This is a genomic window from Pedobacter sp. BAL39, assembly GCF_000170795.1.
In the GTDB taxonomy this organism is placed as follows: Bacteria; Bacteroidota; Bacteroidia; order Sphingobacteriales; family Sphingobacteriaceae; genus Pedobacter.
In genome coordinates this window covers 1-115,343 of the sequence record NZ_ABCM01000016.1, presented here as the reverse complement: position 1 = coordinate 115,343, position 115,343 = coordinate 1, and the positions used below count along the sequence as shown (strand labels likewise).

At 46.7% G+C, this 115,343-nt stretch carries 87 protein-coding genes, 2 tRNA genes and 3 rRNA genes (1 of these 92 running past the window's edge); 57 read left to right on the top strand and 35 right to left on the bottom strand.

Going from position 1 to position 115,343, the window contains the following annotated elements; translation table 11 throughout:
* The 3 genes from PBAL39_RS18400 to PBAL39_RS24810 all read left to right on the top strand — a co-directional run.
* Positions 1–154: the end of a TMEM175 family protein gene (locus tag PBAL39_RS18400; RefSeq protein WP_039867071.1), read on the top strand. It extends 458 nt beyond the left edge of the window; 154 of the gene's 612 nt are visible here — the last part of the coding sequence; the start codon falls outside the window, past its left edge; its stop codon occupies positions 152–154.
* 192 nt (positions 155–346) lie between these two features.
* Positions 347–1,342 (top strand): alpha/beta hydrolase, encoded by a 996-nt coding sequence (locus PBAL39_RS18395; RefSeq protein ID WP_008244319.1) that lies wholly within the window; start codon positions 347–349, stop codon positions 1,340–1,342.
* 181 nt (positions 1,343–1,523) lie between these two features.
* A complete protein-coding gene (locus PBAL39_RS24810; protein WP_008244317.1) occupies positions 1,524–3,518 on the top strand; it encodes a sigma-54-dependent Fis family transcriptional regulator in 1,995 nt (664 codons plus the stop codon).
* Positions 3,519–3,588: 70 nt separating this feature from the next.
* Here PBAL39_RS24810 and PBAL39_RS25605 read toward each other — a convergent pair whose 3' ends face one another.
* Entirely contained in the window at positions 3,589–3,765 is a 177-nt protein-coding gene (locus tag PBAL39_RS25605) for a hypothetical protein (RefSeq protein ID WP_008244315.1), read from the bottom strand.
* Positions 3,766–3,959: 194 nt separating this feature from the next.
* Here PBAL39_RS25605 and PBAL39_RS18385 point away from each other — a divergent pair, with 194 nt between their 5' ends.
* Both PBAL39_RS18385 and PBAL39_RS18380 read left to right on the top strand, forming a co-directional pair.
* The gene (locus tag PBAL39_RS18385) at positions 3,960–5,165 is read left to right on the top strand and encodes an NAD(P)/FAD-dependent oxidoreductase (RefSeq protein WP_008244313.1); all 1,206 of its coding nucleotides are present in this window, start codon (positions 3,960–3,962) and stop codon (positions 5,163–5,165) included.
* Positions 5,166–5,170: 5 nt separating this feature from the next.
* Positions 5,171–5,440 carry a UBP-type zinc finger domain-containing protein gene (locus PBAL39_RS18380; RefSeq protein WP_008244311.1) on the top strand — a complete coding sequence of 90 codons (270 nt, stop codon included), beginning with the start codon at positions 5,171–5,173 and terminating at the stop codon, positions 5,438–5,440.
* Here the strand turns inward: PBAL39_RS18380 and PBAL39_RS18375 are convergent.
* Positions 5,437–6,558 (bottom strand): Gfo/Idh/MocA family protein, encoded by a 1,122-nt coding sequence (locus PBAL39_RS18375; RefSeq protein WP_008244309.1) that lies wholly within the window; start codon positions 6,556–6,558, stop codon positions 5,437–5,439. The two genes, PBAL39_RS18380 and PBAL39_RS18375, sit on opposite strands and share 4 nt — an antisense overlap.
* Positions 6,559–6,755: 197 nt before the next feature.
* Here PBAL39_RS18375 and PBAL39_RS18370 point away from each other — a divergent pair, with 197 nt between their 5' ends.
* On the top strand, positions 6,756–7,556 hold the full coding sequence (locus PBAL39_RS18370; RefSeq protein ID WP_008244307.1) for a DUF475 domain-containing protein: 801 nt from the start codon (positions 6,756–6,758) through the stop codon (positions 7,554–7,556).
* 97 nt (positions 7,557–7,653) lie between these two features.
* Here PBAL39_RS18370 and PBAL39_RS18365 read toward each other — a convergent pair whose 3' ends face one another.
* On the bottom strand, positions 7,654–8,892 hold the full coding sequence (locus tag PBAL39_RS18365; RefSeq protein WP_008244305.1) for a hypothetical protein: 1,239 nt from the start codon (positions 8,890–8,892) through the stop codon (positions 7,654–7,656).
* A gap of 355 nt (positions 8,893–9,247) precedes the next feature.
* Here PBAL39_RS18365 and PBAL39_RS18360 point away from each other — a divergent pair, with 355 nt between their 5' ends.
* A complete protein-coding gene (locus PBAL39_RS18360) occupies positions 9,248–9,664 on the top strand; it encodes a response regulator (RefSeq protein WP_008244303.1) in 417 nt (138 codons plus the stop codon).
* A gap of 237 nt (positions 9,665–9,901) precedes the next feature.
* Positions 9,902–12,376 carry a glutaminase family protein gene (locus PBAL39_RS18355; protein WP_008244301.1) on the top strand — a complete coding sequence of 825 codons (2,475 nt, stop codon included), beginning with the start codon at positions 9,902–9,904 and terminating at the stop codon, positions 12,374–12,376.
* 185 nt (positions 12,377–12,561) lie between these two features.
* On the opposite strand, the gene PBAL39_RS18350 is transcribed toward PBAL39_RS18355, so the two are convergent.
* The gene (locus PBAL39_RS18350; protein ID WP_008244300.1) at positions 12,562–12,813 is read right to left on the bottom strand and encodes a hypothetical protein; all 252 of its coding nucleotides are present in this window, start codon (positions 12,811–12,813) and stop codon (positions 12,562–12,564) included.
* Positions 12,814–13,212: 399 nt separating this feature from the next.
* Between PBAL39_RS18350 and PBAL39_RS18345 the strand changes: the two genes are divergently transcribed.
* From PBAL39_RS18345 to ligD, 4 genes are all read left to right on the top strand, one after another.
* The gene (locus PBAL39_RS18345) at positions 13,213–13,455 is read left to right on the top strand and encodes a hypothetical protein (protein WP_008244299.1); all 243 of its coding nucleotides are present in this window, start codon (positions 13,213–13,215) and stop codon (positions 13,453–13,455) included.
* Positions 13,456–14,057: 602 nt separating this feature from the next.
* Entirely contained in the window at positions 14,058–16,490 is a 2,433-nt protein-coding gene (locus PBAL39_RS18340; RefSeq protein WP_157274102.1) for a response regulator, read from the top strand.
* 192 nt (positions 16,491–16,682) lie between these two features.
* A complete protein-coding gene (locus PBAL39_RS18335) occupies positions 16,683–17,078 on the top strand; it encodes a PleD family two-component system response regulator (protein ID WP_008244295.1) in 396 nt (131 codons plus the stop codon).
* 70 nt (positions 17,079–17,148) lie between these two features.
* Positions 17,149–19,875, top strand: coding sequence for a DNA ligase D (gene ligD, locus PBAL39_RS18330; protein WP_008244294.1), 2,727 nt, complete (start codon positions 17,149–17,151; stop codon positions 19,873–19,875).
* A gap of 105 nt (positions 19,876–19,980) precedes the next feature.
* On the opposite strand, the gene PBAL39_RS18325 is transcribed toward ligD, so the two are convergent.
* The 3 genes from PBAL39_RS18325 to PBAL39_RS18315 form a co-directional block, all read right to left on the bottom strand.
* Positions 19,981–20,163, bottom strand: coding sequence for a hypothetical protein (locus PBAL39_RS18325; RefSeq protein WP_008244293.1), 183 nt, complete (start codon positions 20,161–20,163; stop codon positions 19,981–19,983).
* 102 nt (positions 20,164–20,265) lie between these two features.
* Entirely contained in the window at positions 20,266–20,601 is a 336-nt protein-coding gene (locus PBAL39_RS18320; protein ID WP_008244292.1) for a hypothetical protein, read from the bottom strand.
* 287 nt (positions 20,602–20,888) lie between these two features.
* Entirely contained in the window at positions 20,889–21,098 is a 210-nt protein-coding gene (locus PBAL39_RS18315; protein WP_008244290.1) for a hypothetical protein, read from the bottom strand.
* Between the two features lie 240 nt (positions 21,099–21,338).
* On the opposite strand from PBAL39_RS18315, the gene PBAL39_RS18310 reads away from it, so the two are divergent.
* The 10 genes from PBAL39_RS18310 to PBAL39_RS18265 all read left to right on the top strand — a co-directional run bounded on the left by PBAL39_RS18310 (position 21,339) and on the right by PBAL39_RS18265 (position 38,607).
* Positions 21,339–21,938, top strand: coding sequence for an RNA polymerase sigma-70 factor (locus tag PBAL39_RS18310; RefSeq protein WP_008244287.1), 600 nt, complete (start codon positions 21,339–21,341; stop codon positions 21,936–21,938).
* Positions 21,939–22,006: 68 nt separating this feature from the next.
* The gene (locus PBAL39_RS24805) at positions 22,007–23,038 is read left to right on the top strand and encodes a FecR family protein (protein ID WP_008244285.1); all 1,032 of its coding nucleotides are present in this window, start codon (positions 22,007–22,009) and stop codon (positions 23,036–23,038) included.
* A gap of 290 nt (positions 23,039–23,328) precedes the next feature.
* The gene (locus PBAL39_RS18300) at positions 23,329–26,757 is read left to right on the top strand and encodes a TonB-dependent receptor (protein ID WP_232282979.1); all 3,429 of its coding nucleotides are present in this window, start codon (positions 23,329–23,331) and stop codon (positions 26,755–26,757) included.
* Between the two features lie 2 nt (positions 26,758–26,759).
* Positions 26,760–28,481 (top strand): DUF4397 domain-containing protein, encoded by a 1,722-nt coding sequence (locus tag PBAL39_RS18295; protein WP_008244282.1) that lies wholly within the window; start codon positions 26,760–26,762, stop codon positions 28,479–28,481.
* 7 nt (positions 28,482–28,488) lie between these two features.
* The gene (locus PBAL39_RS18290) at positions 28,489–29,697 is read left to right on the top strand and encodes a hypothetical protein (protein WP_008244280.1); all 1,209 of its coding nucleotides are present in this window, start codon (positions 28,489–28,491) and stop codon (positions 29,695–29,697) included.
* A 25-nt stretch (positions 29,698–29,722) separates the two neighbouring features.
* Positions 29,723–30,790, top strand: coding sequence for a fasciclin domain-containing protein (locus PBAL39_RS18285; protein WP_008244278.1), 1,068 nt, complete (start codon positions 29,723–29,725; stop codon positions 30,788–30,790).
* A gap of 10 nt (positions 30,791–30,800) precedes the next feature.
* Positions 30,801–32,051 carry a fasciclin domain-containing protein gene (locus tag PBAL39_RS18280; RefSeq protein ID WP_008244277.1) on the top strand — a complete coding sequence of 417 codons (1,251 nt, stop codon included), beginning with the start codon at positions 30,801–30,803 and terminating at the stop codon, positions 32,049–32,051.
* Between the two features lie 32 nt (positions 32,052–32,083).
* Positions 32,084–33,097, top strand: coding sequence for a fasciclin domain-containing protein (locus PBAL39_RS18275; protein WP_157274100.1), 1,014 nt, complete (start codon positions 32,084–32,086; stop codon positions 33,095–33,097).
* Positions 33,098–33,110: 13 nt separating this feature from the next.
* Positions 33,111–36,353, top strand: a complete 3,243-nt coding sequence (locus PBAL39_RS18270; RefSeq protein ID WP_008244272.1) for a carboxypeptidase regulatory-like domain-containing protein — start codon at positions 33,111–33,113, stop codon at positions 36,351–36,353.
* A 22-nt stretch (positions 36,354–36,375) separates the two neighbouring features.
* Positions 36,376–38,607, top strand: coding sequence for an IPT/TIG domain-containing protein (locus PBAL39_RS18265; protein ID WP_083801772.1), 2,232 nt, complete (start codon positions 36,376–36,378; stop codon positions 38,605–38,607).
* Positions 38,608–38,664: 57 nt separating this feature from the next.
* Here the strand turns inward: PBAL39_RS18265 and PBAL39_RS18260 are convergent, their stop codons facing one another.
* Genes PBAL39_RS18260 through PBAL39_RS18245 form a run of 4 tightly spaced genes read right to left on the bottom strand, consistent with a single transcriptional unit; the run spans position 38,665 to position 45,265 of the window.
* A complete protein-coding gene (locus PBAL39_RS18260) occupies positions 38,665–39,693 on the bottom strand; it encodes a hypothetical protein (RefSeq protein WP_008244269.1) in 1,029 nt (342 codons plus the stop codon).
* 40 nt (positions 39,694–39,733) lie between these two features.
* Complete coding sequence (locus tag PBAL39_RS18255; RefSeq protein WP_008244260.1) at positions 39,734–42,862, bottom strand: efflux RND transporter permease subunit; 3,129 nt, start codon at positions 42,860–42,862, stop codon at positions 39,734–39,736.
* A gap of 8 nt (positions 42,863–42,870) precedes the next feature.
* Positions 42,871–43,929 (bottom strand): efflux RND transporter periplasmic adaptor subunit, encoded by a 1,059-nt coding sequence (locus PBAL39_RS18250; RefSeq protein WP_008244259.1) that lies wholly within the window; start codon positions 43,927–43,929, stop codon positions 42,871–42,873.
* Positions 43,930–43,933: 4 nt separating this feature from the next.
* Entirely contained in the window at positions 43,934–45,265 is a 1,332-nt protein-coding gene (locus PBAL39_RS18245; RefSeq protein WP_008244257.1) for a TolC family protein, read from the bottom strand.
* A 161-nt stretch (positions 45,266–45,426) separates the two neighbouring features.
* On the opposite strand from PBAL39_RS18245, the gene PBAL39_RS18240 reads away from it, so the two are divergent.
* Positions 45,427–46,125, top strand: coding sequence for a zinc metallopeptidase (locus PBAL39_RS18240; protein WP_008244255.1), 699 nt, complete (start codon positions 45,427–45,429; stop codon positions 46,123–46,125).
* A gap of 4 nt (positions 46,126–46,129) precedes the next feature.
* Here PBAL39_RS18240 and PBAL39_RS18235 read toward each other — a convergent pair whose 3' ends face one another.
* Positions 46,130–46,345, bottom strand: coding sequence for a helix-turn-helix domain-containing protein (locus PBAL39_RS18235; RefSeq protein ID WP_008244253.1), 216 nt, complete (start codon positions 46,343–46,345; stop codon positions 46,130–46,132).
* A gap of 88 nt (positions 46,346–46,433) precedes the next feature.
* Positions 46,434–46,913, bottom strand: coding sequence for a PRC-barrel domain-containing protein (locus PBAL39_RS18230; RefSeq protein WP_008244251.1), 480 nt, complete (start codon positions 46,911–46,913; stop codon positions 46,434–46,436).
* A gap of 180 nt (positions 46,914–47,093) precedes the next feature.
* On the opposite strand from PBAL39_RS18230, the gene PBAL39_RS18225 reads away from it, so the two are divergent.
* The 6 genes from PBAL39_RS18225 to PBAL39_RS18200 all read left to right on the top strand — a co-directional run bounded on the left by PBAL39_RS18225 (position 47,094) and on the right by PBAL39_RS18200 (position 55,939).
* Positions 47,094–47,720 carry an RNA polymerase sigma factor gene (locus PBAL39_RS18225; protein ID WP_008244249.1) on the top strand — a complete coding sequence of 209 codons (627 nt, stop codon included), beginning with the start codon at positions 47,094–47,096 and terminating at the stop codon, positions 47,718–47,720.
* A gap of 98 nt (positions 47,721–47,818) precedes the next feature.
* Positions 47,819–48,835, top strand: coding sequence for a FecR family protein (locus tag PBAL39_RS24800; RefSeq protein ID WP_008244247.1), 1,017 nt, complete (start codon positions 47,819–47,821; stop codon positions 48,833–48,835).
* A gap of 83 nt (positions 48,836–48,918) precedes the next feature.
* Complete coding sequence (locus PBAL39_RS18215; RefSeq protein ID WP_157274099.1) at positions 48,919–52,050, top strand: TonB-dependent receptor; 3,132 nt, start codon at positions 48,919–48,921, stop codon at positions 52,048–52,050.
* A 19-nt stretch (positions 52,051–52,069) separates the two neighbouring features.
* Complete coding sequence (locus PBAL39_RS18210; protein ID WP_008244242.1) at positions 52,070–53,620, top strand: RagB/SusD family nutrient uptake outer membrane protein; 1,551 nt, start codon at positions 52,070–52,072, stop codon at positions 53,618–53,620.
* Positions 53,621–53,794: 174 nt separating this feature from the next.
* On the top strand, positions 53,795–55,201 hold the full coding sequence (locus PBAL39_RS18205) for an alkaline phosphatase (protein WP_008244241.1): 1,407 nt from the start codon (positions 53,795–53,797) through the stop codon (positions 55,199–55,201).
* Between the two features lie 39 nt (positions 55,202–55,240).
* On the top strand, positions 55,241–55,939 hold the full coding sequence (locus PBAL39_RS18200) for a VOC family protein (protein ID WP_008244239.1): 699 nt from the start codon (positions 55,241–55,243) through the stop codon (positions 55,937–55,939).
* A gap of 4 nt (positions 55,940–55,943) precedes the next feature.
* Here the strand turns inward: PBAL39_RS18200 and PBAL39_RS18195 are convergent, their stop codons facing one another.
* On the bottom strand, positions 55,944–57,029 hold the full coding sequence (locus PBAL39_RS18195; protein ID WP_157274098.1) for a hypothetical protein: 1,086 nt from the start codon (positions 57,027–57,029) through the stop codon (positions 55,944–55,946).
* 143 nt (positions 57,030–57,172) lie between these two features.
* Positions 57,173–57,685, bottom strand: coding sequence for a DUF892 family protein (locus tag PBAL39_RS18190; protein ID WP_008244237.1), 513 nt, complete (start codon positions 57,683–57,685; stop codon positions 57,173–57,175).
* A 381-nt stretch (positions 57,686–58,066) separates the two neighbouring features.
* On the opposite strand from PBAL39_RS18190, the gene PBAL39_RS18185 reads away from it, so the two are divergent.
* On the top strand, positions 58,067–59,557 hold the full coding sequence (locus PBAL39_RS18185; RefSeq protein WP_008244235.1) for an alpha-amylase: 1,491 nt from the start codon (positions 58,067–58,069) through the stop codon (positions 59,555–59,557).
* Here PBAL39_RS18185 and PBAL39_RS24795 read toward each other — a convergent pair.
* On the bottom strand, positions 59,550–60,851 hold the full coding sequence (locus PBAL39_RS24795) for a sensor histidine kinase KdpD (protein ID WP_008244234.1): 1,302 nt from the start codon (positions 60,849–60,851) through the stop codon (positions 59,550–59,552). The two genes, PBAL39_RS18185 and PBAL39_RS24795, sit on opposite strands and share 8 nt — an antisense overlap.
* A 218-nt stretch (positions 60,852–61,069) precedes the next feature.
* Positions 61,070–62,383 carry a BamA/TamA family outer membrane protein gene (locus PBAL39_RS18175; protein ID WP_008244231.1) on the bottom strand — a complete coding sequence of 438 codons (1,314 nt, stop codon included), beginning with the start codon at positions 62,381–62,383 and terminating at the stop codon, positions 61,070–61,072.
* Between the two features lie 243 nt (positions 62,384–62,626).
* Between PBAL39_RS18175 and PBAL39_RS18170 the strand changes: the two genes are divergently transcribed.
* Positions 62,627–64,576 carry a sensor histidine kinase gene (locus tag PBAL39_RS18170; RefSeq protein WP_198139848.1) on the top strand — a complete coding sequence of 650 codons (1,950 nt, stop codon included), beginning with the start codon at positions 62,627–62,629 and terminating at the stop codon, positions 64,574–64,576.
* 133 nt (positions 64,577–64,709) lie between these two features.
* On the opposite strand, the gene PBAL39_RS18165 is transcribed toward PBAL39_RS18170, so the two are convergent.
* A complete protein-coding gene (locus PBAL39_RS18165) occupies positions 64,710–65,225 on the bottom strand; it encodes a DinB family protein (protein ID WP_008244221.1) in 516 nt (171 codons plus the stop codon).
* A 297-nt stretch (positions 65,226–65,522) separates the two neighbouring features.
* Between PBAL39_RS18165 and PBAL39_RS18160 the strand changes: the two genes are divergently transcribed.
* Positions 65,523–66,416 (top strand): SMP-30/gluconolactonase/LRE family protein, encoded by an 894-nt coding sequence (locus PBAL39_RS18160; protein ID WP_198139847.1) that lies wholly within the window; start codon positions 65,523–65,525, stop codon positions 66,414–66,416.
* A 28-nt stretch (positions 66,417–66,444) separates the two neighbouring features.
* Here the strand turns inward: PBAL39_RS18160 and PBAL39_RS18155 are convergent, their stop codons facing one another.
* Complete coding sequence (locus tag PBAL39_RS18155; protein WP_008244213.1) at positions 66,445–66,810, bottom strand: response regulator transcription factor; 366 nt, start codon at positions 66,808–66,810, stop codon at positions 66,445–66,447.
* A 178-nt stretch (positions 66,811–66,988) separates the two neighbouring features.
* On the opposite strand from PBAL39_RS18155, the gene PBAL39_RS18150 reads away from it, so the two are divergent.
* Together PBAL39_RS18150 and PBAL39_RS18145 are read left to right on the top strand one after the other, a co-directional pair.
* Positions 66,989–67,507: a hypothetical protein gene (locus tag PBAL39_RS18150; protein WP_008244212.1), complete on the top strand. Its 519-nt coding sequence runs from the start codon at positions 66,989–66,991 to the stop codon at positions 67,505–67,507.
* A 304-nt stretch (positions 67,508–67,811) separates the two neighbouring features.
* A complete protein-coding gene (locus PBAL39_RS18145; protein WP_008244211.1) occupies positions 67,812–68,207 on the top strand; it encodes a hypothetical protein in 396 nt (131 codons plus the stop codon).
* On the opposite strand, the gene PBAL39_RS18140 is transcribed toward PBAL39_RS18145, so the two are convergent.
* Positions 68,200–69,504: a glycosyltransferase gene (locus PBAL39_RS18140; protein WP_008244210.1), complete on the bottom strand. Its 1,305-nt coding sequence runs from the start codon at positions 69,502–69,504 to the stop codon at positions 68,200–68,202. The genes PBAL39_RS18145 and PBAL39_RS18140 overlap by 8 nt on opposite strands.
* A gap of 89 nt (positions 69,505–69,593) precedes the next feature.
* On the opposite strand from PBAL39_RS18140, the gene PBAL39_RS18135 reads away from it, so the two are divergent.
* Positions 69,594–70,175 (top strand): tRNA-(ms[2]io[6]A)-hydroxylase, encoded by a 582-nt coding sequence (locus tag PBAL39_RS18135; protein ID WP_008244209.1) that lies wholly within the window; start codon positions 69,594–69,596, stop codon positions 70,173–70,175.
* Positions 70,176–70,227: 52 nt separating this feature from the next.
* On the opposite strand, the gene PBAL39_RS18130 is transcribed toward PBAL39_RS18135, so the two are convergent.
* The 4 genes from PBAL39_RS18130 to PBAL39_RS18115 form a co-directional block, all read right to left on the bottom strand.
* On the bottom strand, positions 70,228–71,232 hold the full coding sequence (locus tag PBAL39_RS18130; RefSeq protein WP_008244208.1) for an SPFH domain-containing protein: 1,005 nt from the start codon (positions 71,230–71,232) through the stop codon (positions 70,228–70,230).
* Position 71,233: 1 nt separating this feature from the next.
* Positions 71,234–72,589: a hypothetical protein gene (locus PBAL39_RS18125; protein WP_008244207.1), complete on the bottom strand. Its 1,356-nt coding sequence runs from the start codon at positions 72,587–72,589 to the stop codon at positions 71,234–71,236.
* 51 nt (positions 72,590–72,640) lie between these two features.
* Positions 72,641–72,937, bottom strand: a complete 297-nt coding sequence (gene trxA / locus PBAL39_RS18120; protein WP_008244206.1) for a thioredoxin — start codon at positions 72,935–72,937, stop codon at positions 72,641–72,643.
* 138 nt (positions 72,938–73,075) lie between these two features.
* Positions 73,076–73,789, bottom strand: coding sequence for an SDR family oxidoreductase (locus tag PBAL39_RS18115; protein WP_008244205.1), 714 nt, complete (start codon positions 73,787–73,789; stop codon positions 73,076–73,078).
* A gap of 248 nt (positions 73,790–74,037) precedes the next feature.
* Between PBAL39_RS18115 and PBAL39_RS18110 the strand changes: the two genes are divergently transcribed.
* Entirely contained in the window at positions 74,038–74,889 is an 852-nt protein-coding gene (locus PBAL39_RS18110; protein WP_039867059.1) for an NAD(P)-dependent oxidoreductase, read from the top strand.
* Between the two features lie 24 nt (positions 74,890–74,913).
* On the opposite strand, the gene PBAL39_RS18105 is transcribed toward PBAL39_RS18110, so the two are convergent.
* Positions 74,914–75,576, bottom strand: a complete 663-nt coding sequence (locus tag PBAL39_RS18105) for an HAD family phosphatase (RefSeq protein ID WP_039867047.1) — start codon at positions 75,574–75,576, stop codon at positions 74,914–74,916.
* A gap of 20 nt (positions 75,577–75,596) precedes the next feature.
* The gene (locus tag PBAL39_RS18100; protein WP_008244201.1) at positions 75,597–76,511 is read right to left on the bottom strand and encodes an endonuclease/exonuclease/phosphatase family protein; all 915 of its coding nucleotides are present in this window, start codon (positions 76,509–76,511) and stop codon (positions 75,597–75,599) included.
* A 140-nt stretch (positions 76,512–76,651) separates the two neighbouring features.
* Here PBAL39_RS18100 and PBAL39_RS18095 point away from each other — a divergent pair, with 140 nt between their 5' ends.
* Both PBAL39_RS18095 and PBAL39_RS18090 read left to right on the top strand, forming a co-directional pair.
* A complete protein-coding gene (locus tag PBAL39_RS18095; RefSeq protein WP_008244200.1) occupies positions 76,652–77,803 on the top strand; it encodes a hypothetical protein in 1,152 nt (383 codons plus the stop codon).
* Positions 77,804–77,958: 155 nt separating this feature from the next.
* Positions 77,959–79,308: a PepSY domain-containing protein gene (locus PBAL39_RS18090; protein ID WP_008244199.1), complete on the top strand. Its 1,350-nt coding sequence runs from the start codon at positions 77,959–77,961 to the stop codon at positions 79,306–79,308.
* Between the two features lie 154 nt (positions 79,309–79,462).
* On the opposite strand, the gene PBAL39_RS18085 is transcribed toward PBAL39_RS18090, so the two are convergent.
* The 6 genes from PBAL39_RS18085 to PBAL39_RS18060 all read right to left on the bottom strand — a co-directional run bounded on the left by PBAL39_RS18085 (position 79,463) and on the right by PBAL39_RS18060 (position 88,208).
* Positions 79,463–80,323 (bottom strand): hypothetical protein, encoded by an 861-nt coding sequence (locus tag PBAL39_RS18085; protein WP_008244198.1) that lies wholly within the window; start codon positions 80,321–80,323, stop codon positions 79,463–79,465.
* A 135-nt stretch (positions 80,324–80,458) separates the two neighbouring features.
* Positions 80,459–81,154: a hypothetical protein gene (locus PBAL39_RS18080; protein ID WP_008244197.1), complete on the bottom strand. Its 696-nt coding sequence runs from the start codon at positions 81,152–81,154 to the stop codon at positions 80,459–80,461.
* Between the two features lie 18 nt (positions 81,155–81,172).
* Positions 81,173–82,633, bottom strand: coding sequence for a RagB/SusD family nutrient uptake outer membrane protein (locus PBAL39_RS18075; protein WP_008244196.1), 1,461 nt, complete (start codon positions 82,631–82,633; stop codon positions 81,173–81,175).
* 17 nt (positions 82,634–82,650) lie between these two features.
* Positions 82,651–86,193, bottom strand: coding sequence for a SusC/RagA family TonB-linked outer membrane protein (locus PBAL39_RS18070; RefSeq protein WP_008244195.1), 3,543 nt, complete (start codon positions 86,191–86,193; stop codon positions 82,651–82,653).
* A 191-nt stretch (positions 86,194–86,384) separates the two neighbouring features.
* A complete protein-coding gene (locus tag PBAL39_RS18065; RefSeq protein ID WP_008244193.1) occupies positions 86,385–87,515 on the bottom strand; it encodes a FecR family protein in 1,131 nt (376 codons plus the stop codon).
* Positions 87,516–87,611: 96 nt separating this feature from the next.
* The gene (locus PBAL39_RS18060) at positions 87,612–88,208 is read right to left on the bottom strand and encodes an RNA polymerase sigma factor (protein ID WP_008244192.1); all 597 of its coding nucleotides are present in this window, start codon (positions 88,206–88,208) and stop codon (positions 87,612–87,614) included.
* Between the two features lie 226 nt (positions 88,209–88,434).
* On the opposite strand from PBAL39_RS18060, the gene PBAL39_RS18055 reads away from it, so the two are divergent.
* Both PBAL39_RS18055 and PBAL39_RS18050 read left to right on the top strand, forming a co-directional pair.
* Positions 88,435–91,530, top strand: coding sequence for a glycosyl hydrolase (locus tag PBAL39_RS18055; RefSeq protein WP_008244190.1), 3,096 nt, complete (start codon positions 88,435–88,437; stop codon positions 91,528–91,530).
* 103 nt (positions 91,531–91,633) lie between these two features.
* A complete protein-coding gene (locus tag PBAL39_RS18050; RefSeq protein WP_008244189.1) occupies positions 91,634–92,029 on the top strand; it encodes a hypothetical protein in 396 nt (131 codons plus the stop codon).
* Between the two features lie 4 nt (positions 92,030–92,033).
* On the opposite strand, the gene PBAL39_RS18045 is transcribed toward PBAL39_RS18050, so the two are convergent.
* Positions 92,034–92,591: a hypothetical protein gene (locus PBAL39_RS18045; protein ID WP_008244187.1), complete on the bottom strand. Its 558-nt coding sequence runs from the start codon at positions 92,589–92,591 to the stop codon at positions 92,034–92,036.
* A 286-nt stretch (positions 92,592–92,877) separates the two neighbouring features.
* Here PBAL39_RS18045 and PBAL39_RS18040 point away from each other — a divergent pair, with 286 nt between their 5' ends.
* Both PBAL39_RS18040 and PBAL39_RS18035 read left to right on the top strand, forming a co-directional pair.
* Complete coding sequence (locus PBAL39_RS18040; RefSeq protein ID WP_039867039.1) at positions 92,878–93,723, top strand: endonuclease/exonuclease/phosphatase family protein; 846 nt, start codon at positions 92,878–92,880, stop codon at positions 93,721–93,723.
* A gap of 48 nt (positions 93,724–93,771) precedes the next feature.
* Positions 93,772–94,023 (top strand): hypothetical protein, encoded by a 252-nt coding sequence (locus PBAL39_RS18035; RefSeq protein ID WP_008244182.1) that lies wholly within the window; start codon positions 93,772–93,774, stop codon positions 94,021–94,023.
* Positions 94,024–94,046: 23 nt separating this feature from the next.
* Here the strand turns inward: PBAL39_RS18035 and PBAL39_RS18030 are convergent, their stop codons facing one another.
* Positions 94,047–95,168: a porin gene (locus PBAL39_RS18030; protein ID WP_157274097.1), complete on the bottom strand. Its 1,122-nt coding sequence runs from the start codon at positions 95,166–95,168 to the stop codon at positions 94,047–94,049.
* Positions 95,169–95,376: 208 nt separating this feature from the next.
* Between PBAL39_RS18030 and PBAL39_RS18025 the strand changes: the two genes are divergently transcribed.
* The 10 genes from PBAL39_RS18025 to PBAL39_RS17980 all read left to right on the top strand — a co-directional run bounded on the left by PBAL39_RS18025 (position 95,377) and on the right by PBAL39_RS17980 (position 108,369).
* The gene (locus PBAL39_RS18025; protein ID WP_008244175.1) at positions 95,377–96,594 is read left to right on the top strand and encodes a BamA/TamA family outer membrane protein; all 1,218 of its coding nucleotides are present in this window, start codon (positions 95,377–95,379) and stop codon (positions 96,592–96,594) included.
* A gap of 174 nt (positions 96,595–96,768) precedes the next feature.
* Complete coding sequence (locus PBAL39_RS18020; protein WP_008244173.1) at positions 96,769–98,592, top strand: type VI secretion system Vgr family protein; 1,824 nt, start codon at positions 96,769–96,771, stop codon at positions 98,590–98,592.
* A gap of 6 nt (positions 98,593–98,598) precedes the next feature.
* A complete protein-coding gene (locus PBAL39_RS18015) occupies positions 98,599–99,930 on the top strand; it encodes a hypothetical protein (RefSeq protein ID WP_008244171.1) in 1,332 nt (443 codons plus the stop codon).
* A gap of 1 nt (position 99,931) precedes the next feature.
* Complete coding sequence (locus PBAL39_RS18010) at positions 99,932–100,270, top strand: hypothetical protein (protein WP_008244169.1); 339 nt, start codon at positions 99,932–99,934, stop codon at positions 100,268–100,270.
* A 23-nt stretch (positions 100,271–100,293) separates the two neighbouring features.
* Positions 100,294–104,523, top strand: coding sequence for a DUF6531 domain-containing protein (locus tag PBAL39_RS18005; protein ID WP_008244167.1), 4,230 nt, complete (start codon positions 100,294–100,296; stop codon positions 104,521–104,523).
* 9 nt (positions 104,524–104,532) lie between these two features.
* Complete coding sequence (locus tag PBAL39_RS18000; RefSeq protein WP_008244165.1) at positions 104,533–105,045, top strand: hypothetical protein; 513 nt, start codon at positions 104,533–104,535, stop codon at positions 105,043–105,045.
* Positions 105,046–105,212: 167 nt separating this feature from the next.
* On the top strand, positions 105,213–106,406 hold the full coding sequence (locus PBAL39_RS17995) for a hypothetical protein (RefSeq protein ID WP_008244163.1): 1,194 nt from the start codon (positions 105,213–105,215) through the stop codon (positions 106,404–106,406).
* A gap of 139 nt (positions 106,407–106,545) precedes the next feature.
* Positions 106,546–106,923 (top strand): SMI1/KNR4 family protein, encoded by a 378-nt coding sequence (locus PBAL39_RS17990; protein WP_008244162.1) that lies wholly within the window; start codon positions 106,546–106,548, stop codon positions 106,921–106,923.
* A gap of 133 nt (positions 106,924–107,056) precedes the next feature.
* Positions 107,057–107,638, top strand: a complete 582-nt coding sequence (locus PBAL39_RS17985; protein WP_008244161.1) for a hypothetical protein — start codon at positions 107,057–107,059, stop codon at positions 107,636–107,638.
* Between the two features lie 8 nt (positions 107,639–107,646).
* Positions 107,647–108,369: a hypothetical protein gene (locus PBAL39_RS17980; RefSeq protein WP_008244160.1), complete on the top strand. Its 723-nt coding sequence runs from the start codon at positions 107,647–107,649 to the stop codon at positions 108,367–108,369.
* Between the two features lie 4 nt (positions 108,370–108,373).
* Here PBAL39_RS17980 and PBAL39_RS17975 read toward each other — a convergent pair whose 3' ends face one another.
* On the bottom strand, positions 108,374–109,048 hold the full coding sequence (locus PBAL39_RS17975; protein WP_157274096.1) for a hypothetical protein: 675 nt from the start codon (positions 109,046–109,048) through the stop codon (positions 108,374–108,376).
* A 1,145-nt stretch (positions 109,049–110,193) separates the two neighbouring features.
* Between PBAL39_RS17975 and PBAL39_RS17970 the strand changes: the two genes are divergently transcribed.
* The 5 genes from PBAL39_RS17970 to rrf all read left to right on the top strand — a co-directional run bounded on the left by PBAL39_RS17970 (position 110,194) and on the right by rrf (position 115,319).
* Positions 110,194–111,715, top strand: a 16S ribosomal RNA gene (locus PBAL39_RS17970).
* A gap of 116 nt (positions 111,716–111,831) precedes the next feature.
* A tRNA-Ile gene (locus tag PBAL39_RS17965) sits at positions 111,832–111,906 on the top strand.
* Between the two features lie 14 nt (positions 111,907–111,920).
* A tRNA-Ala gene (locus tag PBAL39_RS17960) sits at positions 111,921–111,997 on the top strand.
* 225 nt (positions 111,998–112,222) lie between these two features.
* Positions 112,223–115,099, top strand: a 23S ribosomal RNA gene (locus PBAL39_RS17955).
* Between the two features lie 108 nt (positions 115,100–115,207).
* Positions 115,208–115,319, top strand: a 5S ribosomal RNA gene (gene rrf / locus PBAL39_RS17950).
* Together the 16S, 23S and 5S rRNA genes with 2 tRNA genes alongside form the textbook arrangement of a ribosomal RNA operon.
* Positions 115,320–115,343 lie beyond the last annotated feature (24 nt).

Genomic DNA, 115,343 nt, shown 5'->3' with positions numbered 1-115,343 from the left:
CATCGTAAAGCTCCAACAAAATTATCTGTATGGACTGCCCACATACCTGCTTGCCTTCGGCCTTTCCTTCTTCTACCCGCTGACTGCACTGGGCATCTGCGTGTTGCTCTGGTGCTTCTGGGCGGTATCTTCTAAGAAGATCGAGCTGCAGTAGTTTTACCCGGCTAAAACATGATGCAGCATTCATAAATTCACGAAATAAAGTCATAGTAAAAGATGACTTATATTTTAGTTGTCTGTATTTCAGGTGTTTGTCTTTTGGCTTTTTCTTTGGCCATCTATAGTACCTGCTTCGGTGATGCGGGGTTTTGATTAATGAGAATTACCTAAACTATTAAACATCATCATGAACCAAGAACTCGAAAACATATGGTTAACTGTTCCTGAAGTTGCCAATGATCCTGCAATTTCATCATCGGTAAAGAAATTCCTCGCCAGCATCAACTCAGGTGCCGCGGGACTGGAGACATTGCCGGTTAAAGATGCCCGGGAAGCATTGTCGGCAATCCAGGCCGCTGTTACATTCGACTATTCAGGAATCAGCGAAATGGAGCGGGAGATTGTTGCTGATGGTTATGCGCTGAGGATCAATGTGGTGCGTCCTGTGGGCGCGACAGGTAACTTACCTGCATTTGTATTTGTCCATGGGGGAGGATGGGTGCTGGGTGACTATCCTACGCACAAAAGGATGTTGAGGGACTTAGTACTGCTGACGGGTGCTGCCGGGATTTTCCTGAACTACACACGGTCGCCGGAAGCACGATATCCGCAGGCAGTCAATGAAATTTATGCGGCAACAAAATGGGTGGCACAACATGGTGCGGAGATTCATGTCGATGGCAATCGTCTCGCCATAGTTGGCAACAGCGTGGGTGGAAACATGGCGGCAGTAACTGCACTTAAAGCCCTGGAAAACAATGGTCCGATCATCAAGGGCCTCGTGCTGTTCTGGCCCATCGTAGCTGCCGAATTTGACAATGAGTCTTATGAACGTTTTGGTAAAGACCGATTCCTGACAACGCCGCTGATGAAGTGGATGTACAATCATTACACCAAGGATGAGGCGCAGCGACAGGAAATCTATGCTTCACCGATCAATGCCACGCTAAAACAGCTGAAAGGATTTCCCCCTACGCTCATCCAGGTGGCTGAAGCTGATGTCCTGCGTGATGAAGGGGAGGCCTTCGGCCGCAAACTGGATGAAGCAGGCGTAACCGTAACTACTGTGCGTTACAATGGTATGATCCATGACTTTGGATTGCTGAATCCACTGGCTGAACTCCCTCAGGTGAAAACATTGTTCAGACATGCAGCGGCAGAACTGAATAAATATCTCCAATGAATTCAGAGCTCCCTTCCGTCATCAAACCGCTCTATTTCGTGTCTTGAACTCGTGGATTCACGAAATATCGTGAGGATGAAGAGATGGGTGTTTCTTATTATATTGATAATTAATTAGTTATGTTTGTTGGCATGACCTTTGGATACCGCGATATTGTCAAATACCTGTAAGTATAGTCAACATGAAAAACCAACAAACCGAATTTGCCACCGCCACCATAGGCTTGGGCGCCTTTGATCACAGCTTTAACCTACGTGAATTTCTGGAGGTGCTGGTGCGCAAGCTGTGTCCGTTGTTTTCGATAGATTGTGTAGCCCTGGTGCTCTACGATGAAAAGCTGGAATACATCAGAAATATGTATTGTTCTGTGCCTCCTGTGAACGGAATGCGCAATGTTGAGGTCATGACGAAATCATTGGGCTTGTCCGGAATTACTGCGGAAATAGCTGGTTATCAGTTTCCGGTGCTCAAGTCGCATGACGAGTGGGTAGACGGATATGGAGAAAACCATTGTGTATCACAGCAGGGGCTGCAGTACAAATATCATTGTTATATCCCACTGGAGATCAACAACATGATCCTGGGCACGCTGGAACTGCACAATGACGATAAACACCTGAGCCAGGAGGGGATGTCCTTTTGCTGTACCCTTGCAGATTTACTTGCGGAGCTGGTAGACAGTAAACTGCCTGCGCTGCAGATGCCTGCCCATCTGGTCACAGACAATGTGGAAGAAGATAGGGGTGTTCCTCATTATGCTGCACTAATTGCGCTGAGCAATGCGCTTTTGTTGGTGTCAGATGAGGTTCAGCTGGAGGAGGTGGTCGGGCGACAGCTCCTGCAATTTTCCTTCATTGCGGATCATCTGCTCATTTACCCGGTAGATCACATCGCTGAACATGCCGTGTTCGATAACGTCATTTCTGCGGGAGTTCCCGTGATCATCCCTGCCAGAGACATGCGCTCGGTTCCGGTACTTTCGGAATGGCTGGTCGAAGCGCATGATGACGTGGTAGTGGGTACAGCAATGTACCAGGATACAGCATTGTTGGGCTTGCTCTACCTGAGGTTAAAAAATAAAGAACAGTCTGCCCCCTTACTCGAACTGATAGGGGCAATTGCTGCTCAACTGACGCTGGCGCTGAATAACCTCCGCTACCGGCAGGAGCTGGCGGCGGGAACAGCCTTTTTTCCTTTAACTGCGCAGGATCGCCTGGAATATGCTTTTCCCGAAATTGTTGGCGGAAGCCCGCAGATGCAGGAGGTGTTTAACCTGATGGGGCAGGTGGCTCCCTCAACAGCAACAGTGCTGATCCTGGGTGAAACCGGAGTGGGAAAGGAACTGATTGCTGGTGCTATACATCAGGCGTCCGACAGGGCAGAGCGGCAGATGGTGCGCATCAACTGTGCGGCAATACCGGCAAACCTGATTGAGTCGGAATTATTTGGTCATGAAAAGGGCAGTTTTACCGGCGCCACAGACAGGCGGACCGGCAAGTTTGAGCTGGCCGACCAAAGTACCATCTTTCTGGATGAAATCGGAGAACTATCGCTTGACCTGCAGGTCAAGCTGCTCCGCGTGCTCCAGGAGAAAGAATTTGAACGGATAGGCGGCAGCGGCACCATCAGCGTAGATGTAAGGGTCATCGCCGCCACCAACAGAAACCTTCTTGATGAAGTGGAGGCCGGTAGGTTCAGGATGGATCTTTACTACAGGCTCAACGTGTTTCCCATTTCTCTTCCTTCCCTGCGGGACCGCAGAGCGGACATTCCCCTGCTGGCTAATTTCTTTCTGGAGCGTTATAAGATGAAATCCGGTAAAAAGATATCGGGCTTTTCTCAAAAGGTGATGTCGGCAATGATGAAGTATCGGTGGCCAGGCAACATCAGGGAACTCGAACACCTGATAGAGCGCCAGGTGATCCTGACTGAAGGAACACTGATCCGCGATCTGGACATTCCTGCGGCACATCAGGTGATGGCCACTGATGGTAGCGGCCAGACGGAGATCAAGACCATCGCTCAGAATGAACGCGACCACATCTTCTCGGTGCTGCGATTGTGTAATGGTAAGATTTCCGGTAAAAATGGTGCGGCGAAGTTATTGGGCGTGCCTGCCACGACATTAAATTCCAAGATCAAGAAGCTTGGGCTGAGCAGGCAGCATCATTTTTAACCATACCTTATTCGTGGCGGGACCGCAAACTTTCAGCGACGCAACGATTAAGGTATGGCAATGTTAACGATTAAATGTCAAGTTCGTAAGAAGACCTTGAAGAACGGTCAGCCTGGTCCAGCAGGTCTTTGTCGTGCTCCGCGGCCATCTCATCACTGATGGTCTCTTTTCTGTTGAGGACATCCTCTTCGCTGGTCAGCGCATCCTCTTTGTCTTCTGATAATTCTTCTTTTTCCGGATCAATCATGGTTGTTTTTTTATGATAAAAATAATCATAATAAACTGTAAGCCAGTATGTTTTTTCATTTCCTGCGAATCATAAATTCACGGTATTTCGTGAGATTAAAACAATCCTGAGGCAAATAATGTATTGTAATTCAGAGTGTTGATCTTTGGAAGATGCTTTGATCTTTAGGTTGATATTACCATGATGGTCCTTTTATGAAAAAACTGAAGTTATATGGGAATGCTGATGCACCGGAACTCTATCCGATCCGGGATTTTCTCAAAAGAAGTGTTGTAGCGTTTGAATGGATCGACCTTAACCACAGCGCAGACAAACAACCGAGCATTGAATTTCCTGACGGCCAGCTGCTGGTCAATCCTACGCTGGAGCAAATTGCCCAGAACCTCGGCTGGATCAACAAGCCCAAATATAAAGAGTATGACCTGTCCATTTATGGTGCAGGCCCTGCCGGATTAAGTGCTGCAGTATATGCGGCATCTGAAGGGCTCAAGACTGTCCTTATTGAGCGCGAGGCCATTGGCGGACAGGCAGGCACAAGCTCGCTGATAGAGAACTATATGGGCTTTCCGGATGGGATCTCCGGAGCAGAGCTTGCGGAGCGGGCCAGGCAACAGGCACTGAAGTTTGGCGTAGAGATCCTCCTGCTCCGGGAAGGGGTAAAAGGTACCTTCTACGACAACCGCATTCATGTGGATTTTTCCAACGGCGAGCAGCTGGTTGCCAAAGCAAACATCTGCGCGACAGGAGTGGAGTATGCCCGCCTGAACCTGGAAGGTGAAGACCGCTTTTTTCATAAAGGTGTTTACTACGGGGCAGGGGCAAGTGAAGCGAACTTCTGCCAGGATAAAGACCTTTTTATCGTAGGGGGTGGTAACTCTGCGGGCCAGGCTGCTTCCTTCTTTTCGAAATTTGCCAAACGGGTCTTTATGGTCATCCGTCGCGGCTGTCTGGCAGATACTCTATCGGAATACCTGGTCAAGCGCATCAACTCCATCGAAAACATCCATGTGCTGTACCATTCACAGGTGACGGCGCTGGAAGGTGATGAGCTATTGGAACGCATAAGGATCAGCAATACTGAGGAAGGCACAGAAATATGGTATGAGACCTCCAAGCTCTTCATCTGTATCGGTGGGAAGCCAAATACAGAATGGGCATCGGAAACGGCAATCTGCAGGGATGTCAATGGCTACCTGTATACAGGTAGCGACCTGCTCGGGCTGGATAAGTACCAGTCATGCTGGGATCTGGACAGGCATCCTTACCATCTGGAAACAAGTGTGCCAGGGTCTTTTGCCGCCGGCGATGTACGGTTTAATTCCGTAAAACGTGTGGCCTCAGCAGTTGGAGAGGGGGCGATGGCGGTGACGCAGGTTCACCAGTACTTAGCTAAATTATAAAACTTATGAACGAACAGATCTGTGCGCACCTCAGCGCCATTAAATCCATTACACAGGCGGCCGAGGCTGTTTGTGAAGAATGCATCGGGCAGGGAACCACATGGCTGCACCTGCGCACCTGCCAGACGTGTCAGAAAACCTTGTGCTGCGACTCTTCTTCTGAGCAGCACATGTCACACCACTGCAGGTCTACAGGACATCCCGTCGTCATTTCCTCAGAGCCCGGGGAGCGCTGGCTGTATTGTTATGTTGATGATCAGATGGCAGGATATTAACCGAGCTGAAGTGTCACTTTTTTTCCGGTACGGCAGGCCTCATAAATGGCGTCAATGATCTTCAGGTCTTTTAGCGCTTCGGCGCCGTCGACGGCGACAGTGGGCGTCTGCGCATTGATGATGATGTCAGCCATTTCTTCCATCTGCACCATCTGGTGACTCTGGTGGGGCTGTGTGAGTTCTCCTTTGTGTGTACGGCCCTTAATTGGGCCATAGCCTGTGGATGGCTGCATTTCCGCAAAACCTTTCTCCCCATTCAGATAAAACCGGTCGAGGTGGTTCATGGCATAAGTAGACAGGCAGGAGGCCACGGCGCCACTTGGAAAACCCAGCTGGAACTGTATGGTCTCATCCACCCCTTCGCCGAACCGCTCGGGTTGTGTTTTGGTTTCCTGTGCGGTAACCCATATCGGATCTTCTCCCACCATATAACGGGCGCCATTGATGGAATAGATGCCGATGTCCATCAGGGAGCCGCCACCGGAAAGCGCCTTATTCAGGCGCCATTGCTTCGGGTCGCCGATGTTGAATCCAGACTGCCCCTGGAAGAACAACACCTTTCCAAAATCGCCATTTTTCCTCATTCTGATGACCTCGAGTGTTTTGGGCTCAAAGTGCATGCGGTAGCCCACCAGCAGGCTGACACCAGCTTTACTGCAGGCCTCGATCATCCGCTGGCCTTCAGCGGCGTTGAGTGCCATGGGCTTTTCACAGATGACATGTTTGCCGGCCTTCGCCACACGGATCGCCTGCTCCATGTGCAGCGCATTTGGCGTGATGATGTATACAGCATCGATGTCAGGGTTGTTTTTGATCTGATCGAAGTTCTCGTAGTTGTAACAGTTTTTTGGGGAGATGTTATACGTAGCCTGCCATTCCTTAAGTTTCGCAGGAGTGCCACTGATCAGTCCCGTGAGCCTGGCCTTTTTGCAGCCCTGCATCGCCTTGGCCACCGTGCCACCATAGTTCCCCAATCCCATAATCGCGACCTGTAAAACCGGTCCTTCATACTTTTCTTCAATGATGCTCATTTCATGAGCTAAGGTGGACAGTGGCGTGAGTGGCAGTGTTACCGCTGAGGCGGCAAATAGCTGGAGGAAGTCGCGGCGTGTATTCATGGTAACAGGTTTTATTTGGTATGAGAAGATCTGTTTGCTGACTAAACAATTTCAGCGCCTGTTGGTTTAAATTTCTGCTGAAAATTATCGGGGCCGTATGCTGAAGAATTGTATTTTTGCAATGTGTAACACACAACTTCACCGTTCCTGTAACACACAACCCATAATAAACAATCAACACTTTTCATCACCTATCAATGGATTTTTTACACACTATCTTGGGAGAGGACATTCAGGCCGGCCTCCTTATTATCCTGAATTTAATTGTTATAGAGAGTCTGCTCTCGGTCGATAATGCCGCAGTGCTGGCAACGATGGTCATGGACCTGCCCAAAGACCAGCGCGACAAAGCCTTGAAGTATGGTATTATTGGCGCTTATATCTTTCGTGGCATCTGTCTGTTGCTTGCTGCCTGGTTGGTTAAAATCTGGTGGTTAAAGCCGCTTGGTGGACTATACCTGCTATACCTGGCACTGGACTATTTTATGAAGAAAAAATCCAAAGGAGATGAGCATGAAGAGGAAATTGACAAAAGCAAAAGCTGGATCTACAAATCTACCGTTGGCCTGGTCGGCAACTTCTGGGCAACCGTTGCCCTGGTAGAAGTAATGGATCTTGCATTCTCTATTGATAATGTCTTTGCTGCGGTTGCATTCACAGAACACATCTGGCTGATTTATATCGGCGTATTTATCGGCATCCTGGCAATGAGGTTCGTTGCCCAGGGATTTGTAAAACTAATGGAGAAGTTTCCTTTTCTCGAAACTGTTGCTTTTATCGTGATCGGTGTCCTCGGCATCAAACTGACTTCCTCTATATTTACGCATTTCTACCCGGAGTCTACGGTGTCACACCTCATCGAAGGAGAAAAAACAGACTTGTTTGTGTCCATCTTTACTGTAGCGGTGTTCGTGATACCTGTGATTACTTCATGGTTATTCAACTTCCCTGTAAAACATGTCGTTTCCGAAGAGAAATCATCAGAAAACGCCGTTTAATTTGACATAAATACCCATGGTCGATATAAACGTCTATTTTACCTGACCAGGTCATATTTTATAAGCAAGAGGGAGACACAACGCAGGGTAGGTGCGACTACGCCGCTGGTTTCCCTCTTGTTTTTGGATGTGTAGCAAGTATGGAGGGGCTGTGGTTGCCGGTGAGTACCTTTTTCAATGCGTCTTTCCAGAATGTCGGCTCCTGATCTGATGCTGCTGACAGCTTTTTGTCGGACAATACAATTGGTTTTTTGTCCGCAATAATTTCCTCTTTCTGATGCTGATTTTCCTTTTCTTGTATGGCTGTATTTGCTGTGAGCAATTGCTCCAGTGCGGCCATTCTGGCCTTCAGTTCATGAAGTTCCGACTTCAGTGTCTCGTTTTCCTGTTGCTGCAATTGCAACTGTTCCAGCCCGTTTTTATCCTCCTTTTCCTCCCTGGAGCTCTTCTTCGCCGATTTCTTTTTCTCCGCTTTTACGGGGCTATCTTTAGTTTTTTTGTTTACAACCGTGTTTTTAGTTTTGGTCTTCTTTCTAATCAGGGGATATTCATCGTCCACAAATGCAAAAGAGGTCTTCAACCAATCTTTAGGTTTATCTTTGAATACTCCGGGATTAATGCTGAAGTCGCAGATCATTGCCGGGCAGAAAGATTTACTGTTTAAGGATACCTGGAGGTTAGACCATTGTTTGTGGAAATGCAGCGCCATGCTGGTTACGCAATAACAGCCTTCAGGAACATCATAGGGCCATTCCATTGCAGTGGATGTCTTGTCGCTCCAATCCACAGCGAAGGTTTTGGTCATCTCTGTGTTCATGCGGCAGTGGTCTTTTGTTTTCAGGGATGCAATGTATACGGAGACAATGATGGTGCAGGAATCAGCCTCGGTAGGAAATTTTAGCGCCTTTTTGATGTCGAATTCAGGGATGTTTACGGTAAGCTTCCCATCCTTAAGGTTAACCTGTGGCATTACATGTAGATTTTCTTTCAAAGGGGAGGATTCATTGAGCTCAAATCCGTTCATTGGTTTGAAGCTGTCTTCAGGAAAATCAAAGTTCCCGGTGACTTTATCACGGTGTTTGAGCAGGATTGCGGTCATCGCCTTATTCATCCTGTTGACCAGGGCACCGTCATGAATAAAGTGAATCGGATACATCCGTCTCCTAAGGATGGCGCTGAACCTGCTGCCCAGACCAAATACGGTAGAAACATTTTTAGTCGCATTGCTTTGCCTTACCTCGAATACGCGCTGTTTAACCACCTGGATGTCCCTCCAGGAGCTAAATGTTACCGGACCTACTGCTCCGGTAATGACTTTACCTTTTACAATTCCCATATGATTAATATTAACTATGTATAATCTCCGGGGTAAATATACACACTCAAGTTAATAAATCAATAGTAAATAGATTATAAATAAGGGTTGAGTCCACGTTTTTTTCGGTAAAGCTGCTCTTAACGTGAACTAAAGGTGGACTCAACGTGGAGTCATATTAACGGTCGTATAGTGTTCGTCCCGATCTAAAATAGCTGTGCACTGGGGGTAGGAGAAGCATTCTTCCTCTGGTAGGTAGCTATTGTTCCCTTAACGATTGGATTTAGAATAGTGACGAGGATCATCTTTTTTCATGTTTTTCTTACTTTTTGCAGGGAATGTAAATCCATATCTTTATACAACGAGAAAATAAATTATGACAACGTTCGAAAGATCCGGATTTGCTTATCAGGGGGACATTAACGGAAAGAAAATCCTGGTCATCGAAGATGATGATGAACTGCGGTCGGTGCTGGCTGAAATATTGATGATTAACGGCTTTCAGGTGATGAGCCTTGCTTATGCACTGGATCTGGTCAGCATCGCCATGGCGGTCACTCCTGATCTTATTCTGCTCGACTACCTCCTTCCTGGTGTTACTGGCGCCGAGCTGTATGCCAATCTTAAAAAACAACCTGCAACTGCAGCAATTCCTGTGGTCATCTGCTCGGCCTACGACCGTATGGCTATGCCACTTGCGAACGACAGCTGCGACGCTTTTATCGCCAAACCTTTTGAAACTAACGACCTGATCGGCACCATTCATGCCTGCCTGCATTCCTCGAAAAGATAGGATTTATAAAGATTGTCCCGATTTTTTAAAAGATTAAATTATATTGCGGGCAATAACCACATATAAATCAAATCATGCAGACCCCTTTTCTTAAGCTTCTGCAACAGGTAAACACTTGTAGAGGCGCCAGACATCCTGAAATTCCGTTATCTTCCTCAATTTTGCTAAAAGGTTTTTGTAAAGCATTTTAAGCGTTTTTTTAATTTAAAAATCAAAATAAATTATATTTTAGTACTCATGAAAAAAGTTAATGCGATAAAGATCCTCGCGGTACTGGCATGCACGGTTCCGGCCAGCTTCGTCAAGGGGCAGGAGCGGAAAGCACCCGCCTATCCGCTCATTACACACAATCCGAATTTCAGTATCTGGTCTTCTACAGATGGCTTAAATGAATCGGCTACACAGCATTGGACAGGTGCCGACCATTCTCTGTTGGGAATGATCAGCGTTGACGGTAACCTCTACCGTTTTCTGGGAAAAGAAACAGCAAGTTACAAAACCCTTGTTGCTGCTTCTGACGAGAAAGCTTACGACGTAAAGTATACAGAGCAGGAACCCTCCGGCGACTGGCAGGCTGCAGGTTATGATGCCAGCAGCTGGAATACTGGTAAGGCCCCAATTGGGGACGATGCTAAAGTTGCAAAGACCTCCTGGAAATCACATGACATCTGGGTGAGGAGAACATTTGAGGTGGCAAACCCTGCTGCCATCAATGAGCTTTTTCTGAAGATTAACCACGATGACAACATCGACGTATACCTCAATGGAAAAAAGGTCTACTCTAAAGAGGGTTGGACCAACAACTTTACTTATATACCGCTGAGCAATAACGATAAAAAAAGCCTGAAGGCTGGTAAAAATACAATTGCCATCCACCTGATCAATACAGCAGGCGGACGTTTCCTGGATTTTGGACTGGTTGAAAAAATAAAAAACAAGGCGGCTGCGGTACAACTTGCAAAGCAAAAAAGTGTTGACATCAAAGCCACCCAGACCATCTATAATTTTAGCTGTGGCAAGGTCGACCTGAAACTGACCTTCACTTCGCCGCTGCTGATGAACGACCTTGGTCTTTTAGCCCGCCCGGTTTCTTACATTTCCTACCAGGTGCAGGCGAATGACAACAAGGTGCATCAGGTGAAAGTTTACCTGAGTGCTTCCTCAGACATTGCCGTATATCGCCCTTCGCAGCCCGTAACGGCAACCAAATACAGCACCGCGAAATTATCGGTACTTAAAACAGGTACAGCAGAACAATCTATCCTTGGAAAGGCTGCTGATGACATGCGTATCGACTGGGGTTATTTTTATGTGGCGGTACCTAAGAGCACTAAAGCGCTTCAGTTTGTAACTGCCCAGAATGAAACCATGAATGCTTTTGCAAAGGGCACAGCGACCAGCAGCCTGACGAAAGGTAAATCCCTGGCGCTAAACACCATTATTCCTTTTGGAGCAGTGGGTAAAACGCCGGTGAGCAAATACCTCGAGCTGGGTTACGATGAGATCTTTGCCATCCAGTATTTCAAAAAGAACTTAAAGCCATGGTGGAATACCTCTGGAAAGGAAACCATTGAAGGTCAACTTACCGATGCCTCAAATGAATACCAGTCGGTCATGCAGAAATGCGCCGCTTTTGACGAGTCGGTGTATGCTGACGCCTTGAAATCGGGCGGTAAGGAGTATGCTGACCTTTGTGTGCTGGCTTACCGTCAGAGTATTGCTGCACATACATTGGTGAAAAGTCCTGAGAAAGAGATTCTTTGGTTGTCAAAAGAGAACAACAGCGGTGGTTTCATCAATACTGTCGACGTGACTTACCCTTCGGCACCATTGTACCTGATCTACAATCCTCAGCTGCTTCAGGGTATGCTGAACGGAATTTTCTATTTCAGTGAAAGTGGTAAATATCCACACCCATGGGCAGCACACGATTTAGGTACTTATCCGCTTGCAAACGGCCAGACCTATGGTGAGCCAATGCCAGTGGAGGAGTCTGGTAATATGATCATCCTGACTGCTGCAATAGCTAAGGCGCAGGGCAATGCCAACTATGCCAAGTTACATTGGAAAACGCTGACTACCTGGGCAGATTACCTGACTAAAGAAGGACTGGACCCTAAAACTCAGCTCTGCACGGATGATTTTGCCGGTCACCTGGCCAGAAATGCAAACTTATCGGTGAAGGCCATCGTCGGCATCGCCTGTTATGCACAAATGGCGGAAAGCCTTGGTTATGATGATGTGGCAAAGAAATACAGGGCCATCGCAGAAAGCATGGTACCGAAATGGATAGAAATGGCGGATGCAGGTGATCACTATGCACTGACATTTGATGATAAAAACACCTGGAGCCAAAAGTATAACCTGGTTTGGGATAAAGTTTTAGGACTTGACCTGTTCCCTCAAAAGGTGTACGATACCGAAGTGAAGTACTACCTGGGTAAACAGAATAAGTTTGGTTTGCCGCTGGACAGCAGAAAGGCGTATACCAAAAACGACTGGATCCTCTGGACTGCAACCTTCACCAGCAATGAAAGCGACTTCAAAGCGCTGGTTCACCCGGTATACAGACACTCCATAGAAACAGAGTCCAGAGTACCTCTGAATGACTTCTATGATTCCAATACAGGTATCCGCGATAACTTTAAAGCACGCAGTGTGGTTGGTGGATTTTACATGAAAATGTTTTCCGATCTGCTGAAAACAAAATAAGGTTTAAACCTGCAAATGAAAAATGGGCTGTTCTTGTAGGACAGCCCATTTTGTTTACTGATTTTTTTAGGTTAGCTCCATATGTGAATGATCAATCCGGAGCATTTCATAAAAGCCATTCCAGGCTTCTTTTGTACTAAAGTGGCATTGTACAAATTGAAAGCTTTAGCAGGATGAAAGCTGTTCTAGAGCGAGAGCGACTTCTTTACTGCAGCATGAAAGTTCTGCACGAGCAAGTCAAGGTCAGCTCTGGAGAGCAATCTCGGATTTTGATATTGTTTCGCTATAGTTTCCCCATCAACGGTCAGTTCACCATTCGTCGTGTGAATGACAAACGCGTCGTCGCGAAAAAAGAAAGAATCGTAAGTGCCTATGTTAGGGCTAATTTGTGAAAGTCTGTAGGTAAGTTCGTGAAAGATGAAGACAGGATAATTCATAAGCCAAAAGTTTAGGGTTAACGGATATTCACTATAAAATTATCACTTTGGAAATGGATATTTGCATGCTTAACATAAGCTTAATATCATAACCTCCTGAACGCTGTCATGTGGCTTTAGGTAACGGAAAAGAAACGTCTACTTAATGTGAATTTAACACTAAATTAACCTTTATAGCATTGATGCCACAGGTATGGGAGATCAGGACTGACACCAATCTGCCTTTCGCATTTTTGAAAAAACCCTTACTGTGGATGCCAGCCAGAACGATTTCATGCGATCAGTATAAGTACTGTAACATATATATTGCCCAATAAACTGATGTTAAATTCCTGTTCGTATTTAGTTTTTGTTAACTTAATGATAATTTAGTGCTTACCCTATCTTCCTTATCTTTGCATGATGCAATTATCGGTCTATGTGATCTATGAGCTGCTTATCCGACTACAGGTGCTTAATCCTGCAGTGGGGGAGTATCTGACTTATAAAAAAATCAACGGTGGCATTTCTGTACGTACAACAACAGGACATTTCAATATCGCAGACGTGGTGTTGGACAAACAATTTCATCGTCCGGAGCTGGTTTCTACTGAGGAGCTGTCGGCATTACTGGAATCCTTCGAATTTGATCGCAAAACCTAGATGAGGAACTTTGCCCCAGAGTTAGGGCTGAGCTGTGGCCTGTCTTGCGGCCCTGATCAGGAAGTCCTCCTCGGGAGTCATGATTTTCCGGACAGGGTATCGGCCGACTTTAATAACAGCGCTTGAACTGTAACCGATTGTACCGTCACATCGTAAGTGATGGATTCATTCGCCACCCGTAGCTGGAACAAAATGGTGGGTACTTACCTGGCACATTTTACGGCTTTAACAGCGGGCATGAAGCCCGAATAATCTTATGCTGCTGCAATAATTTTAATCCTTTCAGAAAAAAAGGTAAGTTTTATTTTGTTTTAGAGTTTTAAGGAATATATTTGCCTGGCATTTTAATGCTTTTATAGATCAGTGAAAAAAGGTGTTTGCAACATAGGCTGCATATCAACCAGGACTTAATATGGTATTTTGACATAATATAGGGGACGCCGTAGATAAGCTGATCCAACTTGTATCAGCTTTCTACGTGCAATATTTTTGTGTTTTTGTATGCTTTGCGCTTTATCGTAAAATTTTTTTTCTCAGGATGTGCAGGTTTCAGCTGAAAGTATTTAAATTGTAGTTGGCTGTTTAATTTAATGTATAGCAATATGCTGCCTGTTCCAGAGAACGAAAAAGCACGTATAAGTGCTTTAAAAAATTATGATATCTTAAATTCAATTTCAGAATTGGAGTATGACAGGATCACGCAGCTGGCTGCCATCATCTGCAATGTTCCCATTTCGCTCATTACACTGATTGATGAGACCAGGCAGTGGTTTAAGTCCCGCACAGGTCTGGAGATCAGCGAAACACCGCGGGAAGTTGCCTTTTGTCAGTATACGATCATGGATAGGGAGGTTTTTGAAGTCCCTGATACCTGGAACGATGAAAGGTTCCGTTCTAATGTTCTGGTGACCGGTGATCCAGGCATTCGTTTTTATGCAGGATATCCGCTAACGGACCCGGATGGTTATGCGCTGGGTACGCTTTGTGTAATCGATAGGAAGCCAAACCAGCTGACGCCACAGCAGCATACTGCACTCAGGTTGCTCAGTGCAGAAGTGATGCAGCTGATTGTCGAGCGCAGGCAGAAAGAAGAACTTAAAAATTTTGAAAAGATCTTCAGGCTATCCAACGACCTCATTTGCGTGTCCGATCACCAGGGATTGCTGAAACGTGTGAACCCATCTTTTAAAATGCTGCTGGGAATTGATCCGGAAAGCATGCTTGGCCAGTCGCTATTTGAGCTCGTTCATCCGGAAGATCTTGAGGAGACGTATCAGAGGATGGAGCATCTTGGTTCGGGTGAGGCCATCGTCAATTTCATCCACCGGGTGCGGCATACTTCAGGCGCGTATATCGATATACAATGGACCGTGACACCCGATCCCAGCACGGGCGACCTCTTCGCGATCGGGCGTGACATCACTGAAAAGAAAGCGCAGGAGCGGCACCTGAAGCAGGCGATCGCTATGGCTGAAGAGGCGAGTATTGCGAAGTCGGAGTTCCTGGCCAACATGAGTCATGAGATCAGAACCCCTTTAAACGGCATCATCGGGTTTGCGGACCTGGTGCTGAAGACGGAGCTCAGTGAGGTACAGCTCCAATACCTGACGGTCGTCAATGAATCTGCGAACTCACTGCTGGCCATCATCAACGACATCCTGGATTTCTCGAAGATTGAAGCAGGCAGGATGGAGCTGCATCTTGAGGCGAGCGACCTGCATGAGCTGAGTTGTCAGGCCGCAGACATCATCACTTTTCAGATTCAGCAAAAAGGAATTGAGATGTTATTGAACGTGCCCTTGGATCTGCCAGAGTCGATCTGGACAGATCCCCTGCGTTTGAAGCAGGTGATCATCAACCTGTTGAGCAATGCGGCGAAGTTTACCGATACCGGTGAAATCGAGCTGAAGATCGAGGTGCTGGAGTATCTTTCTGCTGAGGCGGCGCGGTTTCGGTTTAGTGTCAGAGATACGGGGATAGGCATCAAACTGGAGAAGCAGCGTGAGATTTTTGAGGCTTTTGCGCAGGAGGATGTCTCTACAACAAAAAGGTATGGTGGCACGGGACTGGGCCTGACGATTTCCAATGAGCTGCTGGCCCTGATGGACAGCCGGCTGCAGTTGATGAGCAGTCCCGGTGTAGGCAGCACGTTCTTTTTTGATGTTACGTTGGGGTATGAAGCAGGAGAGCAGCGGTCCTGGGACCACATCGGGATGATCAGCTCAGTGCTGGTCGTGGACGACAATGAAAATAACCGCCTGATCCTACAGCAGATGCTTTCTTTAAAAGGCATTCACACGACAACTGTAAAAAATGGATTGGAGGCATTGGACATGCTGGCTTCTGCCAGTACTTTTGATGTGGTGCTGATGGACCATCACATGCCTTACATGAGTGGGATTGAAACGGCCAGGAAAATTCGTGAAAATATACATGGAAATGCAGCCGCGGTGCCCATTGTCCTGCTCAGCAGCTCTGCGGATGCAAGTGCTGTCGTCAGGGAATGTGACGAGATCAACATTCAGCACCGGCTGATCAAGCCTGTGAAGTCAGCAGACATCCTCCATGTATTTTCGAGACTACATCAAAAGATGGAACGCCGGGAAGCACTACGTACACCTCAGTTGATTGAGGTATTGACCACGCAGCCGCTGGTCATTCTCATTGCTGACGATAACCCTGTCAATATGATGCTGACGAGAACAATTCTCAGGAGAGCAGCCAGTAATGCAACAATTCTGGAGGCAAAAAATGGCGAGATGGCGTTGGCGCATTACAAACAGCATAAACCTGATTTGATTTTTATGGATGTACAGATGCCATTGATGAGTGGATATGAGGCCACAGTAGAAATCAGGAGTATGGAAGATGGAAAACACGTACCGATTATTGCCCTTACTGCAGGCAAGCGCATCGGCGAAAGGGATAAGTGTATTGCGGTTGGTATGGATGATTTTCTGGTGAAACCCGTGGTAGAAGAGATGATCAGGATGATGTTGCTGAGGTGGATGCCTGAAAAAGAAAAACGGGAATAATCACTAGTGACTATCCCCGTCTTAAATTAACGCTCTCGGGTACAAAGGTAACAACATAATTTGTTGTGCAAAATTTTTTGTGGCTTTTATTTTTAGTGACGACACCTGATTGGTGGATATGAGGTTGATTGAGGATAAATAAAACCCTGCCCCCGATAAATTGTTATATCAGTATCCAAATAATTTTAACTGATGCAGGCAATGACTCAAAGGGCCAGAATTCTTGTTGTGGAAGATGATCACGAGCTGACCACTATTTTAAAAGAGATTTTTAACGAAGTAGGCTATGAGGTGGTGACACTGAATGATGCCCGGGATATTGTTCCACTGGTGCGGCAGATCCAGCCATGGGTGGTGCTGATGGATTATCTGCTCCCCACAACGAATGGCGGTGAGCTTTGTCGCCAGATCAAGCAGGACAAAACTACACAGCCTGTACCGGTCATCATCTGCTCAGGATTGGCTAGTGATGAGCTTCCCCTCGCGGAGATTGGCTGCAATGGATACCTTCCCAAACCCTTTGATCTGGATGAGCTCGTGAGGCAGGTGGAGAAAGCCATGCGTGGTCACAAGGCAGATTTGCCCTAAGATCGCATCGTAGTATTGATAGAAAACTATTCTAAAATACAGGTGTTGTCTTGCTATTATTCTAATTGTTATGGGACTACAAGAATATAAGCAGAAACGCGATTTCAAGAAAACAGCGGAACCCAGCGCCGGTCGGTCTGAGGATGATAAAAAGTTACATTTTGTGATTCAGAAGCATGATGCATCCCGCCTGCATTATGATTTCCGGCTGGAGATGGATGGGGTGCTGAAAAGCTGGGCCGTTCCTAAAGGCCCCTCCACAGACCCTTCTGCAAAGCGGCTGGCCATGATGGTGGAGGATCATCCCTACGACTATAAAAATTTTGAAGGCATCATCCCTAAAGGGGAGTATGGAGGGGGAACTGTGATTGTGTGGGATGAGGGTACCTACGAGCCCATAGAAAAGATCAAAGGTAAAATGGCCCAGGACAAATACCTGCGGGACCAGCTGAAAGCAGGATCGCTGAAGGTCGTACTGCACGGTGAAAAGCTAAAGGGCGAATTTGCCCTGGTCAGAACCAACGGTATGGGGGAGAACAGCTGGCTCCTCATCAAACATAAAGATAAATATGCGTCCACTACCGACATCACAAAAAAAGACAAGTCTGTATTGTCGGGAAAGACCATTGACAAAATGGAGAAAAGCAGCGACAAGGTGTGGAAGGATGGTGAAGAAAAGGAGCTGAAGCACTTGCAGGAAGGAAAAGAGGCTGATCTCGAAAAAGCAAGAGGGGTAACTGTTACAAATGTTCCTGCGGACATTAAGGCATTGCTGAAAAAGGCACCAAAGGGAAAAATTCCGATCGGCATCAAGCCCATGCTCGCGACACTTGTGGACGCGCCGTTCGACAAGGACGACTGGCTCTACGAGGTGAAATGGGATGGTTACAGGGCACTGGGCTTTTCACTGAAAAACGGTGATGTGCAGTTGCTTTCCCGCAACAATAAACAGTTCAATGAGCGTTTCTATCCCATCTATGAACTCATGCAAGGCTGGAAGATGGATATGGTAGTGGATGGTGAGATTGTTGTGCTCGACAAAAAAGGACTGTCCAGTTTTGGCGATCTGCAGAACTGGAGGAGTGAGGCAGATGGCGACCTTGCCTACTATGTGTTTGACTTGCTCTGGTATGAAGGGAGGGACCTGAGGGAGCTGCCACTGAAGCAGCGACAGGCAATTCTTGCAAAGGTGCTTCCTGCGGATGATGACCGCATCCGGTTGAGCCAGGTGTTTGAAGCAAAGGGAACAGCCTTTTTCGCCGCTGCACAAAAGATGGGGATGGAGGGCATCATCGCGAAGAAGGCCGATAGCGTCTACGTTACCAGCAACAGGTCTTCCGACTGGTTGAAAATCAAGGTCCAGAAGCGTCAGGAGGTCGTGATCGGGGGCTATACTAAAAATGCGGATACCGCGAAAGCCTTTAGTTCGCTTCTGCTGGGGGTATATGAAAATGGCAAACTGCAATACGTAGGTAAGGTGGGCACCGGATTTAACCAGAAACAACAACAGGAAATGATGACGCAGTTTAAGCCGTTGGTGATCCGGAAAAGCCCTTTTGAGGAAGTTCCTGATGTCAATAAGCCTTCCCGGTTCAGGCCCGATCCGCCAAAAGCAAAAGCGACCTGGCTGGAGCCTGAGCTGGTGGCAGAGGTATCATTCACGGAGATCACCGCGGATGGTGTATTCAGGCATCCCTCGTTCAAAGGGATGAGGGAAGATAAACAGGCAAAGGAAGTCGTTCGGGAGGTAGCTGCGGAGAGTAAAGCTGCGGTCGTCGACCTGGATGTTCCCAAGGCATCCCTCAAAGCCGATGCCGAACATGCCAAGGCTGTCCGGCCACCAAAGGCGACCGCAAGGAAGACCTTACTGAACCCCAAAGATGAAACCCAAACCCGCAAGATCAAAGGGCATGAGCTGAAGTTCACGCACCTCAGTAAGGTGTACTGGCCGGAGGATGGTGTGACAAAACGTGACCTCTTCAACTATTACTATCAAGTGGCGGAATATATCGTCCCTTATTTAAAGGACAGGCCGATGTCGTTGAACAGGTATCCCGGAGGGATTAAAGGGAAGGGATTTTACCAGAAGGATGTCAAGGGAAAGGCACCGGAATGGGCGGAAACCTTTCCCTACAAAACCGATGATGGAGAGGCCAAAGAATACCTGCTCGGCAACGACGAGGCTGCTTTATTGTGGATGGCCTCTTTGGGCTGCATCGAGATGAACCCCTGGTTCAGCAGAGCGGCATCTCCGGATCATCCCGATTATTGTGTAATTGACCTGGACCCCGACAAACAAAGTTTTGACCAGGTGATTGAAGCTGCGCTGACGGTTAAGGACATCTGTGATCAGATGGAAATCCCCAGCTTCTGCAAAACATCCGGCTCAACAGGGATACACATTTACATCCCCCTCGGGGCGAAATACAGCTATGACCAATCCCAGATGTTTGCAAAGATCATTGTGAGCCTGGTGCAGCAGCGGCTGCCCGATTTTACCACACTGGAAAGGACGGTCGCTAGCCGTAAGGGTAAGATGTACCTTGACTTTCTGCAGAACCGGCCGGGAGCAACCATCGCCGGACCATACTCGCTGCGTCCGAAACCCGGGGCAACGGTTTCTATGCCATTGCTGTGGGAGGAGCTGAAACCAGGCTTGAAGATGACGGACTTCACCATTTTTAATGCCCTTGAACGGCTGAAGAAAAAAGGTGACCTGTTTAAAGGTGTGCTGGGTAAGGGTATCGACCTGGAGAAGGCTGTAAAAAAAGCGAAGCAGGTATTTGGAGAAGCATAATCACCACCGCACCATTGAAAAAAACATAAAAAAGCTGCGCCAATTTATCATTTGGCGCAGCTTTTTTATGAAATGTAATGAGCTATTGGCGTATTGATATGGATGCTAATAGCCCTGTGTGGCCCGATCCGTCAGGTCATTTTTTGCGGCTTTAGCCTTTTCAATCCATTCCGGTGCTTTTTCTTTCAGGTCGTCTATTACTGAGCGGCCATTGACGTCTTTTTTTGTCAGATATTTAACAGCACCGTATACTGCGGCGCCAATTAATGCGGTTTTGAATAATCCCATAGTCTTGTAAGTGATTTAATATGAATGATTAACAGTTGTAAATTGTAAATGTTTAATATTATTGTGCTTTGCTTTGACAAACTTGATGAAGTTGCACCCGGTTTAGCTACACAATTGTAACCTGCCATTTAAAAATTCGTCAATTGCGATCAGGTATGGAACCGGCACATCGCTTTCGCCCCTTAGGGACAGGTTGTGTTGTGCAGAGTTGTATTTCTCGATGAAGATGCCTGATTGTGTGTTGAATTTAAGATATCCCAGATCGAAAAAACGCTCCTGCACCTCCCGGGAGCTGTCGGCAGACTGCTCAGACAGTGGAGTCACCTGCATATTGGCATTATTGACCTGAAGCCATTTGATCTGACCTTGACATTTGATTTCCATAATGGAAACGGTACTGTTTTCCAGGAATAGGAGACATTCTAAATCGGTTTGCATAGGTGTAGGTATTTGTATAACATCTGAAATCAATTTTCAGGCCAGTGTATGCAGGATTTACTATTATTTAGCATGAAAAGTTTCCGGTCCGTACCGGGCCGCCGGCTTAGGGGATGATTAAACCATTAAACAGCATCCAGAGAATGGCAATCATTGTAGTCAGTACGAGGAGATCAAGGCTATGTTTCTTAAATAAATTCATTACATGCCCAACAAGCATGTCTGGGGAATGTTTTTATTTTTTTGTTTTGTTGCAGATTGGGGAATCGCTTGCTGAGGCCGGAGGCCTAGCCATATTCAGTGCCAGGGTTTGTGCCGTCAGAATTGATTCCCAGATCCTCCTCGTCGGGTTTCGTCTGACGATTTGATGATTGGGAGTGCTCATCAAGGGGATAAAGGTTGGACGATCTGTCGATTGCTTCGACATCAACATGCTTTCCTGAGGGACCTTGAGCAATCCTCTCCTGATCTTTTGCTTTAGCTTTCTTCCTGTTCATTTCAATTTACTATTCATTTCAATTTACTGTTCATTTCAACCAAATTCAATTCCACCCGCTTCAGTAGCCCACGTTCTTTTTATTTCAAGCCCTTTCTAAGAGCTGGCAGGGATGGGGTATTTTTAGATTAACAGTAGGGGCTGTAATAAGTTTTGATGCGAATTTGTAACTTAATATTCTGTTAATATACGGAGGTTGTTATCGTTCTATTTTTGCTGACGTAGTTTCCCTACTTGGTATATGCACAAAACATTGGACGATCTGACAGATAAGATACTGGTTGATAAATTTCGGGAAGGCGATGCGAAGGCTTACGACGTTCTTTTCAAAAGATATTATCCTGCATTTTACAGGTATGCGTTGAAGAGTGTAAAAAATACATTTATTGCCGAGGAGCTGGCGATGGACGTGATGCTTGGCTTATGGAAAAACAAGGGTAACGTTTACATTGACCAGGACCTGCAGGGATATCTTTACCGGGCTACCAAAAATGCACTTTATAACCATTACCGCAAGAGAATTCTGGCAACGGTCTCCATGGATGCTGTAAATGAAGAGACGACAGCCTCAGACACCGGATCTGGTTATGACTCCTTACAAAGCAGTGACCTGGAAAAAATCTACCAGCAGAAGCTTAACGAGCTGAGTCCTCAGCGTAGGAAAGTTTATCAGATGAGCCGAGAGGAGAATAAAACTTATTCTGAAATTGCAGAAGACCTCAATCTTTCCGTAAATACTGTAGAGAATTATATGGTTGCCTCACTGAGCTTCTTCCGTAAACATCTGAAGGAACATGTGGATCTTACATTGATGTTGATGATTTTCTTATTGCACTTCTAGAATTTTTTTCATTTCCGGTAGGTGGTATTGATTAAAATATGTGTTTTACCTGTTGAAGCACAATATCAATGGATCAAAAGCATAAAAATAAAATCCTGATCAGGAAGTACATCAACCAGCAATGTAATGCTGAGGAGATGGCGGAACTGCGCAGGCTGATAAAGTTACCCGGCACGAAGGCACTTTTTGATGAAGTGCTGAGCGAAGGCTGGTCAGGTGTGACAGCGCAGGGGAGTGATCACCTGGATCTGGACAATGCACTTGGTAAATTCTACACTAAGTTAGATGCTCAGCAGATTTCGGCTACCCATGTTGAAGAACAGGGAGCCGAACCTGTAATCCGCAGGATCAACTGGCGCAGGCGTTTGTCTTACGCAGCGATATGGATTGTTGTTATCGGCTTCCTGGCTGCTTATGGAATCAATCACCTGACTACAATTAAACAACAGCCGGATTTGGTTTATCAGGAGACGGTGAATCCAAAAGGACAGCGCGCGAAGGTGCTCTTGCCTGATGGATCACATGTTTATCTGGGCGCCGGCAGTAAGCTGTCTTATCCGAGGCAGTTTGCCGACAGTACCAGGGAGGTCAGGCTGGAAGGGGAGGCCTTTTTTGAGGTCACTAAAAATCCGAAGAAGCCCTTCATTATTCACACACAAACGGTAAGGACAACGGTGCTCGGCACATCATTCCGCGTGGCTGCTTTCTCTAATAAACCTATTGAAGTAGAAGTGGCCACAGGAAAAGTCCGCGTTGATGATTTCGCAGGGAACCACCCGCAATCTCTTGCAGTGTTGACGCCCGGGCAGAAATTAAGTTATACCTCCGGACATCCCGTCCTGGGAGAAATTGAAGTTACCGATGTACAGCAATGGAAAAATGCGCGTCTGGTATTTGATAACAAATCCCTAAAGGAAATTGCTGCCGACCTGGAGCGCTGGTACGACATCAGGATTGATTTTCAGAATGAGATGAAATCAGGGGAAAAAATCTCCGTGGTTTTACAAGCCGATATGCCGCTGAATAAAATCATGAAAGTGTTGAGTTCCACGGCGCATTTCAAGTTCCAGATCAAAGACAGGAATGTCATCGTCAGATGACATTTATGATGACCATTCAGATCGCTGCTACATCAATCACCACAAATTCATAAAGGAAAGGAACAACAATGTAACACCCGCTACTTAAACAAGACATTCCCCACCCAAAGGCAGGGAATGTATGTAATGTCTAAACCGTCTGAATTTCGACGTCCTAACGGTTTAAAGCTAGCCGTACCTGAAGAACAGGTGCGGGATTTTTAACAGACCATCGCCTTCCGGCGAATTCATCAGTAATGTTCAAAAATATGCAAAAAGGATCAAAACAATATCCTTCAATTCAATTTATAATGAAATGCTCGTTTATCTTTATTGTGGCCCAGCTTACTTTTATGAGTATGCTGTTTGCCAGTGATGTAAAGAGCCAGGATCTTGATCAAAAAATCAACTTACGGCTGGAGAACGTTACCGTTGCCGATGCTTTGATGACCATCAGCAGGCAAAGTAATGTCCGGTTTTCTTTGAGAGAACAATCCGTCAAAGCCGTAAAGAAAAATGTTACGCTGGTTTCGCCACAGATCAGCATCAAACAGGCAATAGATCACATCCTTGCCAACACCAACCTTCAATATAAAATTGTAGAAGGATACCTTGTTGTAGACAGCAAGCCGGTTCCGATTATCGTGAACGGTACCGTTTACGATGATGCCACAAAAGAAACACTCATTGGTGTGAGTGTAAAAATCAAGGGGGCTGCAGTAGCGGCCTCAACAGATGTGAATGGTAAGTTTCGCATCAGCATTCCCGAAGAAGGAGCTACATTGGTAGTGTCCTACATGGGTTACGTGACCCGTGAGTTCAAAGTTACAGCAGCAAATTCAAAAGACCTTTCTATTCACCTAAAAGCCTCTTCCACCCAACTAAGTGAGGTAAGTGTCCAGGCAAGAAGAAGAACCAATACAGAGGTGGCGGTGCTTGACGAGCGTAAAAAATCCGCTATTGTCCAGGATGCAATATCTGCAGCACAGATTGAGCGTACTGCAAGTATTACAACTACCCAGGCACTCCAAAGGGTATCGGGTGTCACCATCACTGACGATAAATATGTCGCTATCCGTGGGTTGGGCGACAGGAGTGTGGTTGGGCAGCTGAACGGAGTGAGGCTGGCTTCTTCGGATCCTGACCGGAGTTCTATCCCTTTCGATCTTGTACCTGCATCACTGCTGGACAACGTCACCATTTACAAAACCGTAACTCCTGATAAACCTGCGGATGCCGCTGCGGGGATCGTGGAGCTGAAGACCAAGTCCGTTCCAGACAGCATGGTATTTAACGTGGTCATGCAGAGTGGATTTAACTCCAATATTGGTATTGGGGGACAGCACAATAGCTTCTACAACAGCGATATGGGATTTCTGGGTACGAAGATCAATGACAAAAACCTGTCGCAAGACTTCCTGAACCTGGGAACACAGTACAAAGGAGGCTTGAATGAAATCCAGAATATGATTTCCAACAGCGGTTACAGTCCGGCTGTTAAGCAGGAGGTGACCCGCATCAATAACATCATGCAGGGATTTGACCCCATACTGACTACCAAATACAAACAGAGCCCGTTGAACCAGCTGTATTCAGCAACTTTTGGTAATAGTTATACGGTTTTCAAAAAACATAAACTTGGCGTTGTTGCCGGTGGTAACTACTACCGCCGTACTACCGACATCTCTGGCGGTGACATCCAGCAATACAGTATTTACCAGGGGGTAGTCACCGGCAATCCACAGGTGAGCAGCCCGCGTAATATTCCGAACTACATTACGCCCAATAACCTGTACATGGGGCGTTACCAGACCTACAAGGAGAATACGGGTACAGAAACATTAAACTATGGAACACTGCTCGGCCTGACCTATCGTTTTGACTCCCGGAATGAGATCAGCATGCAGTACCTGGGCAGTTGGGGCGGCGAAACTCAGGCTACAAATATGTATGGTGGGTACGAATATACGGGGTTACCGGGGGATGTAAATAGTACCATTTATTCATTGAAACAATCTTACCGTAACCTGAATACCTTCAACCTGCAGGGGGAGCATAAGTTTTTGTCGACGATTTATTCGCCTAAATTAAGTTACAATGTATCCAGCTCAAAGGCGGGTCAGAACGACCCTGACTATCGTTTTGTAACGCTGGCAGACTATATGCCCCGTAGTGGTGGTGCCGTTGGCACGCCTACAACAGGAGTAAACAATGGAACGCAGTATGGCTACTCAGATCACCTGTATGCACTATCTTCAGGTTATGTGAACGGTTTTGGTGCCTATGGCATCATACAGGCAGAGCCCAATGGCCGTCGTTACAGAAACCTCGACGAAACAAATTACAATTATAAAGCCGACCTGAGTATCCCCTTTAAGCTGTTTGGCCAGATGCAGGAGTTCAAAACAGGTGTCAACTACCTGAACAGGGACCGTGAATTTACGGAGAACGTGTTGTTCTTACCGGGGTCGAACTTCTCTTCTAACAAATCGTTGCCTTTATATACTGTTAACGGTAACCTGGATCGACTGGTCAGCAATGAAATTATTGGCATCCGCCCGCAGTCGGTAGGTATTGGAGAAGGGGGAAGCCCAATCGGCGGATTTTTATACAACAGTCAGAAGTCGCCGAACAACTATACCGGTTTCTTTGAAACCAAGGCCGGCTATGCCATGCTGGACCTGAAAGTCAACAAAGACCTAAGGCTGACCGGCGGGCTCCGTTTTGAGTCTACCAATATTCAGTCTGCAGTAGATACTGCCGGAGTATTCCTTGATCCGGCGCTGACCGCCCCTGGGACGAACATACCCCTGACATTGATGAGCCCAAACTCCGTCTACAAGCCGGGTTATAAACCTTATTATTCCCTGAATGCCACCTACAACCTGAAGGACAAGATGAATTTCAGGGCTGGTTTCAATACGACACTAGCCAGACCGGAGTTGCGCGAGATCACCAATGTGTTCGAGTTTGACGCCTTCCAGATGGGCCTTGTGGTGGGGAATCCCAACCTGGTGAACCAGTATACACAGAACCTGGATTTCAGGTGGGAGTGGTTTCCGAACAATGGTGAAGTAATTGCAGTGTCTGTGTTTGGTAAGCGTATTGAAAACCAGTTGTATAAGGTGTTTAGCTTAAAGACCAGTGGTCTTGCTGCAACCTATCCTGAATACCCCACCATCAGGTTTGAGAACGATCCGAATATCGGTAAGGTATGGGGTGTGGAGTTTGAGCTCGTGAAAGATCTGGGCAGGGTATGGGACCCGATGCGCAACTTCTTTATCGGCACCAACCTATTGCTCGCGCAAAGTGACATTAAGAAGTCGCCGGAAAGACTGGAGGCCAACAGGTCCCTCGACAGGCATACACCGGACAACAGTCCGCTGTTTGAGCAGGCACCATTTTCCATTAACGGATGGCTGAACTACGACAATAAAAAGATAGGGACCAGCCTCACCGGAACCTTCAATATGGTGGGTGAGCGTTTGATCCAGATCAACCTGACCGGAGAGCCCGACCTGTACACCCGCCCGGTGCCGATGCTGGACTTTGTGTTCAGTCAGCGCCTCACCAAGCGAGTCCTCTTCAAGGGGTATGCTAAAAATATCCTTAACCCAGCCATTGAGACTGTGTATGCCAATCCGGGTACGGGAGGTACATGGTATGGCAATAAATACCTGAACCGCAGTTATCACCGGGGGGGAGAATTTATGATGGGCTTCACTTATAATCTGTATTAACCATGAAGATATCTAAAAAAAATATACAGCAGCTTTCCGTATTTCTGGGGATGTGTATCGTCATGACGCTGTCCGCCTGTAAAAAAGAGAAGGTGGATTTTGCTTACGACAACAGGCCGGTCACCGATGTACGTAAAAGCTCATCGGTGAGGGTGATGAACCTTGCCGGTTTCAATCAGGTATTGCTCGAGGGCGATACGCTGACCAATTACCAGATCATCCTGCCTACCGATCCAGTAACCAACGTTCCCCGGGCAACGCTCTACTTCCCGGAGGGTGGTACCTTAAGTTCAACATGGAGTGTTCCACAGTCCTTACTGAAAAATGGAAAAGCAACCATACAGGTGGAGACCCGGGCCTACAATAAGCCAAATGACAAGCTAAGTCTCCAGTTGGAAGAAGATGCAAGCCAGCCTATGGACTATTACCTGAGGCCCATCCAGCGTTTTGGCGGTAAGGCTCCCGAATACATCAGGATACCGCGGGATGTGACCGCTCCTTCAGATCCCCGCAAGTTTAAAGTGCGGATCCTGAACCTATCGCAGCGCGTGGAAAATAGCAACATGGAAAACCTGACGGGGCCGATGACACTCACATGGGCAGACGGTACCCCGATCGATCCCAGGACAAGCAACATCCCTGAAGGACATTATTCAGCGTATATTGAACTTCCCTATACTACCGCGCAGCTGAAGGTGCTGACCAGTTCAGGAATCCAGGTTCCGGGAACCACCAATGAGCTGATCTTCCCCGAAACGTCAACGTTGACCATGCCTGTAGGATGGCCTCCTGAAGACAGCAACCTGACTTTCGCCGCGTTCCGGAATTACGCTCCAGGTGGGGTGTACACCATTGTTGTTTCCCCCTACAGTTTCAAAGTTCCTTACCTCAATGGAAATCCGGGTGAGACCGTAGATAGCTACCAGGACGCTGTAAGGATCATCAATGACATCAGTGAGCCCCTGAATACAACCTATGGAAGGGTACAGGCTGTAAATGCCCTGCCGGGCGTAAATGAAGTGAGTGTTACCATGAATGGGCAGGTCATGGGCGGAAAGATAGGCTACACGGCAAATACCGAATACCAGGAATACATCGTTGGCCATTATCAGGCCGAAGCGAAAGATGCGAACGGCCAGGTGCTGGCCAGGACAGAATTTCAGCTGGACCCCAACACTAACTTTACATTATGGCTGCACCCCAATGCGGAAGGAAAAAATACCATCACTGCCGTTGCGAATAACCTGAGCAGTATTGTTCCGGGCACCGATGCTACAGATGACGGTACTTACCTGCGCAATAAGCTGGAGCTGCCTTTCAGCATTCGCTTCCTGAACCTTTGTCCGGATTTACCTTACCTGACTTTCAGCACAAATAATGGCCAGGCATTTCCTTCAGTATTCAGTTATGACGCTACGGCCGTCAATAACCTCAGGCCCGGTGTTGTGCCGTTTGTGGCGCCCTATGTACAGCTCAGGTACCAACAGCCGGCGTATGAAGTCATGGCTTTCCGGTCTTCACCTGGCGTAGTTCCGGGTGCCTGGGCCAGCGACATTACCGTGCTGACTGGAAAAGAGCTGATTGCCAGGCCAGAATTGTATGTGCGTAATGGATTGCCGAATCATGAGCCGGGCATTTACACCATTGCCCTGGTTGGCAGTACAAAATCATCGGCACCTGCAGGCCAAAAGGCTAAAATGATCATCCTGAAACATACCAAATAACAACATCATGTTAAGATTAAAAACTAAAAACACCATCTCCTCTCTTTTCATTGCCCTGTTGTTTATGGCCTCGGGATGTGCGAAGGTAGAGTACGTGACCATTGCGGATCCCGCCTATTTAAGGGTATTCAATAATTTAAACTATAAAATCGGTATAGAGAATAAGGATGAAATGCTTCCTTTCCTGACGATGCTGATCGATCCCGTAATGGATGCCAATGGTACACCTGTTTCGGCAGCGATAAAAGGCGATTTTCTGGATCAGCGTGATCCCTATGCGCCACCATACCCTTCCCATATTGGTAGTGGTACTACGGTCAACAATCCCGAATATCCTGGCAGGGAGAATGTGCTTGTCGGTCCGGTGGTAAACGGATTTGACCTCAGCAGCTGGGCGCAGATCCCCTCGGGTGAGCACCGTGTCGTGTTCATGTTCCGTCCGAAGAACAGCATCCCTTTCTTTGACCTGGATGAGAAACTTAAAAAGAACGTATTGATTGACACGACCCTTGTGCTGGATATCAAAGAAATCTACACGCTGCATGTTTTGCAGAAGGATTATAAGACCAGGAAAAATGGGATTTATCTAAGGAAGGAGAATTTTCATCAGCTTCCACTATCAGATTCATTGGTTTACGTCAACTTTTACAACATGAGTGCCAAGGGGTACTGGGAAGCTGACAATGATGAGAAAGGGGGCACCATCTATGGCAAAGGAGCTATGGGTAACGGCATTAAAGACCAGATGAATGTCCTGCTGACACTTTTCAGGGACGCACCGGCAAATGTGTTGCCGCAGAAGCTCCCAGGGTATAGCGGGAAGTTCCTTGGAACCGTAACCAGGAACACAGACGTGATCAATGTGAGCCCTTATTACAGCTTTCCTTTGTTCGCCGACCGTTCTGCGGGGGGCATACATACAGACATCTGGCAGCGTTTTGATTTCCTTGCTCCCGGTATGGATCTTACGAATCTTCCTTATAACGGTACCGATATGAGGACCGAAGGCAACTGGGCGCCCTTACATTGCTACATGGCCGGAAAGACTTCCAGACCTGAGCAACAGAATGCGGTGAGCCTGCCAAATACCATTGTCAACATTCATTCAGGTACTTACAACCCCCGTTCCTTCGCAACGGTAAATACCATTGAAGTGGTCAATGGAAATGTATACCTGACGACCATCCAAAGAAAATATGCACCTCCAATCTATTAATGATTTTAATCAAAAGATACTACAGATGAAACTAAGCAAATCCTGGAATAGATTTCATTATCTCTGGTTATTGCTGCTTCTGGCGGGCCTCAGCTCCTGCAAGCACGACAACCTTGAAATTGATAAAGCAAATGAGAACTTCAGACCTGCTGCTGACTTTATAAAGAACAATTATGACCTCAGCCTTTTTGCGGCAGCAGTAGAAAAGGCAGGCATGAACGAACAATTGAATGGTGCAGGTCCTTTTACCATTTTGGCGCCCGATAACAATGCGTTCAATATGATCGGCATCAACCGTCCTTCGGATTTTGATAAGATGAACCCGGACAGCCTTAAATATATGGTACAAAGCCATATCCTGAACGAGCGTCTGCTGCGCCGTGATATTCCCTTTAACGGGATCGATGTACGTTACAGGACACTTGCAGGCAACGAAGTGTATGCTTCCGTATCGGATAGGAGCAGCACCGATAATTTACTGTTTTTCAGCGGTGCTTTTGTCAGCCGCTTTGATGTGACCCTTGCCAATGGTAACCTGAATGTATTAAACAGGGTCATTAAATATGAGCCGAAGGTCACTGTTCAGGAATGGTTGGACAAGAGGCCGGACTATAGCATCCTGGTGAGCGGGTTAAAAAAGTTCGGCCTTTGGGAGCAGCTCGCTAAGGATGGGTCCAATACTGTTGTGGCGCCGAAGAACAGTGTGTTCGAAGCAGCGGGTATGACTGCTGAAGTAGTAGCGGCAATGAACACTGACCGTTATATCGGTTCGAGGTTGTTTGGTTGTTATGTGCTGAAGGACAAACATTTCTTTATTTCAGATTTCGACGTACTTGGCAGCATCAATGGTGATGCCTTTTATTACCATCCGATTGCCGGTGATACCTATATCATGGTCTTTACTGTTGGCGGATTTAATGGCAACCTGACTTATCACATTGAGACCAGGACCAGCCGGTTCGGTTTATATGAAATCATCTCGAATGCCAGTGGACGGAATCAAAAAGCTTTTGATAACCTGCTGGATAACGGTCTGGTACAGGATCTTGACAACGTCATCATCCTTCCTGAGCAGGCCATGAAAACCAATTAAAACAAGAGACATGAAAAAGTTCAATATAAGATTATTCGTCATTTGTCTGGCTTTGCTCTCGCTGGCAGCGTGCCGTAAAGAAGAATTCCAGCCTGAAGTAGAAGGCATCCAGATTCCTCATGAGGATTTAACCACTACCTGGTCTGAGGCCCTGGAAGCCTCACCATACACGCTTTTTAAGGCCGCATGGAAACGTAGCGACATGAACAGCATCATCGAAAAAAGAGGAGTGCAGGCACCCTTAACGTTGTTAATTCCAACAGATGCTGCTTTTCTCGCTGATGGGCTCACGCTGGATGTCATCAATACCACCAGCCCGGATTTACTGGACAGCCTCCTGCTGTACCATGTGATCAGTCAGGACATTGAACCCAGGGCCCTGAGCCAGAGGACGGAAAACCTGGTCGGCATTACCATGTTGGAAAATACCTATCTGAGGTTGCCAGGATTTGAAAACCAATATCAGACAGACCCTTATCTGTACAGGCACTATCTGGGGATGTCTGGGAACGACTTGCTGATCAACGGCAAGAAAGCCGATGCACAGACGCCAACAGTTACTAAAAACGGGACCATATGGCCGATAGGGCATCTGCTGAAAAAACCGACAAAGACGATGATGCAGGTGCTGGAAGAAGATGGTCGTTTCTCCATGTATGTAGGGATCATGACCCTGACTGACCAGTTGTGGACTGACGCCTCTTATGATTTTTATCCACGCAGCTCGCCGTTTAAACCAGGATTGATCGTTGACCCGATTGGCTGGGGCCCTAATATCATCTTCCGTTCTATCTTTGCACCTACGGACGAAGCTTTCCATGAAGCTGGATTTCATTCCGTGGACGACCTGATGGCGCTCAACAACCGCGTGCCTTTACCGTATCTGAACGAAGAGACCTTCGAAATGGTCGGTACAGGATATGTGACAGATACCTTGCTCACCATGCACCGATGGGGGAAACTCTTTAAACAGGCCGACGGATGGGGATATGGAACGGAGACTCCGGACATCTTCTATTCCAATGATCTGAATAATACTTTACTGACAGATTACCCGCTGACGACCAAAGGGTATACGGGATCACTTCCAATTGTATATGCGCAGTTTGACTTCAGCAAAAATGCAGAAGGAAAAGTGACGATGAAAGTGAAAGGTTCAGCTGCTCCAGCAGCGACGGTTATAGAGGGGGACATCAATACCCTGATGGGGCCCATTCATGTGGTAAACCGCCTCATGCCGCCCAAAGAATTTAAATACTGATCGGTTTTTTTAGATTATACAGATTAATGAAAATGAATCACTTAACAAGAATATCTACAATATCACTTTATATGTGGCTGGCCATTGTTGGCTGTAGCCTGATGTTCATCGGGTGCAAGAAAGATGATACCGACGCCACTAAAAAGGATTTCAATACCATCACTTCCATTATAGCGGATAACTTTAACCTTTCCATTTACAATACAGCGCTGATCCGTTCCGGCCTGGCGAACCAGATGATGGAGACAGGACCCTTCACATCGATAGCTCCATCAGATGCCGCATTTGGCCTGGCAGGTTTTACGAATACGACGGCCATCTTATCGGCTGATCCTTCAAGGGTATCGTCAATCATGAATTACCATATCCTTAATGGAAGGTATGACCTGAACAAAATGCCCTTTCTTTTCAACCAGGAAGTACGTTCTTCGAATGGCGGGAAGCTTTTTGTCACCCACTGGGTCAAAGGTGCGGATACCGTCCTCACGATCAACGGGGCAAAAGTCCTTTCTAAAAATGTGGCTGCGTCCAATGGCCTGATCCAGGTGGTGGACCGTGTACTCGAGCCATATACTCAGGATCTTGTGGTGAACGCCATTGCTGCCGACCGTCAGCTGAGCCTCTTCTACCAGGCGCTTCAGCGCGCGGGATTGCTGGAGTTACTCCATGGAAATGGGCCTTACACCATCTTTGCGCCCAACAATGCTGCAATGACGGCTTTTGGGCTGAGCTCGCTGAAGGCCATTAATGAGACAGAGCCCGCAGTGTTACAGCGTCTGATGCGTTACCACATCATCGCCGACAGGAGGTTTGTCTATGACTACATACTGAGCACGGGGACCTCTAATCGCAGTGAGCAGGCCATGATCGATGGCAATTCCGTTCAAATCAGGTTGATACCTAATCCGCAGGTGAGTGGTGCTTATACCGGCATACAACTGATGGGTACAGGAAATACCTCGCCTGTAACTGTCGTGAAGCAGGATTTATTGACCGGCAATGGCGTGGTACACACCATCAGCAGCCTATTGAAAATTACACAGTAATAAGAATTTAGAGATGACATTAAAAAATACAATTTATAAAATATGCTTACTCCTGATGTTGTTGCCCTTTGCCGGGATCGCTCAGGAGACCAGCGGAACCCTTAATGGGAAAGTGCTGGACGCTGCAGGGCTGGCCTTGCCGGGAGTGTCGGTTGTAGCCATTCACCAGCCTTCGGGCACCAAATACGCTACGGCGACAGACAAAAACGGACATTATTACCTGCCTAACTTACGCATTGGCGGCCCCTATGCTGTCGAAGCCATGATGATGAGCATGAAGACCGGGAGACGGGAGGGGATCACCATTCGTTTAGGAGCAGCATTACAGCTGAACTTTGCGCTTGGCGATGAAACGCAGCAGCTGGCAGAGGTAGCGATCAGGGCCACCAAAAGAGGTGCACAGGCAAGCACCTACGGTTCGGGGAAAAACATCAGCGGCGAGCAGGTGCGCAATATGGCAACCGTTTCGCGGAGCATCACTGATGTGACCAGGCTGGTACCACAATCCAGCAAAGACAATAGCTTTGGAGGGACCAACTTCCGATACAACAACGTCACCATTGACGGCGCCATCAATAACGATGCAATAGGATTCAGCCCTTCCCTGGGCGGGCAGTCGGGCACTTCGGGTATGGCCGGAAGTTCTACGCGCACCAACCCGATCTCGATAGATGCCATAGAAGACATGCAGGTATACCTGGCACCTTACGATGTCAAGATCGGTAACTTTACCGGTGGATCGGTGAATGCCGTTACCCGCAGTGGAACAAATGCGGTGGAAGGATCGGTATACGGCTTTGGCCGCAATGCCAGCCTGACCGGTAAAGACCGGGTAGGCACGCTTGGGAAGATGAACAGCGACTTTTATGATTACCAGAGCGGCTTCCGCGTTGGTTTTCCCCTGATCAAAGACAAACTGTTTTTCTTCAGCAATGAGGAGATTACCCGCAGGCAGGATCCTACACAACTGATGGCCGGACGTGCGGAAACCAGTCATATTTTTAGTCAGCAGGATGCAGAAGACATCACGGCAAGCAACTTTTTCAATGCCGGTACTGCTGATGTGTTCAATACTTACGCTAAATCGTTGAAATTCTTCAATCGCCTGGACTGGAACATCAGCGATAAACACCAGCTTGCAGTAAGGAACAACACCATCATTTCTGAAGCGACGCACATGGACCGTGATCAGCAGGATTTCAGGTTCAGCAGCATGGCTTTCCTTCAGAAAAACAACCAGAGCTCCACCGTGGCAGAGCTGAAAAGCAGGTTCAGCAACCGCCTGACGGGAAACCTTCTTGCAGGATATACCGTGGTCAATGACTCCAGAGATCCAATGGGTGATCCAAGCCTTCCACAGGTACAGATTGCAGGCCGCACACCGGGCACAACCATCTACCTGGGCACAGACCGGGAGGCGAGCATCTTCGATATGAAACAACGCACGCTGGAGCTTACAGGGAACCTGAACTGGAACCTTGGCAAACACACGTTTACCCTTGGTACACACAATGAGTTTTACAACATCACTTATGGATTTGTCAATGCCTGGAATGGGAGGGTAGACTACCTCAGTATTGAGGATTACCTGAGCAACAATCCCTACCGTGTACGTGGCGCCTATAATTACACCGACAACAGCAGGTCTTATATCCTGGACAACCCGGCGGCAAAGTTCAACATGAATATGTACAGTCTGTATTTTCAGGATGAGATCAGGATCTCCGAAAAGTTAAAGGTCATTCCAGGGTTGAGGGCCGATATGGCATATCTTGGAGACCGTCCGGAGTTGAGTGACAAGATGAGCAACATTCTCGCAGATCCATACTTTGGCAGGACCTACACCTATACGCCATTAAACCGGATCACGAACAGTTATCTGAATAAGGTGCAGCTGTCGCCAAGAGTCGGCTTCCGTTACGACTGGAATGGTGACCAGCAGCTGATTTTGCGTGGTGGTGCAGGTTTGTTTACCGGAAGAATTCCGATGGCATGGCTGGCATACGCTTTCTATAACAATGGCGACAGCTATGGCGGATTTGACCAGAAGGCCGATCAGAAGCCCTTTGCAACGGGTAGCAACCCACTTCAGGGCGGCGCTGATGGCATCGCCGGTTTCATCCAGCAGAATGGTGCCGTGACCAACAACCCGAACAGTGGTAAAACACAGATCGATTTAATTGACAACGGCTTTGTGATGCCGCAGGTGATGCGCAGCAGCTTAGGCCTGGATTATGCTACCGATGACCAATGGAAACTAGGCGTCGAAGCCATCTATACCAAGAACATTAAAGATGTCTTGTTCCAGCAGCTGAATGTGCAGGATAACCCAACGTATTACGGGTATGATACCCATCATCAGCAACCAGTATACAGCGGTACCGTAGACCAACGTTTTTCCAACATATACCTGCTGAGCAATACCAGCAAGGGCTATCGCTATAGCCTGACAGGGACCATCAGCAAAAATATTACAGACAAGTTCCAGGCTTCTGTTTCCTATACCTATGGGCAGTCAAAAGACCTCTCCAATGGCGTACGTAACTCCATGGAATCAAACTGGCAGCTGAATCAGTCGCTGGTGCCAAATAATCCGGTGCTGGCGAACAGCAATTTCGACATCAGAAACCGCATTGTAAGTACATTCAGCTATAACAAAGTATGGGATAAAGCAGGCAAGACCAATGTGTCGCTGTTCTTCAGTGCACAGTCGGGAAGTCCATTCACCTATGGCATTGTCAACAATAGCATGCAGGGCTTGCCGCAACAGGTTAGCCTTGCTTTCATCCCGCAGCGCGAAGATGCCATTCGTTATTTTCAGGACAATGCAGTAACAGGGACAGCAGCACAGCAGGCAGATGCTTTCAACGCAGTGATTGACGGCGACCACTATCTGAGCAGCAGAAGAGGCAACTATACGGAACGGAACAAGGCACGTACCCCCTGGAATGTACAGGCAGATTTACACGTGTCGCATGATGTGTTCATGACTGCCACAAAAAAGCAGTTCATCACACTTACCGCTGACATCATGAACCTGACGAACCTGATCAGCAAAAGCTGGGGCATCCAGTATTTCTCACCGAACACTTTCAATTCCACAGCGAGCGTAGGCTTAACCCCTGAGTTGTTTCCGCCGGCGCAAAATCCGGGGATGTATCCAAGGTATCAGTTTACGACGCCAGGAAAGCCTTACAGCATCGATTACTACGGCTCAAGAACGCAGTTGCAGTTTGGTGCGAGGTATACTTTTTAATTATGAATAATCAATTGAAATAATGATGTATAATAATAAGATTTTCAGAGAATTAAATTTCTTTTATAAGCGGTTTTTTTGCTTGATGTCCCTGTTGCTGCTGCTGTTGAGCGCGTGTAAGAAGGAGGAGCAGGAAGAGGTGGAACGTTTGCCGCTTGCAGTGACGGATTATTATCCAAATAGTGGCCAGCAGGGCACATTGATTACCGTAGAAGGAACAGGGTTCAGTACAGACATCAGTGAGGTATCCGCTTCCTTTTCAGGTACAGAGGCCGAAATTGTAAGCGCTACCGCTACAGCTGTTGTGCTGCGTGCACCTGCAGCAGGTAGTACGGGACAGGTCGTCCTGAAGATCGGGGGAGCGTCTGTCAACGTGGGCAATTATACTTATCAGGACCTGAGTGTGGGCAGCATCAGCCCGACGAATGGGGCAGCAGGTACACATGTCCGTATCGAAGGTGCCGGATTCAGTAGCACATCGGGCCCTGCAGAGGTTTTTATAAACGGCAAAGCTGCATTGGTGGTCAGTGCAAGCGGCAATGTGCTGGTGGCTGAGGTACCTGTGGATGCGGGGACCGGACCAGTCACCATCAAGGTAAATGGGAAAGAAGCTTCAGGCCAAAGCTTTAAGTTCCAGGTGATCTCCGGCATCAAACCCGCAACGGGAGGTAAAGGAACACGTGTGAAGATCATCGGTGGTGGTTTTGATGAAGTAGTTGCTGGTAACTATGTAGACTTTAACGGGAAACAGGCTTTGGTGACTGAAGTTACGGAAACTTCCCTGACGGTAGTTGCACCTGACGAGGTAGCTACAGGCCCGGTAGCAGTGACCATCAACAATCAGAAGGTTGTAGGCCCTGTGTTCACCGTTGTTCCCTTCCCAACCATTGAATCGGTAACACCTTTGAGTGGTCCCGCAGGTACGGAGATGACCATCACTGGCCAGAATTTCAGTACCATCAATGATGAGAATGTGGTCACGATCAATGGAAAACCTGCAGAGGTGACGGCATCGACGCTTTATAAAATTACCCTGAAGATCCCCGGTTCAACGGGTAATGGCAAGGTGGTGCTGAATGTGAACGATCAGGTAGTCAACGGTCCTGATTTCAAAGACCAGACACTGGGTATTGCCAGGATGAGCCCGGACAATGGACTGGCGGGCACGCAGGTAACAATTACCGGTACTGGCTTCAGTGCAACGGCAGCGTTAAATACAGTAACTTTCAATGGTGTGGCGGCGCAGGTAGTCAGCGCAACGACCACCTCGTTGGTAGTGGTCGCCCCTGCAGCACTGACCACAGGTGAGGTGCGGGTACTGAGTGGCGGCCAGACGGCCGTATCACCAGGGACCTTCAACCGTGCAGGCATAATGACCTATGTTGGCGGGCCTAACAGCAGTGATATAAACGTCAGGGACCGGGGAGCCAGCATTGCTGTAGACAGCCATGGCAACCTGTATATCATGGAGCTCACCATGAACAGGATCAAGAAGGTAACACCGGACGGTAACGTAACCCTATTTGCAGGTAGCCCAACAGGAGCGTCTGGAAACCAGAATGGTACAGGTACAGCTGCGTTGTTTAACTTCAGCTTTATCAGCGGCATCGTGTTTGACCAGCAGGATAACATGTATCTGACTGATGGTGCCAACTCCAGCGTACGTAAAATTACACCTTCGGGGGTAGTCAGCACTTACGCTGTAAACCTGAACCAACCCGGTAAACTGGCGATCGATGAAAGCGGTATCCTATGGGTACAGACATCATACAGCCTTACCAGGGTAGACAAGGCAGGTATCAGAACAGTAGTACGAGGATTCAATGGAGCTGCAGAAGGTGCGGCACCGATCATCATCGGTTCTTATTTATACTTTGCTGATTCAGAAAGCTTATATATCGGTCGTTTCGATCTGGTAAACAGCATATATGATCTTAGGTGGGCTGGAAACGGGAATTTCGGAAATGCAGACGGTCCGATCAAATCTGCGATGCTGGTTTCACCAAAAGGATTCGTTGGTGATGGAAAGGGCAACATGTACTTCTCTGATGGATTTTCACAGAACACGAGGAAGGTTGACCTGATCCAGAACACGATCAGCACGGTATCCGCACAGACCACAAGAGGGTTTAAAGATGGAGGGCTGAACGAGGCTCAGTTTATGCAGCGTGACGCCATGGCGATGGATAAAGATGGAAACATCTACATCGTTGATATGGGTAACAATGCGATCAGAAAGCTGTTCCTGAAATAAAAATTATAGTAAACTAAATGATAAGGTCCAACGCAGTAATGTGTTGGACCTTTTCTATTATAAGCTTTTGAATATCGGGAGCAGGGAGATGCTCAGGTTTACATAAGGAACTGCACCGACTTTATTTTTGATGACATAATCCGTTGGCTTTTCATTTTTATCAAACAACCTTGCATTCAGCGTATTCATCAAACCACCTTTAAGGCCGATGATCAGGCTCTTGTTGATCAGATATTCGATTCCTGGGCCTGTTTTAAGCTCAAAAGTGCTGTACAGGCTTTTAGCTGGCAGGCCGGGTTGCTGCGGGTAAACAAATGCGGTGGTACCGCCCATGTCGGTGCCGAAGGTGATGTTGGCTTTACCATATTGTTTGCTCAGGGCCAGCTTTGTGGGCAGGTTGGCGATCAGTTCTATATTGTTACTGAACTTATGCCAGTAGGAGACATAAACAAATGCGGGTATGGGAGAGGATGGGTCTATGATTGCCACTATTCCTAAGGAAACTGCTGTTTTCGGTGTACGTTTCAATCCAAATGATAGCAGTCCCATGTAGTTCATCCTGGTGATCCCAAACTCCTCATCGGTAATTCCAGTGGCACCCAGGCTATACACGACAGGTTTGCCAAACAGCGAGTCCAGCCTTGTGATGCCCAGGCGGAATCCAAGTGTATTTTTGTGGAAGGACATGTCCCGCACAGGCAGGGAGGGAATGAAACTTTTTGAGTCTTCTATCCGCATGTATTGTGTCATGATGCTGAAAGAGCTGGAGATCATATTTTTTCCGACAGCAATTACAGGAACATTCACATTGGCAAAGGTCCTGGCCATAGCGAGTTTGCCTTCCGCATGTTTTTCGCCCAGATATTCGGATTTAAAATCGGTCTTTCCGAATGCTTCCGCGGATAAGGTGGCCTGGCGCAGCTCAGGAGTCCTGATTGCCGCTGCTCTCAGGTGACTGAGGATGATGGAGTCCCTCATCTTAGTTTGTTGTTTCTGGTAGGATACCTGAGCGCTGACTGTTGCGGAGGAGCTGAGCAGGAGCAAAGCGCTGATGGAATAAGTTCTTTTTAGAGATGCTGTTTTCATGTATTTTCTGTTGCGAAGATGGGGTGTCTTTGTTTATTCATTAAATGCCCGCTGGAGCTTCCAGTAGTTTTTGTGATGATGGTTTTCTGGAGAACTTAAGGATGAGTTTTTCGATGATGAGGTACATGGCGGGGACGACAAACAACGTCAGGATCATAGAGCTGGTGAGTCCTCCGATAATGACCCATGCCATTCCGTTTTTAATCTCTGCACCTGAGCCCGAGGCCAGGGCAATCGGTAGCATTCCCAGGATCATGGCCAGTGTGGTCATCAGGATGGGCCTGAGCCTTTCTTTTCCTGCTTCCACAAGCGCATCTTTCAGCTCGTGACCTTCCGCCTTCAGCTGGTTGGTGAAGTCGACAATCAGGATGGCATTTTTGGATACCAGGCCAAGCAGCATGATCACCCCGATGATGGAAAAGATGTTGAGTGTCTCCATGGCCAGTGCCAGTGCGAGGAGCGCTCCGATTAGTGCGACTGGAATGGAGAACAAGACTACAAAAGGATAGACCAGACTTTCATAAAGGGCGACCATGATGAGGTATACGAGCAAGATGGCCGTGACCAGCGCCAGTCCGAGGCTCCCAAAGGCATCACCCTGGTTTTTTACATCACCAAGGTATTCAATGGAAATGCCATCAGGGATTTTTACCGCGGCGAGTTTGTCTTTAATTTCTGCAGCTACAGAGCCCACAGGCCTGCCCACCACATTGGAGTTGACGGTGATGGCACCCAGGCGGTCGGTCCTTTGAAGCACACTTTCGCCTCTGCCCACGACCACTGCGGCAAACTGGCTCAACACAAATGACTGCCCGTCGGAATTGCTGAAAGAAAGGTTACGTACATTATTGATGTCCGACCGGTTATAGTTGTCGAGGCCAATCCTGATGTCATATTCGTTACCCGCCTGTTTGAATTTTGCACGGTCATTTCCGCTGAAGGAATTCTGGAGTGCTGCGCCAACCTGGTTCGCATTGATCCCAAACTGGCTCATCTTTTCGCGGTCAAGCTGCACTTTGATCTCCTGCTTCTGATCTTTCACGGAAAGCTCGACGAATTGTGTGCCCGGTATGCTGCTGATGATTTTCTTAAATTCTTCAGCAGTTTTGCGTATGGCGACCAGGTCGATCCCCTTGATGGCCACCTGTATCGGGGCGGAGTTGCTGTTGCCGGAGATGGAGGTTGCGGAGGCAGAGAACTTGGCTCCAGGGATCTTGCTGCTCAGTTCACGCTGGAGGTCCAGGCCGAAGTCGGACGAGCTGCTGTTACGTTCCTTAGGGCCGACGAGCGAGACAGTCAGCTCGGCAAGATTGGCATTGTTGCTTGTTCCGGAGACACTTCCACTCACAAAACCAACACTGGAGAATACATTGATCACTTCTGGTCTGGCCATAATGAGTTTCTCTGCCTGTTGGGTCACCATGTTGGTCTGGTAGATGGTAGATGATGGTGCAAGTTCCAATTTGATGAGCAGCTCGCCCTGATCTCCGTTAGGAATAAATGTAGCACCAATAAAACCTTTGGCGAGTAACATGAGGGCACCGATGATCAGCAGGATCACTCCGGATAATAAATAACGTTTTTTATCGAGCGTGTACCTGAGGAACTTTGCATAGTCCAGCTTCAGGTTATCGATAAAGTTTTCCAATGCCAGGTTGATCCTGCCCCACAGCGTCTTGGGGTTCATCACCTCAATCTTTCCGAACCTGCTGGCCAGCATTGGTGTGATGGTAAAGGAAACCATCAGACTCATCAGCGTAGAGAACACCACTACCAGCGAGAACTCCCGTAATATGGCGCCGATGATGCCGCCTGACATGGCCAGGGGCAGGAAGACCACGACGTCCACCAGGGTGATGGCAAGTGCCGTAAAGCCGATTTCATTACGCCCGTCGAGGGCTGCTTTTCTTTTTTCCGAGCCCATTTCCAGGTGCCGGTAGATGTTTTCTAAAACCACAATAGAATCATCCACAAGGATACCCACCACGAGCGACATGGCCATGAGGGTCATCAGGTTGAGCGAGAAGCCCATCAGGTACATGATGATGAAGGTGGGGATGATGGATGCCGGAAGGGCCACCAGTACGAACAGCGAGCTGCGGAGGCTATGGAGAAAGGCGAGCATGACGATGCCCACGATCAGGATGGCCAGTACAAGGTCTTCCATTACCGCATGCGCAGATGACAGCGTATAGGTACTCTGATCACTGGAGATCTCAAACTTCAGTCCCTGTGACTTATAGCGGTTTTGCAGTTCTGTAAACTCAGCCTTTACCAGCTTGCTGACATCCACAGCATTGGCATCAGACTGTTTGATGACCTGCACACCGATAGACGGGATGCCATTGATGTGGTTGATGGCGGTGGTTTTTGCGGTGGCGTCGACCACTTCGGCAATGTCTCTCAGGTAAACTTTGCCGCCCTGCGTTCTGGAGGATACCACCAGGTCGCGCAGCTGGTCAATGGATTCCACGTTGGCATCATACCTGATCGACAGTTGCTGTGCTTTGGTTTCTATACTTCCTGCCGGGAAGGACAAGTTGGCGTTTGCCACGGCCTGAGTGACCTGCTCTATGCCCAGGTTGTAACCTTTAAGCTTCGCCTGGTCGATGTTCACCTGGATCTGGCGTTCGTCGCCGCCGATGATGTTGACCTGGCCTACTCCGGGGATGTTCTGTAAAACAGGTTTGATCTGTTTGTCGATCACGTCAAAGAGTGACCGTGGTGCGAGGGTAGAGGTAACCCCGGCACGGATGACGGGTGTTTCCTCAAGGCTGATTTTGTTGACCTGTGGTTTATCTATGTCGTCGGGAAGGTCATTTTGTGCCTGGTCCGCTTTACGCTGGATGTCGCGTTCTGCTTTATCAATATCGGCGTCGCTTTTCAAGGTTACAGAGATCTGGGAGATGCCTTCCTGGGAAGTGGAGCTGATCTGATCCAGTCCTTCCACCGAGGAAAAAGCATCTTCAAGTTTCTTGGTCACCGCCGTTTCCACTTCGGCAGCAGAAGCACCGGCATATACGGTGCTAATGCTGACTACATTCACCTGTATTTTGGGGAGCAGGTTGTAGTTGAGCTTGAAGTAGCTTTGTACGCCGAAGAGGATGAGCACTGTAAAGATTACAGTGATGAGTAGGGGCCGTTTTATGGCTATTTCTGAAATTGACATGTAATCTTTTATTTTGATATGCTCACTTTGGTTCCATTCTTCAGGTTGATCTGACCTGATACGACGACGACGTCACCTGCCTTCAGGCCATCTGTCACGGCAATCAGCCCTTCCGATTCCTGTCCGGTCTTTATTTCCTGAAGTCTCACGCTGTTGCCCTGTATGACATATACCGAAGCATTCTGTACACTTTCCGTAAGCGCTTCCCTGGGGATCATCAGCATCTGCTGCGTAGTTTTTTTGCTGAAATCAGCATAAACAAAGGTGCCCGAGCGAAGCATTTCGCCACCAGGATTGGTGACCATGATTTCCACCTGGTAGCTGCGGGTTTCGTCAGCCTGGGGGCTGATGAAAGTGACGGTGCCAGCAAAGGTTTTTCCTTTGTAAACTTCTGTGGTGATCTTTACCGGCTGGCCGACTTTGATCTGGTAGACTTCTGCTTCTGTAAGGCTCACTTGCACCTTAGCTTTAGAAAGATTGATGACGGTAGCCAGTTCTGCGCCCGAGTTGACATAAACACCTTCTTCAATTGTTTTTTGAGCAATGACACCTGTGGTAGGTGATTTGATGCTGGCATCTGCGATCTGTTTCCGGATCTGTTTTGACTCATTCACCGCGTCGGAGTAGCTCTGGCGCAGCTCGTTTACCTTCTCGCGTGTGGCCGCCTTTCCTTCGAGCAGTTCCTGATAAGTCTGCACATCGTTGCGCAGCTTTGCCACATTGGATTCCGATTTCTGCAGGTCAAGCTGCAGCAGGCGCGTATCCAATACGATGAGCGGCTGCCCCTGTACCACTTTGTCGCCCAGCTTAAAATACAGCTGTTTGACCGTACCGCTTCCTGTAGAAAGCACCTTCGCCTCTATAAATGGGGCCAGTGAGCCTGTTTTCAGGATGTTCATTTGCAGTTCTTTTTCTACAGCAGTGGCTGCCTTTACCGGAATGCTGATTTCCGGTGCCGGAGCAGGGTTGTTTTTTGCATTGAGTTCTTTTTTATTGGAGCTGAGCTGATAGACAATCAGGCCGACGATGGCAACGATGATAATAATGGTGATGTGCTTGCGTTTCATGGGGTTATAATGAGCTGTAGAAATTTGTTAATGTACCATTGGCCTTTTCCAGGTCGATCCTTGCCAGGTAAAAATTGTATAGGGAATTCAGGTAGTTGTTCTGGGCGTCGTTAATGGAATTCTGGGCATCCAGCCATTCGGTAAGGCCGGTGACACCTTTCTGGTACTGTAGGTCGGTACTTTTGAAGACAGACTCGGCAAGCTCAATGTTGCGTCTGTTGTTCTCAACGTTGACCTGCTCGCGGAGCATCTTTGTCCGTGCATTCTCGTACTCCAGCCTGTATTTCTCCTTATCGAGGTTTAGGTTTTCCAGGGAGTTGAGGTATTTGTAATGTGCCTGATTGTAGACTGCACCTCTTTTAAAACCATCGAAGAGGGACATGCTCAGTTTGAGGCCGATGGCGGAGAAGTCGGTAATGGTAGAAAATGACTCACCGATTTTATCGCCAAAACCATTTCCTCCGTAGCGGCCATAGAACGATATTTTGGGGAGTATGCCCGCACGCGATCTCTTTTGGTCGATGTCCAGTAGTGAGGTGTTGACTTCAGCCACCTGGTATTCATTGCGGTTGCTCTCGCTGAAGGAGTTGCTTTCCGGGATGAGGTTAAGGTTAGGTGGTAGTTCATTTGCAGACGGATCAACGTTCAGGGCCGCGCTCAGGGCGAGTCCCATTGCATTTTTCAATTGATTCTCACTGAGCGTTACATTACTCTCAGCGGCAACCACCTCTGCCTGGTTGTTGTTGTAATTCACCTGGATTTTGTTGAGGTCAGATTCCATGGCCACCCCTTTGTCCACCTGTAATTTTGATATTGCGAGCTGTTGTGCGTAGGTCTTTTGATTGGCTTTCAGGAATTCCAGTTGTTCACGGTAGACAAAAATCTGGTAATAAGCAGTGCTGATGTTATAGATGATCGTTTCATCATTGGCCACCACGTTCAGTGCGGCAAGTTTGCTGTTGTACTTATTGGCTTTCAGGCCGGTGATGAGCTCCTGATCGTATATGGTTTGATCAAGCTGGACGGTTCCTGTAGTGGTGAATTTTTTAGTGAAGGCCACCCTGGTGTCTGTGGGCCCAAATAAACCTGCAGGGATGATGGTTTCCTGGACTTTCAGGTTGTTGTCTGTGCTTCCATTGATGCTGATGCTGGGCAGGTATGCCGCCAGGGCCTCCTTCGCTTTTGCCTGCGCCGCCAGCTGTTCATTGCTGTATACATTTCTGCTGCGGTGATTTTTCAGTCCATAAGCAATGCAGGATTTCAGGTCCCATTTATCCTGCCCCTGCGAAATTAGCGGGGAAAAGAAGATTAGCAATAATATCAGGTAATTTTTCATATCGTCCCAAAGATGTAGGGTACACTGGTGAAAAAGAATGAATAGCTGAGTGAAACGGACAAAAAGGAGTTTGAAACGGCAGCAATCTGAGCATAGCCTATAATGTGAAAAAATTGGCATCAGATTGGTTATTCTGATTAAAGGACACTAAATTTATTTTTATGGGATTAGCAGGATATTATCTTATTGCCGGGATCATGTTTATTGTCGGACTCATCGTGAGCGGTCAGCTGAAGCGCAAATTTCAGGAATACAGCCAGGTTGGCCTTAGAAATGGGATGAGTGGGCAGGAGATTGCGGAGCAGATGTTGCATGACAATGGCATCTACGATGTGCGCGTGATTTCCACGCCGGGTCATCTGAGTGATCATTACAATCCTCAGGACAAGACAGTAAATCTGAGTGAGGACGTGTATTATGGAAGGAGTGTATCTGCGGCAGCTGTGGCGGCGCATGAATGCGGACATGCCGTTCAGCATGCAACAGCATACTCCATGTTGAAATTCAGGAGCGCCATTGTACCGCTGGTCAACATCAGCTCACAGCTCTCTCAATGGATCATCCTCATTGGACTCGGTTTTCTTGCCGGCCGTTCCAATCCTACGATATTGCTGGTGGGCATTGTGTTGTTTGCGGTAACCACGTTGTTTACCCTAGTGACGCTGCCGGTGGAATATGACGCCAGTGCCAGGGCATTGCGCTGGCTGGAATCGCGGCGCATGACTACAGGTACAGAACATGAGCAGGCAGCCGACGCATTGAAGTGGGCCGCCAGGACTTACGTGGTGGCAGCCATCAGTTCTGTAGCTACCTTATTGTATTATATCCTGTTATTTATGAATTCCAGAGATCGGGAATAAAAGGTTATGAGGGCTCCTCAATCCTGACGAGGTCCAGCACATCCACTTCGAGCACATCGGCAATTTTATAAAGGCGGTTCAGTGTGAGGTCTATCTGTCCGAGCTCAATTTTGCTGAAGGCATTCTGTGAAATTCCGAGCCTTTCAGCCATCATGGTTTGTGAGATTCCCAGTTTGTTTCTGAGTACTTTAATTTTTTGATTTACTATTCTACTTTTCATAAAGAGGTCTTTGGTGTACAAATATAGTCATCCGCCGAATTAAAACTAATGGATTTAAATTTCCCGTAAATGACTTATCTGCGGAGGCTTAACGTTTGATGAATTTCTCGTCATCGAAGTGTCCGTGATCGTAGAAATTACCGGGATGACGCTCATAGACTACATGCTCAGCATGAGGTAACGCCTGTTCACCCATCAGGGCGTATCTTATTGCCAACTCTTCCACAGGAGAGATGGTTTTTCCGCTTTCATATTCCGGCAGGCTGGAGATATAAGGGGTATAACCAGCATCGATGACCACTTCATCTTCATCATCATCCAGACCAACAAGCCCGATGGGGAGCAGTACATATCCGGAATGATCTGTGGCCAGTACAAGATCGGCGACGATGTACCTTACCTTTTTCTCCTGGATATCAAAGATCAGGTCTATGACCTCACCGATTTCATTGTCACTGGTATCTACAATTTCCCAGCCGAGAATATCGGGCTGGTGGTCTGCGATTTCATAGTCGCTGCTGCTGAGTTCCTCCAGGTAGGTCGTTCTGTGCGCTTCATTTTCTTCCATGGCCTAATAACCTTTGTTTGTATCATTTTGTTTCAGCTGTCCACTCTCGCTAGTTTCATCTGTCGGCTCTGGCACCGCCAGGTCGGCTGGGGCTGCAATGTGACAGATGAGTATCGATCATTCAGGCGATAGCTCATGATTCAGGCGATAAATAGCCTTTCCTTAACAATGTCTTAATAAATGGAGTTTACTTTTGCCGCCGTGGAGACATCAGATAAGTCGCTTATTGACCTGATCAGGGAATCGGATTACACTGCTTATACCGATCTGTATAACCGTTACTGGCGTCAGCTGTTTAAAATTGCCTGGAGCAAAACTGGCAGTGAAGAAGATGCCCGTGATCTTGTGCAGGAGTTTTTTATCGAATTATGGAACCGCAGGGCTCAGCTGAAAATCGAGAAGTCGGTAGAGCATTACCTCGTTTCCGCGCTATACTACAAAGTGTTCATGCATTTCAGAAAACGTGGGTTTGAAGAAAAACACCTTCAGAATTATACTTATTTTCTTGAACAGCCTGCGCAGCATTCCTCAAATTACCTTGCGGATGCGGATCACGAGGCACAATATAAAGAATTGCTCGATCTGGTAGAAGAAACCGTCTCGCAGATGCCGGAGAAGATGAAGCGGGTTTTTGACCTCAAACACAAACAGTCGATGAGCATTTCAGAGATTGCTGAAGTGATGGGTATTTCCAGTCAGACCGTTAAAAACCAATTGTCCAATGCTATGCTGAAACTACGAAAGGCGGCAGGGGAACAGGGTGTGGGCAGCGCTTCATCGTTATTTATCGTCTGGTTGTTTGCTTAATGCCTGGCTGGTTGCTTCATCTTTCCATCCCGATTTGTTAACGTAAACTTAACAGCCTTCATCTGGTACGATTTCATTTTTCTGCAACTACCCTGTATATGCAAGCAGACAAAATAGCTTTACAAATACTTCTTCAGAAGTTTCTGGACGGGCAGGCGAGTCCGGAGGAGTCGATGCTGTTAAAGAAATGGATGGATCAGCTGGACTTCGCAGATGGGCAGCTCCTGGATGAGCGCAATGGATGGCTGATGAAGCAAAAAATAGATGAGGTCAATCAACAGCAGGCAGGTGCAGTCCGAGTATCCAGATTGCCCCGCATCTTATATGCTGTTGCTGCATGTTTTGCACTTATTGTTGGTTTCGCAGCAGTTCAGTTCTTTAGTGTCCATCATCAGGAAGCGCAACTTTTCAGGCGTTCGTCAGTACTTGTGGGGAAACCTCAGCAGATTTTCAAAAGGCTCCTCAACAATACAGCGGATGTCCATACTACGGTGCTGGAAGACGGTTCGGTGGTAAAACTGGAAAGTGGAAGTTCATTGATGTGGCCGGCACCTTTTGAAGCCGGCAGGCGCCGGGTTGTGTTGAGTGGCAAGGCCTTCTTTGAAGTTGCGAAAGATAGAAAAAAGCCATTCATTGTGTTATCAGGGGATATCTCAACGACTGCACTCGGCACATCCTTCTGGGTGGAAGGAAATAATAACAGTCGGCAGATCACCATAAGGCTCATCACGGGAAAGGTGGTCATTAAGCGTGAAAAGGAAGGTGTCGGGAAATTGCTTGCCTATCTGATCCCCGGACAAACCTTAAACTATAAAACCAAGACGGGCGAATTGGTGGTTTCCACTCAAAGGAGACAAGAACGGCCGGAGCCAAGAATGGTCGTGAAGCCTGATGCACCGCTGATTTTTGAAAATGCCCCACTTGCACAGGTATTTAGGCAGCTGGAGGTACATTATCACGTTCGGATAGATTTTCAGCCTAAAGAAGTACGTGCAATGTCCTTTTACGGGACTTACACCAAGGATGATCCGCTGGAGCAGATATTGGATGCCATTGTCCTTGCCAACGGACTGACCTTAAAAAAGACAAATCACACATTTATCATTACCAAATAAATACCCCCTGAACAACGACAACTGCAGGTGTCTAACGGTCTTTCGATCGTAAAGGGGAGACTATTGCTAAAAATCGAACAAAAATGACTAAAAGAAAACGAAGGAAAACACAGTGTAAAAGCATGATTGTGCTGTTGCTGTCGCTGTTGTTAGGCATCAGCCTGCACGCTCAGGAGCGGGGCAGCATCACGGTAATTGTACAGGATAAAAATGGAGGGGTAATACCTGGCGCATCAGTAAATGTAGCTAAAAACAACCTGTCTTTTTCCCGCAGTTCTGTATCAGACGACAAGGGGATGGCTGTCTTTCAGGCAGTACCGGCAGATACGAACTATTGTATCGCTGTTTCCTTCATTGGAATGCAGACTGAAAAACGTTGTGGCTACAACGTAAAAGCAGGACAAAAGGTCACTGTAGTAGTGGAGATGGAAGACAGCAGGTCTACACAGATGGATGAGGTGGTCGTCGTAGGTTATGGCACCCAGAAAAAAGAAAACCTGACGGGATCAGTGGGCGTCATCAGAGACAGTCAGATTGCCGGGCGGCCCGTCACGCAGCTGTCGCAGGCACTTTCAGGAGTTACGCCCGGTCTTTACATCAATGCCAATACCGGCGAGCCTGGCAACGACCAGGCCAACATCAGGATCCGTGGGACGGGGACATTGAACGATGCCAATCCACTGATCCTCATTGATGGAGTTGAGGGGCCGCTGGACAACATCAATCCATCAGACATTTCATCAGTCAGCGTGCTGAAGGATGCGTCCTCCGCTGCCATTTATGGATCCAGGGCTGCTAACGGTGTTATTCTGGTGACTACCAAACGGGGAAAGATGAATGGTAAAACCAGTGTTTCCTACAATTATTATACTGGAGTAGCTACGCCGACCGTTCTTCCGGAGATGGTGACCGACAATGCCACTTATCTTAAGTTATACCGTGAGGCGATGCAGAATACGGGCAGTTCAGTGTCATATACCGATGCAGACATTGAACGTTATGCCCAGCTGCCCTCTACCGACTGGATTGATGAGATCTTCAGGGACCGCGCTCCGATCAGTCAGCATTCACTGTCGGTAAATGGAGGAAGCGACCGCATCTCTTACCTGTTTTCATCCGCCTATCTTGATCAGGACGGTCTTCTGGATGGCGATCAGCAATACAAACGGTTCAATAGCCGTCTGAATATGGACATGAAGATTTCCGAGCGCTTTGATGCCGGTGTTTCTTTTTCTTACGCAAGGGGAACCAGCTCACTGGCAAGTCAGCAGAACATAGGTGAACTTACAGGCAAGGGTAGTCTGGCCTTTGAAGGCGGGCTTACGCAACACCCTTTAACACCGGTTTACGACGGTGAGGGCCGATATGCCGGTCCTGAGGCTATTCTGGGTTTGAGAAATGACCGTGCCAGTGGAAGGGCGATCCTCGATCAACAACGTACAGCAGCATTGAACAATGACCTTCTCGGAAGTGCGTTTCTGACCTATGAACCGTTTGCAGATTTTACGATCAAAGGTACCCTGGCTTTTAACAGCCAGACCAGGCATGCCGAAGAAGCCAACAAAGAGTTCAAACAATACGACTGGATGACGGGCACGCAGCTGAGCGTCACCAATCCGGCAAGCAACCTGACAGACATCCAGTCCAGCAGGTTTAACGTCACCAGCTGGCTGCAGGCCAATTATGAAAAGAGCTTTGGTAAACACACCCTGAAGGGGCTCTTCGGATTTAACCAGGAGCATTCCGAACAGCAAAACAACAGGTTGTCGCAGGAAGGATTTGCTGTGCCAAGCCAGATCATCTTCGGTAAAGGTTCCAGGACAACACTGGTGTCCGGCACGAAAGGAGAGTGGGCATTGCGTTCTTTCTTCGGCCGGTTGAACTACGCGTATGAAGACAAGTACCTGTTTGAAGCAAACCTGCGCAGAGATGGTTCATCACGTTTTGGCAAGAATAACCGCTGGGCAATGTTTCCTTCATTCTCAGCAGGTTGGGTAGCCTCGAATGAATCCTTCTGGAACAAAGATATCGTCAACTATATGAAAGTCCGTGGTTCATGGGGTAAGCTTGGGAATCAGAACACGGCATTGTACCCATTTGCATCGCAGGTATCCTTAGAAAATAACTACGTGCTGGGCACGGGGCAGGTTTCGGGTGCTGCATTGGCGACGCTCGGCAATCCCGACCTGAAATGGGAAACGACGACGACCACAGACATCGGTCTGGAGCTGGGCTTTCTGAATTCCAGGGTTACGCTGGAGGCAGATTATTTTGTGAAGCGCACAGATGATATCCTGACCGAACTCAACAATCCGCTGGTGACGGGCGTGGTGAGCCCAACCATTGTGAACGCGGCATCGGTAGAAAATAAAGGATGGGAAGCCACCCTGAATTATAAAGACAAGATTGGTGAAGTGACCGTTGGTGTTGGTGGGAACATTACCTACATCAAAAATAAGGTACTTGCCATCAATCCTTCATTGGGTGGAGCCGACGACCGGGTGGAGCTCAGTGCCGTCAATAACATTTACCTGATGCGCGGTGAATCCATCAACACCATATATGGCTACATCACGGAGGGGATTTTTCAGAACAATGAGGAGATCAGCAATGCCCCTGATCATGCGCTTTTCGGGAAGCCAGTGCCGGGAAACTTCAGGATCCAGGATACCGACGGCGATGGGGTGATTACAGAAAAGGACCGTGTGGTGATGGGGAACAGGCAGCCAAAATGGTTGTTTGGATTTAACCTGAATGCCGCTTACAAAGGTTTTGACTTCGCTGCGCTTTTTCAGGGAATCGGTAAGGCCGATGCCTTTATCTCCAGGCTGAATGGCCCTTTCCCGAGAGCAGGTCTGCGTAAAATATGGGAGGACCGCTGGACACCTGAAAACCCCAGCGCGACCATGCCCAGCCTATGGTCTGACAGAAGTGGCTACAACGGTAAAACTGTGGAAAGCCTTCCATCGTCGTTCTGGGTACAGAACAGGGATTATCTGAGGCTTAAGAATGTCCAGATTGGATACACGTTCAATAAAGGTACGCTGAAGGCACTGCCTGTACAAAGCATCCGCCTCTACCTGAATGGACAGAACCTATGGACGAAAACAAAATTTAAGGACTTTGATCCGGAGCGCCTAGATACTGAAGCTTACGTGACTACCTCACTTCCGCAGGCCAGAATCATTACCGGCGGTGTGAACATTACTTTCTAAATTATAAAGAGAATCATATATGAAATTTAAATACTTAACCATTTTGCTCCTGGCGGCATCATTAGGCTCCTGCAAGAAGGACTTTCTCGAGAAGCTGCCTGAAGATACATTGGCGCCGGAAGTTTTTTACAGCGATGCGAATAGCCTGAGGCCAGGGTTGTTCGGTGTTTACCGGGCTTTGCGCGAGGGCGCCGTATTTGGTAATCCCATAGAACTGGAGGGGATCTCCGACAATGCCATCCTGAATACAAGGGCGGCAGAGCTGATCAACTTTTCCAAAGGACTGGGGGGAACGGACAACTCAGAGAAGCTTGCCGAGTACTACCTTTATAACTACCAGGTGATACAAAGGGCCAATGCACTGCTTGACCACATCACTGCGCCTGGCGACATGACCGACGCTGAGCGTCAGGTAATCCGCTCGGAGGCAAGGGTGCTCCGTGCTCTGGCCTACATGCGGCTGGTGTATTTGTATGGTCGTGTGCCCCTGGTGTTGACTTCCATCTCACGTAATGAAGCTTTGGCATTGCGACAGGCCTCAAGGGAGGAGCTGATTTCATTTATTGAAACGGAGCTGGACGAAGCGGGAAATTTACTGGAAACCAAAGCCTATCAGTCGCAGACCGGTCGTTTGACCAAACAGGCGGCCCTGAGTATGCGTGCCAAGGTATTATTGTATGAAGCACGTATGGGCAAAGCCAGCTGGACTGATGCCCTGAATGCGATCAATACTGCCAAAAACCTCGCTACAGCCGCCGGTGCAAAATTGCTTACGGTGGGTGATGGGAGCAACGGGCAGCTGAATTACGAAAGTCTTTTTACAGAAGGCAATGAAGACAATGCCGAGGTTCTTTTTCAGGTAAAGTTCGACGCTGCTGTCGGTCAGGGGCAATCGCTGCACAACAACTACGCACCCAATCAGGCCAACCAGACGGCCAGGATTTCCATACATGGCAATTTTGTCCGTGATTTCTATGGCGTAGACGGTCTTCCTACGACCGATCCAGCCTCTGTGGTCAATCCCGCGGCTCCCTACCAGGCGCGCGATCCGCGCCTACTGGCGAGTGTGTATGTGCCGGGAATGCGTTATTTCTTTGGCACCTACGCCGGAAAAGCGGGTAACGCCTCACTGGAAACTGATTTTGCACTGAGAAAATACACTTATAACACCCTTACCGGTGGTGATGGAGGTCTTGATGTGGTGGTATTCCGGTACGCCGACCTGCTGCTGATGCTGGCAGAAGCGGAGAATAAAGTGAATGGGCCGACCACAATTGCCTATAATGCCGTCAATGAGCTGCGCAGCAGGGTAAACATGCCAGGTTTCAGGCCGGGGATGAGTGCCGATGCTTTTAACCAGGAAGTGCTGCACGAACGAAGGGTAGAACTGGGAATGGAAGGCCAGCGTTGGTTTGACCTGATCACACTGGGCATGGCCAATGAAAAAATCAATGGCATCAATGAGCTTGGGCGCAGGTTTGTGCCGCAAAGGCAGGAGCTCTTCCCGATCCCGAAGAGTGAGATCGACCTGAACGGAAACCTGCAGCAGAATCCTGGTTATGGACAATAGATCGGCGCAAAGATGTGACCTAAAGGTGTTGATTCGCTAACATTGGCTAAACATTGAGCTTATACTGAGCCTATAGTTTTGCCGCATCAACAGCGAGGCTCCCAATTTTGTAAGCGTAAGTACTGACTGCCCCGGAGTGCTGGGGCAGTCCTATTTGATAATGAAAATAAGATCATGAAAAGAAGAGATTTTTTTAAGAATACCACCATACTTGCCGCAGGTTCGGCAATGGCACCCCTAACGGGACTGGCGGCAGAACGGGCCGCAACGGATTTCGGTGGGAAGACCGCAAAGAACATCATATTTATGGTGAGTGATGGCATGAGCATTGGCACATTGACCATGGCCAACCTGTTCATACAACGCAGGGATGGCAAATCCTCCAACTGGCTGTCGCTCTACGAACAACAGAAGGGGGTGCGTGCCCTGATGGATACTGCTTCGGCGAATGCCCTGGTAACGGATTCTGCTGCGGGCAGCTCTGCCTGGGGTGGCGGTGTCAGGGTAAACAATGGCTCCCTGAACGTATCTGCTGACGGTACATTTCATAAACCCATCCTGCAGAAATTTAAGGCTGCGGGTAAAGCGGTTGGATGTGTGACTACCGTTCCGATTACCCATGCCACACCGGCAGGATTTTGCGTGAACAGCGATTCACGTGGCGATCAGGATGGCATCGCAACGCAATACCTTGACCTTCGCTTTGATGTGATGATGGGTGGTGGCACAGAGTTTTTTGCTGCGGAGAAAAGAAAAGACAAAAGAGATCTTTTTGCCGATTTTACTGCCAAAGGATTCTCCGTACTTAGAAACCGCAAAGACATGATGGCCCACAATGCCGGGACCACAAAACCTGTACTTGGTGTTTTTCATGAAGACGGGCTGCCGTATAGCCTGGACAGGGAGCATGATGCTGCAAAAAAAGAGCAGGTACCCACACTGGCGGAGATGACGGCAACGGCCATCAAGCTGATGGAGAAAAATAAAAATGGCTTTGTCCTTCAGGTTGAAGGTGGCCGGGTAGATTGGGGAGCACACGCCAATGACGTTGGCGGGCTCATTTACGATCAGGTGGCTTTTGATGAAGCTGTTGGCGTGGCACTTGCCTTTGCGGAGCAGCACGGCGATACGCTTGTGGTAATGACTACTGATCATGGCAATGCAAATCCCGGGTTATTTTCCGCGGGAGGAGATGTCAATGCCAATTTTGACAGGATCAGGTCTTTCCAGCATACCAACGACTGGATCTTAAATGGGATCACCAGAAATGATACGGCGAAGCAGGTGATTGAGCGGATTGAAGCCGCGCAAGGCCTGGTATTTAAAGAGGCAGAAGCTGCAGAGTTGTTGTCGCATTACCAGAAAATGGACGGTGATGGACTGTATAATCCTAAAAAGCTACCATTCAAATTACTCGCTGAGCTACAAGTTCCACGAACATCGGTATCATGGGGATCCATGGGCCATTCAGGCGACTATGTGGAGCTGGCCATGTTCGGGCCAGGAAGTGAGTTGCTGAAACCTCTTGTTAAAAATACAGATCTGCACCAGCTGATGCTGCGGGCTGCAGGTCAGAAGTAAACTTTCTTTTCTGCTCCCGGATGGCATTCCGGAACGTTTATGCTGCTGAATGATGGACCAACATCAGTCCCTAATCCTTCTATTTCCTTTATGGTATTTGCCGGGAGCGCCGAGGAAACGACCGCGTATTTTAATAAAATTGCTCCCGGGGGCAAGGTGATGATGCCCCTGGACAGTTACGACTGGAGTTCCAACTATGCCTGGGTGGAAGACAAGTATGGTGTTTCCTGGCAGCTGTATACCGGCAAGGCAACGGATAAAAGGCAGAAGTTTAGTCCCACGCTGATGTTTACCGGTGCACAGGCAGGATCGGCTTTGTCTGCTATGGAGTATTATACGCGCTTATTTCCTGATGGCCGGATCGAGGGGGTACTGAATTACAGCAAGACCGATGGCGAGGATCCGGACTTTGTAAAACATGCACAGTTTAACCTCATTGATTTTACATTGATGGCAATGGACAGCTCCTTTAGTCATGGTTTTCAGTTTAATGATGCCATTTCATTTGTGGTGGAATGTGATACTCAGCATGAAATCGATGCCTACTGGAATGCACTTACTGCGGACGGAGGTGTGGCAGTGGCTTGTGGTTGGTTAACAGATAAGTATGGTCTGAGCTGGCAGATTGTCCCAAAAATTCTCGGAGCGCTGATGAAGGATCCGGAACGAGGTCAGCGGGTAATGAGCGCATTGATGAACATGAAAAAACTGGTGATTGCTGATCTGGAAAATGCTTAACAGGTTAAGGTGTATCTGTCTGTTTGGGTCTGATGAGGTACAGTTCCCGCGCATTGGTAGATACCAGCGCATAACTTAACCTGCTATCGGTAAACACATTTAAATAGAACTGGGATACCGATACGTCAATACCATTGCTCAGGTAGTACCGCACTTGCTCATCACCTGAAGCCCTGGTTTCAATAATGATGTTGTCCTTTCTGATTTTTATGGTTTTATTTTTAATGGTGACATCGAAGAATGCACGTCCTACCCATCCTTTCGTGGAGAAGGAAGGACTGCCCCCGCCGATGGAGTGCCGGTACTTCATCTCGTATACCTTCTGGAAATGGCGCAGTTTGAAGTGCGGTACATCAAGTGGTTGACGGTGGTCGTTGGTACTGTAAAATTCATTGTCTACCGTCCGAAGTGGGTTGAACTCAGGTAAGGTACGGGAGCCCTGCTTTCCCTTGTCACTTTTGAAGAGGACATAATATTTACCGGCTTTCATAAAGAAGATCCGGTGAAGCCTTTCGTCCGGACTGAGGTAGATGGGTTCGTTAAAAGCATACTGGCCATCACGAACAACCTCCTGGTACATCTTGTCCAGTTTTTCAGGCGTCCATTCCAGGTCTTTGTTCAGGGTAGTAATCGGTTTTTTAGCGTGGCTGCCATCCAAAGGCCAGGTGGTATAGTAATATTCCTGGTCAGAAATGTGCAGGGCATAGGGGCCCATGAAGCCCACTTGCATTCTTGTGGACGAAGAAACGTATAGCGAGTCCTTCGGGTTACCTTGTTCATCAAGTTTATAATAATGGTAGCCGGGTTCCGGCTCCTCCTGGTCACGGTAAACGGCAAGCATTGGCTGATCATTGACGAGCCAATGCATCCTGATGGGGCTTGGTGCCATGTAATCGTCACTTTTGGCAAGTAACACGGTAGTGTAGTCTTTCATCCCGGTATTGGTATCCAGGACCTGGTAATCTGCATATTGCTGCGGTATAGCAGTGGTCTCAAATGCTTTCTTCAGCCGGTCGTCACCCCCCGACCAGTTGCAGGCGGCAATCCCGCAGATGACGAGCAGGGAAAGGATCACTAGTGTTATCGGCATTTTTCTTTCTTTATGAAGATGCATTACTGGCTTTTATAAATGATGGAGGCAGGGATTTTGCCACATCCAAATGTAATGTTTCAGTATCCCATCAGATCCGGAGATTATTATTCGCCGGGCAGTTGCTGATTATCCGCAAAGAACTAATCGGCTTCCGACAGGGCGGCGGCAGGGTAGATTACATTTTGTGCAAGTTGCGTCAGATAGCGTTCAGTATTGATGTTGTCTTTCAGGGATTGTTCCAGCAAAGCGGCGGCAGGTTCTTTTTTCATGGCCTGTGCCATCAGGTACAGTGACTCATAAGCGGCAATTTTATGGTGCTGGATGCTGCGTGCACAGTGCAGCAACTGTATGTCTTTCAGTACAGACTGTTGCTTGGCGAAGCCACTCGCCTCCTTGGATAGTTTGAGCAGTTCGTCGTCTATGGCGTTGGTGATCCTGGAAGGTTTGAGCTTCAATGGTTCCATGATGATCGCAAGACGGGAAATGTGCTGCTCAATTTCAGTGCGTTCGGGCGAAAGTGCGCTGCCCAGCTCAGGAGTGTGTGCGGTTAAAGACAGCTGTTCAAAAGCCTTTTCATACTTTTTTTCTGCAGCATATAACTCAGCGATGGCGTTGATATACACTTCTTTTAAATTGAGGGGCGGGGTTTTCATTTTGTTTAAAACGGCAATTTATGGATTTGGTTTCTGATTTTATCTTTTTATGATTATTTATCCCAAAACCAATTTGTGGCATCATTACTGCTTATTGTCTGGTACATCTATACTATGAAAACAAAAAGGGAAGCATCTTGCACAAAGAAACTTCCTTTTTTTGTTTACAGGCCAGGGAACCCGCTTAAAGGTTGACTTTGCTTTTCGGAGGTCCATTCAGATAAATCAGGGCGTTGCGACATAACAGTCGGCCGCCGCCTGCCCGCAGAATTGTTGATTCGCTAAAACTTTATGCCTTCGCTTTGGTTAATGGTATGAAATCAATGGTTACTTCCAGGTATCAATGATTGGGGGAATCAAATAAACATCTAAATTAGCTAAATGGAAAACTTTACAATGCTGCAGTTCTTTGAATGGTATTATCCTGCCGATGGCAGTTTATGGAACCATTTTAAAGGGGAAGCAGCAAGACTCAAAAATATAGGGGTTGATACGGTCTGGCTTCCACCGGCGCATAAAGGGACTGAGGGAGATCAGTCCAACGGTTACGATTCATATGATATATACGATTTGGGCGAATTCGATCAGAAAGGATCAGTTGCGACCAAATACGGGACAAAGCAAGAACTAATCGATGCAGTAAATGCCGGCAAGGATGCTGGCCTGCAGGTATATATGGATATTGTACTCAACCATATGGGAGGGGCAGATGACGCTGAACCCGTAATGGTAAGGAAGGTAGACCCGGAAAACAGGAATGAATTTATTAGTGAGCCTTACGAAATAGAGGCGTTCACCAAATTTACCTTTCCCGGTCGTGCAGGTAAGTATTCCGAGTTTACCTGGGATTTTCAATGTTTTGCGGGGGTAGATTACGATGCCCGGAATGATGAGACGGCGATCTTCAGCATCCAGAACCAGTATGGTGAAGGATGGCAGGATGTGATGGACCATGAGCACGGTAACTACGATTACCTGATGCAGGCGGATATTGACTACCGGAACCCTCATGTACGTGAAGAGGTGAAAAGGTGGGGCAAATGGTTTTACGAAACAGTAGGGATGAGTGGTTTCAGACTTGACGCCATCAAACATATGGATCCCCGTTTTTACAATGAGTGGCTGGATGAGATGAGGTCGGCCTTCAAACAGGAGTTTTTTACTGTCGGCGAGTACTGGTCGCCCTACGACCTGCAGTCGTTGATCGACTATATTGAAGTAACCGGTGGACGGATGTCTTTGTTTGATGCGCCCCTTCAGGCCAACTTTCATAAAGCTTCCAAGGAGGGAAATGCCTATCCTCTTTCTGAGATCTTCAATGGCACACTGTTGTCTGCCCATCCTGATCTGGCGGTGACGCTGGTGGAGAATCATGACACCCAGCCTTTGCAATCGCTGGAGCAGCCGGTAGACGAGTGGTTCCGCCCATTGGCTTATGCGCTGATCCTGTTTCGCGCTGAAGGTTATCCATGTGTATTTTATACGGACCTGTATGGTGCCGAGTATGTGGATCAGGGCGGAGATGGCGGCGACCATAAGGTGACGCTGAATAAAATGCCGGGAATGGAAGAGATGTTACTGGTAAGGAAAAAGCTCGCTTATGGTGAGCAGCGCGATTATTTTGACCATCCGAACTGCATCGGCTGGACGAGGGCAGGAGATGAGGATCATGAGAATTCCGGCTGCGCGGTCATCATGTCTAACGGGGATGAAGGGCGTAAGTCCATGGAGATCGGACAGCAATTCGCCGGAAAAGTATTCGTAGACAAACTCGGACACCGGACAGAGGAAGTCGTAATTGACGAGCAGGGCTGGGCGGAGTTCCACTGTAATGCAGGCTCTGTATCAGTTTGGGTGCTTCAGATTAGCTAGTCTGAGGCGCTGCAGGTGTCAGCGGTAAGGAAACGTAGAAAGTTGTGCCCTGCACCTTGTTCTGCTCAAACCAGATCTTACCATTCTGAAGCAGGGTATACTCTTTGCAAAGGTAAAGGCCAAGGCCGATTCCTTTTTCGTTGTCGGTGCCAAAGGTAGATTTTGTCTTCAAGGAGAATATCGTAGACGATTTCTCTGCGGGGATGCCGATACCGGTGTCCGTGACGATCAGGAGGCAATCGTTTTTCCCTTGCTCAGCAATAAACCTGACACTTCCGCCAACGGGAGTAAACTTAATCGCATTGCCCAGCAGATTTCTGACCACCAGCTGCAGCATATCTGCGTCACAGTAGGCGCCGACCTCTTCGGGAAGGGTCACATCGAAGGTCAATCCTTTTTCCAGGGCCATGGCTTGCTGCATCTGGAGCATGGGCGTCAATATGGTGACCATGCGGTGGGCACCAAGTACCGCAGTCATGCTCGTCAGCTGGGATCTTGACCAGGACAGCAGGTTGTCCAGCATCTGCTGCGTGCCACTCAGGGCTTCTGTCAGTTTAGATTCCATCGTCTCCCGTTCATCTGACTGGATATCGTATACTTTCAGCAGCTGCATGTATCCCTGTATCGATGCCAGTGGCGCACGTAAGTCATGCGCTACAATGGAAAAAAGCTTGTTTTTCTCTTCATTGATTAACTCCAGCTGAGTTGCCCTGTGATCAGAAGCCATCTTTTCTTTGTAATAGATTCTTCTGAGATGGTAAATCCCGAAAAAAATGACGCACACACTAAAAAGGTGAGTATATGCAGTACCGATGTAGATGCTGCGCCGGTTGATGACCGTATGCGCAAGCAGCTCAGGGTGGAAGTATTCCGTAGCGATGATGACCATTCCACTGATCAGGCAAATGGCCGTGAGCAGTATGGAGAATTTTCTGCCGATCACGATGAGTACCAGGAACAATGTCAGTACCAGTGAGGGGAGTGTGGATCCCATGATCCCCGCACTGTAAAAGAAATTGACGCAGAGCAGGGCCGGCACACAGGTGGCCACCAGCAGGATGGCGAGGGTATACCTCCGTCGGAACCTTGCAAGGAAATAGATGAACATTAATGCCAGCAACATGGCCAGTAAGATCAGCGATGTGCTGTGCAAGCCGATAAAAATGGTGAATGGAATGGAGGCGGCAACAGTCAGAACCGCGATCAGACACATGACATTGAACATCCGGTATTCTATCCTGATGGATTGATCATACTCAGTAAGGAAAACAAAAAGATTTTTTATTCCGCTCATTGTTTTCTGGTCATCTTTTCAGATTGCATTGCTGGTATCTTAAAGATGGATTTAAACCTTTGATCTTCATAATAATTGCGAATTCATCAACTTGACTTTAACAGGGATATCTGGTTTTTTGTAATGAATTATTAACAATGATAGCGTTTTTTTTCCTTACGAAACAATCATTGTTTTGCTTATGTATTTACCCGGGATAGGGTTTACTTCTATGGCGACTAAAATGCTTCGGTCAGGCCAAGAAAAAATCCCCTGGCGCCATAATTTCCAAAAGCATAATCCAGACATAAGTTGGTACGCGTAGCTTTATTGAACAGCACGCGCAGGCCGGCGCCCCCACCGGGCTGCCATCGTTCAAACAAAGCTGTGCCCAGCTCGTCGTTGGTAGTTTGGATGTTGAAGAAGGTAACACCGCTGATAAACTTGTTGCGCATGATGGGAAAGCGGTATTCCAGTTCTGAATAAAAATACTGAGGCCCTTTAAAGTAGCCTACCGTATAACCACGTCCGCTGCGGAAGTAGGCATCCTTCCCTGTTCCCGGCAACTCCAGATAGGGCAGGGCGCCACTGACCAGGTACGATCCCCAGTTCCAGAAGGCAATGACGTGTTCCGGGTTTTGTGAAGAGAGGCTCCAGTACTTTCTGAAATCAGTAGTCAGCTGCACTGCACTTTTGGAGCTTCCCAGCCAGGTCTGGTTCACGCGGATACCTGCATCCGCATAAATCCCTTTATAGGCGCGGTTCTGATTGTCGCGGGTGGTGTATTGTACATTGAACAGCAGTCCGTTCGACTGGTAATGGTTGCGGTTGAACCCATACCTGTCACTATAGATGTTGTAGGGGGTCAGCTCATTGCTCGTAGCGCGGTCTTCAATGTTTCTTCTGATGTCAAACGATACACCCGCACCGAGGAAAAGATTTTCCTTCACCTGTTTGTATACTTTTTCCCTGAAACTGTAATATTCAGCGTGGAGCACATAGCCAGTCCGTCCAGGATTGCTGAGTGCCAGATCAGCTTCAGAGCCATTAGCGGCATTACCGATACCCAGGCCAAAATCGGGTGTGACTGTTTTCGCCGCGACCATACTTCCCTGGAAGTTATAAGTGTTTCCCGGGGTGTACACGTTGTGGTTGAGATAGAAATAGAGGATGCCTTTCGTCGTAATTGATGCGGAGGTAGCGGCGATAGACATCAGTGTATTGGGCTGTTTGCCCAAAACTTTTCCTGCAACCGCCTTGATGCCAATCTGTGCGCCTATGCTGGGGTTGTAAGCCACATTTGGGATGGTGGTAACGGCGGATTTTTTCTTCAGGGGATTGGTTTTTCTTCCTGGGTGCAGCAGGTTCCTGATGAGGTCTCCAATGTCGTATTGTTTATAAAGCGTATCTGCACCTTGCTGGGGAATGCTGTCCGCGCTGAGTGAGTCATTCCGCAAAGAGTCGGTAGCATGGACATTCTGTGCCTTGAGCTGGATGCTCATGCCTGTAAAAAGCAGCACCAGTAGTGCCTTTATATAGATGTGGTATCCCAAGATAATGAATATTCGTTTTCGTAATGAATTATGTCTTAAACGGAAAAAAGCATAAATTGTTTGCATCAATTGGTCGTTTTTATTGCGCTTTGGCGGATTTCCACTTTGAGGAGCGCATAATATTTAATAATTTTAAGGCCCGATACAAATTCAGCAGATTTACAGGATTCAAGATAGCGAATGATTAGTCTTTTTTTGGTTCATGTTGCCAGGTTTATTTCCCGGACCGGAGCCCTTCTTTTTTTGCTACTCTTTTCAAGCATTTCTGGCTTTGCGACTGACTATGCAGACTCCATTGGTTTCGATTACAAAAATATAGGTAAAAAGGTCACTTATCTTGAGGATAAAGCGGCGGCGCTGGATTTGTCTCAGGTAATGGCCATTGACCGGGCAGGTCAGTTTGAGCAAGGCAAGGCAGATATCCTTAATTTCGGCAATAGCCGCTCCGCTTTTTGGGTGAAAATTAACTACCGCTCGCTGAGGGAAACGCAGACTTATCTTGTTGTTGATGCACCTAACATAGAACACATCGACTGCCACATGTCAGATGGCAATGGAGGATGGAAGCTCCTTCAGTCGGGCTGCCTTTCAAAACCAATGAAAGGGGTGATGATCGAAAACCATTTTGTTTTCAGTCTGCCTGTTGAGAAGGAGGTCACCAGCAATGTGATCTACCTGCGGTTAAAGACCAATAACATCCTTATGGCACCGCTTAAACTATCCACGGCAGAAGCGATGATGAATGGCAGGTCCTCAAAAGACAGGATTGAATATGTCTACATCGGAGTATTGGTCGCCTTACTGCTCTTCAACTTCTTTTTGTTCATTAGTTTAAAGGACATCACCTATTTCTATTATTCAATATATGTGCTGACCCTGTCCTTGTATCTACTCATTTACATCAGGGGTTATGGCTTCATGTTCGGAGACGACATACGGATCATCTTTAATTACCATCCGCATGTGTTTCTAAGTCTGTCGGTATTTACCTCGTTATTGTTCTGCAGGAAGTTTTTAAACCTGGACCGCACGGTTCCGGGAATGCTGAAAGCCTATTACTTTCTTGCGGCCGTTGGACTGGTGATGTTCTTTACCAGCATGCTCGGATATAAGGCGATTTCCGCTTCTATAGCGCAGCTGCTCACCATTTCGGTGTCTTTGGTCGTATGGATTTCAGGGGTCGTTGCCTACCGCAGGGGACACAAACCTGCAAAGTATTATATTTTGGCCTGGTTGTTCATTTGGGTAACCGTTGGTATTGTGACCCTGAGCCTCGGCGGGCTTATCCGCACCAATGAATTCACGATGCAGCTCATTCCCATTGGTTCCACCATTGAATTGCTGTTGCTTTCTTTTGCGCTTGGTGACCGCTATCGCATCATCATGCAGACCGAGCAGGTGATCCGGGATGAAAACCTGATGCTCGTACAGACCCAGAACCAGCGCCTGGAGGAAAGCGTAGCGGAGCGCACGCTGTTGCTCAGTAAAACCATCAAAGAGCTCGAGAACTCCGATGCGGTTAAAAATAAACTGTTCTCGATCATTGCCCACGACCTGCGCAGTCCGCTGAACAGCCTGATGAGCATCTTGTCGCTGAATGATATGGATGCGCTGACAATTGAGGACTTTCAGTTCATGCTCAGTGAGAATAAAAAGAATATTGAAACGATATACAACACCTTAAATAACCTCTTACATTGGGCTAAAGGACAAATGGGAGGAGCGAAGGCCGAGCCGGAAGTCTTCGACCTGAAGTTGCTTTTCGACGAGTTAATGCTCGTATATGCCCCTCTAATGCAGAAAAAGCAGATTGAAGCAGGAATATATACTCAAGGGGTTTTTGAAGTCTACGCAGATAAAAACCAGATCCGGCTGATCCTGAGGAACCTGATCGACAATGCGATCAAATTTACCCCAAGAGGGAAACAGATCGCCCTGGAACTGAGGAATGTAAATGAAGATATTGAAGTTTGCGTATCCAATACCGTAGCGAATGCAGACGACATCAATACAGCGCAGCTGCTCGCTGCTGGTGTCACTGAGGCAACATATGGGACTGAAAATGAAAAGGGAGTCGGACTGGGGCTTCACCTTTGCAGGGAATATATCCAGTTGAATGGCGGTGATCTTTCTGTACAGCTCCATAATGAACACATCACGTTTTCCTTTCAGCTGCCGAAACACGCTGCCTGATCGGACAGTACTTTACACGGGCCTGTTGATCTGGGTCAGCAACAATATAAACCAGCACCTCCATCATTTTGCGGAAGATGATGGAGGTGCTATCCCTAGACGGAGGTGCTGATTTGATCGTTAACAGGCAGGACTAATCCCTGTTCCAGAATGCAGGGGGCTCGATGCCCATACTTCGAAGGTATACCGTCCCTTGCGCACGGTGGTGGATTTCGTTGTCAATGAAATACAGGATGGTAGAGAAGACCTGCCCTTCATACATTCCGAAGGCAAGAATGCGTTCCTGAAGGCGTGTTCCGCTGATTTGTGGCAGGTAAGTAACGATCTCTGCAGTAGCAGCGTCCCATAATTCCAGCAAATCTGCTTTCGAAGCAGCAACCGCCCTCGCTGAATGTTCCGTAAATCCCTGTTCGTTGCCCCATTCTCCGGTGATGATCCCTTTGACCCCAGGCGCGGAGACATCCAGAAGTTCTTTGACCATGTCGGCAAAAGTGCGCATACCACCGATGCTGTAGTCGAAGATCTTATCTTCCGGAAAGGCTTCGATCACGCGTCTTGTCAGTCGTCTGTGTCCCAGCCACTCGTTAAAAAGATCGTTGGAGCTCAGGAAGCTGGTTGATGATGTGGTGTTGTTTTCTGCTGTTGTCATTGTATTTTTTTTAGTTGAGATTAATTGATACAAAGAAAGCAGGGGCTGGTGACAGCCTTATGTCAGCCCTGATTTGTATTTTAAAAAAAATGCTGGTACAGGATTTTTCAAATTTTTTTATCGGTCACAATAAATCAGTGATTTGGGCGTCTTATATAGGAGAGCGTTAATTTAGATGAGCGGGAATGGTCAACATGATCATTTCCGCTTTTTTTTATTGAGAATCTTCAGCTGTTATTTTTCATTTTAGTATTTTGCAATCCGGCATTTATCCCTGATTTTTCAATTGATATGTTTATGCGTTTGAGTAGTTATCTTCTGATTCCAGTTCTTTTTACAAGTTTCATTGCTAAGGGGCAGGTGAATTCCGGCCTTTTTGTCCAGGATAGTCTGAAACTTGCGGGTGCAGGTTATGCTTTTACCGAAGGCTGTTCGAGGGATGCTGAAGGGAACGTATTTTTTACGGATCAACCCAACGATAAGATCTGGAAGTATGATGTTTCCTCTGGCGGGATGACGCTTTTTATGGACAAGACCGGACGTTCAAACGGAACCTATTTTGATAAAAAAGGCAATCTGCTGGTGTGTGCCGATGAAAAAGGCGCAATATGGTCGGTCAGTCCGGATGGGCAGGTCAGCATTTTACTCGATCAATTTAACGGGAAGCAATTCAATGGGCCGAATGACCTGTGGATCAATAATAAAGGCGCGATTTACTTTACAGATCCCTATTATCAGCGGGATTACTGGACCCGGACGAAACCCGATCTGGGCAGCCAGGATGTTTATTATCTGGCCAAAGGGGCCACTGCGGCAGTAAAAGTTGCTGATGGACTAAAACAACCGAACGGCATCGTAGGAACTCCCGACGGGAGGTTTTTATATGTTGCTGACATTGGCGATGGGAAAACCTATCGTTACGAGATATTGAAAAATGGAAATCTGGCCTCCCGCAAGCTGATCGCTGAGAAAGGGTCCGACGGCATGACGCTGGATGAGCGGGGAAACCTATACCTGACTGGTGGGGAAGGGGTAAACATTTTTGATTCGACCGGACTGGCGTTGGGCACGATTAAAGTTCCAAAGGGGGCGAGCAATGTCTGTTTTGCAGGGAAAAATAGAAAGCTGCTGTTCATTACTGCTAAAGATGCCGTTTATACGATACCAATGCAGGTCTCTGGCGTGGAGTAGTTTCTCTGGCGTGGAGTAGTTGCTGCGGCTAGGCTGCAGGGAGATGTGTCCTTACCCTGTCAAGGATAGAAAACAGGTCGAAAGGCTTGGGAATGAAATCGTCAGCACAGGACATCTGTTTTGCCTCTTCAGTAGGAAAGTGCGCAGACATGATGATGACCGGCTTACGCATCAATAGCTGGTCGTGTTTGATGCCCGAACAAACATCTATGCCATCCCCATCAGGGAGCATCACATCCAAAAGGAACAAGTCCGGTACTTTCCTGGACAGGCCTTGTTTAAAGGCTGCAACAGTCTCAAATAGTTCAGCATCAAAACCCTCTTCACTTAAAAAGTATTGGAGGATGTAACCTATATCTTTATTGTCTTCTACAATATAAATGCTCTTTCTCATGGCTTCCCTGGTTATTTATAGAATTGACATCTTTATCAATTATCTATCTTGCTGATACAAAGCCTGTGCCATAAATGATTGCTTTCCAAGGCAGACGTAACACAATAAAAGTCCTGCGCTGTTGTTATTAAGAAAAATAGTCAACCTGAAATAGATTTTAAAAGAATACTTTTGCCCTATGAAAAACTTTAAAATGATTATCCCTGCTGCCCTTGTCATACTGTCTGCATGTAGTCAGAGTACCACAGGTAGTAAAAATGCCAGCAATTCAACTGATTCCACTGCTACCGAAAATCCTGCTGCAGCACAAGGATTGGTTGCTACCATGCAAGTTGCCGATACCATTCGTGTAGGATCAGCATTACAGATGAAATTCGCTGTGCACAACTATGCCGATACTGCAACCAGTTTCTGTAAATGGCATACGCCCTTTGAAAGATGGATGAGTAAATACCTTGACATCAAGGATGAAAATGGCGTAGAGGCAAACTATAAGGGGGCCATGGCCAAGCGGGTGATGCCACCTCCTGCAGACAGCTATATCAAGTTGAACGCCAAAGACAGCGTATCCGTAACTGTAGACCTGCTGGAAGGATATGACATCAGCAAGCCAGGCAAATACACGGTCAGGTATCAGGGTGGTGACATCAGTGGCCTTGTCGTTAAAGATTCCTTGTCCTTTGTATATATCAAGTAATGATCAATATGCTCCGATCGTCATCAAAAAGTAATTGATTATCGCTGACAAATCCATTGATTTACTTTTATCGTTAATGTTATCGAAGTGCGAGAGAAGGGATGGCGTTGTGAGGGTGAGTGAGTTAGACATCAATTGAGAAAGGGATCTGTGGGGGATGGATGAAACCCGGAAAAAGAAATTTTTCCGGGTTTTTGTTTTTTTAAAACTCAGGTGTTTACGTAATATTTAGAAACTAAAAACAAATTCCGGTTACATGAGTTGTATTTTTTAGAAATTTTATTCATTCCTATATTTCGATACTATGGACCAAAAAGATACTAAAGACATTCAGGCATTGTGGGCAGAGGTTAAGACCTACATCACTTTACGTCTGGAGGAAGTGAGGCTCAAGGCCGTAGAGAAGGTTTCTAAGATCATGGCCGACCTCATCACCATATTGCTGATGATTACCTTTGCAGTCATGGCTTTTCTGGCCGCCTGCATTACCCTGGCTTTTTACCTTTCCGACCTGCTCAACAGCTATACGCAGGGTTTCGGATGTACGGCTTTGATTTTTCTGGCCATTGCGGTCATTACGTTACTGGCAAAGGACCGGTATATTGAGAAATGGATCTCCAATATGACAGTAAGAAGGTATTTCGAAAAACATTTTGAAGACGACGAAGAGGAAGAGCTGGCGAAGCAGCCTGTTAATTAGGCCCTTCATTCTGGTCTTCGGCAATACTGTTCTGCTTAGCCCTTTGATTTTGTTGGTGATCCAATTTTTTGTTCTTTTCAGAAATCCACAAAGACATGTATTTTAAGCTGTTGAGGCTATGGTGTTGCAGGATTTGTCCCACAAAGTTATGTTGGCGGTGTTTACCAAGTGTCGCTTGAATATGCCGTAACTTCAAATGCAAAGCAGATTCAAATGTGCTGCGCCCATAACGCTCATTGATGATTTTGAGCCCATTCCGACTGGCCTCCGTCCACTGCGGCTCATCAAGATATAACGCTGTAGCAATGGATACAAACTGCTCCGGCTGATCTGCGATGGCGCCGGGCCATTCCATGTTGCCTGCCATGCCTTCGGCCCCTATGGTGGTGGTCACTGAAGGAGTTCCGGACTTCATTGCATCGATAAATTTCCCTTTCAATCCGGCACCGAACCGGATAGGGGCGATCAACACCCGGTGACTGCTGATGGCGGTCAGGGCATCAACAGCACGTCCATGAACCAGGAACTTATCTTTCTCCTGGTGCAACTGCATCACCTTCTGACTTGCATAGGCGCCATAAATGTTTAGCGTAACATCTGGCAGGCGCTTCCTTAGTAAGGGCCATACGACTTTTTTCAGGTATTGTACCGTATCCCAGTTCGGTTCGTGCAGGAGATTTCCAATGAAAACAAAACCCTCACGATCCTCAAAGTCCCTCCATTGAGCAGCAGCTGTAGCCGTGATCTGTTCTTCCAGAAAGGGCAAATGATGAAGCAAGGAGGCGTCAATGCGGTAGGTATCCCTGAGGATGTCCATCTCAGCAGCGGAGATGATGAGCGAAAGGTCACATCGTAATATGGCGGCGAGCTCACGTTTTGCAAGATCCGTGAACTGTTCTGCATCACTGACCCTGCCGCCCGACTTCACTGCGAGCTGTCTGGCATTACGTAAGGTATGGAGGTCTTCAGTATCCAGTATCTTCACGCTGTCAGGACACTCCTGGTGAACACGCCATCCGTATTGTTCTTCCATAGCAAAGCGGTCGAACATGACGATGGCGGGACGGATGTTTTTGATCAGTACATTGAAGTGGTCATCATTGAGCCTGATCTCATGTGTAGTTACACCCAGGGCCGCGAGGTCAAAGCTGTGTGGGCCCTTTCCCGCCGCGCAGGCGAAGGACACCTCGTAGTCGGACTGTAGAAAGCGGATCAGCTGAAGCATCCTGCTGCCGGCTGCAGAAGATGTTGGTTCCGGCCATACCAGTCCGATAATCAAAGCTGTTTGTGCACTCATCAGGATTAATTTTTCGCAAAATAGATGTTTTTAACGCACAACACCCCGATTATTCTTAATTTTGACATTAATCATTTATTAATTAAAAGATGCTTGGACTAAAATTGCTTACTGACCCACGTTGGGCAAACATCGCCGAATCAAACCTGGAGGAGATATTGACAGACCATGCCTGGTGTGAGCAAAAAGCCGCTACCAATGCCATTACCTTGATTACCAACAACTCGGAACATCTTGACCTTGTGGAGGAGCTTACTGCAATTGCGATTGAGGAGCTTCAGCATTTTCAGATGGTGGTCGACATCATCAGAAAACGAGGTTATACCTTAGGTCGCGAGCGCAAAGATGATTATGTTGGAAGGCTTGCGAAGTTCTGTAAAAAGGATGGCAGCAGAAACAACTCTTTTATTGACCGCCTGTTGTTTGCTGCAATGATTGAAGCAAGAAGCTGTGAACGTTTCCGCGTGTTGTCGCAGCACATCAACGATGCGGAACTCTCTAAATTCTACCATGACCTGATGGTGTCTGAAGCGGGACATTACACCACCTTCCTGAACTTTGCACGTAAATACACGATCGATGTAGATGTCGACAAACGATGGAAAGAATGGCTGGATTTTGAAGGGGAGCTGATCCAGAGCTTCGGAAATAAAGAGGCCATTCACGGGTAGTTCCTTATTTCTCAGGAGCCCCTTGAGGGCGGGGACGATAATGTCCCCTGCTTTACATCCTACTCAGTATTTCTTTCTTTTTGCTGTCAAATTCTTCCTGCGTCAGGATGCCTTCATCCAGCAGCAGCTTCAGCCTTTGTAGTTTAACTACCGGGTCGGTATCCGTACTGTCAGCAGTAAGCTCTTGTTTTTTATCATCCAGTGCTTTGCCCAGCTCCATTCCAAAGCCCACCTGCAGGCCTGCGCCCGCAAGGCCGCCTTCATTCCGTGCCGCATCGCGGAGTGCTTCGAGTTTTTCAATTTCCAGATAGGAGAGTCCTCCCTCAGCAGCAGCACGGCTCTCGGCAGTGATGTCGGCAATTTTGCCAATGCGCTCGCGGGTATCTTTATCAAATGAGGTGCCCTGGATTCTGAAATCTTTCAGCTCGAGGCCCAGCGTAAGAAAGTCCTGGTTGAGTTTTTCCTTCAGACCTGCAGAAAGCTTTTCCAGCTGCGCATCGATCTGAAGATAGGCGAGGCCGGACTGCGCCATGTGTGCGATGAGCACCTGTGGGATTCTGGAGAGGATGATGGACTTGACATCATCAACGGTGTACTCGCTACGGGAGCCGATAATGTCCCTGAACAACAGTAGGGGGTCTGTAATGCGCATGCTGTAGTTCCCATACATGCCCATCTCGACCGGGATTTTGTATTCAGGGTCCAGGTATTTGACGGGTGTCGCAGTGCCCCATGCCTGATTGAGCGTATCTGCCTTACGGTAAAAATACAGGTGCATTTTGTGTTCGCTTTCGAAATACGTCCGGAACTTGAGCAGCGTTGTAATAAAAGGATGGTTTTCTGTGGCCAGGTTATATACCCCCTCGTCGCTGATGACTGCTTCGATTTTGCCCTCGTATACGAGGATGCATCCCTGTCCGGGGCCAACAATCAGCTTACTTGAATTTTTAATTTCGTCGGTAGGCACTGGAAAGCGGTACAACAGCAGCTGTGGCTGTTGGTTTTGCCATTCTACCACTGTGCTCAGTTGCCGTTTAAATAGATCTCCAAGTCCCATATTAGTCAAATTTATAAGTGTAAGTAATCTTTCCTTTCTGATCAACAATCATTCCCTTGCTGCTGTCTGTCACCACAAAATATCCCCCGGAAAAGGCAAGTGCCTTATCGGGCCTTTCACCCTTTGCCAGGTCCAATGTCCAGTTGATGGCACCAGTCTCACTGTTCAGCTGCTGCAATTTGTAGGGGCTGGCGGGATTGGCATCTGCCTTAATCATGATCAGGATGGTACCATTGGTTTCTGAGATGACTTTTGGAGAAAAATAGGTCCTTCCCGGTGTAAGGTCTTTCCAGCTCGTTACCCTTCCACGTTCTCTCTCATAGCCCCCCAACAGCTCTTTTCGATAAGGGCTACGTTCCGTGAAGATTCCGGATCCGCCGTAGTTTTTCCCCCAGGACAAGCGGTCTGTCACGTCTTTTGGACCTGCACCATTGTCTTTATATTTGATTTTGATCAGCTGTATCCGCTCTTCGGGAAAATCACTGCTTTCTGAGGTAAACAAGTAAGTTTCCTTATCCCTTGCACCTGGAAGCAAGGTGTTAAAGCCTGTACGGGCATCATAATATTGGTCTTTGGTATAGAGTTTCTGGATCAATGGGTAATAATAAAAGTTCTTTCCCTCATTGGTTAACAGGACCAGGCCATCACCGGCATCACTGTAAACGAACTCGATCGTAGCAACGCCCACCTGTAATTCAGGTTGAGCACTGAAAAATGACTTCCCTGCATCATTTAACTTTAGCCTGCCTTTATCGACGACAAAAAGTTTGTTCTTGCTCACAATGACATAGGTATTGCCGTCGCTGAAGTTCCTGATCTGTACATCCGATCCGGATACGTCGTCATCTCCGACTTTCTCTTCACCAAGTTTTTCTTTGGCCTTATCATCATAAAAAGTCAGGTAGATGCCATCCCTTTTCTTGCTTTCATTCCCATTGTAACTCCGGTCTTCGACCACTATCAATATGGGAGCTGCGGTTGGTGTTGCCAGGATGGGCTGCGCGTTGTACCTGCTGATGGAAAATATTTCTTTTTCCGCTGGCCTGGGTGATTCTGCTACTGTGTAGGACGGTGCCGGACTGGAAGATGTTGACGATTTGGTGATGACGATGGTCAGGATGGTGATAAAGACCAGGGCGATGCCTATGGCCAGGATCTTTACATTCTTCGCATTTTGCTCTGGGTTTGAAGAGGGGTGGTGATGCGTGTAGTTGTGGTTATAATTGATGGTTACGTCATCATTGTCAAGAAAATATTCCGTCTGGCAATTGCTGCAGCGGAAAAAATCAGGCTTTATTTCTGTTTTGGCAGTGCTGCCGCACTGCGGGCATTTCAGGACTTTTATTGCTTTCGCCATTGAGCGCTAAAGTGATTTTGAAGGATGAGTGATGGTCCCAGGGGACATGAATTATTTATATTGATTAATGAGTTGCTCCAGGTGTGAGGAGGGGACTACACCCGACTGGCGCCATAGGATTTTACCTTCTTTAAAAAGGATCAATGTTGGCACTCCCTGTACGCGGTAGGAGCTTGCCGCAGCCGGGTTTTTGTCGACATCGATCTTGAGAATGGTCGCATCCGAACCCACCTTTTTCTTTAAATCATCAAGAATGGGGGCCATGGTTTTACAGGGGCCACACCATGTGGCGTAAAAATCAACCAGTACCGGTTGATCGCTATTTATGATTTCCTTAAAACTTGCCATATTTTAATGCTTTTAGGTTCAGCTGATACAATTTATGATGTGTCAGTATTTACGTTCTTACTCACAAACAAAGTGCCAACACCATTAGTAGGTGCTGACTTCAAAATGGGCAGAAGCGATAAATGTGGAAAACAGCATTTATGATGTTTTTGTAGGCCTGATCTCCACTTTGCTCGGCAGTGTCCTCGAGGGCATGTTCAATAAATCTGCCACCAGACGGCCAATGTCTTCCGGTTGGATTTTCCATGCATCCTTCTCTGCATCAGGAGTATGTTTATTGAAGTGAGAAGCCACTGAGCCCGGCATAATGGTCGTTACCTTTACATTGTATTTTCTGAGGTCGAGCATGACCGACTGTGTAAATCCGGTAAGGCCAAACTTACTGGCATTGTAGGCCGAACCTTTTTCAAAGAAATTGGTACCTGCAAGACTTGAGATCGTAATGATGTGTCCCTCTTGCTTTTTGATCTGCTCCACTGAAGCCTTTATGCTGTAGAAGACACCGGTCAGGTTGGTGTCGATGGTGTCCAGCCAGGTTGCCGCATCCATTTCATCAATCGGAGCGAAATGTCCTACGCCGGCATTCGCAATCAGGATGTCCAGTTGTCCCCAACGTTCCAAAAGTACATTTACAGCAGCCTCCTGCGAAGCCAGGTCTTTTACATCGGCGGCAATGCCAATGACCTCGCCTAATGGTTTTAATTTGTCGGCAGCTTCGTCCGCATTTTGCTGCGAGCGACTGGTGATGGCTACGCGGTAACCCTCTTTCAGCAAAGTTGATGCGATACCAAAACCTATTCCTTTGCTTGCACCGGTGATGAGCACTACCTTATTCTGATTCTCTTTCATCATATTCTTATGTCTTTTATAGTTATTCTTTCTTTAATCAAACTCTGATTGGATTTTTATGTTTGACAAAAATGAAATTTTCAATGGATTTTCATGATGCTTCCCATAGACATGAGGTTCAGCATTCCATATATTTACTGCCGATTGACGGAGCATGATCAAAAGATGGTGTCGAATAAAAAGACAGTGTCTGCATAAAAACTCAATGTAGCTGATCAAACAGTATGGTAAATCTGATAAAAAATAAAGATATGAAAAACACAAGAGCAGGATGGATCGGTCTGGGAAACATGGGCGTCCCTATGGCAGGTCAGGTCCTTAACAAAGGATATTCGCTGACCGTATATAATCGTACGTTATCGAAGACAGAACCCCTTGTTGCACAAGGAGCAAAAGTTGCAGGAACACCAGGCGAACTGATTGCCGCTACGGATATTGTTTTCCTGATGGTTTCTGACGACCATGCGGTTGCGAGCCTGTTCGAAGGTGCTGATGGACTACTAAGTAAAGAACTCCACGGAAAGGTTATTGTGAATATGAGTACGGTATCACCAGCCATCAGCATAAAGATGGCTGCCGCCTGCAGTGCTGTAGGAATTGAGTACCTTGATGCCCCTGTTTCCGGTAGTGTAAAGCAGGCTACAGATGGACAACTGGTCATCATGGTTGGAGGTGAGGAGCAGGCATTTCATGCTGCAGAACCACTTTTATCCTGCATGGGTAAATTGGTGATGCACCTGGGAGCATCAGGTATCGGCAACAAGGCGAAGCTGGCCATCAATACTTTATTGGCGATATATACCGAAGGGCTTGCGGAAATTGTGACCTTCTCCAGGAAACACCAGATCAATACTGAAGACCTGCTGACCTTGTTAGGTAACGGTGCGCTGAGCAATGTGTTTACCAAGATAAAGGGCGATGCACTACTGAATGATAATTATCAGGCTGCCTTTGCATTGAAACATATGGTTAAAGATTTGAACCTGGCTAAAGATGAAGGGATGGACACTCCGTTGGCAAGGACCGCATTGGAAACCTTTAAATCAGCTGCTGCTGCGTTTGGAGAAGAAGATGTGATCGCTGTAATCAAACAACTGGGGTAGCAGCGATCAACATCGGTGTGTTGGCTATTGATTTACCAGTTCAGCAATTTGCTGGAAGGACAGTGTGGTGTAGTCTTCGATGTAAAGGTCGCAGGTCGGCAACTCTTCCTTTTTATGGGATGTAAGCACACCTACGACTTTCATGCCTGCATTCAGCGCTGCTGATATACCCGAAAAAGAATCTTCAAATACGATACACTGAGCTGGCTGCACATCCAGGTTAGCTGCCGACTTTAAGTAGACCTCGGGATCCGGCTTGTGTTTTTTCACATCTTCGCTGGCCAGTATGGATCCCAGGTTTTTGCGGATGTCAACCTTACTAAGGATCAGTTCAAGGTTGGCATAAGGAGCGGAAGTAGCCACGCCGAGCTGCACGCCATGAGCGACCAGGTCTGCCATGAATTCAGTGATGCCTGCAATGGGTTCCACATGAGGTTCATAAATTTTTCTAAACAGGCTTTCCTTTTCATCTTCAAGTTTCAGCAGTTCTTCACCCTCGACAGTTCTTTTGAAGAAGTGGCTCAGAATGTAGCTGTTACTCTTTCCGAACATATGTTGTGCGAATTCTTCATCAGTAGCATTGATATTTCTCGAAGAAAAGAAATCGCGGAACGCAATAGAGTGATAAGGATTGGTATGGCAAATGACACCATCCATATCGAAAATAACGGCTATTTTTCTATTCATCGCGCAAAGGTAGATAAATGCTAGGGATTTAAATCAATGACCGCCATTACCGGGAAGTGATCGGAGGGAAGCCTGGCCTCATATCGCTGAAGTGAGACTTCCTTCGGGAAGTTGCCGGAGGTACTGACTTCAGCATTTTCCTTCCCTGCGCTGCGGTAGGTATCAGTGAGCACCCCGTAACGTTTTACCTTGATGGATTTAGACAACAAGATGTGATCGATGCGGCTTTTGGTTTTTGTATTGATGTCGAAATGGTTAATGGTGCCATTCGTCGCGTATCTGAATGCGGTAGTTTCAAAAGCATCTGCGAGCTGCTGTCCGGTTAGGATGCCATAGATCTCATTGGTCTGGTCGACGTTAAAGTCGCCGGTTAGAATTGTCGGGGTGTCGCCCGCAATGGCCCTGATCTTGCGAAGGATCAGTTTTGCGCTTTCCCTTCTGGCTACGACGCCAACATGGTCAAAATGCGTATTGAAGAAATAGAACTTCCGGCCGCTTGCGAGGTGTTGAAAGGCACCCCAGGAACAGATCCTGGGCAGTGCTGCGTCCCAGCCTTTATTTGGCACATCCTCCTGTTTAGATAGCCAGAAGTTGCCACTGTCCAGCAGCTTGAATTTATCTTTTTTATAGAAAATCATAGCATGCTCACCGGCCCGCTTGCCGTCATCGCGGCCGACGCCGACATGACCATAACCAGTTAGTTTGCTGTCTAGGTCGTTCAATTGCTGTTGCAGGATCTCCTGAGCACCAAAGATGTCAAAATCGTGGAACTGGATGATGTCCGTAACCACTGGCATCCTTTGGCTCCATCCATTGCCATTTTTTTCATCCCCACTGTTTTTGTACCTGACGTTATAAGTGGCGATGTTGATTTGCTGTGCAAAGCTATTTTGGGTGAATAGGAGGGCGAAACCTAATAAGAAGTATCGGATCATAGTCATTTCGTTAATATCATTAAAGCGCGCAAGTTAAAGAAAATACAGAGCCGTTGGAAGTAACAAATCTTTTAAGAAAGGCCATTTTTGGTAGGGTATTTGCAGTTTCCAGAGAAAAAACAGCTAACGCTTAAAGCCCTATGAAAATTTTCAGTCCTCTGTTGCTCCTTGCATGTTTACACATTATGCCGCTCCGTGCTCAACAAAAATGCCTGCCCCTTCCTGACGCCCTCGGTAAAGAACTGGCCATGGCACTGCTCAACCATGACGACATCAGCCTGATGCCCGTTTTTCCAGATGCTGAAGAAATGAAGTTTGTTGAAAATTTTCAGCAGTCCTCACCAATAGCCGTTGTAGCAGGATCAGAAATGGACAGCCCTGAATCCAATGCCCTAAGTGAAAGCTGGAAGCAGCTGCTTCGCATCAAACAGGAACATCAAATAAACAGCAGCAATACCACATATGCTACTACTTTATACGAACAGGATCAGGTGGTATTGGAGGGAGCGCATATCAACCGTTACGTTTTGTATGTGGTACTGAAACAGGGCACAAAAAACATCGCATTTAATTGCACTGTGACCAGAAGGAATGACCAGTGGCTGTTACTGGATGTCAACAATGATTTCTATAACGCAGGGCCCAAAAGACCATATGGAAGTGGCATCACCCCCCTCAACTGGAATGAACAGCTTTCCGATCAGACAAAACTGACAGCTTTCGCTGAGCCCAAGTCCAAAAGAAATCCTGGATGGACTTCGGCAGAAGCCTGTCTGGAAGAGCCTTTGGCTTTTATCAAAAGTGTCATCAATGATTTGTCAGCAGGGAAACCTGCAGATCAATTTTCGCAGCTCATTTCCACTGCAGACTTTCTTAAGTACGAGTTGCCTGACATTGCGGTAATGATCGACAAAGCGATTGCTACGCCACAGGAAGAGCCATCGGAAGAAGGGCTGGCTGAATTGAAGGCGTTGCAGGGGCAGCTGAAAACCAGCCCGGCAACGCTCTATTCCAAATTTATAACCGACGACCTGGGGCAACTTGTTGACTACTTGAAAACGAGTAATTTTCAGCCGGATCATGTAACCAGCATCGACTATCAGATCAAAAACTTTGATCATGAGCTGCTTTCTTTGGGAAGTACCATTATGAAAGCAGATGTGCGGATAAAAACAGGCGACGCTCAAGAGGGGTTCATTTTTACCGCACACTGGCTCAATAATAAATGGATGCTCAATTATGTGCAAAGCAGTACCTATTCCATTTCTGAAACGGAGACCACTGTCGAATAAACTTTAGGAAGTGCTGTTGATTGTTCTGGCGGCACCTAAGGCCGGGAATACTTTTGTTGTTCTGAATTATTTGGATTTAATCTTAATAGGGTTATCTTTGATGCCTGACAGTGATGTCCGGCCTTAACCATTAAAAAATTCAGCATAAAAACGCGATGATTTCAAAAAACAACCCCTCACCGCCTAAAAAGAAGAAAACGGATTCCCTTTTTACGCGGATCAATAAATGGCTTCATCTTTGGTTAGGACTCGCGTCAGGAATAATTGTACTGATTGTGTGTATTACAGGATGTATTTGGGTTTTCAATGAAGAGATCACTGGTTTGCTTGAACCGGAGACCAAGATTGAAAGACAAGACAAACCTGTGATTACGCCAGCACAGGCAGGTGCTGCTGCTGCTAAATTGTATCCTGAGCTGGTGCCCAGCTATGCAAACTATCAGCAGGGAAGAACCATTAATCTCGGTTTGAAAGACCCGAATCAAAAAGGGCGGAGAGGCGGAGGCGGAGTGACGCTGAAGTTAAATCCCTATACAGGAGCGGTTGTGTCGAAGGAAGTGCATCAAAAGGGAGAGACAGATTTCTTCAGGTTTATCCTGAATGGTCATCGTTTCCTATGGATGCCTTACGCGATTGGAAGACCCATTGTCAACTACGGCACCATGGTCTTTGTGGTATTGCTTATTACCGGATTGATCTGGTGGTATCCAAAGAAATGGAACAAGTCTACACGTGATAAGAGTTTTAAAATTAAATGGGGAGCGTCCTTCAAGAGGGTAAACCTCGACCTGCACAATGTACTTGGATTTTATGCTTTGTTGTTTCTTTTGGCAATTGCACTGACGGGAATGGTGTATGGCATTAAATGGTATAGCGAAGGTTTGTACTGGGTTACGTCTGGAGGGAACAACCTTGCAGAATATAAAAGGGTGGAGTCTGATTCCTTGCAAAAGGCAAACCAACTTTATACGCCGCAACAGGCGATGGATATCGCATGGAATAAGGTAATTGTAAATCACCCGAAATCGGCAGGTTTTTACTACAGTTTCCCGGATACTGCCGATGCAAAGGCAGCGATATACATCACGGTTTATCCTTCTCCAGGTCAATTTTATAACAGCAAGGGGTATAGTTTTGATCAGCATACACTTAAAGAGATTAAACGCGATGACGTCTACAATGAAGATTACGATAAAGCTTCTTTTGGATCGAAGCTGAGGAAAATGAATTACGACATACATGTCGGCAGCATACTCGGTTTTCCGGGAAAGGTACTTGCCTTCCTTGCAGCGTTGATCGGTGCCAGTTTGCCGATTACAGGATTTCTGATCTGGTATGGACGTAAGTTCAAGAAAAAAAAGAGACCTGTAAATGAAAATAAAACAGGTGCCGGAAATGCTTCCAGTCCGCCGGCGCAAGTAAAACGGGTGATGAAACCAAAAACAGTGGTAAGGGAACCCCAACCTGAAGAGGTGGTTATGAATATTGGCAAATCCCTTTCTTAAGGGATTTTTTTTGACTGTGGTTGCTGATTTGTTAGTTAAAGACGTTGGCAGGTGTAACCTTCACGAGCTTCATTAGGTCTGGCAGCACAACGAAAGTTTAAGGCATAAAAAAGGTGCCCCTTTTGGGGCACCTATACAGAGAGAATCCGGGGGACTAGAGTACGTCTCTGGTTGCGTTTTTGATCCTGACTGTCACCTCATAAGTTCCTTCCTGATAAATTCTGAAGGTGAACCTTGGATTGATGCTGTAACCGCGGTCTGGCGTTGGAGTAATTCCCGGATCCAGCTTAGCAAAATTACCCGGGATCCTATAGTAAATGGTATACCCTTGGCCCGGAGGCCCTGCAACCAATGGGAATGGCGTAACTTCAAAATTACAGGTCATGGTGGAGTCTGTCAGCACAAGTGGGTGAAAACGTGCGAAAGTATCGAAGCTGTTCCTGTCGCCACGTTTGATAAACTCATTCTTTTTTGGATTGAATGGAGTACCGTTTTTGTCGACGATTTTCAGGATGATCAGCGTGCCTTCTGTGGAGGTCTTTTTGATTTTGACCTCAGGCTCGCCGATGTCGCCGCTGGTGCTGGTACCATCCTTAAACCAGGCCCCACCTCCGGCCGATTGCTCCGCTACAGGTCCCTCATATAAGGAGAAAGTACCAACATTTTTGAAATCTTTGGAGCCGTTTTCATTCGTTGCCCTCACGTCAAATTCGTAGCTACCAACAGGAACATTCGAGGTTGTTCCATAAAAGGTAAAAGCTCCGGTAAACTTATTGAATTCAAAGGATGGTGCGTTCAAGAGCTGACGGTGAGTATTCAACAGTTCGATGGTGGTATCCACGTCTACGTTGAACTGAGAAATGAAGATGTATCGCTCATAGTTGGCATACAGTGCGTCGGCGTGTTTTTTGGTGACGGCATCGCGGATGTCCAGTAGTTCATAAGTTACAGGGGCGCTGGAGCCGTCGTTATCTACAGCTTTTGTCTGTGTGACAATTCCTTTTTGAATCCTCATCGGACTATCTCTATAGCGTACCTGGTCACTTAAAAATCCATTTTCTACTTTTTTGCAAGCTGTTATAACCCCCAGGCATATCAATCCGGTGGCTATATATGTGATATATTTTTGCATGTCTTTAATTCGATTTGGTTAATTTTTAATGTCGCCAAAGAAGGTGAAGGTATGGGAGTTGTTCAATACGTGCACAATTCCCGTGTTTGTAATGATGCCGGAGGTTTGCACCCTAGCCTGCAGCAACTGTTCAGGATCTACCTGATTCAGCTGTGTAGAGTCTGTAGGAATCACACCAGTGCCATCCTCCAGCTTGACAATCTTGGTCAGGTATACATACCTGGGTTGTACAGGGAAGGTGTTTGGATTCGTATAATCGTTTGTCGGAATGGCCTGTATCAATCTGTTTTCACCATCATTGGCCTTTCTGAATCTGCCTGTTTCTGTAAGGAAACTCAACGGCAACCGGTCTTTGAACAGATAGGCCCTTAACGAATCCTTAAGATTGGGCAGCACGATGTCATCAAAGGTAAATGTGAGGTTCTCGTCGTTATTCTGAATGCGCAACTGCGCCTGTTTCTCTACCACATAATTGTGGATGGCGTAATTCGTCAGGGCAAATACTGTTCCGCTCTGGTTCACTTCATCTTTTAGCTGCATCCGATCGATCATGATGACTAGTGTGTCAAATAGACGATTGGTTTTCAGGTAATCGTAGGTGCTCAGATTTACTTTCTCTTCATAGAGACTGCCACCGATTACGTAGTCCTTTTTGCAGGCGTAAAACGTAATTATGGCCAGTACTGCAATGCATATTAAAGGTATTTTTTTCATGTCTGTTTCTTTTAAATGTTAAAGCTTGCCTTGCCAGTAAGGAGTCTGCACAAGGGTATAATCGTCTTTGAACATGGCGGGGTCTATCGGCCACAACCAACCTCCGAGCGGGGAGCCATCCATAAACTGTGTGGACATCCGTTCATTATAGGACGGTAGTTTTTTAGTCCTCACGAGGTCGTAGTACGACTGGCCCTCATAGAAAAGCTCTCTCAATCGTTCTTCCAATATGGTGGTACCGAGGGCATCTCCACTACCAGCATAATCGACCAGTCCGGATCTTTTGCGCACCCTGTTTAGCAGGACTACCGCTTCAGGATCCCTGTTTAACTTATTGAGGGCTTCAGCTCTTAGCAGGATAATGTCGGCAAGGCGGAAAAGGATCAGGTTGTTAGACAACCGGGGATCATTCTGGGCGGAACCATCTGCGTAGGTGACGTTTGAAAATTTGATGGTTTGTCCGTCAGAGGACTGCGCTTGAAAAAAGAAAGTTTTATACCTGACATCACTGGTATCACGGTATATTTTATTGATGTAACTCGTGTTCACAGGCCATTGGATATCTGCCTTATTAGCCACATAAGGAGTTCTTAATGTCGGCGCATAACCACCGCTGTTCAGCGAAATGCCTTCACTTTGTCCGTAGCTGATGTTGATCTCAAAAATTCCTTCAAGTGATTTTCCGATGAATACTTTTGGATATTGTATAGAGTCAAGCAGGCTATAACCCCCGTTTGTGATGACATCGTTTGCAGCAATTTCTGCCCCTGAATAGTCACCTGACCATGCTTTGATATGAGCTTCCAGTGCAAGCGCACTACCTTTGTTGGCCCTTACCGCACGTTGGTTCTCATCGTTGTAGCCGAATTTCAAATTTTCTTTTGCAATGACGAGATCTGCAAGGCACTGTTTCAGCACATTTGCGGCAGTTGAACGCTCGATGTTCTTCGCCTGGTTGATGTCCAGATCAGGTTCAAGCTTGAGTGGCACATCACCCCACACCCTGCTCATGTAAAAGTAGATGTAGGACCGAAGGAAGTAGGCTTCACCGATGATCTGCTGTTTGTCGTCCCTGTTACTGAATTTTTCAATTGCAATTCCAGGTACTTTATTAATGATGAGGTTCAGTTGCTGGATCAACTGGAAGTAAGATTGCCAGTTCCAGTTACCCGAGCCCACATTCAATCCCGTAAACTCTCCATTGGAGATGTTGTAGTTCTGGTTGTCACGGTCCGATCTGATGCTGAATTCGCCGGATGGCACATCGCCGTACACATGCCAGGACGAATTGTTCAACAATATCCTGCGCAACGATGCATAGGCACCGGAGATCGCACTGTTCGCATCCTGACCGTTCGTGAAATACGCTTCGGTAAATGTGGAATTGTGTGGCTCCAGGTCTAATATTTTTTTACAGCCTGTAGTTGCCGTCAATACGATCAGTAGCGCTGTAATATAAGTAGTTAAATTTCTTTTCATGATTCCTGTATATGATGTTAAAGTCCCACTTCTAGACCAATGGTATATTTTTTAGGAATGGAGTAACCACTGCCGTTATAAATACCGAAGGCATCCACTTGCTCTGCATCAGGGAGGTTTGCCGATTGGAAGATGTGCAGGTTGTCTGCCATTCCGTAAACCCTCAACCTGCTGATGGAGAGCTTGCTCAGGACTTTTGGATTAAAGGTGTAGGAAAGGGTCGCGGTTTTGATACGGAGGTACGATCCATTTTCCACCCATCTGGAACTCACGCCTGCATATTTGTAGCGGGTACCATCAAATGAACTTAAAGAAGGGTAGTCGGCATTGTCGCCCGGGTTTCTCCAGTAGTTGATGCCGTTCAGATAAGGAAAGGCATTGGTACTGATGGCGTGCAGGGGATCAGGATCACCATCATCTGTCGGAACAAGGTGTGATAGTTTTCCAACGAGATAATCATTGTAGATGTCACGTCCCAGCGTAAAGTTGACAAATACGGACAGGCTAAAATTTTTGTAGCTGAATGTATTTACCATACCGCCAGTCATTTTTGGATTTGGATTTCCGGAAGGCACATAATCTGTTGCGTCGAGGACACCGTCACCATTGGAGTCTTTCCATATCGGGTCACCACCTCTGAAAGGATAACCGTAAAAACTAAGGACACTTCCATCAATAGGATTAACAGGTACGTCAGCATCTGTTTTATAGATACCCGTTTGTTCAAAAGTGTTGTACTGATTGATTGCTTGCCCTTGTCTCAGCAGGAACTTATCCAGATAAATGTCCCTGCCACCATTAGGCAGTGATGTAATCATATTTTTGTTAAAGGCGAAGTTGAAGTTCGTTTCCCATTGGAAGGCCTTCGAAGGGTTGAAATAGTTTGCAATGAATTGAGTTTCAATACCGGAGTTCCTCGTTCCAATTGCGTTGGAGGTGATGGTAGAATAACCGGTAGTAATTGGGAGGGCGAGGGTAAAGATTCCCTCAGTGGTATTTCTCACATACACATCCGTTACCACACTGAAACGGCCACCAAGGAAGGTCAGGTCTACACCGATGTTGGCTTGTTTCGAATGTTCCCAGGTCAGCTCACTATTAGACAAACCACCTGAAAAGTTAGGAGAAACAGCAGGAATACCGTTGTAAGTATTAGATTCATTCTGTCCGGTATTTGGATTTGAACTTCCGGAGAAGCTTCCTGAACCCACGTTATAGGTATTGAAAGACAGGTAGCTATCGCCGCCGTCGGGCTGACGTCCTGTGATGCCGTAACTTCCACGGATTTTGAAGAGTGTCAGCCATTTTCCGGCCGATTTCATAAACGGTTCATCGCTTACGATCCATCCTGCAGAGAATGAGGGGAAGAAACCTACGCGGTTTCCTTTACCAAACTTGGAGGAAGCATCAGCATTTAGTACCCCTGAAAACAGGTAACGACCTTTAAAATCGTAGTTACCGCGGATGAATCCAGTTTGGATACCATTTTCAATGAGGTCAGAGTAGGTAAATGAATTCATTTTGTTGATGACTTTTACTACGCTGATCTGGTCGTTGGGAATACCATCTGCTTCAGAATAGGTAGCCCTGTATTGGTGAAATTCAGTGTTCTGTCCTAAAAGTACATTCAGGTGATGGATGTCATTGAGGGTGGTAGAATACTGTATGGTATTACTCATCAGGTAATTCGCTGAGTTATCGACGAAGCTGGAGGCGATACCAGTGCCACTTTGTCTTACTGTACCGGGTGTGAATGCATCTTTTCTGCTGTTCGCAGATTCATAGGAGATGATGGTGTTAAACATCCAGTTTTTTCCGATCTTCCAGTCTATGGTCGGACTGATGGTCAGGCTGTTGTTGGTATTTGCATCTGTCTGCACTTTTGTGCTTCCGAAGATGAAATCCCTGTTTGCCTGAGGTAGAAAAAGGTTGGATGACGGAAGTGGGCTGCTGGCGTAATATCCTCCGTTGAAAGGGCTTGTACCACCACTCAGGTCACTCACAGACCTTGGTCTGTCCAGGCGGCTGTAACGGATTTGTACGCCCACATTGAGCTTAGGTGTGATGTTAACCCCCATGCGGCTGTTCAGGCTATACCTGTCGAAACCGGATTTCTTGATGATTCCGTCTTCGCTAAAATAATTCAGTCCATAGCGGTAGGTAAAGACATCTGAGCCACCGGTGAAGGAAAGGTCGTAGTTGCTCACCATTCCTGTCTGATAAAGTTCACCTCTATAGTCATTGGCATTATTGAATGCCGGGTTTAAGCTGTCCGTAAGGATCTGAGGTATATTTTTAAGGTCATCATAATCTCCGTAGTGGTTGATCAGCTCCATTTTAGCACGTCCTTCTTGTGCGCCGATCAATACCTTATCCAGGTCTGGGCGGTCGGTGAGACCGTGATAAGTGGAGAAGGTAATACGTGTTTTTCCTGCCGTACCTGCTTTGGTTTTGATCAGGATGACACCATTTGCACCTCTGGAACCATATACTGCAGATGCGGAAGCATCTTTTAGGATATCAATGCTTTCAATATCTGCAATAGGGATACCTGCCAGTACATCGGTGCTGGTTCCGTTACCATAGTTGATGGCAGCAATGTCTTCTGTAGATTGTGGTACACCATCCACTACATATAGCGGTCCGCTGATGGCCCTTGCCAGACTGGCTTTGCCTGATGCAGAATTCGGATTGTTGTCAATATTTCTGCTGACAGCAGTGTTACCCCTGAGCACCACTGTATTGCGCACTCCCGGTTCTCCGGAGAAGTTTTGTACGTTCAAGCCGGCTACACGTCCCTGCAGGAGATTGCTGATGGAAGGCGCGGGGATGTCCTGAATGGCCTTTGGATTTACGGAGGTGATTGCAGCACTGGCCTTCCTGCGGGATACCTCCTGATAGCCGATGACGACCACATCGTCGAGGACTTTTTCATCAGGAACGAGGGTGATGCTGATGTTGGTCTCGCCATTCTTTACTACAACCTCCTTGGTTTTGTAGCCGAGCATGGTGAAGACAAGTGTATTTCCTGCATCAGCGACGATGGAAAAAGTACCGTCTGTAGCGGAGGCCGTTCCTTTTTTTGTCGTCCTGTTGACAACGGATGCTCCAGGTAATGGCTGCCCGTTTTCGTCCACGATCTTTCCGCGGATGTCAATCAGCTTCAGCCGTTCAATGGCTTCTTCAATGAAGGACTTTTCCTCCTTAATTCTGACTACCACGGTTTTTGAGGAGATGGAATAGGTGAGGGGCTGTTTGCTGAACACCTCGTTGAGCACCGCCTCAATTTCTGCCTCCCTGACATTGATATTAATGGGTTTGCTTTTTCTGATGACTTCGTCGGTATATACGAAGTTGTACCCGCTTTGCAACCTTAATTCTTTAAGGATGGTTTTCAAAGGGGTATTCGTCCTGTTTAGGTTGATCTTTTGAGCAAAGCCAGACGCACTGACCTGCAGAAAGGAAGCTAATAATATTACGGTGGTTAATCGCACAATAAGCCATATTTTATGGGAATAGCCGCGTGGTATACCCGGTTTCCTGGTATAAATTTTATACATTTGCTTAGGTTTGGTTTTTGCGTGTGCCTGTATTTCTGCACTTTAACGTGTAGAAGCAGGCTCACGGGTTAAGCAACATGCCCTGAGTTTCGAAGTCCAGGCATTTGCGGTTGATCATTTTATTTTTAAGCATGCCAAACATCTTCCAGGAGTGTTGCAAGCACTTCTGGTTGTTTAACATTTAGGTTGAGTTATTTTATTACCATGATCCTCCTTCCTTCGACTTTAAAATGAACTTTCCCTGTTAATTCTAATATCTTCAATACCTCCGAGAGGTTGTCAAATCTGGATACTGCACCACTGAACTCGTCTCTTGGGATATCCCCTTCATAGTCTACACGCACATTGTACCAGCGTTCAACCATCCTCATGATGTTTTGGATATTTTCACTTTCAAACATAAACTGATTGTTCTTCCAGGCGATCGCCAACTCGGTATCTACATTCCGCACCTGGAGCACTCCGTTGTTTAGTGCCTGCTGTCCCGGGCTGAGGGTGGCCTCAGCACCATTACCATTCACCTTTACACGGCCTTCCAGCAAGGTAGTTTTTGTAAGCGGTTCATTAGCGTAGGCATTCAGATTAAAATGTGTGCCTAAGACCAGAACTTCCTGAGTACTTGTCTTTACGACGAAAGGCTGAGAGGGGTCTTTGCTGACCTCAAAATAAGCTTCGCCATCCAGTTCAACTTTACGTTGTGCAGTTTTACTGAAACTTACCGGATATTTTAAAGAAGAGCCGTTGTTCAGCCAGACCCTGGTTCCATCAGGAAGCCTGATCTGATATTGTTGTCCGAAAGCGGTACTTAGCGTATTGTATCTCAGTGGCTCGCCCTCTTGTTTCTCCAGGTCGCTGATCTCATAAATAATTTGCCCGTCCGCGGATTTTGAGATGCTGACCCCGGACTCGTTCGCCAGTTTTCCATTTCCATGATCCGTCAGCAATATTTTTTTGCCATCAGCAAGGGTTAATGTTGCTGAATTCTTTCCTGGCTGGATGTGGTTTGCGAGGTTCAGGTCCCGGTGTTGCGAAACCTGACGCTGATAGATCAGCGTTACAAAACTGCAGATGAGGATCAGAATGGAAGCAATGGCCAACAGACGCCTGATCTTGAGGCTGCGACTAACGCGAAGCGGCTTTTTTGAGACCTCGATCCTTTCTTTTAGCCTTTTACCAAATACTGCTTTCTCCGCATCAGATATCACCCAGTTGCCAATGTTGACTTCCTGGTCAATCCATGCTTCGATCGCCTGTTGTTCTTCAAATGAGCATTCACCGTTACGGTAGCGTTGTAAAAGTTCGTTAGCTTGTTGTCTGTTCATGAGATCGCATGCTCATCCTTAGGGGACTTACAATATGACTATTCATAAAAAGCTGGTTTGGTGGTAGATTTATTTTTATTTTTTTTAAAAAATCTGCTAATGTCTCAGCAGGTGCATTAAAATGACGTAACTAACGCCGGTAACTCCACTTGTAATGTTGGAAGAGATGATCTTTAATGCGTTGCTGATCTGTTTTTTTACCGTTCCTTCCGCAATCCCCAGTTTTTGGGAAATTTCACGGTAAGATAGTTGCTCCTGCCTGCTCAATAAGTAGATTTCCTGCATCTTTGCCGGCAGTTTAGCCACTGCATGGTCTACATTTGACTGTAATTCTTTCACAATGATCTGATCGACAATCTCCGACCCGCAGGTGGCATAATTTGCGGACAGCCGCTCCAGGAAATTATGCTTGTGGATATTTTTTTCAATATACCTTAAGGAAAGGTTTCTTGTAGCCTTGATCAGATAAGAAATGACCGTACCACGGATTTCGAGTTCTGCAGATCGGTTCCATAAAGATACAAAAATCTCCTGCACAATATCGGCACCCTCGTCCTCGGATTTCGTAAGCCTTATGGCATAAGTAGCCATCTTCTCCCAGTGCCGGTTGTAGATCTCCGTAAATGCAGCCTCCTTACCAGCCCTCATCAGGCTGATCAGCTCATGGTCAGTATACTTACTACATATTTCCATTCTGTTTGGTAGATGTCTTGATATGAAAATTGGTATGGTGGTAATGATGCGTTATGAACTACGTAAAAATAACAAATCGGTGCCGTAATTTTATTAAAAAAAAATGATGATTATCAAAAATACCAAATCTAATATCAAAAAGTTGTACCTCTGCTGTTTCATTCTGCGATATATTTGACCTCAGGGCAAACTTATGATGCTTGTCGCACATCTGTAACCATCATTTATGAAAACATCCTCATCATTAGTCTGCAAATCTTTCCGGATCAATATTTTATTGTTGTTATTTTTAACGGCTGTGCTGATCTATGGATGTAGCCATGAGTTAAATCCGGGCGCATCATCCACAATTTTGCTGAAGGCAGGGTTTATGAACCCGCCAGCTCAGGCAAAACCGGGTGTATATTGGTATTTTATGGATGGTAACTTGTCAAGGGCCTCCATGACCGCCGATCTGGAATCCATGAAACAGGCTGGTATCGGTAATCTGATCTTCCTTGAAGTGAATGTAGGAGTGCCGCGCGGAAAGGTTGATTTTCTTAGTGAAGAGTGGCAGGATTTATTTGCCCATGCCGTTGCAGAATGTGAACGGCTTGGAATCGAAATGACCCTGGGTATCGGCCCTGGATGGAGTGGTAGTGGTGGCCCATGGGTCAATGCAGCACAGTCGATGCAACATCTGGTGTCCAGCAGTGTCAGCGTAACTCATCCGCATCAGGGGAAAATTATGCTCCCTCAGCCACGCCCTGCAAATCCTTATTTCGGAGAAGGGGTGTTTACCGATGGATTGAAACAGGCCTGGAACGACTTCTACCAGGATGTGGCCGTGCTGGCTTATCCGACACCCCGGAGGGAGGGTAAACTGGAGGATGTTGCTGAAAAAGCACTTTATTACCGTGCGCCGTATACTTCTGTAAAAAATGTAAAGGAATACTTGCCCTCAAGGGCGTTATATGCTGCCGCTGTGCCAGGTACGGTAATTGACAAGGATCGTATCATCGACCTTAGCGACCGTATGCTCCCGGATGGCACATTGAACTGGGAGGTGCCCGACGGCAGCTGGACGATCGTCCGGTTTGGCGCCAGAAACAATGGGGCAATCACCAGGCCTGCACCTTTCCCCGGACTTGGCTTTGAGGCTGACAAGTTCGATACTACCGCAATACGGCTACATCTGGACCAGTATGTAGGCAGACTTCTTGGTAAAATTAAGAAACAGTCTCCAGGAAGTGTTGGCGGGCTAAAAAGATTGCATATGGACAGTTGGGAGATGGGCGCCCAGAACTGGACCGGCAACTTCCGCCAGGAGTTTATCAAAAGAAGAGGTTACGATCCGCTTCCCTATTACCCGGTATACAATGGCAGCATTGTTGGCAATGAAGAAATCAGTGAGCGTTTCCTGTGGGACCTCAGGCAAACCTCGCAAGACCTGATCCTGGAGCACCATGCCGGATATGTAAAATCTTACGCCCATCAGCGCGGTATGAGCCTGTCCATAGAACCCTATGACATGAACCCTGCAGCCGACCTGGAGCTCGGTGCTGTTGCTGATGTGCCCATGAGTGAGTTCTGGAGTGCCGGATATGGCTATAATTCGGTATTCAGTTGTATTGAAGCCACGTCAATTGCTCATGTAAACGGCATTGCACTTCATCCTGCCGAAGCATTTACGGCTGAGAACAACGAGGGATGGAAGCAGTATCCCGGCTCGATGAAAAATCAGGGCGACTGGGCCTTCGCAAATGGGATCAACAGGTTTGTGTTTCATACTTTTCAAAATCAGGTTTTGCCGGATAGCCTGCGGCCGGGGATGACCATGGGGCCTTATGGTGTGCACTGGGATCGAAACCAGACCTGGTGGCCTATGGTGGGGAGCTATCACAGCTACCTTTCCAGGTCTCAGTTTCTGCTTCAGCAGGGGCATCATGTCGCTGATGTCCTCTACCTTTCCCCGGAAGGGGCGCCACATGTTTTCCGGCCGCCTTCCTCTGCAATGAAGGGCACAGATATTCTTCCTGACAGAAAGGGATATAACTTTGACGGTTGTGCACCCGCACAGCTGTATGCAGCTACGGTCAAGGCCGGTAAAATCTCATTTCCAGGAGGAGCGAGTTATCATTTGCTCGTGATGCCGGATGTGCAAACCATGACGCCCCGGCTGCTTGAGAAATTACGTAGTCTTGTGGATCAAGGCGCTGTGGTTGTTGGCAATGCGCCACTGAAGTCGCCAGGTCTTACGGACTATCCAGCGTGTGACGAGGCGATAAAGTCCATCACCCGGGCGCTATGGGGATCGAATCCGAAGCCGGCACCGGAAATATCAGCTATCCCTTATAAAAAAGGGAAAATTTACGCTGGAGAAGCACTCTACAACAAAACCAATGGTCTATATCCGACATATGAACGTACTGCTGCCATCCTAAAATCAATGAGACTGCTGCCTGATTTTAGTTCTGAAGGGCCGCTCAGGTACATCCATCAGGCAAGTGCCGACTGGGATCTCTATTTTATTTCCAACACTACAGGGGAGGAGCTATATACCAATGCCACTTTCAGAAGTACCAAAGGCGCCGTGCCCGAATGCTGGAATGCCGTAAATGCCGAAATATCTAAGATAAAGGATTTTGAAAAATCGGAGGGGAGCACATCCATGGCGCTGAGCTTCGCTCCATATGAAAGTTATTTTATCCTATTCCCGAAAAGGGCAACCGACGGAGTTGAAAAAATACGCACGATGACCAGGCTTGTGGAAGTTAAAGATACGATAAAAGGCGCATGGGAGGTCTGGTTTGATCCAAAATGGAAGGGGCCGGGTAAGGTGGTCTTTCCGGTGCTGAGCGATTGGAGCCAGCACAAAGATCCGGGTATTAAATATTATTCAGGAACAGCAGTCTATAGCAAAAGCTTTGACTACAGTCCGCAAGCCGGTAAAAAGAACGACGTGCAGTACCTCGACCTGGGAGGGGTAAACTGCATGGCCCGGGTAAAGTTAAATGGAAGGGACCTTGGTATATTATGGACCGCACCGTGGCGTATCGAAGTAACAAAGGACTTGCGTTCCGGGAAAAATGAACTGGAAGTGGAGGTGGTCAATCTGTGGCCGAACAGGCTGATTGGTGATGAACAGCTGCCTGATGATGGTATTGTCAATGGACAATGGCCTGACTGGCTTAAAAATGGCGACAGGAGGAACAGCGGGCGGGTGACGTTTACCACTGCCCGTCATTACAGTAAAAATTCGCCATTATTGTCGTCCGGATTATTAGGACCGGTAACGTTGGTCAGGAATTTATCTGTTGCTGGAACAGAAGGAAATGAATAGGGGATTTATTTTTCTTGAAAACTATTTCTATTTTTAGCACTTAAACTACCATCATTTATTAATTACCAATCAATGTACTATTGATTACCAACCCTTCTACATTATGAAAAAGATGCTTTTTGTATTGACATTTATGTGTGTTTCTTTCTTTGCCAAAGCGGATCAGCTGGCAGCGCTCACACAAGAACAGGCTGAGAAAGCCGTGGCTTACCTGAAAAAGGAACCTGCAGTGATCCTGTGGTGCACTTGCTGCGACAATGATGAGCCTAAGAAAGTAACTGTCAACGAAGTTTTTATTAAACGCGACGCCGATGGCAAGTATTGTTCTGTCGTACTGAAAGGACGTGACGATGCAGGAAATGAAGTTGAGGAATACTTGGATCTGGCGTATGTATTTGTGAAAAAAGGCAGTAAGGCCCATTGCCTTGGGAAAGTACTCAAGTTTAAATGCGATCCTTGCGGAGATCCTTTTAGCTGGACCTTCGAAGGGATGGGCTAAGCTTTTAAGGCTTAGCCAAGGTGTATACCTTCGGTAAATATTTAAGGTAGGTGATATTCAAACTGTCACCTACCTTATAATGATGTTCTTCCTCATCATGGTAAAGTGTTTCATAATTCTGATCTGCAACCTTAAACGTACATTTGATCAGCCATTTGCCTTTATCGTTTTTTTCCTCTTCCAACTTCCGGTCAGTGATCACTGCCTTGGTCTGCAGACCTTCCGTCTTTAATGCCTGTTCCTTACGATAATCCTGAAAATAGTCGAATGTCGGAATGACAAAGAATAAAGACAATACTGCCATTGTAATCGCCTCACGATTAAAAAGCCGAAGTATACCATACACTAGTATTGGTACCAAGGCAATAGCAGCAATCAACGTAAGCATTCCAATTGCCTGGTCATCCGCATATAGGATGGGCAATGGTAAAAAATACAAGAATAATAAATCCCCTATTAGGAGTGCCATACCGGCAATCCGTAATAATCCAAGCAACAAATGCTTGTTCCCCCACTTGTTCATGGCGGTAAAGCTAAGGTTATTTGCAATTGATGTATTCATTTTTGGCTAGTCTATGACACGAAAATTACACTATTAGCTAAATTTACAACTTAAAACTCTAATTTCCTCACGTTATCGAGAACTTTGAGGAATAAACGTTAATTTAGGCAATATATTGTGTCGTAATTTGGCTATTGTTTCTGTCGTTAAAGGCGTTTTTTCTTAACGGGTTGACAGGTTTACTTGCATGTTTTTTTAATGTGATTGAGCTCAGAATTAACAATTCCTTTATATTGTAACTTTACTTTTGTCCAAACACAACATTGAAACTTTAAATGATAACATTATGAAAATTAAATCTCTATTCGCTGTATTGATCCTTGTGCTGGCCGGAGCGGCCAGTTATGCCCAGCAATATACCGTAGGTACGTTTAACATCCGTAACGACAATTCTGGTGATGTCGGTAACCGGTGGGAACAACGTGGACCTGTGAGTGCAAATTTGCTCCGCTTTCATCAGTACGATGTCTTCGGTGTACAGGAAGCCTTCAAAAATCAGGTAGATGATCTTCAGCGTTTGCTTCCTGAATACGACCATTATGGTGCGGGCAGAGATGACGGTAAAGATGGTGGGGAGCATTCTACTGTTTTTTACCGTAAGGACAAGTTTAAATTGATCAAAAAAGGTGATTTCTGGTTGTCCGAAAATCCGGACCGCCCTGGATTGGGATGGGATGCCACCTGCTGTAACAGGATCTGTTCTTATGTTTGTCTACAAGACCTGAAAACCGGAAAACAGTTTTATTTCTTCAATGCACATTTTGATCACGAAGGTAAGATTGCGAGGGTGGAAAGCAGTAAGCTGATCATCAGTAAAATCCGCTCCATCGCCGGCAAGCTTCCAGCCATCTTTACAGGCGATCTAAATGGCGGCCACAGCAGCGAGTGGTACCTGACGCTTGCCAATTCAGGTTTTCTTAAAGATACGTATGGTCAAGTGAAATTCCCTTATGCCAATAATGCCTCATTTAATGCTTTCGGTAAAGCGCTGGAAGGCAAGGAGATCATCGACCATGTTTTCGTTACCAAAGATTTTACTGCTAAAAGATGGGGACTGCTCACCGATACCTATCATGGTAAATTCATCTCTGACCATTTTCCTGTGCTGGTAGATGTGGTATTGAAGCCATAACTAAAAAACCAATTTTGCTAATGCTTGTTCTATAATAAATCGAATATTATGGAACCTAAAAATGAAAATACCGAAAACGACCTGGAGAACCATCTGATCATTTCCGCAGAGATGGATCCTGATCGTGCTGAAAAGCCAGTTAATGAAGAAGTCAACCAGGGATATAACTCTGCGGATGACACCGGCAATACCAACGAAGACCTGGAGCTGGACCCTGATGATGATGCCAGTACTAATCTGGATCATGAGGATCTGGAGGCATTAAACGGTTTGGACATAGATGAGGATGAGATTATGTAGTCTCATCCTTTTTATTTTCTGCTTTATAGTCTGGTTTGGACCTGCACAATAATTGTTTCATTGTTGTATCGGGTGGTACCAGATTCATTGTGTTTGTAGCGGTCAATGTTAATACCGAGCTGGATACGTGCATTGTAAGTCTTCAGAAATTCCGTGCTGATCATCGGCGTATAGGTTTGTCTTGGGTTTCTGAGGTGTTTAAAATCAGCATCAAAGTATTCATATCTGCAGGAAAGCTCAATTGACCTAAGGCGGTGATAGTTGATTGCATAGCGTAAATTGGGTAAAAAGTAAGCCCCGCGCATTTGGTAGTTGGAGAGGGAGCCTTGTCTTGCAGCGGAATCCAGATTGTAGTATAAAACATGGTTGCTGCCCTGCTTGAATTCAGTTTCAATTTCCAGGGACCACTTTTTGCAGATGGGCACGGTACCAGACAAGTCTGCTCCAGTCGCATAAGCGCCGGTTCGGGACACATTAGCCAGGCCTCCGTTAAGCCCCAGTTTGACGAGATGTTTTTTATTGAGTTCCATTTCCACCCGTGAAGAGAAATGTTTGCCATTGTCATTGTCCATGACCTGGTTTCTGTTGTTCCCGTTGACTACAGTGAGCTCGTACCTCAAAGGTAAGGTGCCAGCTATGGCACCATAAATACTGGCACCCATCTGGAAGCTCTGCCAACCATTGTTTCCAAAGGCTGTGTATTGGTTCGAGTACTCCAGGGATTTGATGAGGTCTACAGGATACATATCTTCAAGTCCGAAGGCGGGCCTGAACTGTCCCATTTTAAAATTCAGGTGAGTGTTCAGCCTGTAGGTCAAAAATGCATTTTCCAGGACTTTGTTTTTTGGGTCTGATTTGAACTCTGCCAGGTTAAGAAGCAGAAAGACCTCCGTGCGGTCGGAAATTTTTGATGTAAACTGCAATCGGACTCTTTTAAGGTCGAAATCATTGTAAATAGCCTTATTGTCGAGATGGTGCTGCCCATTCAGGTCAACATGTGCATTCGAACTATAGGAGTAACGTGCCTGGAGCAGTCCCTGAATGTATATTTTTAGCTTTGTAGAATCAATTTTGGAAAACTCCTGGGCATGTAGATTTGTCAGACAGTGGAGGGCGCACGTCAGTGCAATTATTGCTCTTTTCATAAAGGACATCATGTTGGTTTTTGACCGGCCAATAATAGAGAATCTCGCTGCGACGAAAATTGACGGACATTACATTTTTAACTGACTGTAGACAGTTGGTTATAGTCAGGAGTATGATTTCTGACTGAATCTTTTTTGTTTAATGATGATGCGCGCTTTCTCAAACAATTTGGCTTGGTTAATGTATAAGAATAACTAAACTGCATTTATGTATAAAATTTTCCTCACCATCATCTGCTTGTCGCCATTGGGTCTGTTTGCGCAGAATACAGGCGACCTGATTCCACAAAATAGAACGGTGAAGGATACCGCCAGGCAAACTGACCTGATCGATATTGGGAAGGCACTGTTCAAAATCCGTCCTCAGAAAATCAGGGAACAAAAGGATAAACGCGTTTACTTCTCTATCCTTCCTGTGAGTGGCGCGGCTCCTGGTGGTAGTGGAAGAGCACTGGTGACCAGCACCAGCGCTGGTATTTACCTTGGGCCAAAGCGTACCACAAATCTTTCCAGTGCGTCGTTTACTCCATACTGGAACTTTGGCAACCGGTTCGGACTTCCATTGCGGAACAGCATCTGGTTACCGGACAATACCTGGCTCATTCAGGGCGATATCCGCTTTCTGGTGTACCCGCAATATACCTGGGGTCTCGGCAGCGGCTCAAACGACCACCGTACGTTGGTAGATTATAATTACATCCGTTTTTATCAGAGTGCACTCAAACGCATTAAGCCATATCTTTTTGCCGGTGTAGGCTATCACCTGGACTATCATTTTAACATCCACAGCGATGAGCCAAATGTCAATCTGCCGGAGTTTACCAACTATAAATATGGCACCAGCAGAAACTCCTTTTCCTCAGGGATCAGTCTGAACTTACTGTATGACAGCCGCAATAATTCCATTAATCCGTTGCCGGGGATGTACGGTAACCTGGTATACCGCATTAATCCCGGCTTTCTCGGCAGCAATAACTCCTGGAGTTCCGTTTATCTGGATGTCAGGAAATACATCGCCCTTAATAAGACAGATCGCAATCAGCAGAACACCCTGGCATTCTGGTCATATCTATGGACTACCTTAAGCAGTAAAACACCTTATCTTGATTTGCCAAGTACAGGATGGGATCCCTACAACAGGTCTGCGAGGGGCATAGACCAAAACCGGTACCGCGGTAAAACTTTGCTTTATCTGGAAAGTGAATACCGCAGGGACATCACTGACAATGGTCTGCTTGGATTTGTCACTTTTGCAAATGTCAATACCGTTAGTGGCTCAGGTTCTTTTGCAACGTCATGGCACCCTGCAGTAGGCGCAGGGTTGCGGGTGAAATTCAATAAGGGCTCCGGTACAAATATTGGAATCGACTATGGGATCAGTAAAGGATACAGTGCATTTACCCTTGGATTGGGGGAGGCTTTTTAAACCCTGAATTTCCTATGTGAACATAAAATACCTTTCTGATTACGTTTGTGTATATCATTTTGATTTATTAAATAATAAATTAAGAAAATATTTGCTGATTGGAATGATTCTTGGGCAACGCAATAATATCTAATTTACGATAAGTTGCTGTCTAACAGTTAGTACATCAGACCTATGGGAAACAACCTCATCATTGAAATCAGTATAGGAGATCAACAAATCCTAAACTCGAGCGCATTTACGCTGCACCAACAATTCAACGCACACCATTTTTTTGAGCTGAAGATCAAACATGACCAGATGGGGGCACCGGGATTAATCAGTCTCGACGATAGCCGCGATTTTGTCGGCCAAACCCTACATGCTTCGTTTGGCCATGCCAACGATCAGCTGCAGCAGTTTTCTGGGATCGTCACGAAGGTGGAGCTGGCGCAGACCAATGGCTATCACGGCACCTTAATCGTAAGTGGTTATAGTCCGACCATCCTGATCGACCGGGGCGCGGACATCGGTTCTTACCTTGCAAAAGACCTGAACAGCATTGTTAAGCTGGCTACTAAGGATACACCGGCGAATGACTTGAAAATCACCGCCAATGCTGCCCGCAAGGCAGCAATTGACTATGTTATCCAATACCGGGAGAGCGACTTTGACTTCCTGAACCGCCTGGCGGGGGAATACCATGAATGGTTTTACTACGATGGCCAGCAGCTGAACTTCGGCAAGCCAGATGATCAGCCGGAGGTTGCCTTGTTTTATGGGCGTGATGTTCAGGGATTACAGTATGCCATGGGGGTTGCACCAATCAAAAATAAGCGTTTTGCCTACAATCCGCGGCAGGATGAAATGCTTGAAAGTGAGAGCACCGGCAAGGCGGATGGTATGCCCGACCTCGTACATGCGGTGAACGCTTCAAATACGATGTACAGTAAACCCTTCAATCAGCATTCTGTCATTCGGGTAGACAACAGCAGCGACATCAAAAGTCATGTAGAAAATGAAGAAAAGGCCAACATCAGCGAGCTGCTGAAGATCAGCGCTCATGGCGACAATCCGCTGGTGGCGATTGGTGCGGTAGCTGACATCAGCATGAGCGTACAGCAGGATCTACAGTTCAATACCTCCAGTCTGGGTAAGTTCCTGATCACTTCGGTATATCATTTTATTGACGACCGTGGTCATTATAACAACTCTTTTGAGGGGGTGGTATCCACTACAGAAAGAGTAGCTTTTAAAAATTATGCCAGGCCCAACCCGGACATCCAGCTGGCAGATGTAGTGAACAATGACGACCCGCAAGGCCAGGGAAGAATCAAGGTGAAGTTTAAATGGGCTTGTGAGAATAACGACGAAACAGAATGGCTGAGGGTGGTGACGCCTGATGCGGGGAGCAGCGGCAAGGTGAGCACCAACCGAGGTTTTGTGTTTATCCCTGAGGTAGGCGATCAGGTGGTGGTGGCCTTTGAGGAGGGGAATATCGCACGCCCCTTAGTTATGGGCAGTGTTTTTCATGGAAAAACAGGAAAGGGCGGCAGTGCAAGCAATAATTCCAAGAGCCTGACTTCCAAAAGCGGACATACAGTGCAGCTTAATGATGCCGGAGGGATTACCGTCATGGATAAAGATGAAAACCTGATGGTGCTGGATGGGGCAGGAAACATCTCCCTGCATTCGAAGATCAGCATTACCCTGAGCTGCGGCGAAGGTGAGAGTGCGGCGAGTGTATTGAGTATGGACAAGGATGGGAACATTCTATTGAAGGCAAAGACCATTGCCGGTCTGGGCTCTGAGCTGGTTTCGATGGGTTCGGGCAGTGGTGAGGGAGACAGTTTCTCTGGATCCGGATTTTCGCTTGATCCCGAAAACGTCAGTATCGGAGCCAAGGACAAGTGCAGCGTGATTGGTGCCAGCAGCCTTGAAGCAAGCTCAGGTGGAACGGTCATGGTGCAGGCAAAAGGAGAAACCATCGTTCAGGGGTCTAAGGTCAATATAAATTAGGTACCGATGGAGAATAACGCAATCATGCAGCGCGTAATGATGCTGTCTGAAATGTGGGCAGAAGCCATCATCACGCAACCGCAGGCCAGGGTGTTTGCCTGGGTAGGTGCGTCGTCCGTAGAATTTAAAACCATCAAAGGTTTTGTGATCTTTCAGACCTCAATGGAGAAAACACTTCAGGATAAGGTGCTGATGTTCACCCAGCCTTTTGAACCTGAGCGTCGTGGTTATGCTGAACACCTTTGCAGTGATCTGCACCAATACTTTAAGGAATGGAATAAAGATCCCTCCTTAACAGCGGATACCGGAATTATCGACTGGGAGCCTGGTTTTGATGATGGCGGAGGTGATGAGGGAGGACTGTTCATCGACAATATGAATAAGCTGGCCAGGGCGCTGAATGTAAATGGGCATCAGGAGAAGCTGACATTGGTGCTTTTCCCAAACCGGATGAACAATATTGATGCGTACAACCAATGGCTGGAGGCGTTGATCAAAGCAGGCCTTCCAGCGCACATCAGGCTGATGTTGTATGAATCCCGCGACAGCATGTTCTTTGATCGGATCGCTAAAAAATATACAGATACTTTCCAATACTTGTATCCGGACCTCGACATCGCGGGCGCGATGAATCAGATTCTGGAAGATAGCAAATCCCAGAAGGGAAGTCAGCAGGAGAAGGACATGCTGAGTTTTCAGCAGGCACTGATCAAGATGAATGAGGCTATTGGCTATCAGGATGATGAGGATGTGAGGCATTATCGTGATGTGTGTCTGAAGCTTGCAAAGACCTATAACTGGGATGACCAGCAGGCATTGGTTTATTTTTTCATGCACACCTATTATGCCTCCCTTCAGAATGTGAAAAAAGCGCATGAGGCGATAGATGAAGCCATCAGCATCACTCTGAATTCCAATAGCTTCAATGCTGCTCAGACGCAGTACCAGTATTATATCGCAAAGGGTAACCTTCATTTTATGGACAAGTCCTTTGCAAAGGCGGCGGAGGTTTACCAGATCAGCCTGTCGCTGGACCGGCAGCATGCCAGTCCGCTGATGCTGGCAGGGATCCACCAGATGTTGGGAAACAGCCTGCGGAAGTCGGCGGGTAAAACTGAAGCCTGGTCTTGCTTTGAGGAAGGCTGGGCTTTGCTGCGCAGTCAGGCTGATGAGGAGCTTAAAGACAATACCATGGCGATGTTTTACGCAAAGGACATGCTGAGTGTGGCAGATCAGGCGATGCTGAATCACTACAAACCGCAGATGGATGCCCTCTGGGGGACGAGCTGGGAGCATCAGCTTTCGGCGCAATATCAGGAAATGAGTAAAACCAAATAGGATGAAAAACAATGCAGCAACATGGCTTGGTGCCATCTTTACCTCCCTGTCACTGGTGTATAGCGGATGCAGTTATTTTAATAATGACGAAGAAGACAACATAAATGCAATGAAATATATCGAAGCAAAGGCTGTGGTGAACCAGAAGATGCCTGAGCGGGTAACCCGTTATGGAGCAAAGCAAGCCAGATATAACATCACCATCATCGACCCTGATGGGAAAGGCATCCCACGCTACAATTGCGAGCTGGGCGGTAGTCATGCCCTGAACGATACGGTAGTGGTGTACTACGATCCCAATGAACCACTGACCAGCGAAGTGCTGACTAAGAAACCCTGATACTTTTTTAACGCAATCTACCTATGGCTTTTAAAATAGTAAACGACCCCATTGTCCGGAACCCATCAATAGATCCACAACCGGCAGCAAAACATTTCGACATTGTACTTGGCCTTGACTTTCATGTGCTGAAAGTGCCCTGGCCCATCACGCCTTGTCCGATTACGCCATTCGCAGCACTGATTTTCGACCCTATGGATTACATCCATGTGAATATCCCAGCCATGCCGGTTTATACCGATGATGGATTTACGATTGCCAAGGATGTTCCACTGGGCGCTAAAACCGTCATAAACGGATCTTACCGTGGCGTCGCGCAAAGTGCGCTATGGGGGATGCCTTCTGTGCCGCCGCTGATGGGTAAGCTCAAAGGACTGGGTAAGGCCGTTAAAAAGCTGAACCTCCTGCATTCGGTCATTCCGCACCCCTTGTTTTTGCTGCCTAAGTTTTTCCATCCTCATGAGGGACAGCTGTCACATGGCAGTGAAACGGTGATTACCGAAGGGATGTACCAGAGCACCTTTCTGTGTCGTGCCTATTCTTGTCAGGATGTCGGCAAAATCCTGATGAACAATCCGACGGGAGGTTTTTACCTGAACTTCCTGACCGCCATCATGGTGGTGCTTCCACTGGGGGCGCCGGTGATTGTGGGTGGTGCTAAAAAGGAGCAGGAGCTGAAGTTTGCCGACCTCGTCAATGCGCTGATGCTGATGGGACTGATGAAAGGTCTCAAATACGTGCCTAAACTTTTAGGGAAGATGCTCACCAAGCTACTTGCGAAGATCGAAGCCCGTTTTCCTGGTTTTGCGAAGTTCAGAAATGCCGTGCAGCCACACATCTGTAAGTATTTGGGAGAGCCGGTAGATGCCGCCAGTGGTCATATGGCCAGTTACCTGGAAGGGTTTAGTCTGCCCGGCCCTATTCCTTTTATCTGGGAGGCGAACTACTATAGTAATAGTGCGTATGACGGGCCTTTGGGCAAAAACATCTACCATAGTTATGACATTACTCTGCTCGTAGATGAGGAGATGGTGGTCATGAATGACACTGCCGGCCGGCCGGTGATCTTCCCACTGTTGCAACCGGGCAATAGCTTTTACAATCCGCTTGAGAAGTATGAGCTGCACCGCGATGATGCCGGCGAATACCACGTGAGCGGTAAAAATGGCCTCCACTACTATTTCAATAAACCGCTGGAGGGGAGCAATGGCTTCGGTAACCTTCGGAGCATTGTCGATCGTAACGGTTTTGCCATCCGCTTCACTTACAATGAAAAAGGTCATCTGATTAGCATCAAGGATAGCGCAGACCGAATGATTACGATTTCAAGTGATGAGAACGGATTGATTACCGCACTCTCTTTACCTAATCCTGATTTCGGTGCAAGCGGGATGACCTTTGATGCGGTCAGGTATACCTATACCGCTGAAGGCAATATGAACGGCATGTACAATGCGGAGGGCTTTTTAAACCGCTTTGCCTGGAGGGAGCGTTTCATCACCGCCCGCAGGTTTAACGACGGCACCATCTTTACATTTGAGTATGATGATAAGGGGAGGTGTACAGCTGCATTAGGTCCAGATGGGTTGTATAGTTATACCTTTGCATATATCGATGGTTTAACTATCGCCACAAACAGCCTCGGACACAGCAAGAAGTATTACCATGCTGATGGTGTGGTGAGCAAAATCGTAAATAGCCTCGGTGGCGAACGCCTTTACACGTATGATGACAGCAATAACCTGATTGCGGAGAGCAACGAGATCGGCGTGGCAACGACTTATGAATATGACGATTTTGGAAATCTGATAAAACTACATCTGCCGGCACAAGGGGAAGTGGTCATACGGTATAATGAACTGCACCAGCCGGTGGAGACCGTATTGCCCAACGGAGGGGTTTGGATTTACGAGTATGATGAGGTTGGGAAGTTATTGAAGCGTGTTAATCCTCTGGGTGATGCTATCACTTACGAGTACAATGCAGATGGGTTGATTAAAGAAATTACCAACGTAGTAGGGCAATCTTCATTTTTTCGTTATGATGACCAGTACAATTTAAATGGAGTGTTGCTGCCAAATGAAACCCAGGTACTTTATTATTATGATGCATTGGGGCGATGCATAGAATTGAATGATCCGAAAAAGAACACACATTATAGGAAATACAACCTATTGGGAAAAGTGACGGAAATCACCGGTCCAGATGGAGGCATACTTAAGTTGACTTACGACAGCATGGGTAACCTAACATCCGCCAAAGACAGACATCACAAAGTTGAGTTCAAACACGATTTCTTTGGCAATGTGGTCAGGCGAAGCCTTGGAGATAATTCTGTTGAATTTGTTTATGATAAGGAAGGGCAGCTTAATGGAATGATTAATGAACATAATGAGCACTATGTCTTTGAATTGGATAGTGAGGGAAATGTAATCGTTGAACGAGGCTTCGACGGCCTTGTGTTTAAGTATTTACGAAATCCTGCAGGGCAGGCTGTGCAAATCGAGCGTCCGAATGGACATCGGGACATATATGAATACGATAGTGCCGGCCAGATCATTACCTTATTTCATCAGGCTGATCAGACAGTGGAAAGTTATGCCTACGATAATATGTCTCGAATGGTTGCTGCTGTCAACCAACATGCGCAGGTGGTATTGAAGAGGGACGTTATGGGTAGGGTTAGTCAAGAAGAGTGCAACGGAATATCCGTCAATAGTGTGCATAACCCACTGGGGCAACGGACGCGAGTGAGAAGTAGTATGGGGGCTGATATCAGCACCACTTACGATGAAGTACTTTTTCTGGTAGAAGAAATCAATGCAAACGGCTGGCAGGCGAAAATGAGTCGAAATCCAACTGGATATTTGTTGGAAAAAGAGTTTGTTGGTGGTGTTAAGCAGTCATTCGACTACGATAGAAATGCGAATCTAACCAATCAAAGCCTTATAACAAACAATCGGGTAGTCCACAATCGTCACTATAGTTGGGAAGGAGAGCGGCTGAAGGGAGTTACTGATTCTTCGACAGGCGACAAATTATTTAAACACGATGTCCATGGTAACTTGTCGGAAGTCCTCTATGGTGATGGAACGGTAGAATTCAGGGTTCCAGATGCAGTTGGAAATCTATTTGAAAGTCTTAGCAGGAAAGACCGGTCGTATAACAGAGGCGGTAGACTAATTGAAAGCAGCAATGCTGTTTACAAATATGACCAACAGGGCAATCTGATTGAAAAAAGAAGCAGACGTGGTGAAGTCTGGCAGTACTACTGGAATGAAGCCGGTATGCTTGAGCGAGTCGTTCGTCCAGATCAGGAAGAGGTAATCTTCGCGTACGATGCATTAGGCCGTAGGTTGTGGAAAAGATTTAAGAAAACAACTACGAGATATTTATGGGATGGAAATAAACCCCTTCATGAATGGAAGGAATTCGATGCCCGGGAGAGTACAGCCGATGAGATCATCACTTGGGTTTTTAATGAGGGAAACTTTTCTCCGGTTGCAAAGATCAAAGGAGACAAAAAATATAGTATCATTGCAGACCAGCTAGGTACACCTGTGCAGGGGTATAGTGATGATGGTGAATTGATCTGGCAGCGTGAGTTGGATAGCTACGGTAGAATGAAAATGCAGCGCGGTGATGCGGGATTCTGTAATTATCTGTACCAGGGGCAATTGATGGATCCTGAAACGGGATTAGCCTACAATAGGTTTAGGTATTATAATCCAGAAGAGGGAATATATGTGAGCCAGGATCCTATAAGATTATTGGGAGGGTCCAGGTTGTATGGATATGTAAAAGATACAAATATCTGGCTTGATCCTTTTGGCCTGGCTTGTGAAGGGGACTCGGGCAGACATAGTATTTTGAAGGATGATAAGGAGGGAGGTCAATCGCATCACCTCAATCAGGACGCTGCATTTAGAGACGTAATCCCGAGAAATAAAGGAGCCGCTATAAAGCTTGAAGGGGATGCTTTCAGAGAGGTTGGCAGCAATCACTATAATGCACACGCCAGCTTAGAGCAATTCTGGGATCAATATAGGGTTGGTGGTGAGAATTTTGGTCTGGAACCATCTATTGACGAATACAACGCTGCCTTGCAACGATCATTAGAATCTACAACTTTGACGCCAGATCAGATAGATTCAGCGATGCTCAAAGCCAAACTGAACCAGCTGGAGTATGGTTTAAATGGCACAGATAATGTTCCAAGAATTCCAGGAAAGATAAATCAGGTAAAACCTTGAATATAAAACATGGATATTAATTTAAAAAAAATTGAATGGTTCAACCATGCTGGAGATTTTTCAGCAAAGCTTAATGTTGGCTTGCCAATACAAGCAATAGGTGATCGGGCGGCATTGATGAAAAGCCTGAAATCTATTAATTGGGGTAATTTTATCCTATATGCAAAAAATAGGTTGTCTTGGTATATAAAGAGTTTTCATGCGGAAGCTGCAAAGGGCTGGAATGATGTTGCAAAACAGGCCCAGTCACGATACGCAGAGCTAGAACCAACGATTATCGATGCTGCTCAGCATTGCGATGTCCCTTCAGAAATACTTCCTTTTGTCAAGGCATTAGTTATTTCTTATGAAATTGAACAGTATTTTTATGACCATGCGAGTAAAGACATCCCAAGGCATTTTTATAAGATTATGGAAATATTTGATGTCGGCCATGTTGCCGTGGGCTGGGAAGGAGCGATGCCAAAAAATGAAGGTTACAGTGAAATTGATCTGAATACAGGTAAAATATTGATCTGGTAGCAATTCTCTCATAAATCAGCATGAATGAGTTGCTCGTTATATTCTTGAGACCCTCACTAGGCAGAAACAGATTAGGTATGATGCTGATAAGTTGAAATAAGAATACAGTTCTGGATGTTCGGTTGATTCAGAAGATTTGTTTCATTTAGCTTACTCACTTTACATATATGAATAAAGCAGCGTATTATGCAATATTTACAGATCAATCCGGGATTGATGGAATACCTGGATCGCTACAGATCAGGATGTTTGAAAATGAGATACAAGGAGACGCGTTTAGTCGGGAAAATACCGTTCAATATGAATGGATGAAAGCAGGATTTAACGACTATCAGCTGAAAAGTGAACTTTCTTTATATAGTAAACATGAATATCTGGACTTTGATTATTACAGGTATGCCAATGACTTTCTGGTTTCAGAAGACTTTTTGAATGCCATAGCTCAGTACAATATTGATTATGAGAAATCTGCAGTACGTGTTTTTAGTGCCGTCGGTAATCTGGAACTGAAATTTCGTAAAAAATATTATTTTGTAAAATTCAGATATGCAGAAGATGTGGTCAATTTTGAACTTTCAACTTTTGAAGATGCCTTGTCCGACAAGGCTGAACCTATTATACACAATGGTGTAAGGTATGTAAAGAATTATGAGAACATCGTGTTGCATGAGGACCGGATACCCGCAGAAGTATTTTTAATAAAGGACGCTAAGCTGGGGTATAATTTGTTGTGTACAGGATCTGTGAAACTGAGCCCAGCTGTTGATGGACTGAAGGGGGTGTTGTTTGTTCCGCTTGAAGATTTCATGGATTTCAAGAATAACAATGGTTCGCTGGGAGGGGATGCTTATCAACGTATCAAAAGCCGCGAGGTTCAGAGGGAAAGACCTCCTGCTGTGAATGCTGAAGACACTTCAGGACAAAATAAGGATAAGTATGATATTCAATATAGAGCGCTAACAGCCGAAGAACTTGCGGAGGTTGAGCGTCTTGCTGGTGTCGGGATTAGCAGACTTACAGCTGCGGGACATGAAAGTGATCTGCTGATCGACCAGATGAAGGACTACGTCGATACCTTAAAATCAAATCAGACAAATTCCGAGTATCTGGCTTATGAGCTTGGTTCAGTTTTTGGACAGCTGATCATCAGTCAGTATGGATGGCGTTGGATGTATATTACTGTTGATGGAGAGGGATCAATATGTGTCCAGTCACCAGATAAACGTTTTGCATGTAAGGTACATAATTATCTATATTCATTGCTAACTACTGACAGGACGAATAACCTGAAATTATTGTTTAATATGCTCACAGACCTCGACAAAACACGAACTCAAAGTCAAATGATATTCTTGAATTAGCGTAAAGACAATCTGCCAGTATTTGGGTTTATATTATACTGAAAAATATATCAGGGGTTGTCGTATTTGGACGTTCGGCGTAGTGGTCGCCTGAGGCACAAATCTCTTTAATTGGTCATGTATTTGCGATGAATAAGATATGGAAGAAATAATCGCATTGGTATGGCAACACGGTTTCTCAGATGAAGATCGTGAAGCGCTTGAAAATTTTAAGTCCAGGGATGGCTTTGAGTTGATCTCCGATCAGGATCTTAAGGGTATGCTTGCTTTTTTTAAGCAGTATCCTGATGACTTTGAGGACCTTATTCCGATCATGACTGACAACAACTCCAATTATATATGTGTGTATTTTCAAGGGCAGCATTTTGGAAAAGTCTGCTATTTAAGTCACGATGAGATGGATCTGACACCTTTTTTCTCCAGCATACGGGTCTTGGTTGAGGTGATCAACAGATATCCTGAGGCATGGGATTTTCCGGAAATACCTGCCGATGCCTATGATATTTCAACTAAGTAACTGTCTGGATTATCGGGTGTTGACTATGTCAATTAAATGATGTGTTGGTATAATTTTTGTTTTGTAGATAAATTGTATATCGTCTGATTACCTGGATAGGTTATTTTAGGTTTTAAAAGCGATATGAATTGCGATGGACATTAAACGGCTCAATAAAACGGTATTTCTTTCGTATCTAACCTTGATCATATTTGTGGTTGCTGGATGCAGTTCTGAGAATAAGAGAAAGAGGATCTCCAATAATGAGAATGTTAAAGCGGTCAATGAACATTTGGTGGGCTTTATTGATCTTGTTGCGGGGAAACTTGCTCACGGGGGCTTAGCAGACGGTGAGTTGGTTACGCTCACTGATAGTTTTTCCAGATATTTTCCGATTGTAATTTATAGAGAGGGTGATTCTGTGCCTGAGCATACCGTAATGGTTACGAGAAACCGTTCGGTGTCAGCGGGCGAGCCGGAGCGAATCAGTTTAAGTTTGCCTGAGGCTATTGGATCCAACTTGAGCCTGAAGTTGCTGACAGATCATTTCGGGCCATTGGCGCCAGAGGGAATTCTTGCAAGAGAACATGAAACTCCTTTTCCGTTTACCATCGCATTGAAATCTCACCTTAAACTTCCTGAAGAAAATATGTCGATGCACATTGCTGCAAGTGACTATCCCGAGGCGAAAAACAACCAGATCAAGTCAATTGAACTTATTAACCTTAACCCTTAACAACGCTCATGGCTGTTTATAAGTTAACCAAAATCAAGGAATATGATGCCCACGGCGGTCCTGCTAAAGAAACTCCCGGTGAAGACGGTCACAGTAAAACGCCTACACAGTCGGGCAGGTTTGTGATCAATAGCGTTGGAAAACATGTGAGTTATGGTAAATATGCCTACTGGTCAGGTGTAGCCTGGGGAACACCGGTGAGATTAATTGGTGATACCGTCATGGTAAAACATGATGGAAGATGGATACAGCTTTCGAAAGTTAACAAACAGTGGGGAGAATTTAGGGAGCAAAAACTGATTACACATGCAGTCAAGCAAGCACACCATCAGATCTCCGGCATGTACACAGTTCCATCAGCCTGGATCTTTAATGATTTCGGCCATACCTCTGTTAAATATTTTAAGGATACGAACCACAATTGGCGTATGGATGGTAAGGAAAAGATACTGGGCGATTTTATACATACTACTCCCGGGGATGAATATGACACCTCCTTAAAAAGACCGGTTAGACTTGGAGAGTCGCATGGCTGTATTCATGTAAAACCTCTTGAAATTGACACCATGATTGGTAATGGGTATTTAAAGAAAGGGAATACCGTTGAAGTGCATCCGTACACGGATAAGGCCATTGCAAGTAACCTGGTCCGTACAATTGCACAGCCACTTTATGAGGTGCACTTTTATCCGGGAATCTATAAAATCGCTATTTACAGGGTGACGCAATAGAAGTTTAATACCAGAAGTTCTCATTGGTTCCTGAAATTTTAACTTCGTTGCTGCCCGGTATAAACCCATCCATCTTAGGTATATCCGCGAATTTATATTTGAAAGTCAAGTGCTGGTCTTCCTGAATAGGGGTTGTTTCCTCGTCGCAGGAGCTGTATGTTTTGTCGATGATGATTTTTCCAATGGAGAAGTTGACATCGTATCTGAAATCAAAATCGCAGTTGTCAGCGTCGTCGTGCGTGGATCCGATTAGGAACCAATCGCTGTCCTGGTATCTAAAGATGCTTTTGAAAGTACTGGTATGTCTGGAATTGTGATTGAAGGTTTGTGAAATGCTGAGTGTATTTTTTACAATTTCCATTTGTAAAGAGCCCCCTTCTTCAGCATAGAACCCACAATCCTTGCTCTTCCATAATACTGAGGTGTTCTTTTTCCAAATTCTGTTTCTTCCATCGATCTTTTTTGCAATATATAATATGCGTTCAAAGCCCTTATCGCCATGACTTATATCTGTATTGTAGGCAAAAACAATCTCATTGATACCATCATTATCTAAGTCGCCTTCAATTTTTGCGACAAGCTGGTATTTTGAGGGAATCTTTAGCTCTGGTAGATTCTGACTGTAGGTGTTCGTAAATGTCAATGCCAGTAAGAGAGTTGATAGAAAGAGTCTAGACATTTGCCTGATGAATTATATGTTTGTTTTGTCTGTAAATGTACTGATTTATGGAAATGAATGATTTGATGTTTTGTATTCGCTGGTACTTATTTCATATGTGGAGGGTTCATGGGGTGATTCTGCTGGGAGTGAATTTGGATTTCTTGAGATTTTGATGTGCCAATTTGCAAGAGTGCATATATAAATAAACAATTAGGGCTGAAATATTTCTGAGCTGCCGATTCTTGTGATGATATTGAAGTAGGGCAGAGATTTGGCATTTGTCTGGGGTCTGTCCCTGCACTGTCTGGGGATAGTTCGGTCTTTGTTCTGGAAGCAGGATGAATAATAACAGATCATAGAGAGACTAAACAGAGACCAAAGAGAGGTGCATCGTGCTTTTTGTCTCTGTTTAGTCTCTGTTTAGTCCCTGTTTAGGGTCTCTTTAGTAGGGTTGTTTCAAGAACATGGTACGGACGAGGGCCGAACAGTAATGGGTGAAACCAGCCATTGATGATGGGGCACTATATCTCTAGTCCATTTATTCTTCCGCTATTGATTATGACCATGCGAATAATTTTTTTCTTATTGTAAACCATGCAGTTAGGGCTGTGATACAAATAAAGGGCTAGAAATGTTTTGGTCTACTGATATTTTTCCTACTTTTGCATCCCGCTTCGGAGGAAGTGAAACGGTGAGAAGGATAAGAGAAGAAGAGTTTGAAATGTTGCAGTAGGAATTGGCCAGGCAGGTTTTTTAGTTTTTAAGTGTTAGAACAGAGAAAATAAAAAAGATCAAAAAAAGCTTGACAATAACAAAAAGATTTCTACCTTTGCAATCCCAAACAACGGGGAGCTAAACGAACGGAGTTCGCAAGCGAATAAACAAGATTGAAACAATAGGCTTAACCGCAACAGAACTGGACGAGAAAGACCAGGTAAACACAGGGGCGGCAGATTGCAACATATAAAGAAGACCCGTGAGGCGATTCGAGAAGTTCATTAAAGAGATGTCATTTATAGCGTAGCGAGGTAGATTAGTACGGAATCAAAGTACATGATACTGAAGCTATTTTTTTAAGTTTGATTCTAACAGACAATATAACAATTAGAATAAAGACTATTATTAACAAGTTAAGAATGGTCAGCGTTCAAACAACACATTTTACAATGGAGAGTTTGATCCTGGCTCAGGATGAACGCTAGCGGCAGGCCTAATACATGCAAGTCGAACGATACTTTCCAGCTTGCTGGAGAGGAAAGTGGCGCACGGGTGCGTAACGCGTATGCAACCTACCTTAATCAGGGGGATAGCCCGAAGAAATTCGGATTAACACCGCATAAAATCACAGTATAGCATTATACAATGATCAAATATTTATAGGATTAAGATGGGCATGCGTGTCATTAGTTAGTTGGCGGGGTAACGGCCCACCAAGACAGCGATGACTAGGGGATCTGAGAGGATGACCCCCCACACTGGTACTGAGACACGGACCAGACTCCTACGGGAGGCAGCAGTAAGGAATATTGGTCAATGGAGGCAACTCTGAACCAGCCATGCCGCGTGCAGGAAGACGGCCCTCTGGGTTGTAAACTGCTTTTATTCGGGAATAAACCTCCTTACGTGTAAGGAGCTGAATGTACCGAAGGAATAAGGATCGGCTAACTCCGTGCCAGCAGCCGCGGTAATACGGAGGATCCAAGCGTTATCCGGATTTATTGGGTTTAAAGGGTGCGTAGGCGGCTTATTAAGTCAGGGGTGAAAGACGGTGGCTCAACCATCGCAGTGCCCTTGATACTGATGAGCTTGAATACATTAGAGGTAGGCGGAATGTGACAAGTAGCGGTGAAATGCATAGATATGTCACAGAACACCGATTGCGAAGGCAGCTTACTATGATGAGATTGACGCTGAGGCACGAAAGCGTGGGGATCAAACAGGATTAGATACCCTGGTAGTCCACGCCCTAAACGATGAATACTCGCTGTTAGCGATATACAGTTAGCGGCTAAGCGAAAGCGTTAAGTATTCCACCTGGGGAGTACGCCCGCAAGGGTGAAACTCAAAGGAATTGACGGGGGCCCGCACAAGCGGAGGAGCATGTGGTTTAATTCGATGATACGCGAGGAACCTTACCCGGGCTTGAAAGTTAGTGAATCATTTAGAGATAGATGAGTGCGCAATCACACGAATCTAGGTGCTGCATGGCTGTCGTCAGCTCGTGCCGTGAGGTGTTGGGTTAAGTCCCGCAACGAGCGCAACCCCTATGTTTAGTTGCCAGCACGTTAAGGTGGGGACTCTAAACAGACTGCCTGTGCAAACAGAGAGGAGGGAGGGGACGACGTCAAGTCATCATGGCCCTTACGTCCGGGGTTACACACGTGCTACAATGGATGGTACAGAGGGCAGCAAGCTGGCAACAGCAAGCAAATCTCAAAAAGCCATTCACAGTTAGGATAGAGGTCTGCAACTCGACCTCTTGAAGTTGGATTCGCTAGTAATCGCGTATCAGCAATGACGCGGTGAATACGTTCCCGGGCTTTGTACACACCGCCCGTCAAGCCATGGAAGTTGGGGGTACCTAAAGTATGTAACCGCAAGGAGCGTCATAGGGTAAAACCGATAAATGGGGCTAAGTCGTAACAAGGTAGCCGTACCGGAAGGTGCGGCTGGAATACCTCCTTTCTGGAGTAGGTCAGACTACTGGCTGCGCAAATGATATAAATGACAGAAGATCTCAAAAAGAAACACCCATAGGATGAAACATCGTTTAGTGTTCTCATACTGAAGTAAAGACACCTAGTCCCGTAGCTCAGTTTGGTTAGAGCACTACACTGATAATGTAGGGGTCAGCAGTTCAAATCTGCTCGGGACTACAGATATATTCTAAGGGGGATTAGCTCAGCTGGCTAGAGCGCCTGCCTTGCACGCAGGAGGTCAACGGTTCGACTCCGTTATTCTCCACCATGACCGGTACTTAAGATAGAAGGTACAGAAATAGGGTTCAGGAATGAACTCCGGGATAGAAAAGTTCTTTGACATATTGGAAGAAGTTAAAAAAGAAGAGCAAACAACAATAGAGACGTTGTTAGCTTTGAGGAATGAAATGAGTAAGCAATTACAAATAGAAATCCGAAAGAGATAACAACCATCAAAAAAAGCATTTCCATAGGCGCAAAAGGCTATGGAGAGAAGAAAGTAAATAAGAGCACACAGGGGATGCCTTGGCTCTCAGAGGCGATGAAGGACGTGATAAGCTGCGATAAGCACTGGGGATTAGCAAATATGAATTGATCCGGTGATTTCCGAATGGGGAAACCTGGCTAGTTGAAGACTAGTCGTATAATACGCAAACCTGCCGAACTGAAACATCTAAGTAAGCAGAGGAAGAGAAAATAATAATGATTTCCTAAGTAGTGGCGAGCGAACGGGAAAGAGCCCAAACCATATTTGTTACGGCAAATGTGGGGTTGTAGGACTACGATATGATTATAATGCAATGAAGTGGAACAGGATGGGAAGCCTGGCAACATAGAGTGAGAGCCTCGTACACGTAAGTACCATTAGTCTAGTAGTATCCTGAGTACCGCGAGGTCGGAGACGCCTTGTGGGAATCTGCCGGCACCATCCGGTAAGGCTAAATACTCCTGAGAGACCGATAGTGAACCAGTACCGTGAGGGAAAGGTGAAAAGAACCCCGAACAGGGGAGTGAAATAGAACCTGAAACTGTGTGCTTACAAGCGGTCGGAGCGTCCAGGTGGCGTGACGGCGTGCCTTTTGCATAATGAGCCTACGAGTTACTCTTCTCTGGCAAGGTTAAGTGTTTAAGACACGGATCCGAAGCGAAAGCGAGTCTGAATAGGGCGTATAGTCAGGGGAGGTAGACGCGAAACCTTGTGATCTACCCATGGACAGGTTGAAGGTGCGGTAACACGTACTGGAGGACCGAACCGATAAACGTTGAAAAGTTTCCGGATGATCTGTGGGTAGGGGTGAAAGGCTAATCAAACTGGGAAATAGCTCGTACTCCCCGAAATGTTTTTAGGAACAGCGTGGATATAAAGTTATATAGAGGTAGAGCTACTGATTGGGTGCGGGGGAGTCAAATCCTACCAAATCCAGACAAACTCCGAATGCTATATAATATGATCTGCAGTGAGGCCCGGGGTGCTAAGGTCACGGGCCGAGAGGGAAAGAACCCAGACCATCAGCTAAGGTCCCCAAGTTATAGTTAAGTTGAACTAACGAGGTCCGATTGCATAGACAGCTAGGATGTTGGCTTGGAAGCAGCCATTCATTTAAAGAGTGCGTAACAGCTCACTAGTCGAGCGATCGGGCATGGATAATAAACGGGCATTAAACTATACACCGAAGCTATGGGTAATATTAATATTACGGTAGGGGAGCATTCCAGCGGCAGCGAAGTTATGACGTAAGTTGTGGTGGAGCTTCTGGAAAAGCAAATGTAGGCATAAGTAACGATAAGGCGGGCGAGAAACCCGCCCACCGAAAGGATAAGGTTTCCTGATCAACGCTAATCGGATCAGGGTTAGTCGGGGCCTAAGGAGAACCCGAAAGGGATATTCGATGGACAACGGGTTAATATTCCCGTACTTTTTATAACTGCGATGTGGTGACGGAGTAGTGACACTACCGCGATCTGACGGAATAGATCGTTGAAGACAGTAGGTATTGGTCTGGTAGGCAAATCCGCCGGACTAGCTGAAAGTCGATAGTACCGCGAACCTTCGGGTAAGTGGATAGTGTAGGTAATCAGACTTCCAAGAAAACCCGCTAAGCTTCAGGTTATAAAAACCCGTACCGCAAACCGACACAGGTATCCGGGAAGAGAATTCTAAGGTGCTCGAGTGAATCATGGCTAAGGAACTCGGCAAAATGGCCCTGTAACTTCGGGAGAAGGGGCGCTGGTAGCAATATCAGCCGCAGTGAAAAGGCCCAGGCGACTGTTTAACAAAAACACATGGCTTTGCAAAATCGAAAGATGAAGTATAAGGCCTGACACCTGCCCGGTGCTGGAAGGTTAAGAGGGGATGTTAGTCGCAAGGCGAAGCATTGAATCGAAGCCCCAGTAAACGGCGGCCGTAACTATAACGGTCCTAAGGTAGCGAAATTCCTTGTCGGGTAAGTTCCGACCTGCACGAATGGTGTAACGATCTGGGCGCTGTCTCAGCCATGAGCTCGGTGAAATTGTGGTCCCGGTGAAGACGCCGGGTACCCGCAACGGGACGGAAAGACCCCATGCACCTTCACTACAATTTAACATTGACATTGGATACAGGATGTGTAGGATAGGTGGGAGACTATGAAGCGGCGTCGCCAGGCGTCGTGGAGTCAACGTTGAAATACCACCCTTTCTGTATTCGGTGTCTAACTTCGCCAAGCGAAGGACATTGTTTGATGGGTAGTTTGACTGGGGTGGTCGCCTCCAAAAAGGTAACGGAGGCTTTCAAAGGTAAGCTCAATACGCTTGGTAACCGTATGAGGAGTGCAATAGCATAAGCTTGCTTGACTGTGAGGCATACAAGCCGAGCAGGGTCGAAAGACGGATATAGTGATCCGGTGGTTCTGCATGGAAGGGCCATCGCTCAAAGGATAAAAGGTACGCTGGGGATAACAGGCTGATCTCCCCCAAGAGCTCATATCGACGGGGAGGTTTGGCACCTCGATGTCGGCTCGTCACATCCTGGGGCTGGAGAAGGTCCCAAGGGTTCGGCTGTTCGCCGATTAAAGTGGCACGCGAGCTGGGTTCAGAACGTCGCGAGACAGTTCGGTCCCTATCTGTTGTGGGCGTAGGAATTTTGAGTGGGGCTGACCTTAGTACGAGAGGACCGGGTTGGACTAGCCTCTAGTGAATCTGTTGTTCCGCCAGGGGCATTGCAGAGTAGCTACGCTGGGAATAGATAAGCGCTGAAAGCATCTAAGTGCGAAACTAGCCACGAGATGAGAATTCCATATAGGACCGTAGCAGACTACTACGTTGATAGGTTACAGATGTAAAGGTGGTGACATCAAAGTCGAGTAATACTAATCATCCGAAGCTTTCAAGAGCAGTAAACTGTTGTTTGTTCTTCCTAACTTAACTTCTTTCAATAATATGTCATTGTTTGACAGCATAAGGTAAGTCCATTCCGAAGCTGTATAAACATTAAAAATATTTAGGTGCCTATATCGGTGGTGTCCACCTCTTCCCATTCCGAACAGAGAAGTTAAGCCCACCAGAGCCGATGGTACTGCGGTAACACGTGGGAGAGTAGGTCGGTGCCAAATCTTAAAGAAAGCCTGTAGTCAAAA

What these genes read in the sequence shown, in the direction of transcription:
- PBAL39_RS18395 (WP_008244319.1), top strand. Translation starts at nt 347, where the DNA reads ATGAACCAAGAACTCGAAAACATATGGTTAACTGTTCCTGAAGTTGCC.
- PBAL39_RS24810 (WP_008244317.1), top strand. Translation starts at nt 1,524, where the DNA reads ATGAAAAACCAACAAACCGAATTTGCCACCGCCACCATAGGCTTGGGC.
- PBAL39_RS25605 (WP_008244315.1), bottom strand. Translation starts at nt 3,765, where the DNA reads ATGATTGATCCGGAAAAAGAAGAATTATCAGAAGACAAAGAGGATGCG.
- PBAL39_RS18385 (WP_008244313.1), top strand. Translation starts at nt 3,960, where the DNA reads ATGAAAAAACTGAAGTTATATGGGAATGCTGATGCACCGGAACTCTAT.
- PBAL39_RS18380 (WP_008244311.1), top strand. Translation starts at nt 5,171, where the DNA reads ATGAACGAACAGATCTGTGCGCACCTCAGCGCCATTAAATCCATTACA.
- PBAL39_RS18375 (WP_008244309.1), bottom strand. Translation starts at nt 6,558, where the DNA reads ATGAATACACGCCGCGACTTCCTCCAGCTATTTGCCGCCTCAGCGGTA.
- PBAL39_RS18370 (WP_008244307.1), top strand. Translation starts at nt 6,756, where the DNA reads ATGGATTTTTTACACACTATCTTGGGAGAGGACATTCAGGCCGGCCTC.
- PBAL39_RS18365 (WP_008244305.1), bottom strand. Translation starts at nt 8,892, where the DNA reads ATGGGAATTGTAAAAGGTAAAGTCATTACCGGAGCAGTAGGTCCGGTA.
- PBAL39_RS18360 (WP_008244303.1), top strand. Translation starts at nt 9,248, where the DNA reads ATGACAACGTTCGAAAGATCCGGATTTGCTTATCAGGGGGACATTAAC.
- PBAL39_RS18355 (WP_008244301.1), top strand. Translation starts at nt 9,902, where the DNA reads ATGAAAAAAGTTAATGCGATAAAGATCCTCGCGGTACTGGCATGCACG.
- PBAL39_RS18350 (WP_008244300.1), bottom strand. Translation starts at nt 12,813, where the DNA reads ATGAATTATCCTGTCTTCATCTTTCACGAACTTACCTACAGACTTTCA.
- PBAL39_RS18345 (WP_008244299.1), top strand. Translation starts at nt 13,213, where the DNA reads ATGATGCAATTATCGGTCTATGTGATCTATGAGCTGCTTATCCGACTA.
- PBAL39_RS18340 (WP_157274102.1), top strand. Translation starts at nt 14,058, where the DNA reads ATGCTGCCTGTTCCAGAGAACGAAAAAGCACGTATAAGTGCTTTAAAA.
- PBAL39_RS18335 (WP_008244295.1), top strand. Translation starts at nt 16,683, where the DNA reads ATGCAGGCAATGACTCAAAGGGCCAGAATTCTTGTTGTGGAAGATGAT.
- ligD (WP_008244294.1), top strand. Translation starts at nt 17,149, where the DNA reads ATGGGACTACAAGAATATAAGCAGAAACGCGATTTCAAGAAAACAGCG.
- PBAL39_RS18325 (WP_008244293.1), bottom strand. Translation starts at nt 20,163, where the DNA reads ATGGGATTATTCAAAACCGCATTAATTGGCGCCGCAGTATACGGTGCT.
- PBAL39_RS18320 (WP_008244292.1), bottom strand. Translation starts at nt 20,601, where the DNA reads ATGCAAACCGATTTAGAATGTCTCCTATTCCTGGAAAACAGTACCGTT.
- PBAL39_RS18315 (WP_008244290.1), bottom strand. Translation starts at nt 21,098, where the DNA reads ATGAACAGGAAGAAAGCTAAAGCAAAAGATCAGGAGAGGATTGCTCAA.
- PBAL39_RS18310 (WP_008244287.1), top strand. Translation starts at nt 21,339, where the DNA reads ATGCACAAAACATTGGACGATCTGACAGATAAGATACTGGTTGATAAA.
- PBAL39_RS24805 (WP_008244285.1), top strand. Translation starts at nt 22,007, where the DNA reads ATGGATCAAAAGCATAAAAATAAAATCCTGATCAGGAAGTACATCAAC.
- PBAL39_RS18300 (WP_232282979.1), top strand. Translation starts at nt 23,329, where the DNA reads ATGAAATGCTCGTTTATCTTTATTGTGGCCCAGCTTACTTTTATGAGT.
- PBAL39_RS18295 (WP_008244282.1), top strand. Translation starts at nt 26,760, where the DNA reads ATGAAGATATCTAAAAAAAATATACAGCAGCTTTCCGTATTTCTGGGG.
- PBAL39_RS18290 (WP_008244280.1), top strand. Translation starts at nt 28,489, where the DNA reads ATGTTAAGATTAAAAACTAAAAACACCATCTCCTCTCTTTTCATTGCC.
- PBAL39_RS18285 (WP_008244278.1), top strand. Translation starts at nt 29,723, where the DNA reads ATGAAACTAAGCAAATCCTGGAATAGATTTCATTATCTCTGGTTATTG.
- PBAL39_RS18280 (WP_008244277.1), top strand. Translation starts at nt 30,801, where the DNA reads ATGAAAAAGTTCAATATAAGATTATTCGTCATTTGTCTGGCTTTGCTC.
- PBAL39_RS18275 (WP_157274100.1), top strand. Translation starts at nt 32,084, where the DNA reads ATGAATCACTTAACAAGAATATCTACAATATCACTTTATATGTGGCTG.
- PBAL39_RS18270 (WP_008244272.1), top strand. Translation starts at nt 33,111, where the DNA reads ATGACATTAAAAAATACAATTTATAAAATATGCTTACTCCTGATGTTG.
- PBAL39_RS18265 (WP_083801772.1), top strand. Translation starts at nt 36,376, where the DNA reads ATGATGTATAATAATAAGATTTTCAGAGAATTAAATTTCTTTTATAAG.
- PBAL39_RS18260 (WP_008244269.1), bottom strand. Translation starts at nt 39,693, where the DNA reads ATGAAAACAGCATCTCTAAAAAGAACTTATTCCATCAGCGCTTTGCTC.
- PBAL39_RS18255 (WP_008244260.1), bottom strand. Translation starts at nt 42,862, where the DNA reads ATGTCAATTTCAGAAATAGCCATAAAACGGCCCCTACTCATCACTGTA.
- PBAL39_RS18250 (WP_008244259.1), bottom strand. Translation starts at nt 43,929, where the DNA reads ATGAAACGCAAGCACATCACCATTATTATCATCGTTGCCATCGTCGGC.
- PBAL39_RS18245 (WP_008244257.1), bottom strand. Translation starts at nt 45,265, where the DNA reads ATGAAAAATTACCTGATATTATTGCTAATCTTCTTTTCCCCGCTAATT.
- PBAL39_RS18240 (WP_008244255.1), top strand. Translation starts at nt 45,427, where the DNA reads ATGGGATTAGCAGGATATTATCTTATTGCCGGGATCATGTTTATTGTC.
- PBAL39_RS18235 (WP_008244253.1), bottom strand. Translation starts at nt 46,345, where the DNA reads ATGAAAAGTAGAATAGTAAATCAAAAAATTAAAGTACTCAGAAACAAA.
- PBAL39_RS18230 (WP_008244251.1), bottom strand. Translation starts at nt 46,913, where the DNA reads ATGGAAGAAAATGAAGCGCACAGAACGACCTACCTGGAGGAACTCAGC.
- PBAL39_RS18225 (WP_008244249.1), top strand. Translation starts at nt 47,094, where the DNA reads ATGGAGTTTACTTTTGCCGCCGTGGAGACATCAGATAAGTCGCTTATT.
- PBAL39_RS24800 (WP_008244247.1), top strand. Translation starts at nt 47,819, where the DNA reads ATGCAAGCAGACAAAATAGCTTTACAAATACTTCTTCAGAAGTTTCTG.
- PBAL39_RS18215 (WP_157274099.1), top strand. Translation starts at nt 48,919, where the DNA reads ATGACTAAAAGAAAACGAAGGAAAACACAGTGTAAAAGCATGATTGTG.
- PBAL39_RS18210 (WP_008244242.1), top strand. Translation starts at nt 52,070, where the DNA reads ATGAAATTTAAATACTTAACCATTTTGCTCCTGGCGGCATCATTAGGC.
- PBAL39_RS18205 (WP_008244241.1), top strand. Translation starts at nt 53,795, where the DNA reads ATGAAAAGAAGAGATTTTTTTAAGAATACCACCATACTTGCCGCAGGT.
- PBAL39_RS18200 (WP_008244239.1), top strand. Translation starts at nt 55,241, where the DNA reads ATGCTGCTGAATGATGGACCAACATCAGTCCCTAATCCTTCTATTTCC.
- PBAL39_RS18195 (WP_157274098.1), bottom strand. Translation starts at nt 57,029, where the DNA reads ATGCCGATAACACTAGTGATCCTTTCCCTGCTCGTCATCTGCGGGATT.
- PBAL39_RS18190 (WP_008244237.1), bottom strand. Translation starts at nt 57,685, where the DNA reads ATGAAAACCCCGCCCCTCAATTTAAAAGAAGTGTATATCAACGCCATC.
- PBAL39_RS18185 (WP_008244235.1), top strand. Translation starts at nt 58,067, where the DNA reads ATGGAAAACTTTACAATGCTGCAGTTCTTTGAATGGTATTATCCTGCC.
- PBAL39_RS24795 (WP_008244234.1), bottom strand. Translation starts at nt 60,851, where the DNA reads ATGAGCGGAATAAAAAATCTTTTTGTTTTCCTTACTGAGTATGATCAA.
- PBAL39_RS18165 (WP_008244221.1), bottom strand. Translation starts at nt 65,225, where the DNA reads ATGACAACAGCAGAAAACAACACCACATCATCAACCAGCTTCCTGAGC.
- PBAL39_RS18160 (WP_198139847.1), top strand. Translation starts at nt 65,523, where the DNA reads ATGCGTTTGAGTAGTTATCTTCTGATTCCAGTTCTTTTTACAAGTTTC.
- PBAL39_RS18155 (WP_008244213.1), bottom strand. Translation starts at nt 66,810, where the DNA reads ATGAGAAAGAGCATTTATATTGTAGAAGACAATAAAGATATAGGTTAC.
- PBAL39_RS18150 (WP_008244212.1), top strand. Translation starts at nt 66,989, where the DNA reads ATGAAAAACTTTAAAATGATTATCCCTGCTGCCCTTGTCATACTGTCT.
- PBAL39_RS18145 (WP_008244211.1), top strand. Translation starts at nt 67,812, where the DNA reads ATGGACCAAAAAGATACTAAAGACATTCAGGCATTGTGGGCAGAGGTT.
- PBAL39_RS18140 (WP_008244210.1), bottom strand. Translation starts at nt 69,504, where the DNA reads ATGAGTGCACAAACAGCTTTGATTATCGGACTGGTATGGCCGGAACCA.
- PBAL39_RS18135 (WP_008244209.1), top strand. Translation starts at nt 69,594, where the DNA reads ATGCTTGGACTAAAATTGCTTACTGACCCACGTTGGGCAAACATCGCC.
- PBAL39_RS18130 (WP_008244208.1), bottom strand. Translation starts at nt 71,232, where the DNA reads ATGGGACTTGGAGATCTATTTAAACGGCAACTGAGCACAGTGGTAGAA.
- PBAL39_RS18125 (WP_008244207.1), bottom strand. Translation starts at nt 72,589, where the DNA reads ATGGCGAAAGCAATAAAAGTCCTGAAATGCCCGCAGTGCGGCAGCACT.
- trxA (WP_008244206.1), bottom strand. Translation starts at nt 72,937, where the DNA reads ATGGCAAGTTTTAAGGAAATCATAAATAGCGATCAACCGGTACTGGTT.
- PBAL39_RS18115 (WP_008244205.1), bottom strand. Translation starts at nt 73,789, where the DNA reads ATGATGAAAGAGAATCAGAATAAGGTAGTGCTCATCACCGGTGCAAGC.
- PBAL39_RS18110 (WP_039867059.1), top strand. Translation starts at nt 74,038, where the DNA reads ATGAAAAACACAAGAGCAGGATGGATCGGTCTGGGAAACATGGGCGTC.
- PBAL39_RS18105 (WP_039867047.1), bottom strand. Translation starts at nt 75,576, where the DNA reads ATGAATAGAAAAATAGCCGTTATTTTCGATATGGATGGTGTCATTTGC.
- PBAL39_RS18100 (WP_008244201.1), bottom strand. Translation starts at nt 76,511, where the DNA reads ATGATCCGATACTTCTTATTAGGTTTCGCCCTCCTATTCACCCAAAAT.
- PBAL39_RS18095 (WP_008244200.1), top strand. Translation starts at nt 76,652, where the DNA reads ATGAAAATTTTCAGTCCTCTGTTGCTCCTTGCATGTTTACACATTATG.
- PBAL39_RS18090 (WP_008244199.1), top strand. Translation starts at nt 77,959, where the DNA reads ATGATTTCAAAAAACAACCCCTCACCGCCTAAAAAGAAGAAAACGGAT.
- PBAL39_RS18085 (WP_008244198.1), bottom strand. Translation starts at nt 80,323, where the DNA reads ATGAGGATTCAAAAAGGAATTGTCACACAGACAAAAGCTGTAGATAAC.
- PBAL39_RS18080 (WP_008244197.1), bottom strand. Translation starts at nt 81,154, where the DNA reads ATGAAAAAAATACCTTTAATATGCATTGCAGTACTGGCCATAATTACG.
- PBAL39_RS18075 (WP_008244196.1), bottom strand. Translation starts at nt 82,633, where the DNA reads ATGAAAAGAAATTTAACTACTTATATTACAGCGCTACTGATCGTATTG.
- PBAL39_RS18070 (WP_008244195.1), bottom strand. Translation starts at nt 86,193, where the DNA reads ATGTATAAAATTTATACCAGGAAACCGGGTATACCACGCGGCTATTCC.
- PBAL39_RS18065 (WP_008244193.1), bottom strand. Translation starts at nt 87,515, where the DNA reads ATGAACAGACAACAAGCTAACGAACTTTTACAACGCTACCGTAACGGT.
- PBAL39_RS18060 (WP_008244192.1), bottom strand. Translation starts at nt 88,208, where the DNA reads ATGGAAATATGTAGTAAGTATACTGACCATGAGCTGATCAGCCTGATG.
- PBAL39_RS18055 (WP_008244190.1), top strand. Translation starts at nt 88,435, where the DNA reads ATGAAAACATCCTCATCATTAGTCTGCAAATCTTTCCGGATCAATATT.
- PBAL39_RS18050 (WP_008244189.1), top strand. Translation starts at nt 91,634, where the DNA reads ATGAAAAAGATGCTTTTTGTATTGACATTTATGTGTGTTTCTTTCTTT.
- PBAL39_RS18045 (WP_008244187.1), bottom strand. Translation starts at nt 92,591, where the DNA reads ATGAATACATCAATTGCAAATAACCTTAGCTTTACCGCCATGAACAAG.
- PBAL39_RS18040 (WP_039867039.1), top strand. Translation starts at nt 92,878, where the DNA reads ATGAAAATTAAATCTCTATTCGCTGTATTGATCCTTGTGCTGGCCGGA.
- PBAL39_RS18035 (WP_008244182.1), top strand. Translation starts at nt 93,772, where the DNA reads ATGGAACCTAAAAATGAAAATACCGAAAACGACCTGGAGAACCATCTG.
- PBAL39_RS18030 (WP_157274097.1), bottom strand. Translation starts at nt 95,168, where the DNA reads ATGAAAAGAGCAATAATTGCACTGACGTGCGCCCTCCACTGTCTGACA.
- PBAL39_RS18025 (WP_008244175.1), top strand. Translation starts at nt 95,377, where the DNA reads ATGTATAAAATTTTCCTCACCATCATCTGCTTGTCGCCATTGGGTCTG.
- PBAL39_RS18020 (WP_008244173.1), top strand. Translation starts at nt 96,769, where the DNA reads ATGGGAAACAACCTCATCATTGAAATCAGTATAGGAGATCAACAAATC.
- PBAL39_RS18015 (WP_008244171.1), top strand. Translation starts at nt 98,599, where the DNA reads ATGGAGAATAACGCAATCATGCAGCGCGTAATGATGCTGTCTGAAATG.
- PBAL39_RS18010 (WP_008244169.1), top strand. Translation starts at nt 99,932, where the DNA reads ATGAAAAACAATGCAGCAACATGGCTTGGTGCCATCTTTACCTCCCTG.
- PBAL39_RS18005 (WP_008244167.1), top strand. Translation starts at nt 100,294, where the DNA reads ATGGCTTTTAAAATAGTAAACGACCCCATTGTCCGGAACCCATCAATA.
- PBAL39_RS18000 (WP_008244165.1), top strand. Translation starts at nt 104,533, where the DNA reads ATGGATATTAATTTAAAAAAAATTGAATGGTTCAACCATGCTGGAGAT.
- PBAL39_RS17995 (WP_008244163.1), top strand. Translation starts at nt 105,213, where the DNA reads ATGAATAAAGCAGCGTATTATGCAATATTTACAGATCAATCCGGGATT.
- PBAL39_RS17990 (WP_008244162.1), top strand. Translation starts at nt 106,546, where the DNA reads ATGGAAGAAATAATCGCATTGGTATGGCAACACGGTTTCTCAGATGAA.
- PBAL39_RS17985 (WP_008244161.1), top strand. Translation starts at nt 107,057, where the DNA reads ATGGACATTAAACGGCTCAATAAAACGGTATTTCTTTCGTATCTAACC.
- PBAL39_RS17980 (WP_008244160.1), top strand. Translation starts at nt 107,647, where the DNA reads ATGGCTGTTTATAAGTTAACCAAAATCAAGGAATATGATGCCCACGGC.
- PBAL39_RS17975 (WP_157274096.1), bottom strand. Translation starts at nt 109,048, where the DNA reads ATGTCTAGACTCTTTCTATCAACTCTCTTACTGGCATTGACATTTACG.